Origin of the sequence: Pseudonocardia sp. EV170527-09, from assembly GCF_008369905.1 — a bacterium.
Lineage (GTDB): Bacteria > Actinomycetota > Actinomycetes > Mycobacteriales > Pseudonocardiaceae > Pseudonocardia.
This window is the reverse complement of the sequence record NZ_VRMC01000008.1, coordinates 1-93,445: the sequence shown is the minus strand read 5'-3', so window position 1 is coordinate 93,445 and position 93,445 is coordinate 1. Positions and strand designations below refer to the sequence as shown.

Genomic DNA, 93,445 nt, shown 5'->3' with positions numbered 1-93,445 from the left:
CGACACCGGCCTCGGCGAGAGTCTCCAGCCGGGAGTGCACGAACGTCACCCGGGGCGACCAGTTCTTCCGCCGGGCGCACCGGCGACGCCGACCGGGACGACACCGGCGACGGGCCGGACGACCACGACCGGGGTGGGTCGGGCGCCCCCGACGGTCCCACCCCCGACGACCCCACCTCCGACGACCCCACCTCCGACGAGGACCCGGACACCCGTCCGCGTGGGCACGGCGTCGCCCGGGCGCTGCGGTACGGGCTGCCGGGCTCCCGGCCCGGCTCCTCCGGGCCCGACCCCGTCGCAGAGCCCGACCCCGGCGCCACGGGCCCCCGGCGTCCGACACCCGGTCCTCGTCCGCGCCGCCCGGTCGGGCTCCGCCGCCCCGGCCCCCCTCGGCCGCGCCCCGGCGAGGCGCCCCCGCCCGCCGAGGACGACGAGCCGCCGACCCCGCCGACGGGTACCCGCCGGGTCTGACCGGCGGGCTCCCCGGTCCATGGCCAGCCCGGTCTACAGCCAGCCGTTGCGGCGGAAGTTGCGGTACAGCAGCCCGCACAGCGTCGCGATGACGAGCAGGACGATCGGGTAGCCGAAGTCCCAGTGCAGCTCGGGCATGTAGTCGAAGTTCATGCCGTAGACACCGGCGATCATCGTCGGCACCGAGATCAGACCCGCGTAGGCGGTGATCTTCCGCATGTCGTTGTTCTGCCGCATGCTGATCTTCGCGAGGACCGCGTCGACCAGGGTGGTCAGCAGCTCGTTGAAGCCCGCCACCTGCTCGGCGACGCCCCCGAGGTGGTCGTCGACGTCGCGGAAGTAGGACCGCACGTCGTGCGGGACCAGGGCGCTGTAGCCCTCGGCGAGCTTGCGCATCGGCCCGACCAACGGCATCACGGCGCGGCGCAGGTCGAGGATCTCGCGCTTCATGACGTAGATCTGCTCGGGGTTCATCGTCGAGCGCGGGGAGAACACCTCGGCCTCGACGGCGTCGATGTCGTCCTCGATCTGCCGGCAGACCTCGATGTAGGAGTCCACGACGTGGTCGGCGATCGCGTGCAGCACCGCGGCCGGGCCGAGGGACAGCTGCTCGGGGTCGTCCTCCAGGCGCCGGCGCACCTCGCGCAGGCCGGTGTGGCGGCCGTGCCGGACGGTCACGACGAAGTCGCGCCCGAGGAACGCCATGACCTCGCCGGTCTCGACGATCTCGTTCGACGTCGTCGGGTCGGCGTGCCCGACGTAGCGGACGGTCTTGAGCACCATGAACAGCGTGTCGTCGTAGCGCTCGAGCTTGGGGCGGTTGTGCGCGTGCACCGCGTCCTCGACGGCGAGCTCGTGCAGCCCGTAGGTCTCGGCGATGCCGGAGATCTGCTCCTCGTCGGGCTCGTGCAGCCCGATCCAGACGAAGCCCTCGCCGCGCTCGCGCACCTCGGCGATGGCCTCGTCGTGGGTCCAGCGGCCGGGGAGCCGGTGGCCGTCGAGGTAGACGCCGCAGTCGACGACGTAGGCGGACAGGGGGACACGCAGCCGGACGGGCGGGCTCGCGGCGGCCCGGGCCGCGGCGCGCTCGGCGCGCCGGGACGGGCGGATGGTGGGGCGCAGCTGGGAGAGCGAGGGCATCACGAGGACCACCTCCGGGCGTGCCGGTGCGGCTCGGGGACGAGCGGCACCGGATGACGGTGCGACCGCGCAGGGCGGCCGCCGGGCCGGAACTCGCCTCCCGCCGGGATCAGCCCCGGACGTACCTCGGGGCCGTGCGCAGCGGGAGGCGGCACCTACTGCTCGCCGGTGTCTGGGACGCGGACACCGCACTCACCTCCCTGCTGTTCGGCGGACCGTCCTGTGTCTCGTCCGTGCGTCGGCCGACGTCACCGTGATGTGACATCCCCGACCGCGCACGTGTGAGCCGGACCGCCCTTCCTCGCGCGGGCCACCGGATAGATTACTCCCGCAACGAATCGACGGCGTGATGGGAGTGTGAACGGTGCAGTTCGGGCGCTACTACGAGGAGTTCGAGGTCGGTGCCGTCTACAAGCACTGGCCCGGCAAGACGGTCACCGAGTACGACGACCACCTGTTCTGCCTCCTCACCATGAACCACCACCCGCTGCACATGGATGCGCACTACGCGGAGGAGACGACCGACTTCGGCAAGAACGTCGTGGTCGGCAACTACATCTACTCGCTGCTGCTGGGCATGTCGGTGCCGGACGTGTCGGGCAAGGCGATCGCGAACCTCGAGGTCGAGTCGCTCAAGCACACGAAGCCGACCTTCCACGGCGACACGATCTACGGCGAGACCGAGGTCCTCGACAAGACCCCGTCGAAGTCCAAGGACGACCGCGGCGTGGTGTACGTCGAGACCCGCGGCTACAAGCAGGACGGCACCGTCGTCTGCACCTTCCGCCGCAAGGTGATGGTGCCGAAGCGGTCCTACGGCGACAGCCGCGGCGGCGAACAGCCCGGCCGTCCCACGCCGCAGGTCTGACCCGACGGCCGCACCCCGGCGCAGCGGCCCCCGACTCCCACCGGAGCGGGGGCCGTCGTGTGTCACCCACACGCATACCGCCGGGGCCGTCGGGCACCCGCCGTGGCGGTCAGGCCCGGGGCAGACAGTCCCAGCCGCCGAGGGTCTCGGTGAGGCCCTCGACGACGGCCAGCGCCGCGTAGTCCGCCCGGTCGACGAACCGGGCGTCGGTGGCGTCGTCGCCGGCCCGCGGCGCACCCGCGTCGGCCGCGAGGACGCAGACGTAGTCGGCGATCCGGTACGGGCCTCGGAACACCACCCCGGCGAGCCGGCCGGGGACCACCGTCAGACCGGTCTCCTCGGCGAGCTCGCGGACCACCGCGTCGTGCTCGCTCTCGCCGGCCTCGACCCGCCCACCGGGGACCGACCACAGCCCCCGACCAGGCTCGTTGGCCCGGCGGACGAGCAGCAATCGTCCGTCCGGGTCGAACACGATTCCACCCACGCAGGCGACGTGTCGGCTACTGTCGGTCATCCGAAACGACGGTACGCTGCTCGGGTGCCGGTACCGGGGCCAGCCGGCCCTCCGGTACCAATGACATGTCTGTGTGTCCGACACACCGAGAAACGGGTGGGCAGGGAACGTGAAGAAGATCCTGATCCTGGTTGCGGTGGCGCTGGGGATCTTCCTGGTGATCACCAATCCCAATGGTGCAGCCGGTTCGGTCACCAACGTCGGCAACATCCTCTACGACGCCGCGCAGTCCGTCTCGGTGTTCGTCACCAACCTGATCTGAGCCCGTGCTCGCGCCCCGGGAGATCGACGAGTACCTGCTCCCCACGGAGCGGCGCGTCATCCGTGTGCGCCAGCACTGGGCGGTGATGGTCAAGCACATCTGGCAGACCGCGCTGTTCATCCTCGTGGTCGTCGGGATCGAGCAGCTGCTCGACCGCCCCGGGACCGACCCGGTCCTGGACGTTGTCGTCGACAACCTGACGTTCTACCTGGTCGTCGTCGCGGTCCTGCGGTACACGGCGCTGTCGATCCTCTGGTGGATCGAGCGGATCGTGATCACCGACAAGCGGGTGATGATCGCCCAGGGGATCATCGTGCACAACGTCGGCATGATGCCCCTGGGCAAGGTCACCGACCTCACGTTCCAGCGTTCGCTGTCCGGGCGCATGCTCGGCTACGGGACCATGGTCGTCGAGTCCGCGGGGCAGATCCAGGCGCTCAACCGCATCGACTACATGCCGCGGCCCGAGGAGATCTACGAGGCGCTCTCCGAGCTGGTCTTCGGGGAGAAGGGCAAGACCCGCGCGACGGGCATGCTCGCCAAACCACGCTGGCGGCGCTGACCCCGCCGCCACCCCTCCGGGGCGCCGCACCGGCGCCGCCGGACAGCCGTCCCGACGCGGGGCCGCGCACCGTGCGCGGCCCCGCGTCGTCGTGCGCGCGCCCGTGCTCCGGAGCGCGGCCCGGAGCACGGGGCCCTTGACGTACGCCGGCGGCGGCTTATCGTTCATCGAACGAATCAATCGTTCGGTGAACGAGAAGAGGTGTGTGTGCCGGTGACAGTGACCCGCCGGGCCGCCCTGCGTGGCGGCCTGGCAGGGCTGGGCCTGGCCGGGCTCGGCGCCGCCGGGCTCACCGGCTGCGGCGGCGCACCCGCGTCGACGGCGATCCCGGAGGCGGGACCGGCCGGACCGGCCCGTCGCGGCGGGCGCATGGTCGTCGCCCGGCCGCCCGCGTCCGGGGCCGAGACACTGGACCCCGCGAGCTCGCTGTCGGCCTACGAGTACCTCGGCGCGCTCTACGACCGCCTCGTCGTGCTCGACGACACCGGCGCCGCCGTCCCGGGGCTCGCCGAGTCCTGGGAGTCGAGCCCGGACGCGCGGACCTGGCGGTTCCGGCTGCGCCGCGGCGTCACCTTCCACCACGGTCGCGAGCTCACCGCCGCCGACGCCGTCCACACACTGCGGCGCATCCTGGATCCCGCGACGTCGTCGCCGATGGCCGGGGTGTTCGCCGGGCTCCTGGAGCCGGCCGGGCTGTCGGCCCCGGACCCGTACACGTTGCAGGTCGCGCTGGCCAAGCCCGCGGCCGAGCTCCCGTCGCTGCTGTCGGGCTACCAGTGCGGGGTGCTGCCGGCGTCGGGGGAGATCGGGGTCGGCACCGGCCCGTTCGCGCTCGGGGGGTTCACCCCGGCCGGGCGGGGCAGTGTCACCGCCCACGACGACCACTGGGCAGGCCGCCCGCGGCTCGACGAGATCGCGTTCGCCTCCGTCGCCGACGCTCAGGCCCGCACCAACGCGCTGCTCGCCGGGCAGGTGCACCTGCTCATGCAGACGAACCTCGACACCGCGACCGCCCGGGTGGTGGCGTCCTCGCCGCGCACGACGGTGGCGCGTTCGCGCAACGCCCAGTGGTACACGGTCCCGATGCTCGCGACGGCAGCGCCGTTCACCGACCCCGTGGTCCGCGACGCCGTCCGGCTGGCTTACGACCCGCAGGCCGTGCTGGACACCGCCGCGCGCGACGCGGGCGTCGTCGGCGGGGACAACCCGGTCCCGCCCGGACAGCGGGACTGGGTCTCGACGCTGCGCCCGCGCGACCCCGACCGGGCCCGGTCGCTGCTGCGCCGCGCCGGTGCCGACGGCCTGGAGCTCGACGTCTACACCTCGGCCTACGACCCGCTGTTCACCCCGGTCGCGGTCGCGTTCGCCGACTCCCTCGCCGACGCCGGGATCCGCGCCCGGCTGGTCACCGCACCGGCCGACTCGTACTACACCCAGGTGTGGATGACCCGCCCGCTGTGCGTGTCGTACTGGTTCACCGGCCGCCCGATCGACCAGCTACTCAACCAGATCTTCCGGTCCGGGTCGTCCTACAATGAGTCCGCCTGGGCCGACCCCCGGTTCGACGCGATGCTCGACGCCGCCAGGGCCGAGACCGACGCGGCCCGCCGTCGCACGCTCTACCAGGATGCCCAGCGCTACGTCGCCGTCCACGGCTCCGCGCTCACCCCGATGTTCGCCGACCGCCTGGTCGGCATGTCCCGCGACGTCCGCGGCTACCGCGAGCACGGGTTCGAGTTCGACTACCGCGGGCTGGGGTTCGCATGACCGGCTACGTGCTGCGCCGGCTCGGCGTCTCGGTGCTGACCCTGCTGCTGGCCTCGGTGCTGGTCTTCGTCGCGCTCCAGGCGCTGCCCGGGGACCTCGCCACCCAGCTGCTCGGCCGCGACGCGACGCCCGACGCGGTCGCGGCGCTGCGCGAGCAGCTCGGCCTCGACCGCCCCGCCTGGGAGCGCTACCTCGGCTGGCTGGGCGCCGCGCTCACCGGCGACCTCGGGACGTCGCTGGTCAGCGGGGACCCGGTCACGGCCGACCTGGCGGTGCACCTGCGCAACACCCTGCTCGTCGCCGGGCCCGCGGTGCTCGTCGGCATCCCGCTCGCGGTGGGGCTCGGCGTCGTCGCGGGGCTGTACCGCGACCGCGGCCCGGACCTGGTGATCTCCACCGTCTGCCTGGTCGGGATGAGCGTGCCGGAGTTCGTCGTCGCGACCGTGCTGGTCCTGCTGTTCGCGATCACGGTCCCGCTCGCGCCCGCCGTCGTGCTGGACGGGCCGACCGCACCCGTCGCCGACCTGGCCGGGGCGATCTGGCTGCCCGCGATCGCGCTCACCACGGTCATGGCCGCCTACATCGTGCGGATGGCCAGGGCCGGGGTGATCGACACGATGGGCTCGGAGTTCGTCACGACCGCGACGCTCAAGGGCGTCGGGCGCGGCCGGATCGTCCTCGCCCACGTGCTGCCCTCGGCGCTGCTGCTGACGCTCAACGTCATCGCCGTGAACCTGGCCTGGCTGATCGGAGGAGCCGTCGTGGTCGAGGCGGTGTTCAACTACCCCGGCGTCGGGACGCTGATGCTGCGCGCGGTGCAGAACCGCGACGTCCCGACCCTGCAGGCGGTCGCGGTGCTCGGCGCGGTCGTCTACGTCGTGGTCAACCTGGCCGCCGACCTCGCGGCGATGGCCCTGGACCCGCGGCTGCGGAGCACCCGGTGAGCCGGGCGCCGCTGCTCGTCGGGGCCGCACTGGTCGGGCTACACCTGCTGCTCGCGCTGGCCGCGCCGCTGCTGACGCAGTACTCCCCGGTCGTGAGCGACCCGGCGTCCGCGCTGCAGGACCCGTCCTGGGCGCACTGGGCGGGCACCGACGCCTACGGCCGCGACGTGCTGGCCCGGGTCCTGTACGGCGGCCGGTACGCGCTCGCGGTGTCGGTCGCCGCGACCGTCGCCGCGGTCGGGCTCGGGACCCTGCTCGGCTGCCTGGTCGCCCTGCGCGGCGGGTGGCTCGACGACGCCGTCATGCGCGTCCTGGACGCGGTGCTGGCCGTCCCGCCGGTGCTGGCGCTGCTCGTGGTCGTGTCGGTCCTCGGCGCCGGCCCGGCGGTCGTCGTGCTCGCGGTGACGGTGACCTACGCCCCGGCGGTGGTCCGCGTCGTGCGCGCCGCCGCGATGTCGGTGGTCCGGCTCGACTTCGTCGCCGCGGCCCGGATGCGCGGCGAACGCACCGGGTCGGTGCTGGTCCGCGAGGTCCTGCCGAACGTCGTCGGTGTCGTGGCCGTCGAGTTCGCGCTGCGCGCGTCCTGGGTGGTCCTGCTGATCAGCTCGCTGTCGTTCCTCGGGTTCGGGGCCGCGCCCCCGACGCCGGACTGGGGGCTCATGGTGGCCGAGAACCGTACGGCCGTCACCGTCGTGCCGTGGAGCGTGCTCGCCCCGATCCTGGCCCTGGCCACGCTGGTCATCGGGCTGAACCTGGCCGCGGACGGCCTGGCGAACCGGTGGGGCGTCGACCGGATGACGGCGGGGGCCGGCCGATGAGCGCCCCGGTCGTCGAGGTCGACGGTCTCGGGATCGCCTACCGCGCGGGCCGGGCCGACGTGCCCGTGGTGCGCGGGGTGTCCTTCGCCGTCGAGCCGGGGTGCACCCTCGGCCTGGTCGGGGAGTCGGGCAGCGGCAAGTCCACCGTCGCCGCGGCGCTGCTCGGCCACCTGCGCCGCGGGTCGCGGATCACCGCGGGCACCGTCGCGCTGCACGGCGAGGACGTGTTCGCCGCGGCCCGCGACGGGTGCGCGCGCTGCGCCGCGGGACCGTCGCGATGGTCGCGCAGAACTCCGGGGCGGTGCTGACACCGTCGATGCGGATCGGCGTCCAGCTCGCCGAGGCACTGCCCGAGGGGACCGGCGACCGGGACGCCCGGGTCGCGGAGCTGCTCGACCGCGTCCGGCTCGACCCCGGGCTCGCGCCGCGGTACCCGCACCAGCTCTCCGGCGGGCAGCAGCAGCGGGTCTCGATCGCCATGGCCGTCGCGGCCCGGCCGCACCTGCTCGTGCTCGACGAGCCGACCACCGGGCTGGACGTGCTCACGCAGGAGGAGGTGCTGCGGCTGCTGGCCGAGCTCGCCGAGGCCGACGGGCTCGCGAGCGTGCTGGTCAGCCACGACCTCGGCGTCGTGCGGCGGATGGCCGACGAGGTGCTGGTCCTGCGCGGGCTGCGTGGCTGGGTCCGGGCTCTGGAACCTCGGCGTTGCGCGCCATCACGCACCCCCGCCGGTGAGGTACTGGCGATCGTCGGGGAGTCGGGGAGCGGCAAGTCCACCCTGGCCCGGGCGCTCGCCGGCCTCGTCGTCCCGGCCGGGGGGACGCTGCGGCTGTGCACCCCGGACGGCGACCTGTCCCGGCCCGCCGGACGGCGACCGGTCGAGGTCCGCCGGGCCCTGCAGATGGCCTTCCAGAGCGCCGACACCGCGCTGAACCCGCGGCGCACCGTCGGCTCGTCGCTGGCCCGCCCGGTCCGGCTGTTCGGCACGGCGACCGGGCGGTCGGGGGTCGCCCGCCGGGTCGCGGAGCTGATCGCCGACGTGCGGCTCGATCCGTCGTTCGGCGGGCGGCTCCCGGCGCAGCTGTCGGGCGGGCAGCGCCAGCGGGTCGGGATCGCCCGCGCGCTGGCCGGGGACCCGGCCGTCGTCGTCGCGGACGAGGTGACCACCGCGCTCGACGTGTCGGTGCAGGCCTCGGTCCTGGCTCTGCTCGACGACCTGCGCCGCGAGCGCGACCTCGCGGTGCTGCTGATCAGCCACGACCTCGCCGTGGTGCGCGGCCTCGCCGACCGGGTGCTGGTGCTGCGGCACGGCCGGGTCGTCGAGCACGGGCCGACCGCCGAGGTCTTCGCCGACCCGCGGCACCCCTACACCCGCGAGCTGCTCACCGCCGCCCGCTACACCGATCTCGGCAGTCCGGAGGAGACCCCAGCACCATGAGGTACCGCGATGCGTTCCCCCGCCGTACCGAGACCGTCGACGCCTGGATCCCCACCCGCGACGGCACCCGGCTGCACGCCCGCATCCAGCTCCCGATCGACGCCCTCGCCGACCCGGTGCCCGCGCTGCTGGAGTACCTGCCCTACCGCAAGGACGACTGGACCGCGCCCCGCGACGCCGCCCGCCACCCCTGGTACGCCGGGCACGGCTACGCCTCGGTGCGCGTCGACGTCCGGGGGACCGGTGACTCCGAGGGCCTGCTGCTCGACGAGTACACCCCGGCCGAGCTGACCGACGGCGTCGACGTCGTCGAGTGGCTGGCCGCCCAGCCCTGGTGCACCGGCCGGGTCGGGATGTTCGGGATCTCCTGGGGCGGGTTCAACGCCCTGCAGGTCGCCGCGCTCGCCCCCGACGCGCTGCAGGCGGTCGTCACCGTCTGCTCCACCGACGACCGCTACGACAACGACGTGCACTACACCGGTGGCGCCGTGCTCGGCATCGACATGGCGGGGTGGTCGGGCACCATGCTGGCGTTCACCGCCCGGCCGCCGGACCCGGCCGTCGTCGGGGAGCGGTGGCTGCCGATGTGGCGCGAGCGCCTGGAGGCGGCCGAACCGTTCCTGCACCACTGGCTGGCCCACCCCGAGCGCGACGACTACTGGCGGCACGGCTCGGTCTGCGAGGACCCCTCGGCGATCCGGGCCGCGGTGCTCGCCGTCGGCGGCTGGAACGACCCGTACCGCGACACCGTGCTCCGCCTGCTGTCCACACTGGATGCCCCCGTGAAGGGGATCGTCGGGCCGTGGGCGCACCGCTACCCCGACATCGAGCTCCCGCCCGGCCCCGCGATCGGGTTCCTGCAGGAGACACTGCGATGGTGGGACCGCTGGCTCAAGGACGAGCCCACCGGGGTCGAGGACGACCCGCCGCTGCGGGCCTGGATCCAGGAACCGGTCCGGCCCGCCACCACCTACCCGGAGCGGCCGGGGCGGTGGGTCGGCACGGCGGCCGTCGGGGAGACCACCCGTGAGCTGGTGCTGGGCAGCGGGACGGAGCCGGTCGTCGTCGCCGCGCCGGACCACACCGGGATCGACGCCGGGCGCTACTTCCCGTTCGGTAACCCCACCGACCTGCCGCCCGACCAGCGCGCCGAGGACGGACGCTCGGTCTGCTTCGTCCTCGGCCCGCTGCCCGGGCGCATCGAGATCCTCGGCAGGCCGGTGGTGCGGCTGCGCCTGGACGCCGACCGGCCCGCGGCCGCCGTCGTCGTGCGGCTGTGCACCGTGGACGACGACGGCGCGTCCACACTGGTCACCCGGGGCGTGCTGAACCTGACCCGCCGCCACGGCCGCGACCGCACCGTGCCGTGGACCCCCGGTGTCCCGGAGACGGTCGAGGTACCCCTGATGGCGACCGGCTCCGCGGTCCCCGCCGGCGGGCGGCTGCGGGTCGCGGTCTCGCAGGCGTACTGGCCGTGGGTGTGGCCGCACCCCGACCCGGTACGCCTGACGGTCGTGCCCGCACAGAGCTCGCTGACCCTGCCGCTGAACTCCGGCACCGACCTCCCGGCGACGACGTTCGGGCCGCCCGAGCAGGCGCCGCCGCTGCCGGTGACGACCACCCCGCCGCCGGACCGTCCCGAACGCGAGGTCCTCCACGACGTCGGCGCCGGTACCTGGGAGCTGCGCGTCGATCCCCGCTACGGCGGCTCGCGCACCTTCCCCGACGGGCTGTCCTACGCCGAGGACACCCGCGAGACCTACCGGATCACCGACGGCGACCCGCTCTCGGCGCGCGCCGAGTCGGCCTGGACGATCGCGATCGGCCGCGGCGACTGGCGGACCGACATCGAGACCCGCTCGGTGCTCACGGCGACCGCCACCGACTTCGTCGCCGAGAGCTCGTTGGTCGCCCGGTCCGGCGACGAGGTCGTCGCCGAGCGGCACTGGCACCGCAGGATCCCGCGGCGGGGCGCATGACCGCCCGGCCCGCGCCGCGGCGCCGTCAGCCCACCGAGGTCCGGCGCGCGATGGTGCTCGAGGCGGTCCCGGCGCTGGTCGCCGAGCGCGGGGTGCGCGGCACCGGGATCCGCGACATCGCCGCCGCGGCCGGGGTGTCGGTCGGGACACTGACCTACCACTTCTCCGGCGTCCGGGAGATCCTCGCCGAGGCACTCGCCGTGCAGCTCGCCGCCTACTACGACCCGCTGCGGGAACGGGCCGCGACGCTGGCCCCGCGCGACGGCCTGGACCTGCTGCTCGCCGCGTCGCTCGACGAGGAGACGCGGCCGCACTGGCGGCTGTGGCTGGAGTGCTGGCAGGACGGTGTGTGGGACGACGAACGGTCCCAGCACGAGCGCTACACCGGCTGGCACGCCGTCCTGCGGGACCTGGTGGTCGCCGGGGTCGCGGACGGTTCGCTGCGCTGCGCGGACCCCGACGGCACCGCGGCGCGGCTCGTCGCGCTGGTCGACGGGCTGGCCCTGCAGCGGCTGCGCGGGGTGCCCCCGATGTCGTCGGAGCGGGCCGTCGCGCACGTCCGGGCCGCGCTGGCCGACTGGACCGGGTCGCCCCGCCCGACGGGGGAGTAGGCACCGCGTCCCGGGGCGGGCCGGCGGTGTGCCGGGCTAGTGTCGGCGGCGTGTCCGTCATCGACCTGCACGCCCACTCCACCGAGTCCGACGGCACCGACTCCCCGGCCGGGCTGGTCCGGGCGGCCGGCGCCGCGGGGCTCGACGTCGTCGCGATCACCGACCACGACACCACCGGTGGGTGGGCCGACGCGGCCGCGGCGCTCCCACCGGGGCTCGCGCTGGTGCGCGGCGCGGAGTTCTCCTGCCTGAGCCCGACCGGCCGCACGGGCGAGCCGCGCTGCTCGGTGCACCTGCTGGGCTACCTGTTCGACCCCGAGCACGCCGCGATCGTCGCGGAGCAGGAGCGGCTGCGGGCCGAGCGTGTGCAGCGCCTGGAGACGATGATCGGGCGGATGGCCGCCGACGGGTACCCGGTCGACGTCGACACCGTGTTCGCGCACCTGCCCGAGGGCGGCAGCGCGGGCCGGCCGCACCTGGCCCGCGCGCTCGTCGCGGCCGGCGTCGTCGTGTCGGTCGACGAGGCCTTCGCCGAGCTGCTGCACAACGACAGCCCCTACTACGTGCCGCGTGCCGACACCCGGGTCGAGACGGCCGTCGAGATGATCGTCGCGGCCGGCGGGGTCGCGGTGTTCGCGCACCCGCTGGCCCGCACGCGCGGTGTGGTCGTGGAGCCGTCGGTGCTCGTCGACCTGATCGGCTGGGGGCTGGGCGGGATCGAGGTCGACCACCCGAACCACGCCCCGGTCGACCGCGAGCTGCTGCGTGGGATCGTCGCCGAGCACGGCCTGCTCGCCACCGGCTCCAGCGACTACCACGGAACCAACAAGACCACCCCGCTCGCCGCGGAGACGACCGACCCGGAGGTCTACGCGGCCCTGACCGAGCGGGCCACCGGCGTGCCCGTGCTGCACGGCTGATCCGGCGGCGCTGCGTGACGGTGGGGCACCGGGAGTGAGCGACGTTCGGTGACCGTCCGGGAGTACCGTGGCGCCATGGCCCGGACCACCGCTCCCGCCACCGGGGCCCCGGACGGTCAGCTCGGCCTGGACCTGCTCGACCCCGGCTTCGGTGCGACCGCGCTGCACCGGGTCACCCCGGCCCGGCTCGACACCTGGGACGCCTGCCCGCGCCGCTACCGGATGCTGCACGTCGACCGCCCGGCCCCGTCGCGGGGCGGCGGGTTCGCCCACACCACGCTCGGTGCGGTGGTGCACCTGGCGTTGCGCTCGCTGGCGGCCCTGCCCGTCGAGCGGCGCACCCCGGAGCAGGCCGCGGCGCTGGTGGACCGGCACTGGACCGGTGAGGGGTTCGCCGACGACGCCCAGGCCGCCCGCTACCGCGAGCGCGCCCGGGACTGGCTGGCCGCCGCCGTCGACGGCCCGGTCGGGCGGGACGAGCCGCTCGCGGTCGAACGCTGGGTACGGGCCCCCGCCGGGCCGCTGCTGGTCGAGGGCCGCGTCGACCGGATCGACGGGCGCGACGGCGAGGCCGTCGTCGTCGACTTCAAGACCGGGCGCCGGGTGCCGACCGCGGCCGACGCCGCGGCATCCCGCCAGCTCGCGCTCTACGCCGTCGCCACCGCCTCGGTGTTCCGCCGCCCCTGCCGCACCGTCGAGCTGCACCACGTACCGACCGGAACCGTCGCCGTACACACCCACGACCAGGCCTCCCTCGACCGGCACGTCGCCGCGGCCGCCGGGTCCGCCGACGCCGCCGCCGGGGCGACGACCGCGCTGGCCGACGGCGGCGACGCCGACACGCTCTTCCCGGCCCGCACCGGCGCGCACTGCGGGACCTGCGCGGTCCGCCGCCACTGCGCCCCCGGCCGCGCCGCCGTGCCGGAACCGCGACCGTGGGACCTGCTCGCCCCGTGACCGCCGACCCGCAGTTCCCCGGCCCCCCGCGGCACGGCCGACACCCGATCCCGCCACGCCCGCCGGGCGCACCCGCCCCGTACCGGGCGGGGCCGTCGCACGGGCGCCAGCACCCCGGCCCCGACGGCTACGGCCACCGCCCGCCGGTCCCGCCGTCCGGACCGCCCCGCAGGCGCGGTGACGTCGGGTCCCCGGCCGGTGCACGTCCCACCGAGGCCCTGCCCGCGTCCCGTCGTGCGCCGCGCCGCGGTCTGTCCTCCGGTGCGGCCGAGCCGCCCCGCGACGACGAGCACCCCGCCGCCCGCGCGCCCGGCCGGCGGGCCGACCGCCGCCGCGCCGAGGAGAACGCACGTCGGGCACGGCGCCGTGCCCCCGGACCCGACGTCGACGGGGCCGGGGCCCGGCTGCTGCGAGGCCTGGCCGGGGTGCTCGCCGGCGGACTCGTGGTGCTCGCGCTCGGGCTGGTCGTCGTGGAGTGGGCGGCCGGGAGCAGCGGGGTCCCCGGCCCCGGGACCGGCGCGATCGTCTCGCACGCGGGGGCGGCGGCCGTCGCCGTCGTGGGCCAGGTCGTCGCGGACCGGCGGCGCGACCGCACCGGGCTGCTCGCCGCGCTCGTGGTGATCGTGACGGCGTCGCTGGTGCTCGGGCTCGGCTGGTTCCTGTAGGGGAGCGGGGCCGTCCCGACTCAGCCGGCGGGCCCCAGCACCACGAGCTCGCCGCCGCGCAGCTCGGCCAGCAGGGCGCCCTGGGCGGCGAGCAGCACCGGTCCGGTCACCGGGCCGCGGTCCACCGGCAGGGTCCGTGCGACGACGCCGGTGGCCGGGTCGACGTCGGCGATCCCGCCGGGGACGGGGACGAGCAGCCGGTCGCCGTAGCGGGTGCCCGGGCCGAGGGTGCCGGGCAGGCTCCAGCGCGGCTGGAGGCTGCGGGTGTCCAGCGCGACCGTCGCCCCGCCGGTCCACCAGTAGCGGTTGCGGTCGTCGGCCGTGGTGCGGGCGACGCCGTCGGCGGGGGCGGCGACCGTCGCACCCGCGTCGATCGGGAACTCCCCGATGCCGCGCCCGCCCCCGTCGTAGAGGGCCAGGCGGGGGACACCCGGCAGCAGGACGGCGACGCGCTCGGACGACGCGGCGATCACCTGGGCGCCGTCGGTCCCGACGATCGACGACGAGTCGAACGCGGGCCGGTCGCCCTCGGTGCGGCTGGGACGCAGCACCGTCAACCGCTCGGAGGGCTCACCGGGGCAACGCTCCAGGATCACGGCGCGGTCCTCGGCGGCGGCGAAGGAGCGGAACGAGCACCCCGACCGTGGCTGCGAGCCGGGCTCCTCCAGCGCGCGCACCGTGCCGTACTCGGCGGTGCGGACCAGGTCGGAGCGGAAGGTCTCGACGTAGTCCTGGCCGGTCGCGAGCACCGGGTCCTGGCCGATCAACCGGGTGCCGGGCCGGGCGTCGAGGGTTCTGGCCGGCCCGCGGGCGCCGGAGTCGGGCTGGAGCGTGGAGAGCTCCGAGCAGTACTCGTCGTTGCGGTAGAGCGCGAGCACGCGACCGTCGGCGAACCCGGTGGTGCACAACGGCAGGTCGCGTTCGTAGCTCCAGCGCTCGGCACCGGTGCGCGCGTCGCGCCCGGAGACCCGCGACCCCTCGGCGACGACGACGCCGTCCCCGACCGCCAGCGGCACCGGGGTGTCCGGGCTGGCCGCCCGCCACAGTTCGGTGAAGTCGGCCGGGACGGGGCCGACCGGTGGTGGCGGGGTGGGTGCGGTCGTGGCCGTCACCGACTCGGTGTGCGCGGCCGGGCTCTGCACCGCGTAGAGCACCGCGATCCCGGCCAGCAGCAGCACGAGCACCGCGGCGACCAGTCGGTCGCCGCGGTGTCGTCGTTCGGCGGGGATGCCCGGGAGCGGGAGCCGGTCCCGCAGGGGGCGGCCGCGCAGCACGCGTGGTGTCAGCTGGCGGCCGCGTCGGCCCCGTCGGCGGACTCGCCGCCACCGGGTCCGCGCCGCGACCCGCCGCGGCGACGACGACGGCGCGGCGTGGCCGCTCCGCCCTCGGTCGACGCGCCGGCGTCCGGCCCGTTCTGCGGGGCGCCCTCGGTGGAGCCCGCGGCGGCACCCTCGGCCGTGACCGAGGCACCCGCCTCGACCGCGACGCCGCCCCGGGTCCGGGAACGGGAGCGGTTGCGCCGCGGGCGGCGACCGCCCTCGTCGCCGTCGCCGTTGCGGCCGGCCTCGCGGCTGCCACCGTCACGACCGCCACCGTCACGGCCGCTACCGTCACGACCGCCACCGTCGCGACGGCTGCCGCGCGGCTTGCGGGCGCCCTGGTGGTCGCCGTCGGAGTCGATGTACTCGGCGTCGAGCCCGGCGCGGGTACGCGCGGACAGCGGGAGCCGCCCGGACGCCGTCGTCGGGATGTCGAGGTCGGTGAACAGGTGGTCCGAGGTCGAGTAGGTCTCGACCGGCTCGTCGATGCCCAGCGACAGGTCGTCGGAGATCATCTTCCAGCGCGGGGTCTCGTCCCAGTCCACCAGCGTGACCGCGACGCCCTCGCGTCCGGCGCGGCCGGTGCGACCGATCCGGTGCACGTAGGTCTTGGCGTCCTCGGGGCACTGGTAGTTGATGACGTGCGTGACGCCGGTGACGTCGATGCCGCGGGCCGCGACGTCGGTCGCGACCAGCACGTCGACCTTCTCCGCGCGGAACGCACGCAGTGCCTGCTCGCGAGCGCCCTGGCCGAGGTCACCGTGCACCGCCGCGGCGGCGAAGCCGCGCTCGGCGAGGTCGTCGGCGACGCGCTGGGCGGTCCGCTTGGTCCGGGTGAAGATCATGGTCAGGCCGCGGTCCTTGGCCTGCAGGGCCCGGGTGACCAGCTCGACCTTGTCCATCGCGTGTGCGCGGTAGACCAGCTGCTTGGTCCGCTCGTGGATGGAGCCCTGGTCGGCCTCCTCCGCGCGGATGTGCGTCGGACGGGTCAGGAACGCCCGCGAGAGCTGTACGATCGGGCCCGGCATGGTCGCCGAGAACAGCATCGTGTGTCGCTCCTCGGGGAGCATGCGCAGGATCCGCTCGACGTCGGGCAGGAAGCCCAGGTCCAGCATCTCGTCGGCCTCGTCCAGGACGAGTGCCTTGACCCGGCCGAGGACCAGGTGGCGCTGCTCGGCGAGGTCGAGCAGCCGGCCCGGGGTGCCGACGATGACGTCGACGCCCTTGCGCAGGGCCTCCAGCTGCGGCTCGTAGGCCCGGCCGCCGTAGATGGCGACGACGCGCACGCCCAGGTTCTTGCCCGCGGCGGCGATGTCCCGGGCGACCTGCACGCACAGCTCGCGGGTCGGGACGACGACGAGCGCCTGCGGGACGTCCTTGGTGCGGTCGGCGGCCTCGCCCTCGGCGGTGGCGGCGGGGCGCTCACCGGGCGGGGTGATCCGCTGCAGCAGCGGGACGCCGAAGCCCAGCGTCTTGCCGGTGCCGGTGCGGGCCTGGCCGATGACGTCCTCGCCGGCGAGTGCCAGCGGGAGGGTGAGCTCCTGGATCGCGAACGTCCGCACGATGTCGTTCTCCGCGAGCGCGGAGACGATCTCGGGCCGGACGCCGAGCTCGGCGAAGGTCGGGGGGAGCTTCTCGCCGCCGGGGTTGGTCACGCCGAGCGGGGTCTCGCTGGGGGTGATGCCGGTGGGCAGGAAGCCCGGGTCGGCCTCGGGGGTGTCGGTGCTGTCGCTTCGGGACAGTGTGATCGCCTCTCTCCGCGCACAGGAGCCGTGGCGTGGCTCGTCGACCGGCCCCGGGCCGTCGGGACGGTCCGGGCGGGAGAGCAGCCGAGGCGCTGCGCGCACCAGTACGGGTGCGGGTCCCGGTGAGACGTGCTCGGCCGGGTCGGCCGCTCGTCCCGTTACCCGGTCCCCGCGCGGTGGGCGCGTCCCCGTGGAGTCCCATGAGCCCGAAATCCGGTGACGCGCTGACCGCATGGTACCCGCCACGGCGCCCGAACACGACGGCGCGGCCGTCGCCGGGTGGGGTGAGTTGCCTCGCGCCGTGGTCGCGACGGCCGTCGCGGGCCGCCCGGCCGGCCGGTACGGCCCGGTTAGGGTGGCGTCCATGACCACTGGAGGCGACGCGCCGACGGCCGCGACCGTGGAGCTGCTCGGCGTGCTGGCCTACGGCGAGCTGTCGGCGTTCGACCGGCTCGCCGAGGACGCCCGGGCCGCGCCGACGCTGGCCGGCCGCGCGCAGCTGTCGACGATGGCGGCCGCCGAGATCGGCCACTTCCGCCTGATCGAGGACCACCTGGGCCGCAGCGGGATCGCCGTCGCGGACGCGATGGCGCCGTTCGTCGCGCTGATCGACAGCTACCACGCCTCGACCGCCCCGCGGAGCTGGCTGGAGTCGCTGGTCAAGGCCTATCTCGGGGACGGTCTCGGCGCCGACTTCTACCGTGAGGTCGCGGGCTGGGTGGATCCCGGCACCGGTGACCTGGTGCAGCGGGTGCTCGCCGACACCGGGCACTCCGCCTTCGCCGAGCGCGAGGTGCAGGCCGCCTGCGCCGCCAACCCGGCGCAGCGGGACCGGCTGGCCCTGTGGGGCAGGAGGCTGCTGGGCGAGGCCGTCACCCACGCCCAGCGGGTCGTCGCCGAGCGCGACGAGCTGGCCGAGTTCATCGTGCTCGGCTCGGGGGAGAAGGGCGGCGTGGCCGGGCTGATCCGGACGGTGCAGACCGCGCACGGCCGCCGGATGGGCAGGCTCGGACTCTCCTGAGTCCCGGCCCGGCGGTCGGGGTCGCGGCTCGCCGATGCTCCGGCCCGATCTCGACTAGCCTGGCGCGGGCAAGGTGATCAGAAGTGACGGATCGGGAGGACCACCGGTGAAGGTCAAGATCGGCATCGCGGAGACCCCGCGGGAGCTCGTGGTGTCCAGCGACCGCACGCCGGACGAGGTGGCCCAGCTCGTGAGCGGGGCGATGAAGTCCGACGACGGGCTGCTGGACCTCACCGACGACGAGGGCCGTCGCTACGTCGTCCCGGTCGCGCGCATCTCGTACGTGGAGATCGGCCCGTCCGAGGAGCGCCGGGTCGGGTTCGGCCTCAGCGGCTGAGCGCACCCGGGGTCGTCCGGGCCCGGTACCCGTCCGCGGGGCCGGGCCCGACGCGTGTCCGGGGGAACGTGGTGCCGGTCAGTCGGTCTCCGGCGGGGGCGGCCCGTCCAGCGCGAACGGCGGCCTGCCGGTGCCGGTGATCCGGAACCGGTCCCACACGTCCGGCTCGGACAGCGTGCCGACGGCGGTGTGCCCGGGCGTCCGGACCTCGGCGGTGCCGCCGCGGCTGCCCAGCAGCGCGGTGAGCCGGGGGTGCGCGGCCACTCGGCCCGCCCAGTGCAGTCTGCCGTCGAAGGGCTCGTGCCGGGCGTCGAGGAGCACCTCGACCTCGACCGTCTCCTCGCCCAGCACCAGGGTGGCGGGGCCGCGGTAGCCCTCGTCGTGATCGTGATCGTGATCGTGGTCGGCGCTCACCGGTCCTGCACCGACCCCTCGTGCAGCTGTGGCTCGGGGACCAGCCGCAGGATGTCAGCGGTCGCGGTGGGGGAGTCGAGCCCGGCGACGCCGGCGATCCCGCCCCAGATCAGCGCGGACAGGTAGTTGGTGAGCGCGTCACGGCTCATCGTCCGGCGCTCCAGCCACCACTCGCCCGCGGTCTGGACCATCCCGATGATCCCGTGCGCCCACGCCTCGGCGCCGCCGGAGTCGCGGCCCTGGGCGCGCAGCCGCTCCCCGAACAGCGTGGTCAGCAGGGCGCCGATCTGGCCGCGCACGTCCTGCGCGATCTCGGCGCCCGGCACCGGTTCGGCCGGGTTCGCGACGACGAACCGGTACAGCTGGGGCTCCTCCTCGATCATCCCGAGGTAGGCGTCGATGACGGCGGCGACGTGCTCGATCGGCTCGGCGTCGATCGCCAGCACCGGGTAGATCCGCTGCATCAGCATGTCCGCGGCGTGCTCGCTGACGGCGCGCTGCAGGTCGGCGCGGTCGGCGAAGTGCCGGTAGAGCACCGGTTTGGTGATGCCGGCCGCCCCGGCGATCTGGGCGACCGAGACCCCGGCACCGTGTTCGCGGATCGCGTCGACGGCGGCGGCGACCATCTCGGTCCGCCGTTCCTCCCGTCGGCGGCTGCGCGCATCGGGCTTGACATCCCTGGGCTCCTGGGGCACGTTACCAGTGGTAACTGTTACTGGCGGTAACAGCAAGGGTTCCGGGTGTGGAACCCGCCACCGCAGCCCCCTCGTCAGGAAGGCGCGACCGATGAGCGCTCCCGCCCGGACCGGAAGCAGGACCCACCTCGCGGACCGCGAGGACACTGCTCGTCGGCTGCTGAAGAGCTCGGTGACGACCTCCTACGACCCGTCGATCGACATCGACTGGGACGCCCCGCTGGTCGAGGGCAGGTACGGCATCGTCCCCGAGCGCGTGTCGCTCTACGGCACGCCGCTGTGGGACGGCCTCACCGAGGAGCAGCGGATCACGCTGTCGGTGCACGAGTTCTGCAGCGTCGCCCGGATCGGGCTGTGGTTCGAGATGATCCTCATGCAGATGCTGCTGCGCTACGCCTACGACCGCGACCCCCGTCGCGCGCACATCCAGTACGCGCTGGTCGAGATCGCCGACGAGTGCCGGCACTCGATGATGTTCGCCAAGGCCACCGAGCGCTACGGCGTGCCGGACTACGCCCCTCGCCGGCTCACCCATGAGCAGGGCCGGCTGATGAAGACCATCGGCACCGGCCCGGCGATGTTCGCCGGCACCCTGTTCGTCGAGGAGATCCTCGACCAGCTCCAGCGCGAGGGGATGCGGGACGAGCGTGTCCAGCCACTGTCCCGGATGATCAACAAGATCCACGTGACCGAGGAGGCCCGGCACGTCCGCTACGCCCGGGAGGAGCTCCAGCGGATCATGCCGAGGACCAACCGCGCGGAACGCGTCTGGGCCCGCTACCTCACCGCGCGGATCGCGTTCGTCGTCGCCCGCAACCTCATCCATCCCGAGGTCTACCGCAGCGTCGGGATCGCCCCGGCGGTCGGGCGGAAGGCGGCGCTGGCCAACCCGCACCACCACGAGATGCTGCGCTGGTCCTCGCGCAAGCTCGTGCCGTTCCTGCGCGAGCAGGGAATCGTCGGCGGCCCGACGGAGACCCTGTGGAAGCGCGCCCATCTGATCTGAGGAGGCATCCCGCGATGAGCACACGGATCGTCACCCGCGACGGGACCGGCCTGTTCGCCAGGGTCTCGGGGCCGGAGTCGGCACCGGTCACGGTGCTGCTGGCCCACGGCTGGACGCTCGACGAGCGCTGCTGGGCCCCGGTCGCCGACGCCCTCGCCGTCGGCGCGCCCGGTGCCGGCCCCGCCCCGCGGGTGATCCGCTACGACCACCGCGCGCACGGCCGCTCCGACGACACCCCCGACGAGCTCAAGACCCTCGACGTCCTCGCCGACGACATGGCCGAGGTGATCACCCGGCTCGCCCCGAGCGGCCCGCTGGTCATCGCGGGGCACTCGATGGGCGGGATGACGGCGATGGCGCTGGCCCAGCGCCACCCCGACCTCGTCGCCTCCCGGGTCGCCGGCGTCGCCCTCGTCGCGACCGCGAGTGGCGGCCTCGGTGCGGCGGCGACGCTGGGGATGACCGGGCTGCCGGCGAAGCTCTTCCTGGCCGGCAAGGACAAGGTGACCGTCAGTCCGCTGTGGACGGGGCGCCGGTCGCTGTCCACCCACCCGACCCTGCTGCGGGCCGGTCTGCAGCCGCTGCTGCTCGGCACCCGGCCGGACCGGCTCGCCGTCCGCGCGACCTGCGAGGCGATCGCCGACTGCCGTCCGACGACGATCTCCGGTTTCACCCCGACCCTCACCACCCACGAGCGCGACGAGGCGCTGGCGGCGTTCTCGTCGCTGCCGGTGGAGATCCTGGTGGGGACCCGGGACCGGCTCACGCCGCCGCGGTTCGCCCGACGGATCCACCGCAGCCTGCCGCGCGCCGTGCTGACCGAGTTCCCCGGCGCCGGGCACATGCTCCCCGTCGAGCGGGTCGGCGGGGTCACCGGCCGGATCGCCGCGCTGGTGCGCCGGGCCGCGGCGGAGCAGGTGGCCTGAGCCGCCTGCCCCGTCGTCGGCGGTGGGGCGTCAGATCTGGTCGAGGCCCTGCTTCGGGAACCCGGCGATGCCGCGCCACGCCAGCGACGCCATGAGCGCCACCGCCTCGTCGCGCGGGACCCGCTGGTCGGAGTCCAGCCAGAACTGGGCGCCGACCTGGCTCAGCCCGACGAGCCCGACGGCGAGCAGTCGCGCGCGGTCCTGGTCCAGCCCGGCGTCGGCGGTGACCGCGCCGGCGACCGCGTCGATGCAGCGGTCCAGTGCGCTCTCCACCAGCGCCGCGGCCTCCGGGTCCCCCCGCAGGTCGGACTCGAACACCAGGCGGTAGGCCTTGCCCTCGCCGGCGACGAAGTCGAAGTACGCCGCGACGGCGGCCTGCACCCGCTCCTTGTTGTGCTCGGTCCGCTCGATCGCGTTGGAGACCCGCTCGACGAGCTCCTCGGCGTAGGTCGTGAGCAGCGCCTGGTACAGCTCCAGCTTCCCGGGGAAGTGCTGGTACAGCACGGGCTTGGAGACGCCCGCCCGCTCGGCGATGTCGTCCATCGCGGCGGCGTGGTAGCCCTGGTCGGCGAACACGTCGCGGGCGGCCAGCAGCAGCTGGGCGCGACGCGCGCCGCGGGACAGTCGTGCGCCCCGTGGCGTGGCGGTTCCGGTCATGGGCCCCCTACCTCTCACCGTCGTGGGATAACCCTACTAGCAGGTAACCGCGTTGACGAACGATCCGTGAACGGGTGTCGCCCGCAGAAGGGTGACAACCTCTCACGATCGGCGGTGCGGTCCCCGTGCGGCGAGCCCGAGCGCACCCAGGACCGGCACGGCGGCCACCACGACCGCGGGTGTCCCCAGCACGGCGAGGACCACGCCGGCGACGGCGAGCACCACGGCCGCACGGACGTACGAGCGGGCCCGGGCCCGCGCTCGGCGGGCGATCAGCAGGGCGGCGGCCACCTCGGCGGGGCCGCCACGGGCGCAGATCCTCTCCGACCCGTGCGCGGGCGCGACGACCGGGTCCGGACGAGCGTCCGGGGCGTCGTCCGGGTGCTCGGTGGCCCCAGCCCCAGCCCCAGCCCCTGTGCCGGTCCCGGTGCCGTCGGCGGTGGGCCAGGGGACCAGCTCAACCGCCAGGTGGGCGGCGGCCAGCGCGGCCTCGTCGGTGGTCGGGTCGCCCGCCACCGCGACCGTGCGGCCCCGCACCCGCAGCCCGGCGACGGCAGCGGCCCGTGCCGCCGGGTCCAGCCCCGGCCGGACGGCGTCGGGGTCGGCCGGGTCGAGACCGGCCGCCGCGGCGAGGGCGCGGGCGGCGCCGTCGTCGTCGGGGGTGAGCAGGACCGGCGTGATCCCGGCCGCCGCCAGCTCCGACACCCCCGGGCGGGCCTCGGGGTGCGGCGCCCGGGGCAGCGCGAGCACGGCGCGGGCGCACCCGTCCCAGGCGACGACCAGGACCGCCCGGCCCTCGGCGACCGCCCGCTCCCGCTCCACCGACAACGGCGGTGGCAGCCGGATCCCGTGCTCGGCCAGCCAGTCCGGGCTGCCGAGCAGCACCGCGTGCGCGACGACGGTCGCGGTCGTGCCGCCGTCGTCCGGGCCGGGGTCCCGCAGCTCGGCCACCAGGCCGGACACCCCGAGCCCGGGCTGCTCGTCGGCCTCGGCGACGTCGGGCACCGGGCCGTCGACGGCCGCGGCCAGCGCCCGCGCCGCCGTGCGCAGGTCCGACCCGGGCCGCGCACCCGCGGCGACCGACGCGGCCAGCCTCAGCACCAGCGCCGGATCCTCGCCGCGGCCCGCGTGCACGGTGACCGTCCCGGGGGCGGTGCCGGTCAGCACGTCCGGCCCGGCCAGCGCGACGGTGTCCACCCGGCCCACGAGCCCCGGGCCGCCGGCGGACCCGGTCCAGCCCACCGGATCGCGACGGCCGGGCCACGGCGCCGGCAGCCGCACCGCGTCGCCGCCCGCCCGGTCCGCGGCCCGCAGCGCCGCCGGCAGCGCGGCCAGCAGCGGCAGCGGGCAGGCCCCGACCAGCACCGCGATCCCGGCCGGGACCGCGGCGGGCCACGGGGTGCCGGTGCCCGCCGCGAACGCGGTCACCGCGACCGCGATCAGCGCCGCGGGCGGGGTGAGCAGGGCGCTCCACCGGTCCGCGACGGTGCGCAGGCCCGCGCGGACCTCGTCGGCGTCCGCCCGCGTGTTCCCGCCGCGCGCGCCGGGTGGGCGCCCGGTGCGCTGCACCGCCGCCGCGACGACGGTCAGCACCGCGGCGACCCCGGGCAGCAGGACGGACCCGGCGAGCGGGTCGGTCGGGACCGGGACCGGTCCCGCGGGCGAGACCGCCGCGACGGCCTGCACCGCCGCCGACCACCCCAGCGCGGCGAGCACCGCCGCCGCGACGCCGGTCTCGGCGGTCACCGTGCCCTCCCGCAGGCCGCGTGCGGCGACGCGCAGGCCGGGTCCCCCTGTCGTCGCGACGACGGCGAGGGCGACCAGCAGGGCCACTGCAGCGCAGTGCGGGGCCCACGTCGCGCCGGCCAGTGCGGGGCCGGCGAGCGGCAGCAGCAGGGCGAGCAGGGCCGCCACCGCCCGCGCGGCGTCCCGCAGGACCGGACGCAACCGACGTCAGCTCCCCGGCGCGGTCGGGAGCGTGAACTCGCACGACCGCAGCACACCGCCGGAGCGGTAGTCGAGGAACAGCCGGTAGCTGCCCGGAGCGGGGACCGACACCGCGAACGCCACCCCGGGCCCGGAGCGGTCGGTGGCGGCCGCGCCGGTGATCTCGGGGCGGACGGGGAACCGGGCCAGGTCGCCCTGGCGGACCGCGGTCATCCGGCCGAACGCGCCGCCGTCGACGGGCTCGAGGTCGGTGACCGGGGTGCCGTCACGCCCGACGGTCGCGAACAGCCGGGACTCCCCGCCGGGGACCAGGGCGCCGTCGAGGCGGACCTGCTGGTCGCTGCCCCCGCAGAGCCCCGCCCGGTTCTCGGCCGGAAAGGTGAAGGCGCCGTAGGTGCCGGGGACGTGCAGGTCGGCCCCCAGGTCGAGGTGCGGGCCGCCGGTCGGGGTGAACCCGGCGTAGAGCCGCCAGACGCCCTGGCCGGGGAACCGCACGGGTGCCCGCCACACGCCGTCGGGACCTTGGGTGGCGCGCAGCCGCTGGTAGCCGGCGACGTCGCGACGCAGCACGGCGACGTCCATGACGCCCGAGCCGTCGGAGGGGGTGTCGAACCGGGTCACCGGGGCGCCGTCGGAGCCGGTCACGGTGAACGCGACCTCGGTCGGGTCGCGCCACGGGTAGACGATCCCGACCGGGGTCAGGGTGTAGCCGGCCGCGGTGCTGAGCACACCCCCCGCGCCGGTCGTCACGTCCCCGGTGGCCAGACCGGAGGCGAGGACACCGCCGTCGCCGCGCACGTCACCGGCGTCGGCCGGCGCACCGGCGGTCGGGGTCTCCACCCCGCTGCCCACCGCGCCGCCCACCGCGCCGCCCGCCGTCCAGGCCGCGGTGAACACCAGCACCGACGCGGCGCCGAACCCGGCGAGCCGGGCCGCGGCCGATCCACCGGTCCGCCCCATGCCCACCTCCTCCGTCGCGTCGTCCACGGGGTACAATGTCCGGGGGGCCGCCACGTTGCGCTCCGTGGAGCGCCGGACGCGGACGGTGATCACAGCGAGACGGGCGTCACCCGGCGCGGCGAGTGACCTGCGCGACACGTCATGCTGGTCGAATGGTCGCCGCCCCGTCGATGTCCGTTCACCCGCCCGTCACCGTGCCCGCCCCGGTGCCGGGTGTCGAGACGTCCCCGGGTGCCTCGGCGGAACGCCCGCCGTGGCCGGGCCGCGCGGTCACCTCCGGCGGGGTCACCCTGCACGTGCGCGAGACCCCCGGCTCCGCCGACGCCGACGCCGTCTACGTCCACGGTCTCGCCGGGTCGGCCACGAACTGGACCGACCTCGCCGGGCTCCTCGCGCCGCGGGCCACCGGCCTGTCGGTCGACCTGCCCGGGTTCGGGCTGTCCGAGCCGACCGCCGTCGCCGACTTCGGCCCGGACGGCATGGCGGACGCGCTGCTGTGCTGGCTGGCCGCGCGCGACCGCCCGGTGCACCTGGTCGGCAACTCCCTCGGCGGCGTGATCGCGACGACGGTGGCGGCCCGCCGTCCCGAGCTCGTCCGCAGCCTCACCCTGGTCTCGCCCGCGGTGCCGGACCGGCGCCCCGACCCGCGACGGCTGTCGGACCCGCGGATGGCGCTGGCCATGGTGCCGCTGCTCGGGCGCGGCGCACGCCGCGCGCTGGCACAGGAGCCGCTGCGTGCCAGGGCCGAGCGGATCGTGAAGGTCTGCTTCGCCGACCCGCAGCGCGGCTCCACCCGCCGGCTCGAGGAGCTGATCTCCGAGCACGAGCACCGCGCGACGCTGCCCTGGGCCGGCGCGGCGACCGACGGCGCCACCCGCGGCCTCCTCGGGCTGTGGGCCGGGCGCGAGATCTGGCGCCGGATGGCCCGGGTGCGGGTGCCGTCGCTGGTGGTGTGGGGCGAGCAGGACCGCATCGTGTCCCCGCGGCTGGCCGCGCGGACGGCGGCCACGCTGCCCGGGGCGCGGCTGCTGGTGCTGCCCCGCGCCGGGCACGTCGCGCAGATCGAGCGACCCGCGGCGGTGGCCGACGCCGTCGCCGCGCTGTGGGACGCGGTGCCGGTCGGAGCGGGTGCGGGAAGATGACGCGCACGTGGCGCGTTGAGACGCCCTGAGACCCGCACGCAACCCGCGAGGAGTGGACGAGATGGCGCTACCGCCACTGGTGGAGCCGGCAGCCGAGCTCACCAAGGAGGAGGTGGAGCGGTACAGCCGCCACCTCATCATTCCCGACGTCGGGATGGACGGGCAGAAGCGTCTGAAGAACGCGAAGGTGCTGGTCGTCGGCGCGGGCGGCCTCGGCTCTCCCGCCCTGCTGTACCTGGCCGCCGCCGGTGTCGGCACGCTCGGCATCGTCGAGTTCGACGTCGTCGACGAGTCGAACCTGCAGCGTCAGGTCATCCACGGGCAGTCCGACGTGGGCCGGCCGAAGGCCGAGTCGGCCCGCGACTCGATCCGCGAGGTCAACCCCTTCGTCGACGTCCGCCTGCACAACGAGCGCCTCACCAGCGAGAACGTGCTGGACGTCTTCCGGGACTACGACCTGATCCTGGACGGCACCGACAACTTCGCCACCCGGTACCTGGTGAACGACGCCGCGGTGCTGCTCGGCAAGCCCTACGTCTGGGGCTCGATCTTCCGTTTCGAGGGACAGGCCTCGGTCTTCTGGGAGGACGCCCCGAACGGGCAGGGCCTCAACTACCGCGACCTCTACCCCGAGCCGCCGCCGCCCGGGATGGTCCCGTCCTGCGCCGAGGGCGGCGTGCTGGGCGTGCTCTGCGCCTCGATCGGCTCGATCATGGTCAACGAGGCGATCAAGCTGCTCACCGGCATCGGTGAGCCGTTGCTCGGCCGCCTGGTGATCTACGACGCGCTGGAGACCACCTGGCGTCAGGTGAAGATCCGCAAGGACCCGGAGACGCCGAAGATCACCGAGCTGATCGACTACGAGGCGTTCTGCGGCACCGTGACGCAGGAGGCCCAGGACGCGGCCGCCGGCAGCACGATCACCGTCGGCGAGCTCAAGCAGATGATCGACGCGGGCAAGGACTTCCAGCTCATCGACGTCCGCGAGCCGCACGAGTACGAGATCGTGCGCATCCCGGGCTCGGTCCTGATCCCGAAGGACCGGATCCTGTCCGGTGCCGCGCTCTCGGAGATCGCCCAGGACAAGCCGGTCGTGCTGCACTGCAAGTCCGGCGGCCGGTCCGCCGAGGCCCTCGCCGCACTGCACAAGGCCGGGTTCCGCGACGCCGTCCACGTCGGCGGCGGGGTGCTGTCCTGGGTCAAGCAGATCGACCCGTCGCAGCCCACCTACTGACCACGGTCCGACCCGCTCCGCACTACACCGACGGCCGCCGTCACCGGTACACCCGGGACGGCGGCCGTCGCGGTTCCCGATGTGGCACAGGGTGACCGCTCATCGATCGCACGCGACCGTCCGAGTGAACATGGCCCGTTCGACCCTGCTGTTCGCCCGTTGGGCGAAACATTCCCACCGATCGCCGCGACATGGGGATGCACGCGATCGCCAGGATCGGGAGGACGCTCGGTGGACCACTCGTTGCGCACATGCGCCCTACAGGGGTGCGACGCACCGTTGGAGCCCACCGGAGACGTGTCCGGAGACCGTCCCCAGCGACGCTACTGCTCGGCCGCCCACCGGCTGGCGGCCCGCCAGGCCCGCCGGGCCGCGGCGCAGGCGGCGGGGGACCAGCAGCTCGCCGAGACGCTGCCGTGGCTGCGCGAGCCCGAGGCCGTCGAGGTCGACGAGCCCGTGGTGCCCGTCCAGCGGACGGCGACCCGGCTCGTCGCGGCGCGCCCGGCCGCGTCGTCGGGCCCGGACCGCCCCGGACCGTTGCGTGCCCCGCGCAGCCCGCTGCGGCACCGGCGCACGCTGGCCCTGATCGGCGCGACGGCCGTGCTCCTCGGCGGATACGCGCTGGCGACCTCGCCGTCGGTGACCGGGACCCCGGCGCCGCAGGACCGCACCGCCGACCAGTGGGCCGGGCAGGCCCGGATCGCGCTGGCGGCCCTCGACGACAAGCTCGGGACCCTCAACGCGAGCGAACGGACCTGGCAGGCGTCCGCGCACGAGACGGAGCGCACCCCGGTCGCGGTCGCCAAGCTGCAGCAGCAGCGCGACACCCTGCTCCAGCAGCGTGCCGCCCTGCAGTCCCAGCTGCAGGTCTACAGCTCCCGGCAGGACGCCGTGGACGCGCTGGCCGCCGCCGAGCAGCAGCTCGCCGAGATGGATCGGATCGTCGCCGCCCTGCCGCCCGCCACTCGTCGGACCCCCGACCAGATGGCCGCGGCCGCGTCGCTCGAGGAGCAGCGCGACCTGCGTGCCCGCAACCGCGACGCCTGTGCGGAGCGGCTGGCCGCCATCGACGACGGCATCGACCGGGCCCGCACCGCCCCCTGCCCGGCGACGGCGACGAGACCGAGAAGGTCTCCGACGACGTGCTGGCCCTCGCCCGCGGCGAGGACCCAGCGCCCCCGGAGCCGTCCGGCGTGCGCCGCAACCCCGAGGTCCTGGCCGGTGGCCGGGAGACCGGCGGGGACCGCGAGCGCGCCGACGTCGGTACCGCCGGGCCGCCCGACCCGCGGGGCCCGCTGGACGAGACCCGGCCGCGCGCCGAGGGGCCGGAGGGTGCCTCGGCCCGTGGCCCGGGCAGCGCAGCCGGCCGGGACGCGGGGCCGGGGGAGAAGCTGGGCGGTGCCGTGTCCCGTGCCGCCGACGGCGGCGCCAACCTGGCCGGCGGCGCGCCGAGCCCCGGGGATGGCGCTGGTTCCGGCGCTGGTTCCGGCGCCGGTTCCGACGCGGGGAAGAAGGCGAACCGGGCCGAGGTCGCACCGGCGTCGTCCGACGGGCCGGTGAAGAAGCTCGGCGACGGCGTCGGCGCCGCAGCACGGGGTGTCGGGGACGCCGCCGAGTCGGTGGGCAAGGGCGTCGACGACGTCGCGAGCGGGCTGACCGGGAAGAGGTCCGGCGGCTCCGGGGCCGGCGGCGGTTCCGGTTCCGGTTCAGGCTCCTCCGACGACGCTCTCCGCCCGTCCACCCCTGCTCCGCGGGAGGAGCCCGCCGCACCCGCCTCGCCCGCCTCGCAGGAGCGCGCCCTGCCCGCGCCCAGCGCGCCCGTGCTCAGCGCGCCCGCGTCGGACGCCCCGGCGGAGGGCGTCGGCACGGAGCGGTCGGCGGCGCAGGGGTCCGGCGGCTCCGGCGGCATCGTCACCGCCGTGGCCGGGCCCTACGTCGAGTCCGCCCTGGGACCGGAGGCGGCCGCGCCGGTGCTGGCGGAGGCCGACCGGCAGGCGGCCGAGCAGATGGCCGAGCGCACCGGGTCCTCCGGTTCGCGCTCCGGCGGCGGGTCGGAGGGGTCCGGCTCCAGCCAGTCCTCTGGCAGCTCTTCTGGCGACTCCTCGGACGGTTCCGGCTCGCGGTCGTCCGCCTCGCAGTCCTCCGACCGGGGTTCCGACCAGGGGTCCTCGGGCTCGCGGTCGTCCCGGTCGTCGGACTCGGGCTCGTCGAACTCGGGGTCGTGGGACTCGTCGTCGGATTCGGATTCGGGTTCGTCGGATTCGGGTTCGTCGCGTGGGGAGTCCTCGCGGAGCAGCGGCTCGGACGACTCCCGCTCCTCCTCGGACTCGGACTCGCGGTCGTCGGGCTCGGGATCCGGCTCGGACTCGGGATCCGGCTCGGACTCCGGCTCGGGTTCCGGCGGCGGCGGCTCCTGGTAGTGGAGTGTCTCCCGTGGCCGGCTCCGTGCGGAGCCGGCCACGCTGGTCGTGCGTGCGGGAGCCCTGATCGGCCCGCCGTTCACCCGATCGGTCGTGGCGCGACGCGCGGTTCGGGCGTGGCGTGACGAACGTGAGCCGGTGGCGCGGGTACCGTCCCCGCTGTGACCGCTGCCCGCACGCTCGCCACCGCGCCGGCCGCGAGCGTCCTGCCCGAGCACGTCCGCACCGCCTTCGGGGTGCGTGAGACGTCCCCCCGTCCCGTCGTGTGGGCGGGCCAGCGGGCCTGGCAGTGCGGGGAGGTGCTGCTGCGGCCGGTGTCCGACCACGTCGTCGCCGCCTGGTCGGCGACGGTCCTGGAGAACCTCGAGGTCGACGGTGTCCGCCTCGCCCGCCCCGTCCGCAGCTCGGACGGCCGGTGGGTCGTGGGCGGCTGGGCCGCGTCCCGGCACGTGCCCGGCGTCCCCGAGCCCCGGCACGACGAGGTCGTCGCCGCCTCGCTGCGGCTGCACGCCGCCACCGCGACCGTGCTGCGCCCGCGCCTGCTCGACGACCGCGACGACCTGTTGTCCCGGTCCGCCGCCGCCGCGTTCGGCGAGCGCCGGCTGGATCTGCACCCCGAGACCGGCGGCCGGCTGTTCGCCGAGCTCGCCGCGCACCGCCGCACGATCCGGCTGACGCCGCAGGTCGTGCACGGCGAGCTGTTCGGCGCCATGCTGTTCGACCCGACGGGGCGGCCCGCGGTACTCGACCTCGTGCCGTTCTGGCGGCCCGCGGAGTGGGCGGCGGCGGTCGTCGTCGTCGACGCGGTGGCCTGGGGCGGCGCCGACGAGGAGCTGGTCGAGCGCTGGTCGGAGCTGCCCGAGTGGCCGCAGTCGCTGCTGCGCGCGGTGCTCTACCGGCTGGCCCTGCACGCCCAGCACCCGGACGCGACGGCCGAGTCGCTGGCCGGGATCGAGCGGGTCGCGAGCCTGGTCAGCCGCCGGCTCTGAGGTGTCCGCTCCCGGCACGCTGCTGCTCACCGGAGCCGCGGGGAACATGGGGACGCTGCTGCGTCCCCGGCTGGCCCGCGACGGCCGGACCCTGCGCCTGTTCGACACCGCGGAGCTGCAGGCCGGCCCCGGCGAGCAGGTCCGCACCGGCTCGGTGACCGACCGGGACGCGGTCGCGGCCGCGACCGACGGGGCCGACGCCGTCGTCCATCTCGCCGGGATCAGCGGTGAGGCGGGCTGGGACGACATCCTGGCCGTCAACGTCGAGGGGACCCGCACCGTGCTCGACGCGGCGGTCGCCGCGGGGGTGCGGACCGTCGTGCTCGCCTCCAGCAACCACGCCGTGGGCTTCCGCACCCGCGACGACGGCGTCCCGCTGCCGGCGACCGTCGGGCACGCCCCGGACACCTACTACGGCTGGTCCAAGCACGCGATGGAGGGGCTGGGCAGGCTCTACCACGAGCGGTTCGGCCTGACCGTGGTCTCCGCGCGGATCGGCAGCTGCTTCCCGCGGCCGTCGAACGCCCGGATGCTCGCGACCTGGCTGTCCCCGGACGACGCCGCCCGCCTGGTCGAGGCGGCGCTCGACCCGGGCACCCGAGGGCACCACGTCGTGTGGGGCGTGTCGGCCAACACCCGTCGCTGGTGGTCGCTCGACGAGGGCGCCGCGATCGGCTACCACCCGCGCGACGACGCCGAGGTCCACGCCGCGGACCTGCTCGACGGCGCCCCGCCGGACCCGGCCGACCCGGTGCACCACCGGGTGGGCGGCGCGTTCTGCGACGCCCCGCTCGGCGTCCCGATGCGCTGAGGCGGCTCACAGCCGTCGCGGCTCCCGTGTGAGATAAGCGTTGCGGGGGTGTCACGTGGGGCCACCCGTCGGAAACTGGGGCTCCCTAGCGTCGTCGACGACGTGACCGCCGGCGATCAGGAGACCGATCCGTGACCACCACCTCCACCCCGGGGCGCCGCATCGGCGGCCGTTGGATCGACCACTGGGACCCCGAGGACGAGGGGTTCTGGCAGCGGACCGGCTCGGCCATCGCCCGTCGCAACCTCTGGCAGTCGATCTTCTCCGAGCACATCGGCTTCTCGATCTGGACGATCTGGTCGGTCCTCGTGCTGTTCATGGGCCCGGAGTACGGGTTCACCGCGGCACAGAAGTTCTTCCTGGTCGCGGTGCCGACACTGGTCGGGTCGATCCTGCGGTTGCCCTACACCTTCGCCGTCGCCCGCTTCGGCGGCCGCAACTGGACGATCTTCGCGGCGTCGCTGCTGATCGTGCCCACGATCCTGGCGATGGTGGTGCTGGAGCCGGGCGTGTCGTACACGACGCTGCTGGTCGTCGCCGCGGTCGCCGGCGTCGGTGGCGGGAACTTCGCGTCCTCGATGGCGAACATCAACGCGTTCTTCCCGGAGAAGGAGAAGGGCTGGGCGCTGGGCCTCAACGCGGGCGGTGGAAACCTCGGTGTGCCGGTCGCGCAGCTGCTCGGCCTGCTCGTCATCGCCACCCTCGGTGCGGGCTACCCGCGGGTGCTGCTGGCGATCTACCTGCCGTTCATCGTCATCTCGGCGTTCCTCGCCTGGAAGCGGATGCACAACATCGCCGCGATGTCCAACGACACCGGCGCCTTCACCGAGGCCTGCCGCGACCGCCAGACCTGGATCATGTCGTTCCTCTACATCGGGACGTTCGGGTCGTTCATCGGCTACTCGTCCGCGTTCGGCCTCGTCCTGCAGAACCAGTTCGACCGGACCCCGCTGCAGGCCGCCGCGGTCACCTTCATCGGCCCGCTCATCGGGTCGCTGATCCGGCCCTACGGCGGCAAGCTCGCCGACCGGTTCGGCGGCGCCGTGGTCACCCTGTGGAACTTCGTCGGCATGGCCGTCGCCACCCTGGTGATCATCTTCGCCTCGGGGATCGAGTCGCTGACGCTGTTCACCATCGGCTTCATCGCCCTGTTCACGCTCTCCGGTGTCGGCAACGGGTCGACCTACAAGATGATCCCGGCGATCTTCACCGGCCGGGCCCGCGTCGCGATCGCCGGGGGCGCGGACCGCGAGACCTCCTTCAACACCGCGCGACGGCTGTCCGGCGCCGTCATCGGCATCGCCGGCGCGGTCGGCGCGCTGGGCGGGTTGTTCATCAACCTCGCCTTCCGCCAGTCGTTCATGACGGTCCAGTCCGGCACGCCCGCGTTCTGGAGCTTCCTGGTCTTCTACGTCCTGTGCATCGGCGTCACCTGGGCCGTGTACCTGCGGCCGCGCCCGGCCCTGGTCGGGAGCACCGACGCCGCCGCGATGGCCCGGGTCTGAGCCGTGGGTCCGGACGACCGGACCGCCACCCACTGCCCGTACTGCGCCCTGCAGTGCGGGCAGTGGGTCGGCCCGTCCGGCGAGGTCGACGCCCGTGAGTTCCCGACCAACGCCGGGGGCATGTGCCAGAAGGGCTGGACCTCCGGCGCTCTGCTCACCCATCCGCAACGCCTGACGTCGCCGCTGGTCAGAGCCTCGCGCGACACCGGGTTCGTCGAGACCGGCTGGGACGACGCCCTGGCCGGCGTCGCCACGAGGCTCGCCGCGCTGCGTGCCGAGCACGGGCCGGACTCGGTCGCGGTGTTCGGTGCGGGCGGGCTGACCAACGAGAAGGCCTACCTGCTCGGCAAGTTCGCCCGGGTCGCGCTGGGCACCAGCCAGATCGACTACAACGGCCGGTTCTGCATGTCCTCGGCCGCCGCCGCGGGCAACCGGGCCTTCGGCGTCGACCGTGGGCTGCCGTTCCCGGTCACCGACCTCGACGACGCCGAGCTGGTCGTCCTCGCCGGGGCGAACGTCGCCGAGACCATGCCGCCGCTGATGTCGCACCTGACCGCGGCGCGACTGGTCGTCGTCGACCCGCGGCGCACCCCGACCGCGGAGCGCGCGCTCGCCTCCGGGGGGCTGCACCTGGCGCCGCGCCCGGGCACGGACCTGGTCCTGGCGCTGGGGATGCTGCACGCCGCCGTCGTCGACGGGCACCTCGATCTGTCCTACGTGGACGAACGCACGACCGGCTTCGGCGACGTCTGGGCGATCGCCTCGCAGTGGTGGCCCGAGCGCGCGGAGCGGGTCTGCGGGGTCGCCGCCACCGACATGCGCACCGTCGTGCGGTGGCTCGCGGAGTCCACACGGCGCTACGTGCTCACCGCGCGCGGTGCCGAGCAGCACGCGCACGGCGTCGACACCGTCGCGGCGTGGATCAACCTGTCGCTGGCGCTCGGCCTGCCCGGCCGCCCCGGCTCCGGGTTCGGGACGATCACCGGGCAGGGCAACGGCCAGGGCGGGCGCGAGCACGGCCAGAAGTCCGACCAGCTGCCCGGCTACCGGCACATCACCGACCCGGCCGCCCGCGCGCACGTCGCGCAGGTGTGGGGGGTGCCGGAGCCCTCGATCCCCGGGCCCGGCCGCAGCGCCGTCGAGCTCCTCGACGCCCTCGGCCGCCCCGGCGGTCCGCGTGCGCTGCTGGTGTTCGGCTCGAACGTGCTCGTCTCCGCGCCCGACGCCCGCGCCGTCGCCGAGCGGCTCGACGGGCTGGACCTGCTCGTCGTCGCCGACGTGCTGCCCGGTGAGACCGCGATGCGCGCCGACGTCCTGCTCCCGGTCGCCCAGTGGGCCGAGGAGGAGGGGACCATGACCAACCTGGAGGGACGGGTGCTGCGCCGCCGTCGCGCGCTCGCCCCGCCGCCCGGGGTGCGCACCGACCTGGAGGTGATCGCCGGGCTGGCCGCGGCCCTCGACGCGCCGGGGGAGTTCCCCGCCGACCCGCGGACCGTGTTCGACGAGCTGCGGCGCGCCTCGGCCGGCGGCGTCGCCGACTACGCGGGCGTGTCCTACGACCGGCTCGACGCGGGGGAGGCCCTGCACTGGCCGGTCCCCGCCGACGACCATCCCGGCACCCCGCGGCTGTTCACCGAGCGTTTCGGCCACCCCGACGGACGCGCCCGGATGCTGCCGGTCGACCACGTCGAACCGGACGAGGCCGTCGACGACGGGTTCCCGCTGACCGTGACGACCGGCCGGGTGCTGGTGCACTACCAGTCCGGCGCGCAGACCCGCCGGGTCGCCGAGCTGGCGGAGGTGTCGCCGGAGGTGTTCGTCGAGGTGCACCCGGACACCGCCGCCCGGCACGGTCTCGGCGACGGCGACCTGGCCGACGTCGTGTCCCGCCGCGGTACGACGACGGCGCGCGTCCGCTGCGTCGCCACGCTGCGCCCGGACACGATGTTCCTGCCCTTCCACTTCGGCGGCGTGGGGGCGGCGAACAACGTCACCAACCCGGCCCTGGACCCGGTGAGCCGGATGCCGGAGTTCAAGGTGGCCGCGGTGCGGCTGAAACCCGCCGGGACCAGGCGGGACACCACCGCCGGAGCCGCCGACACCGCCGGAGCCGCGACCGACGGCCTTGCCCCGGCGCTCACGGTGGGCGCAGGGGCCGCCGCCCGAGCGGGCCGGTCCGCGCGCTGATCCGTCGTTCGCGCGCGTCCGGACGCGCGCGAACCGCGGATCACCGCGCGGGCCGCGGATCACCCACGGCGGGTGGTGCCTGCGGCGGTCGAACCCCTGGTGGCCGCGGCACCCGGCACGGGCTCCGCCGCACCTCGCACGGTCTCGGCCCCCTCGTCGGTCCCGGCACGGGCGCCGAGGTGGGCGAACCCGTGCGGGGTCCCGGCTCACGGTCTGCGCCCGCCGAGAATGAGGACCTCGTAACGCCCGTGCAATGGCGGGCGTTCCCCCCGTAACCCCCCGTTCCTACCGTCGATGGCATGAGCAGGGGCGTGGTGGTGATCGGGCACGGCATGGTGGGTGCCCGTTTCGTGGAGGAGGTCCGCCGGCGCGACCCCGACGGCGAGCGGGTGTCGCTCACCGTCCTCGGCGCGGAGTCCCGCCCTGCGTACAACCGGGTGCTGCTGTCCACCGTGCTCGCCGGCGGGCTGCGACCCGCCATGGTCGCGCTCCCGGTCGTCGACGGCGTCGACCTGCACACCGGTGTCGCGGCGACCGGGATTGACCGGGCCGCGCGCGTCGTCCACGCCGCCGACGGCACCACCCACCCCTACGACGAACTGGTCCTCGCCACCGGCTGCCGGGCCTGGCTCCCGCCGGTCGACGGCCTCGCCGACGCGGCCGACCGTGACGCGCCCACCCACGGTGTGAGTCTGTTCCGCGATCTCGACGACTGCGAGCGCATCCTCGACGCGGCGGTGCCGGGTGCACGGATCGCCGTCGTCGGGGGCGGGCTGCTCGGGGTCGAGGCCGCCCGCGGGCTCGCCGGACGCGGCGTCGCCGTCACCCTGGTGCACCCGCGCACCCACCTGATGGAACGCCAGCTCGACCCGGGCGCCGGCGACGTGCTCGCGACCGCGCTGCGCGGGCTCGGCGTCGACGTCCGCTGCGGGGTCGGGGCCAAGGCCTGGGATCCCGACACCGGTCTGGACTGCGACGACGGTTCCCGGGTCGCCGCGGACCACGTCGTCGCCGCCGGGGTGCGCGCGAACACCGGGCTGGCCGCCGACGCCGGGCTCGCGGTCGACCGCGGGATCCTCGTCGACGACCGCCTCGCCACCGACGACGGCCGGGTGCACGCCGTCGGCGACTGTGCCCAGCACGCCGGCGCCCCGGGCGGGCTCGTGCAGTCCGGCTGGGAGCAGGCCGCCGTCCTCGCCGACCTGCTGACCGGCACCGACCCCGCCGCGCGCTACCGCGGCACCCGCCCGGTCACCCGGCTCAAGGCCCGCGGCATCGACCTCGCCGCCCTCGGCGACCCCACCGCGGGCGACGAGGAGCTGCGTGTCTCCGACCCACGCCGCGGCCGCTACGGCGTGCTCGCGCTGCGCGACGACCGCGTCGTCGGGGCCGTCCTCATGGGACTCCCCGACGCCGCGGCAATGATCACCGAGCTCTACGACTCCGGCGCCCCGGCCCCCGAGGACAGGCTCGCGCTGCTGCTCGGCCGGGCCCTGCCGGGGGAGGCGTCCTCCGCCACCGACCCCGGCCGCATGCCGGGCACCGCCGTGGTCTGCCGCTGCAACAGCGTCACCAAGAACACCCTGGTCAGCGCCTGGCGAGCGGGCGCCCACGACGTCGACGCGCTCTCGCGGCGCACCCGGGCCGCCACCGGCTGCGGGAGCTGCCGCGACGTCGTCTGCGGGATCCGGGACTGGCTGGCCGAGGCCGATCCGCCGGAGCCCCAGGTCGCCTGACGCCCCGTCCGCTGGGCACCGAATGTAGTCGTTCCGCTCCAGTGGGTGCCCTGCCCGATCTACCATCCCGGGTGGACGGTGACCGGGAGGTACAGCGTGGGCTCGAGCAGACGGACGTCGGACATCGTGCGGTTCTGGCGGGCCGTCGAGTTGTTCGACGTGCAGAAGGTGCCCGATCCGGTGCGGGACCGGCCGCGGGTGGTTGTCGACGTCGCCTCGGATGGACTGTTGCCGTGGCAACCCGAGCACCCGGTGCAACAACGGCCGATCCGGTCCGAGTACGAATGGTGCTACACCGTCTACCTCGGTCTGTACGAGGTCGCCCGAGTGGTGGGCCAGCTCTGTTCGGTGTTCGGTCCCGAGTCGCCCTACACCGCCGGCACCCGAGGGCAGGGCGTCACGTCCGCGGTCATGGCTTTTGCCGTCGGCCCGGACGGGGTCATCGGGCCGGACACCCCGGTGCTGTCCAGCGCCGCGTGGGCCACCGGCAGGCTCCGTTCCCAGGGCCGGGTTCAGCGCAATGGCTCGACGGTCTGGCACGGGAGCAGGGTGCGCTCCGGCGGGCGTTGACCGGGTTGAGCAACCCTCCCGTCGTGCCACCCGCGTCCGCCGTTCCGCCGGCGGGGGACAGCGAGCAAACTGCCCGGTCGGCCGCCTCGCGTGCGGGTGCCGCAGTCCGCACGCAGGTCACCTCTGCGGCTCGCGATGCGCTCGACGAGGGGGCCAAGTCCGCCGGCACCGGGGTCGACGGGATCGTCACCGCGGCGATGGGGGCGCTCGTGGGACCCATGGTCGGGACGATCGCGGGGCCCCTGATCGGCACCATCGCCGGAGGAGCGGCCGGGAAGTTCGTGGAGAAGGTGCTCACTGCACGCCGGGCAGCCGAGCCGCGCGGGGACACCGCGCCCGCCGGCGGCTCGGCCGTACCGACGCCCGTCCACCGGGTCACCATGCACGACCTGACCGCGACGGAACTGACCGAGCTCGTGGGGGACCTTTCCGCCGCGCTCGGCACCGCGGATGTCCTGCGGCCGGCCGGAATCCGGGTCGAGTGCTGGCAGCGGCGACGGCGTCCCGACAGCCCGGCGCGGCCGCTGGAGGCGCCCATGCTCAACAGCATGATCGCCGACGACCTGGACGGGATCGCGGCGTTGCTGAGCGACGGCGGGGCAGGCCGCGCGTTGCGGGACTACCTCACGGCCGACGCCCACATCGATGACAAGCGGCGCCGTGACGTGCAGGACCACCGTGACGAAGTCCTGAAGTTGGTCGCCCCTGACTGCAAGCCCGCGGGCCGGTGGCCGACGGAGACCGACCGCCCCCTGGCGATGGCACAGCAGTTCGCCGTCGACGCGATCCATGCCGAGCTGTCCAACTCGTCAGGGCTGTTCGCGGTCAACGGCCCACCCGGAACGGGCAAGACCACGCTGATCCGCGACCTTATCGCCGCGCTGGTGGTCGACCGGGCGAAGGTCCTCGCCACCCTCGAACGGCCCTCCGACGGATTCGGCGGCGTACTGACCTACGACGACGGGGAGAAGCTTCGCGAGGTCGATCTGCTGCGGTCCGAGCTGACAGGTTTCGAGGTGGTCGTCGCGACGAACGGCAACGACGCGGCGAAGAACATTACCCACGAGATCCCAGGGGCGAAGGCGGTGGCCGCGGAGTTCGATGCGCGTGACCGGTGTGACTACTTTGCCGAGCTCGCCGACGATCTGCTCGAAGGCCCGTCCTGGGGACTCGTCGCCGCGGCGCTGGGCAACCGGAGCAACAACCGTGCCTTCACCAGCAGAGTCCTGCACGGCGACGGAGCGCCCCGCCCCAAGGGAGGCGCGCCGGCGCCCCGGCGGGTCGGCCTTCTGGACCGGTTGACAACGGGCTCGGCGTCGGGACCGTCCTGGTCCGAGGCCCGCCGACGGTTCCGGGCGGCCTGCGATGAGGTCGCCCGACGTACGGAAGCCCAGACAGCGGTCGCGGCTGCCGTCTCCGCTCTGCCGGAGCTGCGCGACACGACGACGTCGGTCGAAGGGGAGCTGCGAGCCCAGGGCGAGACCGTCGCGGCGCGCCGCGGGGAGGAACGGACGGCGGCCGACCAGGCATCCCGGCTGCGAGCTCGGCTCGACGACGCCACGGCCGATCTCGATCGTCACGGTGCGGGCAAGCCCGGTTTCTGGGACTCCCTGGTCAGCATGTGGGCGGTTCGACGCAGCTGGTACGCCGACGGCGTCGAGCTACGTGGACGGCAGCGGACCGCGCGAGAGCAGTGGGAAGCCGCGGAGACCGGGCTCGACGCGGCCCGGGCCGCGACCGCGCAGGCCGAACAGCAGCTGGCCAGGCTCGACCGGAAGCACGCGACGATGCGGGGCGATCTCGCGCGCGCCGAGGAGATCGTGCGTACGGCGCCGACGCTGCCGCCCGACGCCGACGACGCGGAGTTCGAGATGACCGCCCCCTGGGCGGATCCGGAACTGGACCGGGCGCGGTCGGAGCTGTTCCTCGCGGCACTGACCCTGCACAAGGCATTCGTCCTGGGTACGCCGACCCGGTTCCGGCGCATCCTCGCCACCGCCGGCCGGGTACTCGCGGGCCCGGGCGGGATGCCACCCGCAGCGGTTCTTGCGGCTTGGCAAGGGCTGTTCCTCACCGTCCCCGTAGTCTCCACGACCTTCGCGTCGTTGCCGCGCCTCTTCGATCGCGTCGACGTCGATGCGCTCGGTTGGCTGGTGGTCGACGAGGCCGGCCAGGCGACCGTGCAGTCGGTGGTCGGGGGGCTGTCACGCTGTCGGCGCGCGGTGATCATCGGCGATCCGATGCAGCTGGAACCGATCGTGACCACTCCCCGCCCGGCCCAACGTGCTCTGGCTCGCCACTTCGCCGTCGACGAGCAGTGGCTCCCCGATGCGCGCTCCGCGCAGACCGCCGCCGACCGGCTCAACCGGTTCGGCCGGCGGCTGCCCCCGCGGGACCCGACGGCAGCCCGGGCGATCGACGACTGGATCGGCGCCCCGCTACGCGTCCACCGGCGGTGCGACCGGCCGATGTTCGACATCGCCAACAAGATCGCCTATGGCCACGCCCCGATGGTGTTCGGCACCCCGCAACGGAACGAGGAATTCCCCTTGCCGAGCGTGTGGTTCGACGTCCGCGGCCAGGCGCGGGGACATGTCGTCGAGGAGGAGATCGACATGCTCGCCGACGTTGTCGCGAAGCTCCGGAGGGAGCTGCCGGTCTCCGGGATCCGCGTCGTCACGCCGTTCACCGATGTCCGGCGAGCTGCAGCCGGTCGGCTCCGCCGTGACGCGAAGCGGTTGGAGGACGAGTCGATGAAGGAGGAACTGGTGAAGGTCGGCACCCTCCACTCGGTGCAGGGTATCGAAGCCGAAGCCGTGGTCCTAGTGCTCGGTGGCGGTCCTGAGGGCGCCCGCAGGTGGGTCACCTCGGCGCCGAATCTGGTCAACGTCGCTGTGACCCGGGCGCAGCGTTGCTTCTGTGTTATCGGGGACCGCCAGGCCTGGTCGGCGCTGCCCTACCTGTCGACAGCCGCGGACCACCTCGGCGTCCGCTGATGACGAGCCCGCATCTCACACCGGGACGCCACCCGGAATGAGGACCTCGTAACGGCGCTGCAATCGCGCACAGTCCCCGTGTAATCCCGCGTTCCTACCGTCGTTCCCGACCGATCGTGACGGAGGAGATGCACATGAGCCGCCACCTGGTGGTCGTCGGGAACGGCATGGTCGGCCACCGCCTGGTCGCCGCCGTCCGGGACCGTGACACCGCGGGGGACTGGGAGATCACCGTCCTCGGCGAGGAGACCCGCCGCGCCTACGACCGGGTCGCCCTGTCCTCCTACGTGGACGGCAAGTCGGAGGAGGAGCTGCGCCTCGACGACGACGACCTGCGCAGCGACCCGCTCGTCACCTACCACCTCGGCGACGCCGTGGCTTCGATCGACCGCGACGCCCGCCGCGTCACCACCGCGTCCGGCCGCACCCTGGCCTACGACGCGCTGGTGCTCGCCACCGGCTCGTACCCGTTCGTCCCGCCGGTACCCGGCAAGGACCTGCCCGGCTGCTTCGTCTACCGCACCCTCGACGACCTCGACGCGATCAAGGCTGCCGCCGCGGCGGCCGCCGACGACCCGGCCCGCAAGGGGCGGCCGTCGGCGATCGTCGTCGGCGGCGGGCTGCTCGGCCTGGAGGCGGCCCGCGCGATGCGGCTGCTCGGGCTGTCGCCGCAGGTCGTCGAGATCGCGCCGCGGCTGATGCCGGTCCAGGTCGACGAGGGCGGCGGCGCACTGCTCAAGCGGCTGGTCACCGCCCAGGGCATCGCCGTGCGGACCGGGGTGTCGCTGTCCGCGGTGTCCGCCGACCGCGGCCGGCTCGTCGGAGCCCTGTCCGACGGCGTCGAGCTCGACGCCGACCTCGTCGTCTTCTCCGCGGGCATCCGCGCCTCCGACCAGCTCGCCCGCGACTGCGGCCTGCCGGTCGGCGAACGCGGCGGGGTCTGGGTCGACGACCGCTGCCGCACCTCCGACGACGCCGTGTGGGCGATCGGCGAGTGCGCCGCCCTGGAGGGCCGCACCTACGGCCTGGTCGCGCCCGGCTACGCGATGGCCGAGGTCGTCGCGGACCGGCTGCTAGGCGGGCGGGCCCGGATGACGCCCGAGGAGCTGGACATGTCCACCCAGCTCAAGCTGCTCGGCGTCGACGTCGCGAGCTTCGGCGACGCGCACGCCACGACCGAGGGCGCGCTGGAGATCGTCGTCAACGATCCGGTCGAGGGCACCTACTCCAAGCTGGTCGTGTCCGACGACGCGTCAACGCTGCTCGGCGGAGTCCTGGTCGGCGACGCCTCGCGCTACGGCTCGCTGCGCCCGCTGGTCGGGTCCCCGCTGCCCGACGACCCGGTCACCCTCATCTCGAAGGGCGGGTCCGAGCCCGACGCGTCGGCGCTGCCGGACTCCGCACAGATCTGCTCGTGCAACGCCGTCACCAAGGGCACGCTGTGTGCCGCGATCGCCGACGGTGCGCACACCGTGCCGGAGCTGAAGGCGTGCACCCGCGCGGGCACCACCTGCGGCTCGTGCGTCCCGGCGCTGGCCCGGATCCTGGAACAGCAGGGCGTCGAGGTCTCGAAGGCCCTGTGCGAGCACTTCGACCACTCCCGCGCGGAGCTGTTCGAGATCGTCGCCGGGGCCGGCATCCGGTCGTTCTCCGACCTGGTCGCCCGCTTCGGCCGCGGCTCGGGCTGCGACATCTGCAAGCCGGTGGTCGGGTCCATCCTCGCGTCGCTCTACAACGAGCACGTCCTCGACGGTGAGCGCGCGACGCTGCAGGACACCAACGACCACTTCCTCGCCAACATGCAGCGCAACGGCACCTACTCGGTGGTTCCGCGGATCGCCGGTGGCGAGGTGACCCCCGAGGGCCTGATCGTGATCGGCGAGGTCGCCCGCGACTTCGGGCTCTACACCAAGATCACCGGCGGGCAGCGGATCGACATGTTCGGCGCCCGCGTCGAGGACCTCCCCGCGATCTGGCGACGCCTGGTCGACGCCGGGTTCGAGTCCGGGCACGCCTACGGCAAGTCGCTGCGCACCGTGAAGTCCTGCGTCGGCACGACGTGGTGCCGCTACGGCGTGCAGGACTCGGTGGGCCTCGCCGTCGAGCTGGAGCTGCGCTACCGCGGGCTGCGCAGCCCGCACAAGCTCAAGTCCGGCGTCTCCGGCTGTGCACGCGAGTGCGCCGAGGCCCGCTCCAAGGACTTCGGCGTGATCGCCACCGAGCACGGCTGGAACCTCTACGTCGGCGGCAACGGCGGCTTCACCCCGCGTCACGCCGAGCTGCTCGTCTCCGACGTCGACACCGAGACGCTCGTGCGCACCATCGACCGGTTCCTGATGTTCTACGTCCGCACCGCCGAGCGGCTGCAGCGCACCGCGCCGTGGATCGAGGCGATGGAGGGTGGGCTGGACCACCTGCGCGCGGTGATCGTCGAGGACTCGCTCGGCATCTGTGCCGAGCTCGACGCCGCGATGGCCCGCCACGTCGACTCCTACGCCGACGAGTGGGCCGGCGTCCTGGCCGACCCGCAGAAGCTGGAGCGGTTCGTGTCCTTCGTCAACGCGCCCGACACCCCCGACCCCACCGTCCGCTTCGTCGAGGAGCGCGGACAGAACGTCCCCGCCCCCGGCCGTCCCGACGAGCCCGTCCTGATCGGCCTCCCGGAGGTGTCCTCCCGATGAGCACCCAGCTCGACGCGTCCACCACCACCAGCACCAGCACCACCACCAGCACCACCGGGACCGGCGCGACCACGACCGCCGCGCCCGCCCCGGCCGGGACCGAGCCCACCGGCTGGCTCACGGTCTGCCCGGTGGAGCGGGTCCAGCCCGGCCGGGGGGTCGCCGCGCTCGTCGGCGACACCCAGGTCGCGTTGTTCCGTCTCGCCGACGGCTCGGTGTACGCGCTGGGCAACATCGACCCGTTCACCGGGGCCGCGGTCGTCTCCCGCGGCATCGTCGGCGACCGTGGCGGCGAGCCGACCGTCGCCTCGCCGCTGTACAAGCAGGTCTTCGCCCTGCGCGACGGCCGCTGCCTGGCGGGTGCCGACGAGGGCGACGCTGTGAGCCTGCCCGCGTTCGTGGTCCGGGTGATGGGCGAGGAGCTGCAGGTCGGGCTACGGTGAACGCCCCTTCCCGTACCGTCGTGCCCACCACCACCCGCGACGCTCCCGGCCATCTCCGCGCGTCCTCCGCGCCGGCCGGCCGGGACATCGGAGGAACGGAGAACCGGTGACCCGATCCGCCGCACGAGACGTCGCCGCCGCGCCCGACGCGGCGGCGGTGCCACCGCTGGCCGGGTTCACCGTCGGGATCACCGCGGCCCGGCGCGCCGAGGAGCTGGCCACGATGCTGGAGCGCCGCGGCGCCACCATCCAGCACGGGCCCGCGCTGCGCATCGTGGCGCTCGCCGACGACGCCGACCTGGAGAACCGCACCCGCGAGCTCGTCGCGGCACCACCGGACATCACCGTCGCGACCACCGGGATCGGCTACCGCGGCTGGATCGAGGCCGCCGACGGCTGGGGGCTGGGCGAGGAGCTGCTCGCCGCGCTCGGCCGGTCGGAGATGCTGGCCCGCGGGCCCAAGGCGCGCGGCGCGATCCGCGCCTCGGGCCTGGTCGACGCCTGGTCCCCGGAGTCGGAGTCCACCGCCGAGGTGCTGGAGCACCTGCTCGACCGCGGCGTCGAGGGGACCCGGATCGCGGTGCAGCTGCACGGCGAGCCGCTGCCCGACGTCGTCGACGCGCTGGAGATGGCGGGCGCCGAGGTCGTGACGGTGCCGGTCTACCGGTGGGCACCGCCGCTGGACCTCGCCCCGTTGGACCGGTTGATCGACACCACCCTGACCGGCGGGATCGACGTCCTGGCGTTCACCAGCGCCCCCGCCGCGGCCGGGATCCTCGCCCGTGCCGGGGAGCGGGGTCTGCGCGAGGACCTCCTCACCGCGCTGCGCGGCCCCGTGCTGGCGCTGTGCGTCGGCCCGGTCACCGCGGCACCGCTGGAGGCGCTCGACGTGCCGACCGTGCAGCCGCAGCGCTCCCGGCTCGGCGCGATGGTGCGGACCTGTGAGTCCGTCGCCCCGGCCCGTGCCCGCAGGCTCCCGGTCGGCGGCCACCAGCTGGAGCTGCGCGGACACGCGGTGCTCGTCGACGGCAGGTTCTGCCCGCTCCCGCCGACGCCCATGGCGCTGCTGCGGCTGCTCGCCAGGCGGCCCGGCCGGGTCGTGTCCCGCGCCGAGCTGCTCGCCGCGCAGCCCGGTGGGGCGGGCGACGAGCACGCCGTCGAGAACGCCATCGCCCGGCTCCGCGCCGCACTCGGTGTCCCCGGCCTGGTGCAGACCGTGGTGCGCCGCGGCTACCGGCTCGCACTGGAACCCGAGCACGGCGCGCACTGCGCCGAGGACCCGGAGGTGACCCGGTGACCGGACTCCCGCTGCTGCTCGTCGCGCACGGGTCGCGCTCCGACGCCGCCGACGCGGTGATCCGGTCGCTCGCCGAGGCCGTCGCCGCACGCGGCCCGCAGGTCGAGATCTGCTACGTCGCCGTCCGCGGTCCGAAGGTCGTCGATGCCGTGATCGGGTTGCAGGACCGCGGCCACGACGGCGCCGTCGTCGTCCCAGCGTTCCTCGCCGCCGGCTACCACGTGCGCACCGACCTGCCCGCCCAGCTCGCCGAGGCCGGCGCCGACCCGGCCCGGTTCGCGGTGACCCGCTCCATGGGGCCCGACCCGCTGCTCGCCGCCGCGGCCCTGGACCGGCTGCGCACGGCCGGCTACCGCGACGGCGACGCCGTCGTCCTCGCCGCCGCCGGCTCGTCGGACCCGTCCGCGGTCGCCCAGGTGCACGCGAGCGCCGGGATGCTCGCCCGCCGGGTCGGCCGTCCGGTCCCGGTCGGGTTCGCCGCCACCGGCAGCCCGTCGGTGGCCGAGCTGGTCGCCCGGCTGCACGACGCCGGGGAGCGGCGGGTCGCGGTCGCGTCCTGGCTGCTGGCACCCGGTGTCTTCCAGACACGGCTGCTCGGATCGGGCGCCGACGTCGTCGCCGACCCGCTGGGCGTGCACGACGACGTGGTCGCCGCCGTCCTCAAGCGCTACGCCGCCGGGGCCGCCGCGGTGCTCGCCGCCTGACCGTGCCCCGGCCCGACCCGGACCTGGTCGCCCGGCTGCGGGCGGCGGGCTGCGTGTTCGCCGAGGACGAGGCGGCGCTGCTCGCGACCGCGGCCGACGGCCCGGAGCGGGAGGCACTCGTACGGCGTCGTATCGCCGGTGAACCGCTGGAACACGTCCTGGGCCGGGTGGACTTCGACGGGCTGAGGGTGCGGATCACCCCCGGGGTGTTCGTGCCGCGCCGTCGCAGCGAGGCACTGGCGCACGCGGCCGTCGCCGCGCTGCCGGACCTCGCTCCCGGGCACCGACCGCTGGTGGTCGACCTCTGCTGCGGCTGCGGCGCGCTGGGCCTCGCCGTCGCCCGCCGGGCCGCCGCTGACGGTCACGCCGCCGACCCCCGCGCCGTCGATCTCCATGCCGCGGACGCCGACCCGGTCGCCACCGCCTGTGCCGCGGCGAACCTGGCCGGGATCGGGACGGTGCACACGGGGGACCTGTTCGCCGCGCTCCCCGGCCGGCTGCGGGGCCGGGTCGACGTGCTCGTCGCGAACACCCCCTACGTGCCCAGCGGCGCGATCGCGTCGATGCCCCCGGAGGCCCGCGACCACGAGCCCCGCGCCGTGCTCGACGGCGGCGCCGACGGCCTCGGCCCGGCCCGCCGCGTCGCCGCCGGGGCGGGGGAGTGGCTCGCTCCGGGCGGGACGCTGCTGATCGAGACCGGCACAGCACAGGCGCCGGTGCTGGCCGAGGTGTTCACCGCGCACGGCCTCTCCGCCCGGATCGGCACCGACGACGACCGCGGCGCGACCTGGGTGCAGGGCCGCGCTCCCCGCTGACCGGGGTATCAGGCGTCGCTCTGCTCTGCTCACCCTGCGCATCACCGTCCCGGCACCATCGGGAGTCGCACAGTCGTGGTCGCGTCCACGGGTTCGCGACTCCCGGTGCTCCGGAGGGGAACCCGGCTGCTGCCACGGCCGGGCCCGGGAAGATCCTCAGGATCGAGGGTCGGCGGCGACGGCGGGCACCCGGGACACGCTGCTGGGTTACCGGGACGGGGCGATGCTCGTCGCCGGCACCCGCCTGTTCGACGACGAGGCGCTGCGCCCCCGGAGGTGCCGCTGGGCGCGTTCGTCGCCGCGGGGTCCGCCCCGCTCGACGCCCAGCGCGCGCTGGCCACGGTGAACGCCTACGTCGTGGCCGGGATCGGCGCGCGCCGTGGCGGGTGAGGCCGGTCAGCGCCTGCGGTGCTCGCGGGGCAGCCGGCCGTCGACCATCAGGATCCCCTCGGCCCGCAGCCGGGCCGCCTGCTCGGCGGCGAGGTGCGGGGCCGAGCGTCCGTCGGAGCGCAGCACCCGGTGCCACGGCAGGTCGTGGCCGTCCTCGGCGAGGATCCGGCCGACCAGACGCGCCGAGCGGATCCCGGCGAGCTCGGCCACCTCGCCGTAGCTGAGGGTCTGTCCGGGCGGGATCGACCGGACGACCTCGCGCACGCGCTCCAGGATCTCCTCGTCCACGCCTGCAGTCTGACGCTGTCGGTGCCCCGTGGTCTCATCGCCCTATGAGCCGAACAGCCACCGAGCAGGCGTCGCCGCGCCTGGTGCGGGCGGACCCCCGGCCGGCTCCCGCGCGGGAGTGGACCGGTGCCGCCGCGCGGGTGCTCGCGCACGAGCGCGGCGCGCTGCGGGTGCTGGGCGGGCCGGGCACGGGCAAGACGAGCCTGCTGCTCGACGCGGTGGTCCGGCGCATCCGGGCCGGTGAGCCGCCCGGGTCGGTGCTCCTGCTGGTCGGCAGCCGCCGCGCCGCGGAGGAGCTGCGGGGCCGGCTGACGTCGCTGCTCACCGCGGGCGGCGGCGAGCTCGCCGGGGACTTCGGGGTGCGCACCACCCGTGAGCTGCTGGTGCGGACCGTGCACTCCTACGCGTTCGGGGTGCTGCGGCTGCACGCCGCGAGCCACGAGGACCCGCCGCCGCGGCTGCTGGCCTCGGCGGAACAGGACGTGGTGGTCCGCGAGCTGCTCGCCGGGGAGATCGACGGCTGGAACGGCACCGTCCCCGGCTCGGGCTGGCCGGAGCGGCTCGACCCGGCCCTCGGACTGCCCGGGTTCGCCGCGGAGCTGCGGGAGCTGCTGCTGCGGGCGGCCGAGCGCGGGCTGGGCCCGCGGGAGCTGGCCGAGCTGGGGCGTGAGCACGGCCGCGAGGAGTGGGTCGCCGCGGCCCGGTTCTTCCGCACCTACGAGGAGGTCACGTTGCTGCGCGGGGCGGCGGGGCGGGGCGCCCCGCAGGCCACGGCGCCGGCGCTGGACTCGGCCGAGCTCGTCGCCGCCGCGCTGGACACCCTGGCCGCGGACCCGGACCTGCGTGAACAGGAGCGGCGCCGGGTGCGCCACCTCCTGGTGGACGACGCGCAGGACCTCGACCCGCAACAGATGGAGCTCGTCGCGGCGCTGGCCGAGCACGCCGGTTCCACGCTGCTCGCGGGCGACCCCGACCAGGCGGTCCTGACCTTCCGCGGCGCCGACCCGCAGGGACTGACCGTGCTCGACGCGCCCACCGAGGTCCTCGCCGTCGACCACCGCCAGCGGCCCGGGGTGCGGGCGGCGGGCCTGCGGGTGGCGGAGAAGCTGCCGGGCGCCGGGGTGACCCGGACCCGGCGCGGCCCGGAGCAGGACGACGGGGCCCCCGAGGCCCCGGACGGTCCGGACGCGGCCGGGGTGGGTGAGGCCCTGCAGGTCCGGGTGTTCGGGTCGCCGTCCGCGGAGGCCGGCTGGATCGCCGACCGGCTGCGGCGCGCGCACCTCGTCGACGGGGTGCCGTGGTCGGACATGGCGGTGCTGTCGCGGTCCGCGCGGCGCACCCTGCCCGCGCTGCGCCGGGCGCTGGCCGCGGCCGGGGTCCCGCTGGCCGCACCACCGGACGAGGTGCCGTTGCCGCGCCAGCCCGCCGTCGTGCCGTTGCTGCTGGTGCTGCGCGCGGCCTGGCGGCCGTCCGCGATCGACGCCGACCTCGCGACCGCCCTGCTCACCTCACCTCTGGGCGGCGGCGACCCCATGCGGATGCGACGGCTGCGCCGCGGCCTGCTGCGGATGCACGCCGCCGCGGGGCACGACGTCCGGACCTTCGCCGACGACGACCGCGTCGAGGCGGGTGAGGTCGACCCGGCCGCGGCGAGCAGCGATCCGCTGCTGGTCGAGATGCTGCGCGACGCGGTCGCGGGCCGGCCCGACCCGCTGCCGATGCTCTCGCCCGCCGAGGCGGCACCGATGCGCGACGTGGGCCGCCTGCTCGACACCGCCGCCCGCTCGATCGGTGCGGGTGACCAGGTCGAGGAGACGCTGTGGAAGGTGTGGCGGCGCACCGGTCTGGCGAAGCGCTGGAGCGAGGCGAGCGCGCGCGGGGGGCCCGGCGGCGCGGCCGCCGACCGGGACCTCGACGCGGTGCTGGCCCTGTTCGACGCGGCCGCCCGCTACACCGACCGGCTGCCCGGCGCCGACGTCGGCGGGTTCCTGGAGTACCTGCTCGACCAGCAGCTGCCGGGGGAGACCCTCGCCCCGCAGGCCCCGCGGGGCGGCGCGGTCGAGCTGCTCACCGCCCACGGCGCCCGGGGCCGGGAGTGGACGGTCGTCGCGGTGCCCGGGGTGCAGGAGGGTCTGTGGCCCGACGTACGGCTGCGCGGCAGCCTGCTCGGCCACGAACGGCTCGTCGACCTCGTCGGCGGGGTCGCCGCCCCCGACGACACGGTCTCCCGCACGGCGCCACTGCTCGCCGAGGAGCGCCGGCTGTTCTACGTCGCCTGCACCCGTGCCCGGACGACGCTGCTGGTCAGCGCCGTGCAGGGGGAGGACGAGCAGCCCTCCCGGTTCCTCGACGAGCTCGACCCCCGCCCCGCCGACGCCGCCGAGGCCCGCCCGGTGCACCGGCCCGAGCGGTCCCTGGTGATGGCCGAGCTGGTCGGGGAGCTGCGTCGCGCCGTCACCGAGCCCGACCACGGCGACCCGGGGCGCGCCGCGCGTCGTCACCGGGCGGCGACCCAGCTGGCCCGGCTCGCCGCGGACGGTGTCCCCGGGGCCCATCCCGACGACTGGTACGGCGTCGCCGAGCTGTCCGACGGTGCCCCGCTGCGCGCCGAGGGAGAGCTCGTCCCGATCTCTCCCTCCGACGTCGAGACGATCGCCGGCTGCCCCCTGCGGTGGGTGCTGTCCCGGCACGGCGGCGACGAGACCGGCGCGCTGTCGGCGGTCACCGGCTCCCTGGTGCACGCACTGGTCCAGGCCCGCGCCGCCGGGGCCGACCCGGCGGAGCTGGAGGAGGTGCTGCGGTCGGCGTGGCGGCGACTCGACACCGGGGCCCCGTGGTTCGGGCGTCGCGAGCTGGTCCGGGTGCGCGAGATGCTCGCCGCCTTCGACGACTGGGTGCGCCGCAGCCGTGCCGAGGGGCTGCAGCTGGTGGCCGTCGAGCAACCGGTGCAGCTGGACCTGGACGCCGGGGACGACAGCGAGGGCGACGACCCGGGAGCGCCGCCCGGCGGCACCGTCTCCGGTGGCGAGACGCCGGACGGCCCCGCGCTGCTGCCGGTCGACACCGACGGCGTTCCGGGGCGCGGCGGCGGTGCCGCGCGGGCGGCGCGTCGGGTCCGGCTGCGTGGTCGGGTCGACCGGCTCGAACGTGACGACCAGGGGCGTCCGGTCGTCGTCGACGTCAAGACGGGGAAGACGGCCACCTCGGCGAAGGCCACCGCCGAGCACCACCAGCTGGCCGTCTACCAGCTCGCGGCCTCGCTCGGCGCGTTCGACGAGCTCGTCGGGGCAGGGGTGGAGCCGGGAGGGGCGCGGCTGCTGTTCCTGGCCGACCGCAAGGCGAACGGCGAGGCCAAGGAGCCGCAGCAGGCGGCGCTGCGCCCGGAGGAGATGGGGCACTGGCGGGACGTGCTGATGACCTGTGCCGAGGACTCGGCAGGGGCGGTGTTCGTCGCCCGCGCCGGGCCGGACTGCGACCGCTGCCCGGTCCGTACGAGCTGCCCCGTGGTCGAGACGGGTCGCACGGTGGTGGACGGGTGAGCGGGCCCGGCCTCACCGAGCGGACGCCCCGTCGGTCAGGGTGGTCAGGTCACGGGCGCCGGTCGGGCCCGGCGGTCGGCGACGCGGTCGATGACCAGCGCCGCACCCAGCCCGAGCGCGACCGCGGCGCAGAACCCGCCGACGGTGTCGGTGGCGTAGTGCGCCCCGAGCCGCACCATGCCCGCGCCGACGGTGCCTCCGGCCAGCAGCGCCGTGGCGGCCAGGGTGGCGACGGCAGGTCCGGTGCGGGCCACCGGCAGCAGCCCCACCAGCAGCAGGGCGACGACGAGCCCGATCGAGACCGCACCGCCGGTGTGGCCGGAGGGGAACGCGTAGCCGTCCGCGGTGGCGGTGCCGATGGTGCGCCCGACCACTGGTTTGAGCACCGTCGTCGCGATACCGGTCAAGCCGGGGCCGACGACGGCCAGCACGGCCAGCCGCCGTCGTCGCAGGTACAGGGCCAGCCCGGCGAGCAGCAGCGCGAACAGCACGACCGTCGGCGGCGAACCGAAGGTCACCGCGTCCGCGAGCAGCGAGCCCGACCGGTGTCCCAGCGCGTCCACCACGGCGTCGGCGTCCCGGTCGATCCGCCCGGCGGCCGCGTCGCCGCGGTAGGCCCAGGCCAGGACCGCGAAGACGGCGACGGCCGCCGCCACGATCAGTGGCGCCGGCCGTCGCAACGGTCCCAGCAGGGACGGGTCGTCGGGAGTGGGGCGCACCTGGCCCAGGTTAGCCCGCGCTGGCGAGCCCCAGGGCGCTCGCCAGCCGTCGCAGGTCGCCCTCCGGCTCCGTCATCCCGGGCGTGATGACCTGGGCGCAGACGTGGTCGGCGCCGGCGTCGAGGTGCTCGTCGAGCCGCGCCGCGACCTGCTCCGGGGTGCCGTGCGCGACGAGCGCGTCGATCAGGTCGTCGCTGCCGCCGTCGTCGAGATCGGACTCGGCCCAGCCGAGCCGCTTCAGGTTGCTCCGGTAGTTGACCAGGCTCAGGTAGGGCTTCTCGACGGCCGGGCGGCCCAGCGCCCGCGCGGCGGCGGGATCGTCGTCGAGCACGACCTTGTGCTCCGGTGCGATCAGCGGTCCGGCGCCGTAGCGCTCGCGGGTCGAGCGGGTGTGCTCGGGCGTGGTCAGGTACGGGTGCGTCCCGGCGGACCGCTCGCGGGCCAGGTCGAGCATCTTCGGGCCGAGCGCGGCGACCGCGCGGCCGTCGCGGGGGACCCCGAGCTCGTCGAGTCGATCCAGGTAGGCGACGAGCGCGGCGTAGGGGCGGGTGTAGTCGCTGGTGGCCTCGGGGTGCCCGACGCCGATCCCCAGCAGGAACCGCCCCGGGTGCCGTGCCGCGATGCGGTGGAAGGACTCCGCGACCTCGTCGGCCGGGGTGGCCCAGATGTTCACGATGCCGGTGGCCACGGCCAGCGAGGTCGTCGCGTCGAGCAACGACTCGGTCAGCGCCAGGTCCCCGGGCGGGGAGCCGCCGACCCACACTGCACCGAACCCGAGCTTCTCGATCTCGGCGGCGAGATCGGGGGACAACCCGCTCTCGTGCCGCCACACGCCGTACCGGCCGAGGGAAACACTCATGGTGGTGACTACCACCGCGAGGGGCCGATCATTCCCGGTCCTACGATGGCCCCTCCACTACGCGAGAGGCTGGAACAGCAGTGATCGACCTCAAGGCGGCCCGACAGGACCCGGACACCTTCCGCACGGCGCTGTCCCGTCGCGGCGCGTCCGCGGACTTCGACGCGCTGCTGGAGGTCGACGCGCGGTGGCGGGAGGCCACCGACCGCGTCGGCAGCCTGCGGGCCGCGGCCAAGCAGCGGCCCAAGGGGAAGCCGACCCCGGAGCAGGTCGAGCAGTTCAAGCTGGAGAAGGAGGAGCTGCGCGCCGCCGAGGACGCCCTCGCCGTCGCCGACACCGAACGGTCCGAGCTCCTCGCCCGCATCCCGAACCTGCCCGACCCGACCGCCGCCGACGGCATGGCGGAGGAGGACGCGGTCACCGTCCGCACCTGGGGCGAGCCGCCGGTCTTCGACTTCACCCCGCGGGACCACCTGGACCTGGCCTCGTCGACCGGCCGGGTCGACATGGCACGCGGTGCGCGGCTGTCGGGCTCGCGGTTCGCGTACCGGTTCGGGGACGTCGCGCGGCTCGAGATGGCCCTGTTCCGCTACGTCATGGACAAGCTCGCCGGCGAGGGGTTCGTCCCGGTGCTCGGCCCGGTCCTGGCGAACGAGCGGGCGATGTACGGCACCGGCTTCCTGCCCACCGAGGCGTCGAACCTCTACGAGCTGGAGAAGGACGGCCTCTACCTCACGGGCACCTCCGAGGTCGCGCTCGCCGGGATCCACATGGACGAGATCGTCGACCTCGACACGCTCCCCGCGCGCTACGTCGCGTTCTCGACGAACTTCCGCCGCGAGGCGGGCGCCGCGGGCAAGGACACCAAGGGCATGTTCCGGGTGCACCAGTTCGACAAGGTCGAGATGTTCGTCTACTGCCTGCCGGAGAACTCCCGGGACGTGCACGAGGAGCTGCTCGCCCACGAGGAGTCGATCGTGCAGGAGCTGGGGTTGCCGTACCGGGTGCAGAACATCGCCGTCGGCGACCTCGGCAACCCGGCCGCGAAGAAGTACGACATCGAGGCCTGGTTCCCGGTCCAGGAGCGCTACCGCGAGATCACCTCGTGCTCGAACACCACCGACTACCAGGCGCGACGCCTGAACGTCCGGTTCCGCCGCGAGGCCGGTGCGCCGACCGAGAACGTGCACACGCTCAACGGGACCGGTGCCACCGCCCGCGCCATGCTCGCGATCATGGAGAACTTCCAGGACGCGAACGGGACGGTCACCGTGCCGGAGGTGTTGCGGGCCCACGGTGCCCCCGCGACGGTCGGCACCCCGCCGGCCTGATCGCCGTACCGCAGACGGGGTGACGCGCGCGACCTCCTGACGGAGCAACCGAACGGGGTCCCGTGCGTCCTGCTTGCGTGGAGAAACCGGGGAGTGGTGTGTCGCGGGGCGGGGAACGCCCGGACACGCCCCAGCACACCGCCGTCGGTGGTGGGCGCCCCCTCGGGCCCGACGCCCGTCGGCCGTCCGCCGTGCCGTTCCCCGTGCCGTTCCCCGAGCCGTGGCCGACCGGACGACGGGCCCGGGTGCGCCGCGCGGGCGTGACCTCCGGCGCCGAGATCGCCGAGGCGACCCGCGGGCCGTCCGCCGCCGCCCGGGCCGCCGTACCGGGGCCCGTGTCCCCGGTGCCGCGGGCCCGCGGGCCCGTCCCCGCCGACGGCACCGTCGCGGCCGCGAGCGTCGGGGACGGAGCGGAACGCACCGTGGAGACCCGCGCCGTCGCCGCGTGCCGGCCGACGGGCAGGCACCTCACCCCGGACGCCGTGCCCGGTCCGCGCCGCGGGCCCCGGCCGCCCACCGCCGTGACATCGGAGGTCGGTGGCACCGCGGCCAGGCCGATCCCGGCGCAGACCTCTGCCGAGCCGATTCCCGCGCAGATCCCCACCGCGCAGATCCCCACCGCGCAGATCCCCACCGCGCCGGCGCCGCCGGCGCCGACTCCGCCGGCGTCGACCCCCGCGCTGCGGACCTCGAATGCACGAACTCCCGCAGCCCCGGAGCCGATCACCACCACCTCCCGCCTCCGCCCCACCGAACGTGGAGCCCGGGCCACGGGCGCCCGGGCCGGACGCCCGGACCGAGCCGGACACCCGGACAGAGCCGTGCGCCCGGACCGCGCGGTCACCGGCCTGCGCCGCCGGATCGCGCACGGCGCCGGGGCGATGGCGCTGGTGCTCGTCGCCGCCGCCGGGCTGACCTGGACCGTGCTCGTCCCGCCGGACGGCACGGCCGGTGCCGACCCGGCGACGTCCGCGCTGAACAACCAGCTGCCGCCCCCGCCGCCCCCACCTCCGCCGCAGCAGTGGCGTCAGGTCGGCGGCGACGAGTTCGACGGCTCCCGCGTCGACCGCTCCACCTGGACCGTCTACAACTCGCCCGGCGGGTTCGGCAACGGCCTGCGCCGCCCGTCCGCCGTCGGCGTCGGCGACGGCCTGCTCACCGTCACCGCTCGCCCCCGGGCCGCGGGCGGGGGTGTCTCCGGCGGCGTCGCGATGCACGACGGACAGCTCTACGGCCGCTGGGAGTTCCGCGCCCACACCGACGTCGGCACCGGCTACAGCCCCGCGATCCTGCTCTGGCCGGACTCCGAGCGGTTCCCCGACGACGGGGAGCTCGACATGATGGAGATCCCGTTCGGCGACCGGCACGCGGCCACCGCCTTCGTCCACTACGGCGCGCAGAACCACATCCTGTCGACCGCCAGCCCCGGCGACTTCACCCAGTGGCACACCTTCGCGCTGGACTGGCTGCCCGACCGGATCAGCTGGTACGTCGACGGGGTGAAGAAGTGGGAGGTCACCGACCGCCGCGCGATCCCCACCACCCCGATGCACCTGGCCATCCAGCTCGACCAGGGCCCGGCCTCCGGGTGGATCCCCGCTCCGGACGCGTCCACCCCCGACGAGGTGCGGCTGCAGGTCGACTGGGCCCGCGTGTTCGCACCCGTCGACGACGCCGGGTAGCGCCCGAGGCCGAACCGGGACGACGGCGGGGGTCGGGCACCGCTGTCGGTGGGGCCGGGTAGAACGGTCCCCGTGGACCCCACCCCCGCCGAGCTGGCACGTGCGCTCGGTCTGCACCCGCCGACCGAGGAGCAGGCCGCGGTCATCGCCGCGCCCGCCGGGCCCGCGCTCGTCGTCGCCGGGGCGGGGGCCGGCAAGACCGAGACCATGGCGGCCCGCGTCGTCTGGCTCGTCGCGACCGGCCGGGTGCTGCCCGAGCAGGTCCTCGGGCTGACCTTCACGCGCAAGGCCGCGCAGCAGCTGGGCACCCGCGTCCGCTCCCGGTTGCGCCGCCTCGCCGGGGCCCGGCTGCTCGACGACCTGGACCCGTCGGGCGCCCGGCGCGCCGCGCTGCTGGCGGGCGAGCCGACCGTCGCCACCTACCACGCCTACGCCGGGCGCCTGGTCGGCGAGCACGCGCTGCGGCTGCCCGCCGAGCCCGCCGCCCGGCTGCTCGGCCCGACCGCGGCCTGGCAGCTGGCCCACCGCGTCGTCTCCACCTGGGCCGCGGACCTGGAGATCGACCGGGTGCCCGCGACCGTCACCGGCTACCTGCTCTCCCTGGCCGGGGAGCTGGGGGAGCACCTCGTCGAGCCGGACCAGGTGCGGCGCCTCGCCGAGCGGATGCTGCCGGTGCTGCAGCACGCCCCGCCCGGCAAGCGGCAGCGCGCCGAACCCTCGTCCGGGTACAAGGCCCGCATCGCCGCGCAGCGGATGCGGTGCGAGCTGCTGCCGCTGGTCGAGGAGTTCGCCCGGCGCAAGCAGGCCGAACAGGCCATGGACTTCGCCGACCAGATGGCACTCGCGGCCCGCATCGCCGAGGCCGACCCGGAGGTCGGGCGGATCGAGCGTGCCCAGTACCGGGCGGTGCTGCTCGACGAGTACCAGGACACCGGGCACGCCCAGCGGGTGCTGCTCCGCGCGCTGTTCGGCGTGCCGCCGGGGCTCGCCCCGGAGCCCGGCGACGACCCGGAGTACCGCTCGGTCACCGCGGTCGGCGACCCCTGCCAGTCGATCTACGGCTGGCGCGGCGCGAGTGCCGGGAACCTGGCGCGCTTCCGCACCGACTTCCCCGCCGCGGGCGGCGACCCCGCCCCCGTGCACGGCCTGCTCACCAGCTTCCGGAACCCGGCCGAGGTGCTCGTGCTGGCCAACCGGGTCTCCGAGCCGCTGCGGACCGCGCCCGGCACCGTCCGGGTGGGGGAGCTGCGCCCGCTCGACGGCGCGGGCCCCGGCGACGTGCGGGCCGCCCTGCTGCCCGACGTCGCGGCCGAGGTCGCCTGGACCGCCGACGGCATCGCCGACCTCTGGCACGCCGGCCACGCCGACGGCACCCCGCCCACCGCCGCGGTGCTGGTCCGGCGCCGCTCCGACATGGACGCACTCGCCGCCGCGCTGCGTGACCGGCGGGTCCCGGTGGAGGTCGTCGGGCTCGGTGGGCTGCTGTCCACCCCCGAGGTCCGCGACCTCGTCTCCGCGCTGCGGGTGGTGTCCGACCCGCTCGCCGGGCCGGCCGCCGTACGGCTGCTCACCGGGCCCCGGTGGCGGCTCGGGATCGCCGACCTGGCCGCGCTGTGGCAGCGCGCCCGCGAGCTCGTCCCGCACCGCCCGGCGCGCCCCGGGCCGCTGTCGGCCGCCGACCTGGCGCTGGGGGCGCTGCCCGGTGAGCAGGCCGAGCAGGCCGGTCTCGTCGACGCGCTCGACGATCCGGGCGGCCCGGAGCGCTACTCCCCGGCCGGGTTCGACCGGGTCCGGCGCATCGGCCGCGAGCTCGCCCAGCTGCGCGCCCGCACCGCGGTCCCGCTGACCGACCTGGTCGCCGACGTGGAGCGGACCCTGCTCCTCGACGTCGAGACGGCGGCCCGTCCCGGCCCCACCGGCCGCGCGCACCTCGACGCGTTCGCCGACGTCGTCGCCGACTTCGCCGCCGGCGCGGACGTGCCGTCGCTCCCGGGCCTGCTCGACTACCTGGAGACCGCCGAGCAGGCGGAGGAGGGGCTGACCCCCGGCGAGGTGGAGGTCGCCCCGGACCGGGTGCAGATCCTGACCGTGCACGCCGCGAAGGGGCTGGAGTGGGAGGTCGTCGCCGTCCCGCACCTGGTCTCCCAGGTCTTCCCCGGTCGCAAGATGTCCGGGTCCTGGCTGAAGGACCCGGCCGCGCTGCCGGTGCCGCTGCGCGGCGACGCCGACGACCTGCCCGGTCTGCACCTGCCCCCTCCGGGTGCCGACCGCAAGCAGGTCGAGACCGCGCTCGACGACCACGACGACGCCCTCGACGAGCGCCGCCTCGCCGAGGAGCGCCGGCTGTTCTACGTCGCGCTCACCCGGTCCGAACGGGTGCTGCTGGTGTCCGGGCACCGCTGGCCCGCGACGGGGGAGCGGCCGAAGGAGCCGTCGGTGTTCCTGACCGAACTCGCCGAGATCCTGGAGGGGCCCGGCGGCTCCGAGGTCGGCGTGCTGGAGCAGTGGGCGCCCCCGCCCGAGGTCGACGCCGGGAACCCGGCGCTCGGCGTCGAACGGACCGCGCAGTGGCCGCCGGACCCGTTCGGCGACCGCGCCGACGACGTGCGCTCCGGGGCCGAGCTGGTCCGCGCCGCGCTGCGCGCCCGGCGCCCGAAGCGGCCGCGCCGCGCCGCGCAGACCGACCAGCTCGCACTCGAGCTGCCCCCGGCCCCCGACCCGGAGTCCGGGGCCGGCGTGGTCGACGCGGAGGGGGATCCCGAGGGCTGGGCAGCCGACGTCGACGTCCTGCTCGCGGAGCGGGCCGCGGCCGCCCAGCGGCCCACGGTGTCGCTGCCCGGGCGGCTGTCGGTGAGCCGGCTCGTCGAGCTCGCCGACGACCCGGACGCGCTCGCCGTCCGCCTGCGCCGTCCGGTGCCGATGCCGCCCAATCCGCACGCCCGCCGCGGCACCGCCTTCCACGCCTGGCTGGAGCAGCGCTTCGGCGCGGAACGCCTGCTGGACATCGACGAGCTGCCCGGCGCCGCCGACGAGTCGGTGTCCTCGGAGGCCGACGCGACCGAGCTCGCCGAGCTGCAGGCGGCGTTCGAGGCGTCGGAGTGGGCGGACCGCCGGCCGGTCGAGGTCGAGGTGTCGTTCGAGACGGTGCTGGCCGGGGTCGCCGTGCGGGGCCGAATGGACGCGGTGTTCGCCGACCCCGACGGGGGCTGGACGGTCGTGGACTGGAAGACCGGCGGCCTGCCCGCCGAGGACCGGAGGCAGGCGGTCGGGGTGCAGCTGGCCGCGTACCGGCTGGCGTGGGCGGCGCTGCAGGACGTCGAGCCCGACCGGGTGCGGGCGGCGTTCCACTACGTCCGCGAGGGCGTCACCCTGCGCCCGGCGGACCTGCTCGACGCCCGCGCGCTGCACGACCTCGTCGCCGGGGTGCCGACGGCCCCCGCCGAGCCGTAGTCACGGTCCCACCGCGGACCGTCGCGCGGCACCGTCTCGTGGCATCGGCATCGGCATCGGCATCGGCACCGGGGCCGGGCGCGGGGTGCGGACGCCGGCCCCAGCCCCGGACAGCGGAGAGCCCGCGCCCCCGGTGACGGGGACGCGGGCTCGGCGCGTGGGGTGGTTCGGGTCGGTGTGGCCTGTCAGTGTGCCTCGGCCTTGGCGATGCCGGCACCGGTCAGGGACCGGACCTCCATCTCGGCGTACTTGCTGCCGTCGTGGCGCTTCTGCCCGATGTAGGTACCGACCACACCGAGCAGGAACGACAGCGGGATCGAGACCAGACCGGGGTTCGCCAGCGGGAACCAGGCGAAGTTCCCGTCCGGGAAGATCGAGGTCTCGGACCCCGAGACGACCGGCGAGAACACGATCAGCACCAGGGTGCTGATCAGTCCGCCGTAGATCGAGTACAGGCCGCCGGTCGTGTTGAACCGCTTCCAGAACAGCGAGTACAGGATCGTCGGCAGGTTCGCCGACGCCGCGACGGCGAAGGCCAGGGCGACGAGGAACGCCACGTTCTGGTCCTTGGCCAGGATGCCGCCGACGATCGCCACGATGCCGATCACGATCGCGGTGCGGCGGGCGACCCGGACCTGGGTGGCCTCGGTGTCCTCGACGTTCCCGCGCTTGATCACGTTGATGTAGACGTCGTGCGCGAACGACGCCGACGCGGTGATCGTCAGACCGGCGACGACCGCCAGGATCGTCGCGAACGCGATCGCGGCGATGATCCCCAGCAGCACCGGGCCGCCCAGCGCGGCGGCCAGCAGCGGCGCCGCCGAGTTCACCTTGCCCGGCGCGTTGTTGATCGCCTCCGGCCCGACCAGTGCACCGGCCGCGAAGCCGATGACCAGCGTGAACAGGTAGAACAGGCCGATCAGCCAGATCGCGACCTCGACCGAGCGGCGGGCCTCCTTGGCCGTGGGCACGGTGTAGAAGCGCATCAGCACGTGCGGCAGGCCCGCGGTGCCGAGCACCAGTGCGATGCCGAGCGAGATGAAGTCGATCTTCGAGGTCAGCGACTTGCCGTACTGCTGGCCGGGGGCGAACAGGCCCTCGCCCTTGGGCGAGCCGTCCGCGGCGGCCTGCATGATCGCCGAGAAGTTGAAGCCGAACAGCGACAGCGCCCAGATCGTCATGACCAGCGCGCCGGTGATCAGCAGCACCGCCTTGATCATCTGCACCCAGGTGGTGCCGCGCATGCCGCCGATCAGCACGTAGGCGATCATCACGACGCCGACGACGGCGATCACGACACCCTGGGCGAAGGCGCCGGAGATGCCGAGCAGCAGCGACACCAGCGCACCGGCGCCGGCCATCTGCGCGAGCAGGTAGAAGAACGACACCGCGAGCGTCGAGGTGGCCGCCGCGGCGCGGATCGGGCGCTGCTTCATCCGGAACGCCAGGACGTCGCCCATGGTGAAGCGGCCGGTGTTGCGCATCAGCTCCGCCACCAGCAGCAGCGCGACCAGCCACGCGACCAGGAACCCGATCGAGTAGAGGAAGCCGTCGTAGCCGTTGATCGCGATGGCACCCGCGATCCCCAGGAACGACGCCGCCGACAGGTAGTCACCGGCGATCGCGAACCCGTTCTGGGTGCCGGAGAAGCCGCCGCCCGCGGTGTAGAAGTCGGCCGCGGTCTTCTTCGCGTGCCGGTTGTTGACGTAGAACACGATCCCCAGCGTCACGACGACGAACGCCAGGAAGATCGAGATGTTGAGGGCGGGGTTGCTGTCCGCCGTCGCCGCCAGGACTGTCGTGCTCATCGGGTCCCCTCGATCTCGCCGCGGAGCTTCGACGACAGTGGGTCGAGCACGCGGTCGGCATAGCGGATGTAGACCACCGTGATCGCGAAGGTCGACACGAACTGCAGCAGCCCGAGGATCAGCCCCAGGTTGATGTTGCCGAGCACCGGGGTGGCCATGAAGTCCGTCGCGAAGCTCGCGAGCAGCACGTACAGCAGGTACCAGCCCAGGAACCCTGCGGTCACCGGGAACACGAACCCGCGCAACCGCCTGCGCAGCTCCTGGAAGTCGGGGCTCGCCTGTGCGGCGGCCCAGTCGGGAGCGCCCGGCGTCGGATCGCCGGGCTGCTCGTCGGACTCGGTCGTACTCACGTATGCCTCCTTGCACAAGCCACGCACGGCCACGGGACCGGACCCAGGAAAGGGCCTTCGGGCCGTGTGCGGAACCCCACACGCACGCTCCGGGCGACCCAAGATGCAAGCGGCCGACGACCGGACGATCGAGCGCGGCACCGGACGACGAGCGGTCTTGACGACGATGTCGCCGCTACGCTAAAGCGCTCACTCTCGATCGGCCAGATGGAGCCGTAGCATCGTAGCTTCCGCGTCCGACGGAGCGTGATCGCCCAGTGACACTGCGATCATGACGAGGAACGCGCAGGGCACCGACCACAGCGCCGGCTGGGCGAGCAGCATCCCCGCCGTCCCGCCGAGCCCGAGCGCGGCACCCAGTGCCATCGAGCCGAGCGTCGCGAGGAGCCCGGTGACCATCCCGGCGTAGGCGCCCCGCGCGGTGAGCCCCTTCCACCACAGGCCCAGCACCAGCAGCGGGCAGAACGTCGACGCCGCGACGGTGAACGCCGAGGTCACCGCCGCACTGACGTCGACGCGCACCATCAGCAGGGCCGCCGGTACCACGGCCGCCGACGCGGCCAGCGCGGTCAGCCGCAGCCGGCGCAGCCCCGAGGGCATGAGGTCGTGCGCGAGCGCGCCGGACAGGGCGAGGAGCAGCCCGAGCGAGGTGGCCAGGAACGCGGCGAAGGCGCCCGCGGTGAGCATCGCGGTCAGTACCGCCGCGGTGCCGCCGCCGGTGACCCGCCCGGGCAGCGTGACGATCGCGGTGTCGGTGCCCTGCGAGAGGTACAGCTCCGGGGTGAGCACCGTGCCGAGGAGCCCGTAGACGATCGGGAACAGGTAGAACGCGCCGAGCATCGCGACGGTGATCGCCGCGGTCCGCCGGGCCCCGCGCCCGTCCGGGCTGGTGTGGAACCGCACGATGATGTGCGGCAGCCCCATCGTCCCCAACGCCGTCGCGACCAGCACCGACCAGGTCGTCAGCAGCGGCGAGGTGTCGGCGGCGCCGAGCAGCGGCAGCGCCCACTCGGCGCCGCCGGGCACCGGCAGCGACGCGTGGTCGCCACCCAGCTCGGGCACCGCGGCGCCGTCGGGGAAGACCCAGACGGAGTCGGCGGCGGCGTGGTGCGGGCCGGGGGCGAGCGGGACCGGCGCCCCGTCGACGACCACGACGGTCGGCTCGGTCAGCACCAGCTCGGTGTCGAGCCGGAAGTCGACCGGGGTCGCGGCGGTGAACCGGGTGAACTCCGGCGGGGCGGCCATGTCGGCCCGCAGCTGCGGGCCCGCGAGCAGCAGCAGCCAGATCGCGGGCCCGGCGAACAGCAGCAGCTTGAGCGCGAACTGGAACGGCCTGCACGTAGGTGGCCGCGCGCATCCCGCCCAGTGCCAGGGTCAGCCCGACGGCGAGCCCGGACACCACGACCCCGACCCAGTAGTCGACGCCGGAGACCAGCGTCAGCAGCTGCCCGGCCGCTACGATCTGTGGCACCAGGTAGAGGACCGCGATCACCACGACGACCACCGCGCAGAACCGGCGCAGCGACCGCGACCCGAGGCGGGCCTCGGCGAACCCGGGCACGGTCAGTGCGCCGGAGCGGCGCATCGGAGCGGCGACCAGCGCGAGCATCAGCAGATAGCCCGCGGCGAACCCGACCGGGTACCAGAGCGCCCCGGTCCCCTCCTTGATCACCAGCCCGGCGACGCCGAGGAACGAGGCCGCCGACAGGTACTCCCCGGAGACCGCGGCCGCGTTGAGCATCGGCGAGGTCCGCCGGGACGCGACGAGGAAGTCCGAGGTGGTCCGCATCGCCGCGACGCCACGTGCCCCGATCAGCACCGTGACCAGCAGCAGGGCGACGACCGCGGCGGCCGTCACGGGCGTTCCGCGCGTTCGGCCCGGCGCAGGTGCCACCAGGCCAGCAGACCGAGCAGCGGGTACGGCAGCCAGGCGACCGCGATCCAGCCCAGGGGGAGCCCGCCGACCCGCCACCGGGCAAGGTCCGGCGCGACCCGCAGCAGCACCGGCAGCCCGAACAGCAGCACCGCGGCGCAGGCCAGGGTGACCACGGCCCGGCGCAGCTGGACCCGGCGCAGACCGCGGGCCCGCTCGGCCAGCCCCGGGTCGAGCGTCGCGGCCGGCTGCGGGCGCGGTACGGCCGTGGCCCGCTCGGGCGGTGCGCTGACCGCGACCCGGCGCGGGCGGGAGCTCACGGCCGCCCCCGGCCGCTTCCCTGGCCGTCGCCGCCGTCGGGGGCGCGGTGGCCGTCGAGTGCCCCGGAGGTGGCCGCGGCGAGCAGCTGGTCGCGCAGGTCCCGGGCGTGGCGACGGCTGACCGGCACGTCACCGGCGTCGGTGTGGGCGAGGAGACCGCCGCCGGCGTCGCTGCGCAGCTCGCGGACCGCGGGCAGGTGCAGCAGGAAGCTGCGGTGCACCCGGACGAAGCTGTGCGGGTCCCAGTGCTCCTCCAGCCGCGACAGCGGGATCCGCACCAGGTGCGAGCCCTCGGGCAGGTGCAGCCGCACGTAGTCGCCGTGGGCCTCGACGAAGCGGACGTCCTCGCGGCGGACGTAGCGGCTGCGCCCGGCGGCCTCCACCGGCAGCACCGCGAGCTCGTCGACACGGGGCAGCGCGGGCCCCGGCGGCTCCGGAGAGCGCGCACCGGTGGCGCCCGGCCGAGCGGCCGAGCGGCCCGCCCGGGCCCGGTGCACCCGGCCGAGCGCGTCGGCGAGCCGGTCCGCGCCGACCGGCTTGAGCAGGTAGTCGACGGCGCCGAGGCCGTACGCGGCGACGGCGTGCTCCTCGAACGCCGTCACGAAGACGATCTCCGGTGGGGTGGCCATCGCGGCCAGCACACCGCCGAGCTCGAGGCCGTCCATCCCGGGCATGGTGATGTCGAGGAAGACGGCGTCGAACCGGCCGGTGGGGATCGCGCGCAGCGCCTCGACCGCGCCACCGGCGCGGGCGACCTCGCCGACGTCGGGCGCGTCGGCCAGCAGCGCGCAGATCTCGTCGAGGGCGGGGGCGACGTCGTCGACGGCGAGCACCCGCAGCGGCGCGGCGGAGGGGGCCACCTCAGATCACCACCCCGGGCTGGAACCGCGGGATCCGCAGCACGATCCGGGTGCCCGCGCCGGGCGCGGTCTCGATGACCAGGCCGTGGTCGGGGCCGTAGACCGCGCGCAGCCTGCGGTCGACGTTCACCAGCGCCAGCCCGGCCCCCTCGGCGGTCCCGGCCAGGACGTCGCGGGCGTGCTCGGGGCTCATGCCCGGACCGTCGTCGTCGACGGTGATGACGCAGACGTCCCCCTCGGCCTCGCCGCTGACCTGCACCAGCCCGCCGTCGGCGGAGCGCTCGACGCCGTGCTGCACCGCGTTCTCCACCAGCGGCTGCAGCGCCAGCACCGGGACCGGGACCGGCAACACCTCGGGCGCCACCCGTACCTGCACCCGCAGCCGCTCGCCGAGGACCGCGCGGGCGAGGGTCAGGTAGGCCTCGACGGACCGGAACTCCCCGGCCAGCGGCACGTAGTCGCCGCGTGCGGCCAGCGAGTGCCGGATGAACTCGGCGAAGGTCTCCAGCAGGTCGCGGGCGCGCGCCGGGTCCGAGCGGACGAACGAGGCGATCGTGGTGAGCGCGTTGTAGACGAAGTGCGGCGAGATCTGGGCCCGCAGCGCGCGCAGCCGGGCGGCCTCGGCCTCGGCCTCGCCGTCGGCGAGGCGGGCGCGTTCGAGGGCGTCGGCGACGAAGGCGGCGGCCCGGCGGGCGGCGGCGGACCCGACCTCACCGGCCAGGACGAGCACCGACCCGTCGCCGACGGGCAGTGCGGTGCGGCCGGCCTCGGTGAGCCGTCGCCCGCGGGTCCGTCCGGCGAGCGCGAGGCCGTCCGCGCGGCCGGGGCCCCACCAGGAGTCGGGCAGGCCGGGCCGGACCAGGCCCGCGGCGTCGGCACCGCAGAGCCCGGCGAGCCGGCGCAACGCCTCGGTCGCGGCGGGGGACCCGGCCGGTTCGCGCAGGCCCGCGGCCACCGCGACGCCCGTCTCGAGCGTCTCGGTCGGGTCCGGCCCCGGTGCGGCGGCACCGCGGAACCGGCGTGCGCTCAGCCGCGGACGCAGCGACGTGCGCGCGGTCGGCGTCGCACGTTCGTGGTCCCCGTCGGCCGACACCTGAGTGAGGATAGGGCCCGTGCGGTCGGTGCGGCGCGACCTGGGCGCTAGCCTGCGCAGGTGATCGGCTCCACCCGGCTCAGCGCACTCGACCCGCAGGTCGAGGGTGCGCTGCGGATGCCGGACACGCGGTCGGGTCCGGTGCGCTCGCTGATGACCCGCCTGGTGATCGCGGTGTTCGCGCTCGGCGCGACGACGTTGATCGTCTTCTTCGGGCGCGACGGCTACCTCGACAACAACGGCGCGGGCGAGATCTCGCTGCTCGACGCCCTCTACTACGCGACGGTGTCGCTGTCGACGACCGGCTACGGCGACATCGTCCCGGTCAGCCCGATGGCCCGCGGCATCAACATCGCGGTGATCACCCCGTTGCGGGTGCTGTTCCTGATCGTCCTCGTCGGCACGACCGTCGAGCTGCTCACCGAGCGGTCGCGGCAGTCGTTCCGAATCCAGCGCTGGAGGTCGCGCGTGCGCGAGCACATCGTCGTCGTCGGCTACGGCACCAAGGGTCGCGCGGCGGTGGAAACGCTGCTGGGCGACGACGTGGACCCCGGGAAGATCGTCGTCGTCGACACCGACCGGGCGCGGCTGGACGTGGCGTCGGGGCTGGGGCTGGTCACCGTGTCCGGCAACGCGACCCGGTCCGCGGTGCTGCGCATCGCCGGGGTGCAGCTGGCGACGACGCTGGTCGTCGCCCTGGACCGCGACGACACCGCGGTGCTGGTCACCCTGACCGCCCGCGAGCTGTCCAAGTCCATCTCGATCGTCGCCGCGGTGCGCGAGGCGGAGAACGTGCACCTGCTCCGCCAGTCCGGTGCCAGCTCGGTCATCGTGTCCGACGAGACGGCCGGCCGGCTGCTGGGCGTCGCGACCCGCTCGCCCGCGGTCGTCGAGGTGGTGGAGGACCTGCTCACCCCGGACGCCGGCTTCGCGATCTCCCAGCGCCAGGTCGAGCCGACCGAGGTCGGCGGCTCGCCGCGGCACCTGCCCGACATCGTGCTCGGCGTGGTGCGCGGCGAGCAGCTCCACCGGGTGGACTCCGCCGCCGTCGACGCGCTCGAGCGCGGCGACCAGCTGCTCTACGTCCGCAAGGCCACCCCGCCGGACGAGGAGTAGACCCCTCGACCTGAATCGGCCCCTTGACCTGAATCGGACTTCAGGTCGCACGGTGGTGACCATGCGATCACCGACCGGCTACACCGACCTTGCCGGGCTGATGACCCGGTTGACCGGCGACGAGAAGCACGAGGCCGCCGCGACCTCCACCCTCGACGTCCTCTGGGTCCTCTACGACCGCATCCTGCGCGTCGACCCGCAGCATCCGGACGACCCCGACCGCGACCGGCTCCTGATCTCCAAGGGGCACGGCCCGATGGCGCTCTACGCCGTTCTCGCCGCCCGCGGCTTCCTCGACCCCGCGACGTTCGACCGGTTCGCCGCGTTCGACTCGAACCTCGGCCACCACCCCGACCGCACCCTCGTGTCCGGCGTCGAGATCTCCTCCGGCTCGCTCGGGCACGGGCTCGGCCTGGCCGTCGGCACCGCGCTCGGGCTGCGGCTGGCCGGGCGCGACGCACGCACCGTCGTGCTGCTCGGCGACGCCGAGTTCGACGAGGGGGCCAACACGGAGGCCGTCCAGTACGCCGGCCGGGTCGGCCTCGCCGGGCTGACCGCGGTCGTCGTCGACAACAGCTCGGCCTCGCACGGCTGGCCCGGCGGGATCGCCGCGCGCTTCGCGGTCGAGGGGTGGGCGACCGTCGACGCCGACGGCCGCGACCACGACGCGCTGGAGCGGGCGTTCCGCACCGACCACGCCGACCGGCCGCTCGCGGTCGTCGCCCACGTCGAGCCGAAGGGGAGTGCCCGATGACCGGCTTTGCTCTGCTCACCGATACGCAGAACGCCACCACCTCCGAGCCCGCGACCCCGCCCGACCTGCGGGAGCGCTTCTACGGCCTGCTGCCGGAGCTGCTCGCGTCCGACCCGCGGGCCGTCGCGCTGCTGGCCGACATCGGCGCCGGCTACATCGACGCACCGGCCGCCGTCGCCGACCGAGTGATCAACCTCGGCATCCGCGAGCAGCTGCTCGTCTCCGCCGCCGGCGGGCTCGCGCTGGCCGGGATGCGCCCGGTCGTCCACACCTTCGCGCCGTTCCTCGTCGAGCGGCCGTACGAGCAGCTCAAGCTCGACCTCGGCCACCAGGGCGTCGGTGCGGTGCTGGTGTCGGCCGGCGGGTCCTACGACATGGCGGGCGCGGGGGAGACCCACTTCGGCCCGCGCGACGTGCCGCTGCTCGACACCCTCGAGGGCTGGACCGTGCACGTGCCCGGGCACGCCGACGAGGCCGAGGCGCAGCTGCGCGCCGCCCTGCCCGGCGACGACCGGGTCTACCTCCGGCTGTCGGGCGCGTCCAACGCGCGGCCGTACGGCACCGGGCCGTCGATGACGGTGCTGCGCCGCGGGGGCCGGGGGACGGTCGTCGCCGTCGGGCCGCTGGCGGACCGGACGCTCGCCGCCGTCGAGGGGCTCGACGTGACCGTGCTCTACGCGCCCACGGTGCGCCCGTTCGACACGGCGACGGTGCGCGCCACGCTGTCGGAGCCGGACGTCGTGCTCGTCGAGCCCTACCTGGCCGGGACCTCGGTGCGGCCGGTGGCCGAGGCGCTGCGCGACGTGCGGCACCGGGTGCTCGGACTCGGGGTCGGCGCGGCCGAGCTGCGCCGCTACGGCAGCCCGGACGACCACGACGCCGCCCACGGCCTGGACGTCGCGGGCATCCGGCGATCGGTGACGCGCTTCCTCTCGTAGGGTCGGGGCCGTGCGTCTGGCGACCTGGAACGTGAACTCCGCGAAGTCCCGGCTGCCCCGGCTGCTGCCGTGGCTCGACGAACGGGAACCCGACATCGTCTGCCTTCAGGAGACCAAGCTCTCCGACGACGACTTCGCCGCGAGCTTCGACGAGGCCCTTGCCGAGCGCGGCTACGCGTGGGCGCACCACGGCCAGGGCCGGTGGAACGGTGTCGCCCTGCTGTCGCGGGTGGGGCTCGACGACGTCGTGCGCGGCCTGCCCGACGAGCCCGTCTTCACCGAGGGCGGGCTCGCCGAGCCGGACGCGCGCGCCGTCACCGCGACCTGCGGCGGACTGCGGGTCACCTCGGTGTACGTGCCGAACGGCCGCAGCCCGGAGGACCCGCACTACGCCTACAAGCTGCGCTGGCTCGCCGCGCTGCGCGACCAGGTCGCGGCTGGCGACCCGGACTCGACGGTGGTGGCCGGGGACGTCAACATCGCCCCCACCGACGACGACGTGTGGGACCGGTCCCTGTTCGACGGCGCCACCCACGTCACCCCCGACGAGCGCGCCGCGCTCGCCGCGCTGCTCGGGACCGGGCTGCGCGACGTCCTGCGCGAGCGCTGGCCCGACGAGCGGGTGTTCAGCTACTGGGACTACCGGGCCGGCCGCTTCCACCAGGACCAGGGGATGCGGATCGACCTCGTGCTGGCCGGACCGGGCCCGGCCGACCGGCGCGCCGCGGTGTGGGTGGACCGCAAGGCACGCAAGGGGAAGTTGCCCAGCGACCACGCCCCTGTCGTCCTGGACCTGGACGAGGCCCCCGACGGCGACGTCGGACCGGTCGTCCCGCCGCCGTCGGCCCCTGCGCCGCTCAGCCGTCGGCGATAGCCACTCGCCGCCCGCTGGGTCCGCCGCGCGGTTGGAGCTGCGCCACATGGGGTAGGGCGATAGCCCATAAGGCCTAGCAGTGACTCCCGGGGGATGACTCGCATGACGCGTAGGACCATGACCAGCCCGCGCCGGATCAGCCGCACCGTCGGTGCCGCCGTCGCCGCGGCCGCGCTCGTCGGACTGACCGCCTGTGGTGGCGAGACGCCGCAGGTGCCGAACCTGCCGGACAACCTGCCGCAGGTCCCGGGCGTCGGTGACCCGCGCCAGGCGTTCGGCGACGCCCACCAGAAGGCCCTCGGGCTCGCCGCGCTCGGCGGCATCGGCCTGGAGCAGGGGGTCGGGAACACGGTCAAGGAGCTCGCGCCGCAGGTGCAGGGCGAGGGCCAGCAGCTCAACGACAAGCTGCGGGGCCTGGCGTCGGCGATCGGCGTCTCGCTGCCCGACCAGGTCTCCCCGGAGATCCAGGCCCAGGTCGACGACCTGAAGGCCCGCACCGATGAGCAGTTCGACCAGGGCTGGCTGCAGGCCGCGCAGGCCCAGGTCGGAGCGCTCAGCGACCAGGCCCAGCAGCTGCTGAACGTGCCCGGCCTGCCGCCGGAGCAGCTCGACCAGGCCCGGGCGCAGCTGACGAACCTGGGTGAGCTGAAGACCAAGCTGGACCAGGCCGCGGCCGAGGCCGGCGCCACGACCCCGGGCTCGGGCTCGGGCAATGCCGACGGGAACGGCTCCGGCGCCGACGGGAACGCCGGAAACGGGACCGCGCCCGGCGACGGGTCCGGCAACGGGTCCGGCAACGGCTCTGGCAACGGGGCCGGCAACGGCTCCGCCTCCGGTTCCGGCTCGCCCGCCGTCGACGCCGGCACCGGCGGCCAGGCGGCGTCGGCGTCCGACGTCGCGCTGCCGGTCGCGCTCGGCGGTGCCGGGCTGCTGCTGCTCGTCGCCGGCGCCGTCCGGCTGCGTCGCGCCCGCGCGTGACCCGTCGGCGCTGGCGCCCGGCCGGGGGCGTCCGGGGAGCGGTCGCGCTGCTGCTCCTCGGCGTCGCCCTGCTGGGCTCCGGCGCCGGTCTCGCGCTCGGCGGTGACACCCGCGTGGAGGCGAGCGACCTCGGCGCGGTCCCCACGGAACCCACCGCCGCGACGCGTGCGGTGCCGGCGGCCCGGGTACTGCCGGTCCTGGCGCCGCCCGACCCGGTCGCGGTACCCGGGGCCCCGATCGCGCCGCGCGAGCCGTGGACCGTCTCGGCGGTCTTCCCGCGCCCCGCGGCCGAGCCCGGCGCCGCGTCGCCGCCGGTCGTCCCGACGGTCCTGGAGCTCCCCGCGCGCGGCCTGGCCGCACCCGTCGACGCGGTCGGCACCGCCCCGGACGGCGGGATGGTCGTCCCCGAGCAGGTGCGCACGGTCGGCTGGTGGGCACCCGGCGTCCTGCCGGGCGGCACGACCGGGAGCGCCGTGATCGCCGGCCACGTCGACTCGCGCACCCAGGGCATCGGGTTCCTGTCGGTGCTGCCGCAGCTCGTGGTGGGCGAGCCGGTCGTCGTCCGGGGTGCCGACGGCCGCACCGCCGGCTACCGGGTCGTCGCGCGTCGCGAGTACGGCAAGCACGACCTGCCCCGCGAGGTGTTCCGCCGCGACGGCGACCCGCAGCTCGTCCTGATCACCTGTGGCGGGGTGTTCGACCCGGCCGCACGGAGCTACGAGTCGAACATCGTCGTCTACGCCGTCCCGGAGCCCTGACCCGCCGCCGGCCCTGCTGCGTCACGGTGAGCAGAGCGGTCTCACGGATACCCGGTCGGCCCCTCGCCGGCGACCGCCTACCCTGACCTGCGTGAGCAGCACCGTGACCGCCCCGCAGGAGACGACCGAGGCACCGGAGTACGCCGCCGTCCGTGAGGCCGCGCAGCGCGCCCGGGCCGCCGCCCCGGCCGTCCGCGCGGCGGGCGAGGGCCGGATCGACGACGCCCTGCGCGCCGCCGCGTCGCTGATCCGGGACCGCGCGCACGAGCTGCTCGAGGTCAACGCCGCCGACGTCGCGACGGCCGAGCGGAACGGCATGGCCGCGGGTCTGCTCGACCGGCTGCGGCTGGACCCCGAGCGGCTCGCCGGCATCGCCACCCAGCTCGAGGTGCTCGCCGCGACCCCCGAGCCGCCCACCGAGTGGCCGGTCCGCACGCTGGAGACCGGCGAGCGGGTGTTCGAGCGACGCATCCCGGTCGGCGTCATCGGCGCGGTGTTCGAGGCCCGACCGAACGTGACGGTGGACGTCGCCTCGCAGGTCCTCAAGGCCCGCAGCGCCGCCGTCCTGCGCACCGGGTCGGCCGCGCTCGGCAGCGCCACCGCACTCGTCGAGCAGGTGCTGCGCCCCGCACTGGCCGACGCCGGGCTCCCCGAGGCCGCCGTCCAGCTCGTCCCGCTGCCCGGCCACGCCGGCGCCGAGGCGCTGGTCGGGCTGCCCGACCTGGTGCCGCTGGTCGTCGTCCGCGGGTCCGGGGACGTCACCCGCAAGCTGTCGGTGCTCGGTGCGACCGCGGGCACCCGGGTGCTCGCCCACGCCGACGGCGGCGGGGTGCTCTACCTCGACGCCAGCGCCACCGAGGCCGACGTCACGCGGCTGGTCACCGACTCGACCGACCGGCTCGGCGTCTGCAACCGGCTGAACCTGCTGCTCATCGACCGGCCCGTCTACGACACCCTGCTGCCGGTCGCGAAGGCCGCCCTCGACGCCCGCGGCGTCGCGCTGTCGCTGCCCCCGCACGACCACCCGCTCGGCCACGAGTGGGCCCTGGACTCCGGGGCGGAGGCGCACGTGACCGTCGCCGTCGTCGACGGGCCGGACGACGCCGCCGACACCGCAACCCGGGAGACCTCCGGCCTGGCCGCGACGATCTGCGCCGCCGACGAGCAGGTCGCCCGGCGCTTCATCGACCGCTACACCGGCACCGGGGTGTTCTGGAACGCGCCGTCGCGGCTCCTCGACGGCTACAAGCTGCTCGGGCTGCCCGAGACCGGCATCAACGTCGACCACACGCCCGGCCCGCGCGGCCCGGTCACCTACCGCGACCTCGGGCTGCGCCAGTTCGTGATCCTGCCGCCCGAGCACGCCTGACCGGGCAGGTTGTCGGGGGTGGGGGATAGCCTCGCTCCCGTGTCCGTGATCGCCGACCAATCCGCTCTCGAGCTGCACCGGGCCACGCTGGCCAACGGGCTGCGCGTGCTCGTCGTCCCGGACCCGGCCACCCCGGTGGTCGGGGTCTCGGTGCACGTCGACGTGGGCTTCCGTTCCGAGCCGCAGGGCCGCACCGGCTTCGCGCACCTGTTCGAGCACCTGATGTTCCAGGGCAGCGAGAGCCTGGAGAAGCTGGAGCACTTCCGGCAGGTCCAGTCCGCGGGCGGGATCTTCAACGGCTCGACCCACCAGGACTACACCGACTACTTCCAGGTGCTGCCCGGTGCGGCGCTGGAACGGGCGCTGTTCCTGGAGGCCGACCGGCTGCGGGCCCCGAAGCTCACCGTCGAGAACCTGCGCAACCAGGTCGACGTCGTGAAGGAGGAGATCCGGCTCAACGTCCACAACCGCCCCTACGGCGGGTTCCCGTGGATCCTGCTGCCCCCGGTCCTCTACGATACCTTCCCGAACGCGCACAACGGCTACGGCGACTTCTCCGAGCTGGAGCAGGCGAGCCTGGACGACGCGGCCGCGTTCTTCGACACCTTCTACGCGCCGGGCAACGCCCTGGTCACCGTGCACGGCGACCTGTCCGAGCACGGTGTCGACGGCACCCTGGCCCTGGTCGAGTGGCACTTCGGGGACATCCCCGCCCGGCCCGTCCCGCAGCGGCCGTCGTTCGCCGAGCCCGCTCCCGGTGCCGAGCGCCGGCAGGCGGTGGCCGACGCGCACGCCCCGCTGCCCGCGCTCGCGCTCGGCTACCGCGTTCCCGACCCGGCCGCCGAGCCAGACGCCTACCTCGCCCACGCCATGCTCGCCACCGTCCTGGCCGACGGCGAGGCCTCGCGGCTGCAGCGCCGCCTGGTCCACGGCGGCGCCGACGGGGCTGCCCTGGTCACCGACGTCTCGGCGTCCAACGGCCTGATGGGCGGCCCGTTCGACGCCCGCGACCCCGACACCTTCACCATCACCGCGGTGCATCCGGCCGAGGTGTCCGCGGACCGGGTCACCGCCGCGGTCGACGAGGAGCTGGACCGCCTCGCCGAGCAGGGCCCCGACACCGAGGAGCTGGCGCGCCAGACCGCCCGCTGGGTCGCCGCCCTGCACCGCGAGGACGACCGCGTCATGTACCGGATGCTCGGGCTCGGCGCCCGCGAGCTGCTCTACGGCCGCGCCGAGCTCGCCGTCGAGCTCCCCGGCAGGCTGGCCGCGCTGACCGGTGCCGACGTCGCCGCCGCGGCCGCCCGGCTGCGGTCCTCCGGGCGGGCCGTCCTGCTGGTCGAGCCGACCGCCGAACCGGCCGGGGACGGCGACGCGTGAGCGCCCCGACCCGCCCCGGCACCGTGAACCACACCGAAGGGGGCCCTGCGTGAGCGCCGACCGCACCCACCGCAGCGCGGAGGAGATCGGCCGCACCGAGCGCGGCCCCCGCCCGCTGCCGTCCCTCGGCCGCACCAAGGAGGTGCCGCTGCCGGACGTGCTCACCGAGACCCTCCCGAACGGGCTGACCGTCCTGGCCGCCCACCGTCCGGGGGTCCCGCTGGTCGAGACCGTCCTGCGGATCCCGGCCGCCTCTCCGGAGCCGGTCGCCGACGCCGCCCGCACCGCGGGCACCGAGGTGCTCGCCGAGACCGTCCTGACCGGCACCGCGGGCCGCGACCGGATCGGCATCGACGACGCACTGGCCTCGGTCGGCGGGGAGCTCGGCGTCGCCGTCGACCCGGAGTACCTGCAGGCGGGCGGCTCCGCACTGGCCACCGGACTGCCGACGGTCCTCGACGTCCTCGCCGACGTCCTCACCGGCGCCACCCATCCCGACGCCGAGGTCGCCCGTGAGCGGTCCCGGCTGGCCGAGCGGATCGCGGTCGCTCGCGCGCAGCCGCGCACCGTCGCCCGCGAGGCGCTGATGCGCCGCCGCTTCGGCGACCACCCGATCGTCTCGGAGATGCCGACCGCCGAGGCGGTCGCCGCGGTGACCCCGGAGCGGGTGCGGGAGCTGCACGCCGACGTCGTCGTCCCGGACGGCGCGAGCCTGGTCCTCGTCGGCGACATCGACCCCGAGGCCGCCATCGCCGAGGTCGCCCGCCGGCTCGGGGGATGGACCGGCGACCACCCCGCCCGGTCGCTGTCCGCCCCGCCGATGCCGCAGGCGGGTGACCTGGAACTGGTCCACCGGCCCGGCTCCGTGCAGTCCCAGCTGCGCCTCACCGCGCCCGGCCTGGACCGCACGGACGAGCGCTACACCGCCTTCCAGCTCGCGAACCTCGTGTTCGGCGGCTACTTCTCCTCGCGCTGGATGGAGAACATCCGGGAGGACAAGGGCTACACCTACGGCGCACACTCCGGCCAGGAGTTCGTGCCCGGCGGCGCGGTGCTCGGCCTCGACGCCGACGTCGCCTCCGACGTCACCGCCGCCGCCCTGCTCGAGACCCGCTACGAGCTCGGCCGCATGGTGGCGGTCCCGCCGGCCGAGCAGGAGGTCACCTCGGCCCGTCGCTACGCGATCGGCTCGCTGCTGATCTCGCTGGACAGCCAGTCCGCGCTGGCCGGCACCCTGTCCGCGCTGCCCGCCGCGGGGCTCGATGTCGACTGGCTCCGGGACCGGCCGCGCCGGTTGGAGGAGGTGACCGTCGACGAGGTCGCCGAAGCCGCCACCGCGCTGTTCGCGCCGACCCGGTTCACCGGGGTGATCGTCGGGGACGCCGACGTGATCGGGCCACCGCTCGCCGCGCTCGGCGGCGTGGTCCGCGGAGGCGGGCGATGAGCCGCGGGGACTTCTCCCTCACCGAGGAGCCGGTGCTGTCGCGCAACGCGCTGTCCCGCGACGAGAACCGGCGCCTCGACCCCGGCTACGTGCGCGACACCTGGGCGAAGGCACGTGTCGTCGTCGTCGACGAGTCGGGCCGCACCCCGGTCGACTGGGAGGTCGAGCCGGGCCGCGAGTTCCGCGAGGTCGATGCCGCCGCCTGGGACGACGCGGCGGGCCGCGGCGGGCACGTCCGGACCCGCGCGGGCACCGACGTCGCCGCGGAGCCGCCGGCCGAGGCCGTGCTGCTCGGCGAACGCGACGGCGTCCCGTACTGGGCGGTGCGTGTCGGGACCGAACGCACCGCCGACAGCGACATCTTCACCGGCGAGGGGGAGTGGGCCGACCTGCGCGCCGCCGGCGCGTTCCTCGACCCGCTCGGATCCGGGCTGCTCACCGGTGCGGTCGCCACGCTGAACTGGCACGACCGCGCCCGGTTCTGCGCGATCGACGGCACCCGCACGCGCCCGCACAACGCTGGCTGGGCCCGGATCTGCGACAACGGCCACGAGGAGTACCCGCGCACCGACCCGGCGATCATCTGCCTGGTGCACGACGGCGCGGACCGCGTCCTGCTCGCCCGTCAGCCGGTGTGGCCGGCCGGGCGCTACTCGGTGCTCGCCGGGTTCGTGGAGTCCGGCGAGTCGCTGGAGGCGTGCGTGCACCGCGAGATCTCGGAGGAGGTCGGCATCGCGGTGTCCGACGTGCGCTACCTCGGCAGCCAGGCGTGGCCGTTCCCGCGGTCGCTGATGGTCGGCTTCCACGCGATCGGGGACCCGGACGTGCCGCTGACCCCGCAGGACGGCGAGATCGCCGACGCCCTGTGGATCACCCGGGACACGCTGCGGGCGGCACTGGCCCGCGGCGACTGGGGCTCCCGGGACGAGCCCGACCCCGGCGACGGCCCGGTCGTCATGCTGCCGGGCAAGGTCTCGATCGCGCGCACCATGCTGGAGTCCTGGGCGGCCGCCGGGAGCTGACCCGCGGACGAAGCGACGGCCCGCCCCGGTGAGGTACCGGTGGCGGGCCGTCGCGCTCCGTGGTGGGAGATCAGGGAAGGTGTCAGACCCCGAGTCGGGTCTTCACCTCGGAGAAGCTGGGGTTCGTCGCGACCGACTCGTCCGGGAACACGACGGTCGGCACCGTGCGGTTGCCGCCGTTGGCCTTCTCGACGAACGACGCGGCGTCCGGCTCGCGCTCGATGTCGATCTCGCGGTAGCCGATGCCGGCCTGGTCGAGCTGCAGCTTGAGCCGACGGCAGAAGCCGCACCAGCTGGTCGTGTACATCGTCAGGTCCGCCATGTCGGGTACAACCGGTCAGCTCCGCGGATTCTTCCCCGTCGGCTGTGACCTGCCCGGCACCCGGACGGGCGGGACGGGCGACCCGTGACCGTCGGGGGTGGGTGTCAGGATGGGTGGGTGCCGTCCCGATCCGCCGCCCGCCCCGCCCGTGCGACCCGCGCCGTGCCGGACCCGGCGGCCCCGGTCGGCGCGGACGGTCTGGACCCCGAGCAGCGGGCCGCGGTGTACGCACCGCGCGGCCCGGTGTGCGTCCTCGCGGGGGCGGGCACCGGCAAGACCCGCACGATCACCCGGCGGATCGCGCACCTGGTGACCTCGGGCCACGTCGCCGCCGGCCAGGTACTGGCCGTCACCTTCACCGCCCGGGCCGCGGGGGAGCTGCGCACCCGGCTGCGTGCGCTGGACGCGTCCGGGGTGCAGGCCCGGACGTTCCATGCCGCCGCGCTGCGTCAGCTGCGCTACTTCTGGCCGCAGATGGTCGGGGGCAGCCCGTGGCCACTGCTCGACGGCAAGCTGCGGCTCGTCGGCCAGGCCGCCGCCCGCGCCCGCGCCGGCACCGACTCCGACGCGCTGCGCGACCTCGCCTCCGAGATCGAGTGGGCGAAATCCACGCTGGTCGCCCCGTCGGACTACGCGGCCGAGGCCGCCCGCCGTCGTCGCGACACGCCCGGCCCGGCCGAGCAGGTGGCCGCCGTCTACGCCGCGTACGAGGAGCTGAAGAACGCGAGCGAGCAGCTCGACTTCGACGACCTGCTCCTGCACACCGCGATCGCGCTGGAGGAGCACGGTGGCGTCGCCGAGGAGTTCCGGTCGCGCTACCGGTGCTTCGTCGTTGACGAGTACCAGGACGTGACCCCGCTGCAGCAGCGCCTGCTCGACGCCTGGCTCGGCGACCGCGACGACCTGACCGTCGTCGGCGACGCCAACCAGACGATCTACACCTTCGCCGGCGCCTCGCCCCGCTACCTGCTGGAGTTCCCGCGCCGCTTCCCCGACGCCGCGGTCGTGCGCCTGCAGCGCGACTACCGCTCCACCCCACAGATCGTCGGCTGCGCGAACCAGTTGATCGGCGCGGCCCGCAACCGGCCCGCAGGGTCCCGGCTGCAGCTCGTCGGGCAGCTCCCGCCGGGGCCCGACCCGGACTTCTCCGAGCACGACGACGAGGCAGGGGAGGCCGCCGCCGTCGCGGGCCGGATCCTGACCTTGATCAACGACGGCACCGAGCCGTCGGAGATCGCGGTGCTCTTCCGGATCAACGCCCAGTCCGAGGCGTTCGAGCAGGCCCTGTCCGACACCGGAGTGCCCTACCAGATCCGCGGCGGCGAGCGGTTCTTCAACCGGCCCGAGATCCGCCGGGCGATGCTCGCGTTGCGCACCGCGGCGCCGGACCAGCGGCCGGGCACCGACCTCGTCGACGTCACCCGCGCGGTGCTGACCGCGCGCGCCGGGCTGACCGACGAGCCGCCGAAGGGCGCCACCCTGCGCGCGCAGTGGGAGTCGCTGCTGGCGCTGGTCGGCGTCGCCGAGGAGCTCGCGGCGGTCGAGCCGCAGGCCGATCTGCAGCGGCTGTGCGTGGAGCTGGAGACCCGCGCCGACCACGCGCAGGCGCCCGTCGTCAACGGCGTCACGCTGGCGTCGCTGCACGCGGCGAAGGGCCTGGAGTGGGACGCGGTGTTCCTCGTCGGACTCGCCGACGGCACCCTCCCCATCGGCCACGCGGGTGACGACGAGGCCGCCGTCGAGGAGGAACGCCGGCTGTTCTACGTCGGCGTCACCCGCGCCCGGCGGGTGCTGTCGATGTCGTGGTCGCTGTCCCGGGCCTCCGGGCGCGGACCGAAGCGACGCCGCTCGCGGTTCCTCTACGGACTGATCCCGGACTCGCACCCTGCGTCCCGTGTGGCCGGCGAGCGCCGCCCCGGGGGCGCCCGGCCCAAGTGCCGCGTCTGCGGGACCCCGCTGTTCGGCACCACCGCCACCAAGCTCCTCCGCTGCGACGACTGCCCGTCCGATGTGGACCTGGAGCTGCTGGACCGGCTGAAGCAGTGGCGGGCGGCGGAGGCGAAGGCGCAGGACGTGCCCGGTTTCGTCGTGCTCACCGACGCCACGCTCACCGCGATCGCGGAGCAGCGGCCGGCCGGCCCGTCGGCCCTGGTCGGCATCCCGGGGATCGGCGCGGCCAAGCTGGACCGCTACGGCGACGAGGTGCTCCGGGTGCTCGCCGAGCACGAGGCGGAGGGGACGCGACCCCCTCTTCGGTAGGGATCTGCGTGAACTTCCGGCGAGACTTCGAATAATCGGTTGCCGTGCCGTGTGCAGCACTTCTAGTGTCGTCGGCGCCAGGTGGAGCGCCACGCTCCTGACACAGACGCGTCGCGCGGGAGACCGCGGGCGGAACCGGAGGAGGTGACGAGATGGGCACGATCAACACGACCGACCTGATCGGCACCACCCTGTCCGTCCCGGCCCCGGTGTGCGTCCCGGAGCAGACCGTCGTCGCGCACGACGTCGCTCACGCGGGCATCGCGGTCACCGCGGAGTCCGGCGTCCGTCGTCGTCAGCAGGGGGTGGCGCTGCTCGCGCCGTCGACGCTCCGTTCCACGGGTGAGGTGTACCCGCAGGGCGGCATGCCGGTCGCGGTCGCCGGCCCGATCTTCGATGACAAGTGCACAGCTGCGTTCGTTCCCGGGCGCCGAGGGGGTACCTGACCTCCTCAGCACCCAGCGAGTCCCATCGGGGCCGCGGAACCCACGCACACGGGTTCCGCGGCCCCGATTTTTTGTCCCGGATTCCGTCCCGAGAGATGACACACCCTGACCAGACCGGTCCTGACCTGTAGCAGAGAAGTTCGATCGAGGAGGTCGATCGTGTACGTGCGATCCGTTCCGTGTGACGGCGGAATGATCACCGAGCAGTCCGGCGCCGGCGTCGGACCCGACCAGGTGCGGCTCCGGTCGGTGCCGAGCGGGCCGTCCGGCCGCGGCTCGGCCCTGCCCTGCCGCAACGGCGACGCCGACCTGTGGTTCGCCGAGGCCCCGGCCGAGCTGGAGGAGGCCAAGTCCCGCTGCGGCGGCTGCCCGCTCCGGCAGGCCTGCCTGGAGGGCGCGCTGGAGCGCGCCGAGCCGTGGGGCGTGTGGGGAGGCGAGATCTTCGACCACGGTCGGGTGATCCCGCGCAAGCGCCCGAGGGGGCGTCCCCGCAAGGCCGACCTGGAGCGCGACCGGGCACTGGCCCTGGCCGCGAGCCGCTGACCACAGCACCACCGGCGCGACCCGCACCGCGGCACCGCCGACCCACCAGACCCGAGGAGACCGACATGAACGACCTGAAGCCGGCACCGGCCGTGCGACCGATGACCCACACCGACCGTTCGTCCCACCTCGTGAACCAGGAGAACGTGATGACGCTCATCCAGGAAGCGTTGGCGAGATCTCATCAGCAGGAAGCGCAACGGGTGGCGGCCGAGCACCGGCTCGCGCGCCGGATCACCGCGGGCCGCGGCTGGTCCTGGATCGCGGCCTGGGCCGCCTCCCGAGCCGAACGGGCGCGGCTGCGCGCCGGCTGATCCTGCGGCCGACCCCGTCGGTGCCCCGTCCGGACCCGCGTCCGGGCGGGGCGCCGTCGTGTCCGGGACCTGCTGTTCCTCGGGTGGGAGGGTGCCTGCTCGTCGCTGTGCTCTGCTCACCGATACGCAGCACCGCAGCTCAGGGGGCCTGCGAGCCGGCGAAGGCGTCGGCGAACTCCGGCGACGGGGCGATCTCGGTGATCACGTCGACCAGTACCCCGTCCGGCCCGGCGACGATGAAGTGCCGCTGTCCGAATGCCTCGTCCCGCACCGGGAGCAGGGCCTCCAGGCCGCCGCGGACGACGAGGCGGTCCCATTCGGCGTCGACGTCGTCGACCTCCATGTTCACCAGCATCCCGCCGGTCGACCGCCCGCGGTACGCCGCCGGGATCGTCGGATGGTCCCGGTCGAGCAGGGCGAGCTCGAAGCGCCCGCGCCGGAGACTGACGTACCAGTCGGCGTCGAAGACGCTCTCGAATCCCATCGGCCCGGTCCAGAACGCGCGGGCGGCCGGGAGGTCGGCCGTCGCGAGGACCGGGTAGCAGCTGTGGAGCACGGTGCACCCTCTTTGCATACCGTCGGTATGTGAACGAAGTCAGCATACCATCGGTATGTCAATCGGCCGATGGCGCGGCTGTCCGGTCCGAGCGAACCGGATGCCGAGTCGTCGGGGTGGCAGCTGGTCGACGCGCCGGGACAACCCGTCGAGCGCGCAGTGGTGGCAGCCCGGCCGGGCCGCGCTCGACCGGGCGCCCCTGGCTCCGCTGTGAACCCGGAGACGGCGCTCACCTGCAGTGCTGCGTATCGGTGAGCAGAGCAGAGCGACGACAGCACACCCCTGCCCGGAGGACCGGTGGAGCGAGGGGAGAGGTCAGCCCGTCGGGGCGTCCGGCTCGAACATCTCCGGCTGCCACTCGGCGACGATCTCCCGCAGCCGCACGTGGGAGTCGAGCTGGCACAGGATGCCGACGGTCCCCATCGTCACCCGGTGCACCAGCAGGAACCGCGGGGGCAGGTTCAGCGACCGGCCGATGGCCGCCTCCGGGCTGCGGAGGTCACCGACCCGCTCGGCCTGCTGCTGGATCCACCGGCGGCTGAAGTGGAACTCCTCGGTCCCCAGCGGTTCGGTGAAGGGTGCGAGGTAGCCGAGGATCTGCTCGGACTCGATCCGGGCGCCGTCGCGGACGAACTCGGCCGAGCGCATCAGGGCCATCAGGTCCCCGCTGCGCCTCTCGAGCGCGTACTTGGTCATCGTGACCAGCTCGGGCGGCATGCCGTCGGGCATCCGGGCGACGGCGCCGAAGTCGAGGACGAGCAGGCGGCCGTCGTCGAGGATCCCGAAGTTGCCGGGGTGCGGGTCGGCGTGCAGCAGGTGCGTGCGGTCCGGCGCGGAGTAGTGGAAGCGGGCCAGCTGGTTGCCCGCGTGGTCGCGCTCCTCGCGGGTGCCGTCGCGGATGATCGAGGCCAACGGACGGCCCTGCACCCACTCGGTGATGACGGCCTTGGGTGCGGACCCGACCACGCGGGGGATCTTCACGTCCGGGTCGTCCTCGTAGAACGCGGCGAACTCGCGCTGGTAGGCGGCCTCGTCGCGGTAGTCGAGCTCCTCCTCCATGCGGTCCTTGAGCTCCGCGACCAGTGGCTTGATCTCCATCCCGGGGACCAGCGGCTGCAGGATGCGGCTCATCCGCCCGAGCTGGCGCAGGTCCGAGCGCAGCGCCTCCTCGGCGCCGGGGTACTGCACCTTGACGGCGACCTCGCGGCCGTCGCGCTTCCAGACCGCGCGGTGCACCTGGCCGATGCTGGCCGAGGCGGCGGGGGTCTCGTCGAAGTCGGTGAACCGGGACCGCCACGACCGCCCGAACTGCTGGGTGAGCATGTAGTCGACGTCGGCCATGGGCATCGGCGGCGCCGCGGCCTGCAGCTTGGTGAGTGCCTCGCGGTAGGGCTCGGCGTACTCGTCGGGCACGGCCGCCTCGAACACGCTCAGCGCCTGCCCGAACTTCATCGCTCCGCCCTTGAGCTCGCCGAGCACCTCGAACAGCTGCTCGGCGCTCTTGGCCGCGAGCTGGGCGGCGATCTCGTCGCGGTCACCACCGGTGAGACGGCGCCCGAATCCTGCCGCGGCACGTCCGGCGACGCCGAGCGGGAGGCCGGCGAGCTTGGCGGTGCGCGAGACGGTCCGTCGGGGAATGTCGCTCACGCCATGATTGTCCACCCGGCCGGGGTGGTCCCGCACGGCGCGGTGGGCCCCGGAGCACCGTCCGGGACCGGCCCGGCCGCTGTGCCGCAGGGGCAGCCGGGGCGTCGGAAGCCCGGTCGGGTGACGACCGTCGCCGCGTCCGCGCCGACCTCCAGCACCGCGCCCCACGATGCGGGCGGCGCCCCGCCACGCACCGGCCCGTCGACGGCGGTGAGCACCTGACCGACCGCCACCGCCGCCGTCGCGACCAGCACGTGCGGTGCCGCCGACGACGACCCCCCGGCCGTGCGGGGCGCCCCGGCGCAGTCGGGACACGGCCCCCGGCCGGGCAGGACGAGCGGCCCGACCACGCCGCGGCCGTCGCGCAGGGCCACGAACAGATGCTCCATCGGCGACTCCGGCGGCACCGGCCCGTCGCCGACGAGCACCACCAGGTCCGCGGGGACCCGCCGGGGCGGATCGGTGCCGACGCCCGCGTCGCGCAGGAAGGCGCGCAGCTCGCCCTCGCGGTCCCGGCCCGGCCCCACCGGCAGCCCGGCCAGGACGTCGTCGGCGCCCGTCACGCCATGGACCTGCGGGTACAGCTGTCCGATCCCGGCCCGGGCCAGCCCGGCGACGACCGCCACGGCGAGTGCGTCCGCGCCGCGGACCTCGACGAGCGTGCCCTCCCGGCGCCGCCGGACCCGGTCCTCGACGTCCGGGTCGGCGAGCAGCCCCGCCCGCCACAGGACGGCGAGCAGCACCGCGACCTCGTCGTCGCCCCGGGTGAGCGCACCGGTCGCGCACGGGCCGTCGACGAGCCGGTCCAGCGCGGCGACGGCGGCGGGGGACAGCTCCTCCAGCAGCCGGGCCCGGGGTGGGCCGGACCCGATCCGGCGGGCCCGCGGTCCGGCGGGGAGGACGGCGAGGTGGGCGGCGAGCGCGAGCCGTGGGGGCAGTCCGGTCACCCGGGCCACGGTGCCCGGTCCGCGTGGTGACGGGGCCGGAACGCGTCCGCGCCGTTCGCACCCGCGAACCGCGGCGGCCTACCCTGGAGCCATGGCGAGTCCCCCGGTAGAGGTCCGACGCAGCGCCCGCCGGAAGCGCATGGTCAGTGCCCGGCGGGAGGGGGAGCGGCTCGTCGTGTTCATCCCGGGCTGGATGTCCGCCGAGCAGGAACGCGACTGGGTCGCCGAGATGGTGAAGCGGGTCGAGGCGAGTGAGGCACGTCGCCGCTCACCGGGCCGCGACAACGACGAGGCCCTGATGCGCCGCGGCCAGGAGCTGTCGAAGCGCTGGCTGGAGGGGCGGGCGCGGCCGTCGTCGATCCGGTGGGTGCCGGTGATGCGCACGCGCTGGGCGTCCTGCACCCCCGACGACGCCACCATCCGGATCAGCGAACGCCTGCGGGACGCGCCGGGCTGGGTCGTCGACTACGTGCTGGTGCACGAGCTGGCCCACCTGCTGTCCGCCGCGCACGACGACGTCTTCTGGTCCTGGGTGCGCCGCTACCCGCGCACCGAGCGGGCCATCGGTTACCTGGAGGGCCTCAACGCCGCCGCCGAGCTCGGCATCAGCGGTGTCGACGGCGACCCGGCCACCGCCGACGAGACCGACGGGTCCGCCGACGCTGACGGAGAGGTCGGCGGGTTCGGCGGGACCGGCCCCGGGGTGGAGCCGGTCCGCGCGACCGGGACCTGAGCCGGGCTCAGGAGCCCGACCGGCCCGTCCCGTCCTCGCCGTCGGTGCCGTCGGTGTCCTCCGTGGAGGGCTTCTCCGACGACCCGGACGACTCGGCCTTCTTCTCCGCGTCGGCCGCCATCTGGCGCTCCAGCTCGGCGATCGGGTCGTCCGGGACGGCCCCGCCGGCCGTGCCGCCGCGCACGAAGGCGGCCGGGTCGTCCAGGTCGTCGGCCGACGGGATCAGGTCGGGGTGCGCCCAGACCGCGTCGCGACCCTCGACGCCGCGCTCGGCCCCCAGGAGCTTCCACAGGTCCGCCGCGGCCCGCAGCTTCCGCGGCCGCAGCTCCAGCCCGACGATCGTCGCGAACGCCTGCTCCGCGGGTCCGCCCGAGGCGCGGCGGCGACGCATCGTCTCGCGCATCGCCTCGGCCCCGGGCAGGCGCTCGGTCAGGGCATCGGCGACGACGGTGTCCACCCAGCCCTCGATCAGGGCGAGCAGGGTCTCGAGCCGGGCCAGCGCCGCCTTCTGCGCCGGGGTGTCCTCCGGCTCGAACATGCCGGACTGCATGGCCTCCTGGATCGACTCCGGGTTCGACGGGTCGATCCCGCGGGCGAGCTCCTCGATCCGTGAGGTGTCCACGGTGATGCCGCGGGCGTACTCCTCGACGGCGCCGAGCAGCCGCTCGCGCAGCCAGTGGACGTGGGTGAACAGCCGCTGGTGGGCGGCCTCGCGTGCGGCGAGGAACAGCGTGACCTCGCCGGCCGGGCGGTCCAGGCCCTCGGTGAACCGGGCGACGGCCTCGGGCAGCAGGGCCGACGTGCGCTCCGGGCCGACCGGGATGCCGAGGTCGGTGGAGGTCAGCACCTCCTTGCCGTGCTGGGCCAGGCCCTGGCCCAGCTGGCTGCCGAACGCCATTCCGCCCATCTTGCCGAGCATCCCCAGCATCGGGCCGGCCGCGCCGCGGACCTCCTCGGGCAGTCCCTCGACCCAGGCCGAGGACAGCCGCGTCGCCACCGGGTCGCAGAGCCGCTTCCAGGTCGGCATCCCGGCCCGCACCCAGTCCGAGGGCGTCCAGGCCTTCACCTCGCCGCCGGAGGAGGGGAACGACGTCGCCGGGTCGAGCCACAGCTCCGCGAGCTTCACGGCCTCGGCGACCCCGCTGCGCTGGGCGTCGGTGAGCGACGACGTCGACTGCGCGAGCTGCTGGGTGGCGATCTGGGCGGCGAGGTCGTAGTCGACGGGCCCGCCGTCGCCGGAGCCGCTGCTGGAGAGCATCTGGCCGAGCTGGGACAGCATCTGGCCGAGCTGGCTCATGTCGAACTGGCCGCCGCCGGGCATGCCCGGCATGCCGGGGAGCCCGCCCATGCCGAACGCCGCGAACGGGTTCTGGCCCGCGCCGCCGGACGGCCCCGAGGGGTCGTCGGACTGCGGGTGCGACCCGAAGCCGAACGGGTCCTTCGGGCCCTCGGGCTCACCCTTTCCGCCCGTGCCCGACGCACCCCCGTCCTTGCCGGAGGCGTCGCCGGAACCCGAGTCGGGCTGGTCGCCGGGCTCGCGGTCGGGGTCACGGTCGGCGGGGCCGAAGCCGAAGGGGACGTCGCTCATGCCGTCCACCGTACGCGGGGCCGGGGGCTGGTCGCCGCCCCACGGCCGGTGGATCGGGCCTGGTGGGGCCGTGTTCGCTGCGGGCGGACCGGGGAACTAGGAGCATCCGGCGGGCGTACCGCCGGTGTCGAGGGTGGTCAGCGCCCCGACCGCCTCGTCGAGGGTCCCGACCCGCACCAGCTGCAGCCCGTCGGGCGCGTCCTCGGCGGCCTCGGCGCAGTTCGCGGCCGGCACCAGGAACGTCTGCGCGCCGACCTCGCGGGCCTTCAGCATCTTGAACCGGATGCCGCTGATCGGGCCGACCCGGCCCTCGGCGTCGATGGTGCCGGTGCCGGCGACGAACCGGCCGCCGGTCAGCGGGCCCGGGGTCAGCTTGTCGACCAGCGCCAGGCTGAACATGAGGCCGGCCGAGGGGCCGCCGACATCGCCCAGGGAGATGGTCAGCTTCTGCCCCTCGGCGGGGGAGGTGGCCGGGGTGATGCCCAGGAAGGCCCGCGCCGGGTCGTCCGGGTGGGCGGCCGGGGTCACGGTGACCCGGCGCGGCGCGGCGTCCCCGCGCCGGATCGTGAGGGTGACCGGCTCCCCGGGGCGCGCGGCGCCCGTCGCGTCGAGCAGCCCCTGGACCGAAGTCACCGGGGTCGCGCCGACGGCGCGGATCTCGTCGCCCGGCTCCAGCACCCCCGCCGACGGCGAGCCGGGGGTCAGCGCGCCGACCGTGACCCGGGTCGGCAGGTGGAGGTGGTTCAGCGCCGCGGCCTCGGCGTTCGCGATCGAGCCGTCGAACTCCTGCTGGTTGGCCTGCGTGACCTGCTCGGTGGACTCGCCGGGCGGGTACAGCGACCAGCGCGGCGCGAGCCGGTAGGTGCCCGAGGCCCACATGCCCAGGGCCCGCAGCGTCGAGATCCCGTCGGTGACGCCGACGGTGGTCATGTTCAGGTGCCCGGTCGTCGGGTAGGTCGGCAGCCCCTCCGCCGACACCACGGGCGTGCCGTCGACCTCGCCGAGGGTGTCGAACGTGGGCCCGGGCCCGAGGGCGACGACCGGCGCGGGGACCACCGTCCCGACCGCGGTGAGCGCCAGCAGTACGAGGACCGCGGTCACCCACGTCGAAGATCGAACGCCCACGGAACGGAACCCTACGATCGTGCGACGGCGGGGGTGCGCCCGACCCCGGTCCGTCCTGCGACGATGCGGGTCGGGGTGCCGGTGCAGAGCTGCCCGATGTGTCGTTTTCGTCCCGACACGCCGGGACCCGACGGCGACTTCACCGAACCTCCGTACAGTTGCCCTCGGAGAACCGTGCCGTCGCCCCAGCCGGCCGCGCTCTCCACGTGTCGTACCCGAACTGTGGAGTGTGCCCGTGTCGTCCATGCGGCCCCCTGTGGGAGCGCCGTCGCTGACCCGCCGAACCCGAATCCTGCTGGTCGCCGCGGGCGTCCTCGTAGTGCTTCTGCTCGGTGGCTCGCGGCTGCTGAACTTCTACGTCAACTATCTGTGGTTCGGCGAGGTCGGTTTCCGGAGCGTCCAGCTCACCCGGCTGTTCACCCAGATCGTGCTCTTCGGGGTCGTGGCCCTGGTGGTGGGTGGTCTGGTCGCGCTGACGCTGTGGCTGGCCTACCGGTACCGCCCGGTCTTCGTGCCGGTGTCCGGCCCCGAGGACCCGGTCGCGCGCTACCGGACCACGATCATCCAGCGCCTGCGTGTGTTCGCCGTCGGCGTGCCGGTCGTGATCGGGCTGATCGCCGGTCTCGCGGCGCCGGCGCAGTGGCAGACCGTGCAGATGTTCCTGCACAGCACCCCGTTCGGCCGGGCCGATCCCGAGTTCGGCAACGACATCGGGTTCTACGCCTTCACCCTGCCGTTCCTGCGGATGAGCCTGAACTGGCTGTTCGTCGCCGTCGCGATCTGCTTCGTGCTCGCGCTGGTGACCCACTACATCTTCGGCGGCATCCGGCTGTCGGGCCGCTCCGGCTTCGTCTCCACCGCCGCGCGGGCCCAGCTCGCCGTGCTCGCCGGGGTGTTCGTGCTGCTCAAGGCCGTCGCCTACTGGTTCGACCGCTACGACCTGCTGTGGTCCAACCGGAACGCGCAGACGTTCTACGGCGCCACCTACACCGACCTCAACGCGGTCCTGCCCGCCAAGCTGATCCTGCTGGTCATCGCGGTGATCTGTGCGCTGGCGTTCTTCGTCGCGGCGTTCCGCCAGAACCTCCAGATCCCGGCCGTCGCCGTGGTCATGCTGGTGGTCTCCTCGATCCTGGTCGGCACGGCGTTCCCGCTGGTGCTGCAGCAGTTCGTCGTCGCGCCCAACGCGAACGTCAACGAGGCCCCGTCGATCGAACGCAACATCGCGGCGACCCGGGACGCGTTCGGGATCGGCCCGGACAAGGTCGACATCACGCCCTACGCGGGTACGTCGGAGGCCACACCGGCCCAGGTCCGGGCCGACACCGACACCATCCCCAACATCCGGCTGCTCGACCCGGGCAAGCTCAACCGCACGTTCACCCAGCTCCAGCAGCGACGGAACTTCTACGGGTTCTCGCCCAACCTGGACATCGACCGCTACACCGTCGGCGGCCAGACCCGCGACTACGTCGTCGCGGCGCGCGAGATGAATGCCAACGGCCTGGTCAACAACCAGGAGGACTGGATCAACCGGCACCTGGTCTACACCCACGGCAACGGGATCGTGGCCGCGCCGGCGAACCAGGTGAACGAGGCGCTGGAGGACGCGGGCGGCTCCGGCGGTCTGCCGAACTTCCAGGTCTCCGACACCCAGCAGCAGGGTTTCGTGCCCGTCCAGCAGCCCCGCATCTACTACGGCGAGCTGCTCGACAACCAGTACTCGATCGTCGGTGCCGAGCCGGGCACCCCGCCGCGGGAGTACGACTCCGACGAGGCGCAGTACACCTACACCGGGGCCGGCGGCGTCCCGATCGGCGGGCTGTTCAACCGCACGGTGTTCGCGCTGGCCTACGGCGAGCGGAACATCCTGTTCAACAACTCGATCAACGCCGACTCGAAGATCATGTACGTCCGGAACCCGCGGGACCGCGTGCAGGCGGTGGCCCCGTGGCTGACGCTGGACAACGACCCGTATCCGGCCGTCGTCGACGGGCGGGTGCAGTGGATCATCGACGGCTACACCACGCTGCAGAACTTCCCCTACGCCGAGCGCGTGCAGCTGGGTGACGCCACGTCGGACTCGCGGCTCGGGCCGAACGGCCAGCAGCTGCCGAACGACACGATCAGCTACCTGCGCAACTCGGTGAAGGCCACCGTCGACGCCTACGACGGCACCGTGAAGCTCTACGCCTTCGACGAGACCGACCCGGTGCTGCAGACCTGGGAGAAGGCGTTCCCGGGCACGGTCGAACCGCGCTCGGCGATCACCCCGGACCTGCAGGCCCACCTGCGCTACCCGGAGGACCAGTTCAAGGTCCAGCGTGAGCTGCTGACCCGCTACCACGTCGACGACCCGAACGAGTTCTTCTCCACCGTGTCGTTCTGGGACGTCCCGTCCGACCCGACCGTGCAGGGCGGCAACGGCGGCAGCCAGGACGCGCAGCCGCCGTACTACATCTACGCCGGGCTGCCGGGGCAGGAGGGCGCGTCGTTCCAGCTCACCAGTGCGCTGGTGAGCCTGCGGCGGCAGTTCCTCGCCTCCTACGTCTCGGCCAGCTCGGACCCCGACACCTACGGGAAGCTGACCGTGCTGCAGCTGCCGAACGAGACCCAGACGCTCGGCCCGCAGCAGGTCCAGGCCCGGTTCCTCGGTTCGCCCGAGGTGTCGTCGGAGCTGAACCTGCTGCGGCAGAACCAGACCACGATCGACTACGGCAACCTGCTGACGCTGCCGGTGGCCGGTGGTCTGCTCTACGTCGAGCCGGTCTACATCGAGCGCGCGGGCGGGCAGGACAACTCGACCTACCCGCAGCTGGCCCGCGTCCTGGTGTTCTACGGGGACCGGCTCGGCTACGACGCGAGCCTGTCCCGGGCTCTCGACGAGGTGTTCGGCGCCGGCGCCGGTGCCGCCGCGGGCGGAGCCGCCCCGACGACCGGGCAGCCCGGCCGGCCGACGACGCCCACGACCCCGACCACGCCGAACGGTCAGGGCGCCCAGACCCCGGCGGCGCCCAACGCGGCGCAGGCGACCGCGGCGCAGCAGATCCGCACGGCGTTGAACGACCTCAAGGCGGCCCAGCGGTCCGGTGACTTCGCCAAACAGGGCGAGGCGCTGGCGGCGCTGGACCGTGCGGTCGCGGCGTTCCAGAGCGCCGGCGGCTGATCGCGGCTGATCCTCGTCGGGCCGGACCCCCCTGCGGGTGGGGTCCGGCCCGGTGTGTAGGGTTGTGCCTACAACACAGACGGAACGCACGCGGTTCCGTTCGGCGCGGGGTGGAGCAGCTCGGTAGCTCGCTGGGCTCATAACCCAGAGGTCGCAGGTTCGAATCCTGCCCCCGCTACCACTCACGAAGGCCCCCGGGGACACCCCGGGGGCCTTCGTCCTGTCAGGGGGTCCGCGCGTACTCGGCGACGACCACGCCCGAGCGGTACGGCGTCGACCGCACCAGCTCCCACGACCGCGGGTGGTACCCGCCGGCGTCGTCGAACAGGGACGTGCCCGCCCCGAGGACGACCGGGTTCACCTTGAGCACCAGCCGGTCGATCTCGCCCGCCAGCGCGGTCGCGAGTCGCCCGCCCCCGCAGAGCCAGATGTCGGCGCCGTCGCGCCGTCTCAGCTCGCGGACGAGCTCCACCGGGTCGCGCCCGGTCAGGGTGATCCCGGCGGGCACCGTGTCGGCGGGGCGGCTGCGGGACAGGACGTACTGCTCCAGGTGCGGATACGGGTCGGCGGTGACCGACAGGCCCGCGGCGTAGGTGTTCCACCCCATCAGCACGGTGTCGAAGCGGGTGTTGTCCGCGGTCAGCCCGAGCATCCCCAGCCCGACGGCCGGGATCGTGTCGGTCCACTCGCGCAGGATCATGTCGATGTGGTCGCCGGTCTGCGGAAAGGCGTCGAAGGAGCCGTCGGGGGCCGCGATGCGGCCGTCGAGCGAGACCGCGACGTAGTAGACGAGTTCACGCACGGGCAGACCTCCGGGGTCGATCAACCACGACTGTTGTCGTGGTTGATCGAAAGTACAACAGGCGTCGTGGTTCGTCTACGGTGTCGGTATGGCACGCAACGACGACCGCAGGCAGCGGCTGGCCGACGCCGGGCTGGCCGTGCTGGCCCGCGAGGGCGCCCGGGGGCTGACCCACCGCGCGCTGGACCGGGAGGCCGGTGTCCCGACCGGTACGGCGTCGAACTACTTCCGGACCCGCGCCGAGCTCGTCCGTGCGCTGGCCGACCGGATCGGGCAGCGGCTGGCGCCGGATCCGGAGACCGTCGCCGGGCTGCGGGCGGGGGAGGCCGGGCCTGCGATGTTCGCCGACCACATCCGCGACGTCGTGCGCCGGCTCGGCGCCGAACCCGAGGTGACGCTGGCGCTGTTCGAGCTGCGCCTGGAGGCCGCCCGGCGGCCGGAGGTCGCCGAGGTCATGGGGGAGTGGCTCCGCGCCGCGTTCGCCGGCGACGTCGCCTACAACCGGGCCGCGGGGCTGCCCGGCGGGCCCGCGGAGATCGCGCTGTTCCACTACGCGGTCGACGGCCTGCTCCTGGACCGGCTGACCCTGTCCATCGACCCGGACACCCCGACCGACGCCGTCGTCGACGCGCTCGTCGACGGTCTGCTCCCGCCCGCTCAGGGCGCCGGTGCGACCTCCAGCACCCGGTAGCCGCGCTCGGAGGCGAATCGGGTCGTCGGGAAGCCCTGCTCGTCGCTCAGCCACCGTTGCAGCGAGTCCGAGCCCAGGTTCTTCGCCACCACCAGGTAGGCCCGCCCGTCGGGGAGGAGCCGCGGGAGCCAGCGCAGCAGCAGCTCGTGCAGCGCGGCCTTGCCCGAGCGGATCGGAGGGTTGGAGTAGATCCCGGCGAAGGTCACGTCGTCCGGGACCTCCTCGGGCCGGCAGGCGGTCACGTTGCCCAGCCCGGCCGCCTCGGCGTTCTCCCGGGTGAGGCCCAGCGCGCGCTCGTTGAGGTCCACCGCCCACACCGGCCGCCGACGGCGCCGGCTGGCCAGCGTGAGCGCGATCGGGCCGTAGCCGCAGCCGACGTCGAGCAGCGGCCCGCGGACCGGCGGCATCGGCGCTGTGTCGAGCAGCACCTTCGTCCCGCGGTCGAGGCGGCTGTGCGAGAACACCCCGGTGTCGGTCACCAGCGACAGATCCACGTCGGAGGTGTGCAGGCGCACCGTCCCGCGGTGGCTCGCGACGGACGGCGTGGCGCTGAAGTAGTGGTCACCCACGCCGGGTGATGCTACGGCGGGGACACTGGGTGCATGCCGACACCACAGCCGATCCCCGAGGACGTCCCCATCCGTGAGGAGCCGATCCGGATCGGCCAGTTCCTCAAGCTCGCCGGACTGGCCGAGGACGGCGCGGATGCCCGCGAGATCCTCGAGGCGGGCGAGGTCACGGTCAACGGGGCGCCGGAGCACCGTCGTGGCGCCCAGCTCCGCCGTGGCGACGTCGTCTCGGTGGCCGGGCGGAGCCTCCGCCCGGCCTGAGGCTCACCAGCCGAGGTGGTCGAACGCCGTCGCCAGGGTGGGGGCCAGGGTCTCGGCGTAGGTCGCGGTCAGGTGGTTGTCGTCCATGTAGACGAGCACGTTGCCCACCTCGCTGCGGCAGAGCGCCGGGTCGCAGATGCCGTCGGACACGTCGGCGAACACCACGTTCGGCGGGACGCCCGGGACCACCGACCACGGCGGGTACGGCTGGTACAGCGTGTGCCGGTCGACGTCGCAGTCCGGTGCGCCCCGGCCCTGCGTGGCGACGCAGTCGACCACGTTGAAGTCGAACCGCGGGTTGTCGCGGACCGCGACGACCGGGATCCCTGCCGCGTCGAGCCGCTGCCAGGCCTGCACGAACCCCTCGGGGGTCTGCTCGTGCAGCCCGGGGCGCACGTCGCGGCTGGCGAGGGTCAGGACGGCGTCGGGGTGCATCTCGACCAGCTGGTCGTGCACCGCGGCGTTCCAGTCGGTGCAGCCCTGGTCGTCGGCGACGGTCTCCGAGCGCACCGACATCGGGCAGGCCCCGCGGAACATGCCCACCATCGACCAGTTGCGCTGCTCGGCGATCACCGCGAGCGCGGCGGCGTACTGCTGGGCGTGCGAGTCGCCGACCACGGCGACCGTCCGCTCCGAGGTCTCCGGGTCCGGCGCGGGCACCGTGCAGACCTCCAGATCCGCGCCGTGCTCGGACGGCCCGCAGTCCCAGCTGGTGCGGTGGTAGCTCCAGTCGTCGGGCGCCTGCACCAGCGACGGGGTCAGCTCGGCGTCGGCCGGGTCGAGCGAGGCGAGGTCGAACTGCGGGGACAGCGCCCCCGTGCCCGGGTGCGACGGCGAGCCCGCCAGCACCGGTGTCGACGCCCGCGCGGCGGCCAGCCCGTACCAGGACCCCGCCGCGACGAGCACCGTCAGCGCCAGCACCCCGCCGGTGCGCAGCGCGCGGCGCACGTCGAGCGCGGCGACCCGCTGCTCGACGAACCGGTGGGTCAGCCAGGCCAGCACGAACGACACCCCGATCACGGCGGCGCCCTGCTCCAGGTCCAGCCGGTCCTGCCCGGTGCGCACCAGCGTGAGCGTCAGGATCGGCCAGTGCCACAGGTACAGCGGGAACGAGAGGTCGCCGATCGTGCGCAGCACCCGTCCCGACAGCAGGTGGTCGACGCCGAACCGGTGCCCGGACCGCCCGGCGACCAGCACCATCGCCGCGGCCAGCGTCGGCCAGAGCGCGGCCCAACCGGGGAACGCGCGGTCGACCTGCAGCAGGATCCCGCAGGAGACCAGCGCCACCACGCCGCCCCAGCCGAGCACGGCGCGGGTGCCGGGGGTCAGCTCCGGCCGGTCCTCGATCCGGGAGATCCACAGCGCCAGCAGCCCGCCGAGTGCGAACTCCCAGATCCGCGTCGCGGAGTGGAAGTAGGCCAGCGGCTGGTTCACCAGCGTCAGGTACACCGAGTACGCGAACGAGGCCCCGCCGACGGCGAGCAGCGTGCCGGTCAGCCGCCGGTGCAGGTCGGCGCCGTCCCGCCGGGTCGCGATCGCGACGCCGGCCACGACCAGCGGCGCGAGCAGGTAGAACTGGCCCTGGATGGACAGCGACCAGAAGTGCTGGACGATGCTCGCCGCGTTGTCGCGGGCCGCGTAGTTGTGATGTCCAGGGAGGTTGGTCAGCCTGGTGACTGGTGGCTGGCCGCCGATGGCGGAGTGAGCGCGGTGGTGATTGTAGAAGTGCAGCCAGCCGGGTAGGGCGTCGTTGCGTTGGCGGGTCGACTCATAGAGTCGGGCGTAGGCCCAGCCGTCGGCCAGGGTCC

Annotated in this window: 81 protein-coding genes, 1 tRNA gene and 3 pseudogenes; 56 read left to right on the top strand and 29 right to left on the bottom strand. The window is 74.9% G+C overall.

Features of this window, described 5'->3' with window-relative positions; genetic code table 11:
* Positions 1-471: pseudogene (locus tag FVA95_RS31910) on the top strand (hypothetical protein); the annotation flags it as partial.
* 33 nt (positions 472-504) lie between these two features.
* On the opposite strand, the gene corA reads toward FVA95_RS31910, so the two are convergent.
* The gene (gene corA / locus FVA95_RS04045) at positions 505-1,611 is read right to left on the bottom strand and encodes a magnesium/cobalt transporter CorA (RefSeq protein WP_164514833.1); all 1,107 of its coding nucleotides are present in this window, start codon (positions 1,609-1,611) and stop codon (positions 505-507) included.
* Between the two features lie 364 nt (positions 1,612-1,975).
* Between corA and FVA95_RS04040 the strand changes: the two genes are divergently transcribed.
* Positions 1,976-2,479, top strand: a complete 504-nt coding sequence (locus FVA95_RS04040) for a MaoC family dehydratase (protein WP_020623563.1) — start codon at positions 1,976-1,978, stop codon at positions 2,477-2,479.
* 109 nt (positions 2,480-2,588) lie between these two features.
* On the opposite strand, the gene FVA95_RS04035 is transcribed toward FVA95_RS04040, so the two are convergent.
* Entirely contained in the window at positions 2,589-2,993 is a 405-nt protein-coding gene (locus tag FVA95_RS04035) for an NUDIX hydrolase (RefSeq protein ID WP_149662989.1), read from the bottom strand.
* Between the two features lie 109 nt (positions 2,994-3,102).
* Here FVA95_RS04035 and FVA95_RS04030 point away from each other — a divergent pair, with 109 nt between their 5' ends.
* The 12 genes from FVA95_RS04030 to FVA95_RS03980 all read left to right on the top strand — a co-directional run bounded on the left by FVA95_RS04030 (position 3,103) and on the right by FVA95_RS03980 (position 13,916).
* The gene (locus tag FVA95_RS04030; protein WP_020623561.1) at positions 3,103-3,255 is read left to right on the top strand and encodes a hypothetical protein; all 153 of its coding nucleotides are present in this window, start codon (positions 3,103-3,105) and stop codon (positions 3,253-3,255) included.
* Between the two features lie 4 nt (positions 3,256-3,259).
* Positions 3,260-3,817: a PH domain-containing protein gene (locus tag FVA95_RS04025; RefSeq protein WP_149662988.1), complete on the top strand. Its 558-nt coding sequence runs from the start codon at positions 3,260-3,262 to the stop codon at positions 3,815-3,817.
* A gap of 213 nt (positions 3,818-4,030) precedes the next feature.
* Entirely contained in the window at positions 4,031-5,584 is a 1,554-nt protein-coding gene (locus tag FVA95_RS04020) for an ABC transporter substrate-binding protein (protein ID WP_240051255.1), read from the top strand.
* A complete protein-coding gene (locus tag FVA95_RS04015) occupies positions 5,581-6,528 on the top strand; it encodes an ABC transporter permease (protein ID WP_149662986.1) in 948 nt (315 codons plus the stop codon). Before FVA95_RS04020 ends, FVA95_RS04015 begins: the two co-directional genes overlap by 4 nt.
* Positions 6,525-7,346: an ABC transporter permease gene (locus tag FVA95_RS04010; RefSeq protein WP_149662985.1), complete on the top strand. Its 822-nt coding sequence runs from the start codon at positions 6,525-6,527 to the stop codon at positions 7,344-7,346. The genes FVA95_RS04015 and FVA95_RS04010 overlap by 4 nt, the downstream gene beginning before the upstream one ends.
* Positions 7,343-7,654, top strand: coding sequence for an ATP-binding cassette domain-containing protein (locus tag FVA95_RS32625; RefSeq protein WP_255474607.1), 312 nt, complete (start codon positions 7,343-7,345; stop codon positions 7,652-7,654). Before FVA95_RS04010 ends, FVA95_RS32625 begins: the two co-directional genes overlap by 4 nt.
* Positions 7,624-8,784, top strand: a complete 1,161-nt coding sequence (locus tag FVA95_RS33445; RefSeq protein ID WP_255474608.1) for an ABC transporter ATP-binding protein — start codon at positions 7,624-7,626, stop codon at positions 8,782-8,784. Before FVA95_RS32625 ends, FVA95_RS33445 begins: the two co-directional genes overlap by 31 nt.
* On the top strand, positions 8,781-10,763 hold the full coding sequence (locus FVA95_RS04000; RefSeq protein WP_149662984.1) for a CocE/NonD family hydrolase: 1,983 nt from the start codon (positions 8,781-8,783) through the stop codon (positions 10,761-10,763). The genes FVA95_RS33445 and FVA95_RS04000 overlap by 4 nt, the downstream gene beginning before the upstream one ends.
* Positions 10,760-11,374 carry a TetR/AcrR family transcriptional regulator gene (locus FVA95_RS03995; RefSeq protein WP_149662983.1) on the top strand — a complete coding sequence of 205 codons (615 nt, stop codon included), beginning with the start codon at positions 10,760-10,762 and terminating at the stop codon, positions 11,372-11,374. The genes FVA95_RS04000 and FVA95_RS03995 overlap by 4 nt, the downstream gene beginning before the upstream one ends.
* A 50-nt stretch (positions 11,375-11,424) precedes the next feature.
* Complete coding sequence (locus FVA95_RS03990; protein ID WP_149662982.1) at positions 11,425-12,294, top strand: PHP domain-containing protein; 870 nt, start codon at positions 11,425-11,427, stop codon at positions 12,292-12,294.
* 75 nt (positions 12,295-12,369) lie between these two features.
* Positions 12,370-13,251: a PD-(D/E)XK nuclease family protein gene (locus FVA95_RS03985; protein ID WP_149662981.1), complete on the top strand. Its 882-nt coding sequence runs from the start codon at positions 12,370-12,372 to the stop codon at positions 13,249-13,251.
* The gene (locus tag FVA95_RS03980) at positions 13,248-13,916 is read left to right on the top strand and encodes a hypothetical protein (protein WP_149662980.1); all 669 of its coding nucleotides are present in this window, start codon (positions 13,248-13,250) and stop codon (positions 13,914-13,916) included. Before FVA95_RS03985 ends, FVA95_RS03980 begins: the two co-directional genes overlap by 4 nt.
* A gap of 20 nt (positions 13,917-13,936) precedes the next feature.
* Here FVA95_RS03980 and FVA95_RS03975 read toward each other — a convergent pair whose 3' ends face one another.
* Both FVA95_RS03975 and FVA95_RS03970 read right to left on the bottom strand, forming a co-directional pair.
* Positions 13,937-15,190, bottom strand: a complete 1,254-nt coding sequence (locus tag FVA95_RS03975) for a PQQ-binding-like beta-propeller repeat protein (protein WP_161992194.1) — start codon at positions 15,188-15,190, stop codon at positions 13,937-13,939.
* A gap of 8 nt (positions 15,191-15,198) precedes the next feature.
* Positions 15,199-17,085: a DEAD/DEAH box helicase gene (locus FVA95_RS03970; protein WP_370460827.1), complete on the bottom strand. Its 1,887-nt coding sequence runs from the start codon at positions 17,083-17,085 to the stop codon at positions 15,199-15,201.
* Between the two features lie 259 nt (positions 17,086-17,344).
* On the opposite strand from FVA95_RS03970, the gene FVA95_RS03965 reads away from it, so the two are divergent.
* Both FVA95_RS03965 and FVA95_RS03960 read left to right on the top strand, forming a co-directional pair.
* Positions 17,345-18,001 (top strand): ferritin-like fold-containing protein, encoded by a 657-nt coding sequence (locus tag FVA95_RS03965; protein WP_020625914.1) that lies wholly within the window; start codon positions 17,345-17,347, stop codon positions 17,999-18,001.
* A 106-nt stretch (positions 18,002-18,107) separates the two neighbouring features.
* Positions 18,108-18,338, top strand: coding sequence for a DUF3107 domain-containing protein (locus tag FVA95_RS03960; RefSeq protein ID WP_020625913.1), 231 nt, complete (start codon positions 18,108-18,110; stop codon positions 18,336-18,338).
* Positions 18,339-18,416: 78 nt separating this feature from the next.
* Here the strand turns inward: FVA95_RS03960 and FVA95_RS03955 are convergent, their stop codons facing one another.
* Both FVA95_RS03955 and FVA95_RS03950 read right to left on the bottom strand, forming a co-directional pair.
* On the bottom strand, positions 18,417-18,752 hold the full coding sequence (locus FVA95_RS03955) for a DUF4873 domain-containing protein (RefSeq protein ID WP_060713163.1): 336 nt from the start codon (positions 18,750-18,752) through the stop codon (positions 18,417-18,419).
* Positions 18,749-19,447: a TetR family transcriptional regulator gene (locus tag FVA95_RS03950; protein WP_240051254.1), complete on the bottom strand. Its 699-nt coding sequence runs from the start codon at positions 19,445-19,447 to the stop codon at positions 18,749-18,751. Before FVA95_RS03950 ends, FVA95_RS03955 begins: the two co-directional genes overlap by 4 nt.
* A 91-nt stretch (positions 19,448-19,538) precedes the next feature.
* Between FVA95_RS03950 and FVA95_RS03945 the strand changes: the two genes are divergently transcribed.
* Together FVA95_RS03945 and FVA95_RS03940 are read left to right on the top strand one after the other, a co-directional pair.
* Positions 19,539-20,453, top strand: a complete 915-nt coding sequence (locus FVA95_RS03945) for a diiron oxygenase (RefSeq protein WP_149662978.1) — start codon at positions 19,539-19,541, stop codon at positions 20,451-20,453.
* Positions 20,454-20,467: 14 nt separating this feature from the next.
* Positions 20,468-21,379 (top strand): alpha/beta fold hydrolase, encoded by a 912-nt coding sequence (locus tag FVA95_RS03940; protein WP_149662977.1) that lies wholly within the window; start codon positions 20,468-20,470, stop codon positions 21,377-21,379.
* A 30-nt stretch (positions 21,380-21,409) separates the two neighbouring features.
* On the opposite strand, the gene FVA95_RS03935 is transcribed toward FVA95_RS03940, so the two are convergent.
* The 3 genes from FVA95_RS03935 to FVA95_RS03925 form a co-directional block, all read right to left on the bottom strand.
* Complete coding sequence (locus tag FVA95_RS03935; RefSeq protein ID WP_020625908.1) at positions 21,410-22,036, bottom strand: TetR/AcrR family transcriptional regulator; 627 nt, start codon at positions 22,034-22,036, stop codon at positions 21,410-21,412.
* A 102-nt stretch (positions 22,037-22,138) separates the two neighbouring features.
* Positions 22,139-23,983 carry an HAD family hydrolase gene (locus FVA95_RS03930; RefSeq protein WP_149662976.1) on the bottom strand — a complete coding sequence of 615 codons (1,845 nt, stop codon included), beginning with the start codon at positions 23,981-23,983 and terminating at the stop codon, positions 22,139-22,141.
* A 6-nt stretch (positions 23,984-23,989) separates the two neighbouring features.
* Positions 23,990-24,970, bottom strand: a complete 981-nt coding sequence (locus FVA95_RS03925) for a hypothetical protein (protein WP_149662975.1) — start codon at positions 24,968-24,970, stop codon at positions 23,990-23,992.
* A 143-nt stretch (positions 24,971-25,113) separates the two neighbouring features.
* On the opposite strand from FVA95_RS03925, the gene FVA95_RS03920 reads away from it, so the two are divergent.
* From FVA95_RS03920 to FVA95_RS03910, 3 genes are all read left to right on the top strand, one after another.
* Positions 25,114-26,085 carry an alpha/beta fold hydrolase gene (locus tag FVA95_RS03920; protein WP_240051253.1) on the top strand — a complete coding sequence of 324 codons (972 nt, stop codon included), beginning with the start codon at positions 25,114-25,116 and terminating at the stop codon, positions 26,083-26,085.
* A 61-nt stretch (positions 26,086-26,146) separates the two neighbouring features.
* The gene (gene moeZ, locus FVA95_RS03915) at positions 26,147-27,319 is read left to right on the top strand and encodes an adenylyltransferase/sulfurtransferase MoeZ (RefSeq protein ID WP_149662973.1); all 1,173 of its coding nucleotides are present in this window, start codon (positions 26,147-26,149) and stop codon (positions 27,317-27,319) included.
* A 297-nt stretch (positions 27,320-27,616) separates the two neighbouring features.
* On the top strand, positions 27,617-28,879 hold the full coding sequence (locus FVA95_RS03910) for a hypothetical protein (protein WP_149662972.1): 1,263 nt from the start codon (positions 27,617-27,619) through the stop codon (positions 28,877-28,879).
* A gap of 370 nt (positions 28,880-29,249) precedes the next feature.
* Here the strand turns inward: FVA95_RS03910 and FVA95_RS30715 are convergent, their stop codons facing one another.
* Positions 29,250-29,780: a hypothetical protein gene (locus FVA95_RS30715; protein WP_161992193.1), complete on the bottom strand. Its 531-nt coding sequence runs from the start codon at positions 29,778-29,780 to the stop codon at positions 29,250-29,252.
* Positions 29,781-29,900: 120 nt separating this feature from the next.
* On the opposite strand from FVA95_RS30715, the gene FVA95_RS03905 reads away from it, so the two are divergent.
* The 12 genes from FVA95_RS03905 to FVA95_RS03855 all read left to right on the top strand — a co-directional run bounded on the left by FVA95_RS03905 (position 29,901) and on the right by FVA95_RS03855 (position 46,473).
* Positions 29,901-30,728: a TIGR02569 family protein gene (locus tag FVA95_RS03905; RefSeq protein ID WP_020623762.1), complete on the top strand. Its 828-nt coding sequence runs from the start codon at positions 29,901-29,903 to the stop codon at positions 30,726-30,728.
* 1 nt (position 30,729) lies between these two features.
* Positions 30,730-31,539: an NAD(P)-dependent oxidoreductase gene (locus FVA95_RS03900; RefSeq protein ID WP_240051252.1), complete on the top strand. Its 810-nt coding sequence runs from the start codon at positions 30,730-30,732 to the stop codon at positions 31,537-31,539.
* A gap of 131 nt (positions 31,540-31,670) precedes the next feature.
* Complete coding sequence (locus FVA95_RS03895; protein WP_149662971.1) at positions 31,671-33,044, top strand: NarK/NasA family nitrate transporter; 1,374 nt, start codon at positions 31,671-31,673, stop codon at positions 33,042-33,044.
* A 3-nt stretch (positions 33,045-33,047) separates the two neighbouring features.
* Complete coding sequence (locus FVA95_RS03890) at positions 33,048-35,231, top strand: molybdopterin oxidoreductase family protein (RefSeq protein ID WP_149662970.1); 2,184 nt, start codon at positions 33,048-33,050, stop codon at positions 35,229-35,231.
* 299 nt (positions 35,232-35,530) lie between these two features.
* A complete protein-coding gene (locus tag FVA95_RS03885) occupies positions 35,531-36,967 on the top strand; it encodes an FAD-dependent oxidoreductase (protein ID WP_149662969.1) in 1,437 nt (478 codons plus the stop codon).
* Positions 36,968-37,117: 150 nt separating this feature from the next.
* Positions 37,118-37,537 carry a hypothetical protein gene (locus tag FVA95_RS30710; protein ID WP_161992192.1) on the top strand — a complete coding sequence of 140 codons (420 nt, stop codon included), beginning with the start codon at positions 37,118-37,120 and terminating at the stop codon, positions 37,535-37,537.
* A gap of 23 nt (positions 37,538-37,560) precedes the next feature.
* Positions 37,561-40,533, top strand: coding sequence for a DEAD/DEAH box helicase (locus FVA95_RS03880; protein ID WP_161992191.1), 2,973 nt, complete (start codon positions 37,561-37,563; stop codon positions 40,531-40,533).
* A 134-nt stretch (positions 40,534-40,667) separates the two neighbouring features.
* Positions 40,668-43,214 carry a nitrite reductase large subunit NirB gene (gene nirB, locus FVA95_RS03875; protein WP_149662967.1) on the top strand — a complete coding sequence of 849 codons (2,547 nt, stop codon included), beginning with the start codon at positions 40,668-40,670 and terminating at the stop codon, positions 43,212-43,214.
* Positions 43,211-43,657, top strand: a complete 447-nt coding sequence (gene nirD, locus FVA95_RS03870; protein ID WP_149662966.1) for a nitrite reductase small subunit NirD — start codon at positions 43,211-43,213, stop codon at positions 43,655-43,657. The genes nirB and nirD overlap by 4 nt, the downstream gene beginning before the upstream one ends.
* A 106-nt stretch (positions 43,658-43,763) precedes the next feature.
* Entirely contained in the window at positions 43,764-44,954 is a 1,191-nt protein-coding gene (locus tag FVA95_RS03865; protein ID WP_149662965.1) for a uroporphyrinogen-III synthase, read from the top strand.
* Positions 44,951-45,658 (top strand): sirohydrochlorin chelatase, encoded by a 708-nt coding sequence (locus FVA95_RS03860; protein ID WP_240051251.1) that lies wholly within the window; start codon positions 44,951-44,953, stop codon positions 45,656-45,658. The genes FVA95_RS03865 and FVA95_RS03860 overlap by 4 nt, the downstream gene beginning before the upstream one ends.
* Positions 45,659-45,660: 2 nt before the next feature.
* Complete coding sequence (locus tag FVA95_RS03855) at positions 45,661-46,473, top strand: putative protein N(5)-glutamine methyltransferase (protein ID WP_149662964.1); 813 nt, start codon at positions 45,661-45,663, stop codon at positions 46,471-46,473.
* A 396-nt stretch (positions 46,474-46,869) separates the two neighbouring features.
* On the opposite strand, the gene FVA95_RS03850 is transcribed toward FVA95_RS03855, so the two are convergent.
* Positions 46,870-47,151, bottom strand: coding sequence for an MGMT family protein (locus tag FVA95_RS03850; RefSeq protein ID WP_149662963.1), 282 nt, complete (start codon positions 47,149-47,151; stop codon positions 46,870-46,872).
* Positions 47,152-47,195: 44 nt separating this feature from the next.
* On the opposite strand from FVA95_RS03850, the gene FVA95_RS03845 reads away from it, so the two are divergent.
* Entirely contained in the window at positions 47,196-50,690 is a 3,495-nt protein-coding gene (locus tag FVA95_RS03845; RefSeq protein WP_149662962.1) for an ATP-dependent DNA helicase, read from the top strand.
* A gap of 44 nt (positions 50,691-50,734) precedes the next feature.
* Here the strand turns inward: FVA95_RS03845 and FVA95_RS03840 are convergent, their stop codons facing one another.
* Together FVA95_RS03840 and FVA95_RS03835 are read right to left on the bottom strand one after the other, a co-directional pair.
* A complete protein-coding gene (locus FVA95_RS03840) occupies positions 50,735-51,409 on the bottom strand; it encodes a phosphatase PAP2 family protein (protein WP_149662961.1) in 675 nt (224 codons plus the stop codon).
* A 10-nt stretch (positions 51,410-51,419) separates the two neighbouring features.
* Positions 51,420-52,268 carry an LLM class F420-dependent oxidoreductase gene (locus FVA95_RS03835; RefSeq protein ID WP_149662960.1) on the bottom strand — a complete coding sequence of 283 codons (849 nt, stop codon included), beginning with the start codon at positions 52,266-52,268 and terminating at the stop codon, positions 51,420-51,422.
* Between the two features lie 80 nt (positions 52,269-52,348).
* On the opposite strand from FVA95_RS03835, the gene serS reads away from it, so the two are divergent.
* From serS to FVA95_RS03820, 3 genes are all read left to right on the top strand, one after another.
* Entirely contained in the window at positions 52,349-53,599 is a 1,251-nt protein-coding gene (serS, locus tag FVA95_RS03830) for a serine--tRNA ligase (protein ID WP_149662959.1), read from the top strand.
* Between the two features lie 77 nt (positions 53,600-53,676).
* The gene (locus tag FVA95_RS03825) at positions 53,677-55,281 is read left to right on the top strand and encodes a family 16 glycosylhydrolase (RefSeq protein WP_161992190.1); all 1,605 of its coding nucleotides are present in this window, start codon (positions 53,677-53,679) and stop codon (positions 55,279-55,281) included.
* A 72-nt stretch (positions 55,282-55,353) separates the two neighbouring features.
* The gene (locus FVA95_RS03820; protein WP_149662957.1) at positions 55,354-58,731 is read left to right on the top strand and encodes an ATP-dependent DNA helicase; all 3,378 of its coding nucleotides are present in this window, start codon (positions 55,354-55,356) and stop codon (positions 58,729-58,731) included.
* 185 nt (positions 58,732-58,916) lie between these two features.
* Here FVA95_RS03820 and FVA95_RS03815 read toward each other — a convergent pair whose 3' ends face one another.
* The 6 genes and pseudogenes from FVA95_RS03815 to FVA95_RS03790 form a co-directional block, all read right to left on the bottom strand.
* Complete coding sequence (locus tag FVA95_RS03815) at positions 58,917-60,539, bottom strand: cation acetate symporter (protein ID WP_149662956.1); 1,623 nt, start codon at positions 60,537-60,539, stop codon at positions 58,917-58,919.
* A complete protein-coding gene (locus FVA95_RS03810) occupies positions 60,536-60,889 on the bottom strand; it encodes a DUF485 domain-containing protein (RefSeq protein ID WP_149662955.1) in 354 nt (117 codons plus the stop codon). Before FVA95_RS03810 ends, FVA95_RS03815 begins: the two co-directional genes overlap by 4 nt.
* A 189-nt stretch (positions 60,890-61,078) precedes the next feature.
* Positions 61,079-62,747 (bottom strand): annotated as a pseudogene (locus FVA95_RS03805) (cation acetate symporter).
* Positions 62,744-63,082 carry a hypothetical protein gene (locus FVA95_RS03800; protein ID WP_149662954.1) on the bottom strand — a complete coding sequence of 113 codons (339 nt, stop codon included), beginning with the start codon at positions 63,080-63,082 and terminating at the stop codon, positions 62,744-62,746. The pseudogene FVA95_RS03805 and the gene FVA95_RS03800 overlap by 4 nt, the downstream one beginning before the upstream one ends.
* A complete protein-coding gene (locus tag FVA95_RS03795) occupies positions 63,079-63,942 on the bottom strand; it encodes a LytTR family DNA-binding domain-containing protein (RefSeq protein ID WP_149662953.1) in 864 nt (287 codons plus the stop codon). Before FVA95_RS03795 ends, FVA95_RS03800 begins: the two co-directional genes overlap by 4 nt.
* Position 63,943: 1 nt before the next feature.
* A complete protein-coding gene (locus FVA95_RS03790) occupies positions 63,944-65,035 on the bottom strand; it encodes a sensor histidine kinase (protein ID WP_240051250.1) in 1,092 nt (363 codons plus the stop codon).
* Between the two features lie 117 nt (positions 65,036-65,152).
* Between FVA95_RS03790 and FVA95_RS03785 the strand changes: the two genes are divergently transcribed.
* The 10 genes from FVA95_RS03785 to nudC all read left to right on the top strand — a co-directional run bounded on the left by FVA95_RS03785 (position 65,153) and on the right by nudC (position 75,668).
* The gene (locus tag FVA95_RS03785; protein WP_226363087.1) at positions 65,153-66,151 is read left to right on the top strand and encodes a TrkA family potassium uptake protein; all 999 of its coding nucleotides are present in this window, start codon (positions 65,153-65,155) and stop codon (positions 66,149-66,151) included.
* Between the two features lie 61 nt (positions 66,152-66,212).
* Positions 66,213-66,905: a transketolase gene (locus FVA95_RS03780; protein WP_149662951.1), complete on the top strand. Its 693-nt coding sequence runs from the start codon at positions 66,213-66,215 to the stop codon at positions 66,903-66,905.
* The gene (locus FVA95_RS03775) at positions 66,902-67,843 is read left to right on the top strand and encodes a transketolase family protein (RefSeq protein WP_149662950.1); all 942 of its coding nucleotides are present in this window, start codon (positions 66,902-66,904) and stop codon (positions 67,841-67,843) included. Before FVA95_RS03780 ends, FVA95_RS03775 begins: the two co-directional genes overlap by 4 nt.
* Before the next feature lie 10 nt (positions 67,844-67,853).
* A complete protein-coding gene (locus FVA95_RS03770; RefSeq protein ID WP_149662949.1) occupies positions 67,854-68,717 on the top strand; it encodes an exodeoxyribonuclease III in 864 nt (287 codons plus the stop codon).
* Positions 68,718-68,819: 102 nt separating this feature from the next.
* Positions 68,820-69,695, top strand: coding sequence for a DUF4142 domain-containing protein (locus tag FVA95_RS03765; protein WP_161992189.1), 876 nt, complete (start codon positions 68,820-68,822; stop codon positions 69,693-69,695).
* Positions 69,692-70,453 carry a class F sortase gene (locus FVA95_RS03760; RefSeq protein ID WP_149662947.1) on the top strand — a complete coding sequence of 254 codons (762 nt, stop codon included), beginning with the start codon at positions 69,692-69,694 and terminating at the stop codon, positions 70,451-70,453. The genes FVA95_RS03765 and FVA95_RS03760 overlap by 4 nt, the downstream gene beginning before the upstream one ends.
* A 91-nt stretch (positions 70,454-70,544) precedes the next feature.
* Complete coding sequence (locus FVA95_RS03755; protein ID WP_149662946.1) at positions 70,545-71,822, top strand: aldehyde dehydrogenase family protein; 1,278 nt, start codon at positions 70,545-70,547, stop codon at positions 71,820-71,822.
* Between the two features lie 39 nt (positions 71,823-71,861).
* Positions 71,862-73,202 carry a pitrilysin family protein gene (locus tag FVA95_RS03750; RefSeq protein WP_193564290.1) on the top strand — a complete coding sequence of 447 codons (1,341 nt, stop codon included), beginning with the start codon at positions 71,862-71,864 and terminating at the stop codon, positions 73,200-73,202.
* A 49-nt stretch (positions 73,203-73,251) separates the two neighbouring features.
* Entirely contained in the window at positions 73,252-74,646 is a 1,395-nt protein-coding gene (locus tag FVA95_RS03745; protein ID WP_149662945.1) for a pitrilysin family protein, read from the top strand.
* Entirely contained in the window at positions 74,643-75,668 is a 1,026-nt protein-coding gene (gene nudC, locus FVA95_RS03740) for an NAD(+) diphosphatase (protein ID WP_149662944.1), read from the top strand. The genes FVA95_RS03745 and nudC overlap by 4 nt, the downstream gene beginning before the upstream one ends.
* 82 nt (positions 75,669-75,750) lie before the next feature.
* Here nudC and FVA95_RS03735 read toward each other — a convergent pair whose 3' ends face one another.
* On the bottom strand, positions 75,751-75,975 hold the full coding sequence (locus FVA95_RS03735; protein ID WP_304442433.1) for a mycoredoxin: 225 nt from the start codon (positions 75,973-75,975) through the stop codon (positions 75,751-75,753).
* A gap of 177 nt (positions 75,976-76,152) precedes the next feature.
* Between FVA95_RS03735 and FVA95_RS03730 the strand changes: the two genes are divergently transcribed.
* From FVA95_RS03730 to FVA95_RS03715, 4 genes are all read left to right on the top strand, one after another.
* Complete coding sequence (locus tag FVA95_RS03730; RefSeq protein WP_161992195.1) at positions 76,153-78,249, top strand: ATP-dependent DNA helicase UvrD2; 2,097 nt, start codon at positions 76,153-76,155, stop codon at positions 78,247-78,249.
* A gap of 152 nt (positions 78,250-78,401) precedes the next feature.
* Positions 78,402-78,695 carry a hypothetical protein gene (locus FVA95_RS03725; RefSeq protein WP_149662943.1) on the top strand — a complete coding sequence of 98 codons (294 nt, stop codon included), beginning with the start codon at positions 78,402-78,404 and terminating at the stop codon, positions 78,693-78,695.
* Between the two features lie 159 nt (positions 78,696-78,854).
* Positions 78,855-79,238 carry a WhiB family transcriptional regulator gene (locus FVA95_RS03720; protein WP_304627173.1) on the top strand — a complete coding sequence of 128 codons (384 nt, stop codon included), beginning with the start codon at positions 78,855-78,857 and terminating at the stop codon, positions 79,236-79,238.
* A gap of 65 nt (positions 79,239-79,303) precedes the next feature.
* The gene (locus FVA95_RS03715; RefSeq protein ID WP_149662942.1) at positions 79,304-79,552 is read left to right on the top strand and encodes a hypothetical protein; all 249 of its coding nucleotides are present in this window, start codon (positions 79,304-79,306) and stop codon (positions 79,550-79,552) included.
* A gap of 139 nt (positions 79,553-79,691) precedes the next feature.
* Here FVA95_RS03715 and FVA95_RS03710 read toward each other — a convergent pair whose 3' ends face one another.
* The 3 genes from FVA95_RS03710 to FVA95_RS03700 form a co-directional block, all read right to left on the bottom strand.
* Complete coding sequence (locus FVA95_RS03710; protein ID WP_240051249.1) at positions 79,692-80,108, bottom strand: VOC family protein; 417 nt, start codon at positions 80,106-80,108, stop codon at positions 79,692-79,694.
* Positions 80,109-80,423: 315 nt separating this feature from the next.
* The gene (locus FVA95_RS03705; protein WP_149662940.1) at positions 80,424-81,755 is read right to left on the bottom strand and encodes an AarF/ABC1/UbiB kinase family protein; all 1,332 of its coding nucleotides are present in this window, start codon (positions 81,753-81,755) and stop codon (positions 80,424-80,426) included.
* The gene (locus FVA95_RS03700) at positions 81,752-82,702 is read right to left on the bottom strand and encodes a hypothetical protein (protein WP_149662939.1); all 951 of its coding nucleotides are present in this window, start codon (positions 82,700-82,702) and stop codon (positions 81,752-81,754) included. The genes FVA95_RS03705 and FVA95_RS03700 overlap by 4 nt, the downstream gene beginning before the upstream one ends.
* 91 nt (positions 82,703-82,793) lie before the next feature.
* On the opposite strand from FVA95_RS03700, the gene FVA95_RS03695 reads away from it, so the two are divergent.
* Positions 82,794-83,435, top strand: coding sequence for a M48 family metallopeptidase (locus FVA95_RS03695; protein WP_149662938.1), 642 nt, complete (start codon positions 82,794-82,796; stop codon positions 83,433-83,435).
* Positions 83,436-83,442: 7 nt separating this feature from the next.
* Here FVA95_RS03695 and FVA95_RS03690 read toward each other — a convergent pair whose 3' ends face one another.
* Complete coding sequence (locus tag FVA95_RS03690) at positions 83,443-85,023, bottom strand: zinc-dependent metalloprotease (protein ID WP_149662937.1); 1,581 nt, start codon at positions 85,021-85,023, stop codon at positions 83,443-83,445.
* Between the two features lie 96 nt (positions 85,024-85,119).
* Positions 85,120-86,124: a PDZ domain-containing protein gene (locus tag FVA95_RS03685; protein WP_149662936.1), complete on the bottom strand. Its 1,005-nt coding sequence runs from the start codon at positions 86,122-86,124 to the stop codon at positions 85,120-85,122.
* A gap of 268 nt (positions 86,125-86,392) precedes the next feature.
* On the opposite strand from FVA95_RS03685, the gene FVA95_RS03680 reads away from it, so the two are divergent.
* Together FVA95_RS03680 and FVA95_RS03675 are read left to right on the top strand one after the other, a co-directional pair.
* On the top strand, positions 86,393-89,314 hold the full coding sequence (locus tag FVA95_RS03680) for a UPF0182 family protein (protein ID WP_161992188.1): 2,922 nt from the start codon (positions 86,393-86,395) through the stop codon (positions 89,312-89,314).
* Positions 89,315-89,418: 104 nt separating this feature from the next.
* A tRNA-Met gene (locus FVA95_RS03675) sits at positions 89,419-89,495 on the top strand.
* 42 nt (positions 89,496-89,537) lie between these two features.
* On the opposite strand, the gene FVA95_RS03670 is transcribed toward FVA95_RS03675, so the two are convergent.
* Positions 89,538-90,116 carry a dihydrofolate reductase family protein gene (locus FVA95_RS03670; RefSeq protein ID WP_149662935.1) on the bottom strand — a complete coding sequence of 193 codons (579 nt, stop codon included), beginning with the start codon at positions 90,114-90,116 and terminating at the stop codon, positions 89,538-89,540.
* 88 nt (positions 90,117-90,204) lie between these two features.
* On the opposite strand from FVA95_RS03670, the gene FVA95_RS03665 reads away from it, so the two are divergent.
* The gene (locus FVA95_RS03665) at positions 90,205-90,807 is read left to right on the top strand and encodes a TetR/AcrR family transcriptional regulator (RefSeq protein WP_075308072.1); all 603 of its coding nucleotides are present in this window, start codon (positions 90,205-90,207) and stop codon (positions 90,805-90,807) included.
* On the opposite strand, the gene FVA95_RS03660 is transcribed toward FVA95_RS03665, so the two are convergent.
* Positions 90,774-91,376, bottom strand: a complete 603-nt coding sequence (locus tag FVA95_RS03660) for a class I SAM-dependent methyltransferase (RefSeq protein WP_149662934.1) — start codon at positions 91,374-91,376, stop codon at positions 90,774-90,776. The two genes, FVA95_RS03665 and FVA95_RS03660, sit on opposite strands and share 34 nt — an antisense overlap.
* A gap of 33 nt (positions 91,377-91,409) precedes the next feature.
* Here FVA95_RS03660 and FVA95_RS03655 point away from each other — a divergent pair, with 33 nt between their 5' ends.
* Positions 91,410-91,637: an RNA-binding S4 domain-containing protein gene (locus FVA95_RS03655; protein ID WP_020621772.1), complete on the top strand. Its 228-nt coding sequence runs from the start codon at positions 91,410-91,412 to the stop codon at positions 91,635-91,637.
* Between the two features lie 3 nt (positions 91,638-91,640).
* Here the strand turns inward: FVA95_RS03655 and FVA95_RS03650 are convergent, their stop codons facing one another.
* Both FVA95_RS03650 and FVA95_RS32615 read right to left on the bottom strand, forming a co-directional pair.
* Entirely contained in the window at positions 91,641-93,194 is a 1,554-nt protein-coding gene (locus tag FVA95_RS03650; RefSeq protein ID WP_240051256.1) for an acyltransferase family protein, read from the bottom strand.
* Between the two features lie 87 nt (positions 93,195-93,281).
* Positions 93,282-93,445, bottom strand: a pseudogene (locus FVA95_RS32615) (integrase core domain-containing protein); the annotation flags it as partial.

Bases quoted from the DNA above. Each gene is read 5' to 3' on its own strand.
- FVA95_RS03765 (WP_161992189.1), top strand. From the start codon at position 68,820: ATGACGCGTAGGACCATGACCAGCCCGCGCCGGATCAGCCGCACCGTC.
- FVA95_RS03965 (WP_020625914.1), top strand. From the start codon at position 17,345: ATGACCACTGGAGGCGACGCGCCGACGGCCGCGACCGTGGAGCTGCTC.
- FVA95_RS03945 (WP_149662978.1), top strand. From the start codon at position 19,539: ATGAGCGCTCCCGCCCGGACCGGAAGCAGGACCCACCTCGCGGACCGC.
- FVA95_RS04000 (WP_149662984.1), top strand. From the start codon at position 8,781: ATGAGGTACCGCGATGCGTTCCCCCGCCGTACCGAGACCGTCGACGCC.
- FVA95_RS03935 (WP_020625908.1), bottom strand. From the start codon at position 22,036: ATGACCGGAACCGCCACGCCACGGGGCGCACGACTGTCCCGCGGCGCG.
- nudC (WP_149662944.1), top strand. From the start codon at position 74,643: ATGAGCCGCGGGGACTTCTCCCTCACCGAGGAGCCGGTGCTGTCGCGC.
- FVA95_RS03920 (WP_240051253.1), top strand. From the start codon at position 25,114: ATGTCCGTTCACCCGCCCGTCACCGTGCCCGCCCCGGTGCCGGGTGTC.
- FVA95_RS03735 (WP_304442433.1), bottom strand. From the start codon at position 75,975: ATGTACACGACCAGCTGGTGCGGCTTCTGCCGTCGGCTCAAGCTGCAG.
- FVA95_RS03665 (WP_075308072.1), top strand. From the start codon at position 90,205: ATGGCACGCAACGACGACCGCAGGCAGCGGCTGGCCGACGCCGGGCTG.
- FVA95_RS04035 (WP_149662989.1), bottom strand. From the start codon at position 2,993: ATGACCGACAGTAGCCGACACGTCGCCTGCGTGGGTGGAATCGTGTTC.
- FVA95_RS03815 (WP_149662956.1), bottom strand. From the start codon at position 60,539: ATGAGCACGACAGTCCTGGCGGCGACGGCGGACAGCAACCCCGCCCTC.
- FVA95_RS03695 (WP_149662938.1), top strand. From the start codon at position 82,794: ATGGCGAGTCCCCCGGTAGAGGTCCGACGCAGCGCCCGCCGGAAGCGC.
- FVA95_RS33445 (WP_255474608.1), top strand. From the start codon at position 7,624: ATGGTCGCGCAGAACTCCGGGGCGGTGCTGACACCGTCGATGCGGATC.
- FVA95_RS03690 (WP_149662937.1), bottom strand. From the start codon at position 85,023: ATGAGCGACGTCCCCTTCGGCTTCGGCCCCGCCGACCGTGACCCCGAC.
- FVA95_RS03725 (WP_149662943.1), top strand. From the start codon at position 78,402: ATGGGCACGATCAACACGACCGACCTGATCGGCACCACCCTGTCCGTC.
- FVA95_RS03785 (WP_226363087.1), top strand. From the start codon at position 65,153: ATGCCGGACACGCGGTCGGGTCCGGTGCGCTCGCTGATGACCCGCCTG.
- FVA95_RS03655 (WP_020621772.1), top strand. From the start codon at position 91,410: ATGCCGACACCACAGCCGATCCCCGAGGACGTCCCCATCCGTGAGGAG.
- corA (WP_164514833.1), bottom strand. From the start codon at position 1,611: ATGCCCTCGCTCTCCCAGCTGCGCCCCACCATCCGCCCGTCCCGGCGC.
- FVA95_RS03940 (WP_149662977.1), top strand. From the start codon at position 20,468: ATGAGCACACGGATCGTCACCCGCGACGGGACCGGCCTGTTCGCCAGG.
- FVA95_RS03835 (WP_149662960.1), bottom strand. From the start codon at position 52,268: ATGAGTGTTTCCCTCGGCCGGTACGGCGTGTGGCGGCACGAGAGCGGG.
- FVA95_RS04015 (WP_149662986.1), top strand. From the start codon at position 5,581: ATGACCGGCTACGTGCTGCGCCGGCTCGGCGTCTCGGTGCTGACCCTG.
- moeZ (WP_149662973.1), top strand. From the start codon at position 26,147: ATGGCGCTACCGCCACTGGTGGAGCCGGCAGCCGAGCTCACCAAGGAG.
- FVA95_RS03715 (WP_149662942.1), top strand. From the start codon at position 79,304: ATGAACGACCTGAAGCCGGCACCGGCCGTGCGACCGATGACCCACACC.
- FVA95_RS03680 (WP_161992188.1), top strand. From the start codon at position 86,393: ATGCGGCCCCCTGTGGGAGCGCCGTCGCTGACCCGCCGAACCCGAATC.
- nirB (WP_149662967.1), top strand. From the start codon at position 40,668: ATGAGCCGCCACCTGGTGGTCGTCGGGAACGGCATGGTCGGCCACCGC.
- nirD (WP_149662966.1), top strand. From the start codon at position 43,211: ATGAGCACCCAGCTCGACGCGTCCACCACCACCAGCACCAGCACCACC.
- FVA95_RS03775 (WP_149662950.1), top strand. From the start codon at position 66,902: ATGACCGGCTTTGCTCTGCTCACCGATACGCAGAACGCCACCACCTCC.
- FVA95_RS03885 (WP_149662969.1), top strand. From the start codon at position 35,531: ATGAGCAGGGGCGTGGTGGTGATCGGGCACGGCATGGTGGGTGCCCGT.
- FVA95_RS03985 (WP_149662981.1), top strand. From the start codon at position 12,370: ATGGCCCGGACCACCGCTCCCGCCACCGGGGCCCCGGACGGTCAGCTC.
- FVA95_RS03780 (WP_149662951.1), top strand. From the start codon at position 66,213: ATGCGATCACCGACCGGCTACACCGACCTTGCCGGGCTGATGACCCGG.
- FVA95_RS03995 (WP_149662983.1), top strand. From the start codon at position 10,760: ATGACCGCCCGGCCCGCGCCGCGGCGCCGTCAGCCCACCGAGGTCCGG.
- FVA95_RS32625 (WP_255474607.1), top strand. From the start codon at position 7,343: ATGAGCGCCCCGGTCGTCGAGGTCGACGGTCTCGGGATCGCCTACCGC.
- FVA95_RS03845 (WP_149662962.1), top strand. From the start codon at position 47,196: ATGAGCCGAACAGCCACCGAGCAGGCGTCGCCGCGCCTGGTGCGGGCG.